Raw genomic sequence first — 100,689 nt, 5'->3', positions numbered from 1 at the left:
CCCGTGCCCCCCCACCCCCCCCGGCCCTCCGGCCTCCCCCCCCCCCCCCGCGCGCCCCCCGGCCCCCCCCCCCGCCCCGCCCCGCCCCCCCCCCTGCCCGCTCAGGCCGCCGGCACCGTCCGCTCCGGCGTGTTCCACCCGGAGACCCGCACGCCGGGTGCCGAGCCGTGCAGGCCGGCGGTCCGGTAGGTGGCGGTCAGCGTGACCGACTCGCCCGGCCACAGGCTCACCTCGTTGTCCGACCAGCGCACCGGCAGCACCGGCTTGCCCTGCGCGTCCACGAGGTGGACGTCCGTGAGCAGCGCCGGCGTCGTCCCGCTCCCGCTGTGCCGCAGGGTCACCGTCGTGGTCGAGGTGCCGTCCGACGACCTCGTGGCCGCCGTGGCCGACACCGGCACCGGGGCCATCGAGGCGAGCCCCTTCAGGTCGGCGTAGCCGGTCGTCGGCGTGTGGTACCAGGTGGTGCCGTTCCAGTCGAGGGTGTCCGCCCTGGTGGAGAGCCAGTACACGTTCCGGCTCACCTCCGTGCCGTCCGCGTCCGTCAGCACCAGCCGGAGCAGGTACGTCCGCGCCAGCCCGGCCACCGACGACGGCAGGGTGAGCGTCGCGCCGTGCGCCCCGCCCCCGTCGACCGTCACACCGGTGGCGGTCCTGTCGTACATCTGCGTCCCGTCCGGGTTGAACAGCGTGGCCCGGGCGGTGAGGCCCCGTGCGGCGGCGGACCGGTTGTTCACGACGACGACCGAGCGGTTGTCGTACGAGTACTGGATGTGCAGCGGTTCGTTCGCCTTCTTGGCCCCGAAGTAGGAGCCGTTCTGATCGAGGTAGCGGTCCGTGAGCTGCCAGTGCAGGGAGGTCCAGCCGCTGTTGAACATCCAGTGGATCACCCCGGTGGCGGGCCGGTCCGGGTCGCCCGCGTTGCGGCCGTAGGCCTCGAACTGGGCGCGGACGTTCTCGTACTGGGCGAGCTGGGCCTTGCGTACGTAGTCGGTGAGGCTCGTGGGGGTGCCGTAGCGGCCGGCGAGGGCGTCGTCGTAGATCCGGAGGGTGCCGAAGACGCTGGACGGCGAGCGGTGGTACTGCCGGGCGTCCGGATCCTGCCACAGGGTGTCCAGTTCGGCGGGTGTCATCATCCGGCGCAGGCTGTCGAGGGTGGGGATACTCGGGCCCGCGCTGGTCTCGGAGTTGAACCCGGTGGCCCCGCCCTCGCGCTTGGCGTACCAGTAGCCGGGCGGCACCCAGTCGTAGGGGCCGGTCATCTTCATGCCCGAAGCGCCGAGTTCCGGGGAGGGCCGGTCGGAGGCGGAGGGGACCACGGGGGTGGGCCAGTCCGCCGCCCTCAGTGCGTCCAGGTAGTTCCTCTCGATCGTCGCGTCGGGGGCGAAGTCGCTGCCGATCAGGAAGGACAGCACGCTCGGGTGGCCGCGCAGCCGGGCGGCCTCGGCGGCCATGGACGCCTTGGCGACCGGGTAGTCCGCGGCGTTCCAGCGCTCCCCCTTCTCGGTGCCGTTGACCTCGCCCTCCCACTTGCCGCAGCACTCCCAGCCCGGCAGGACCAGCAGGCCGAGGCGGTCGGCCTGCTCGAAGAACTCGTCCGGCTCCAGGTGGCCTTCCAGGCGGAGGGTGTTCAGGCCCAGGTCGAGGGCGTACTTCAGGCGGTCCTCGGCGTAGGCGGGGTCCCAGCGCAGGAACGCGTCCGGGGACCAGCCGCCGCCCTTGATCAGCAGGGGGCGGCCGTTGACGCGGTACTGCCGGGCCCCGTCGGAGTTCAGCGGGGCCCGGACGTCCCGGATGCCGAAGGTCTCGTGCGCGGTGTCGGAGACCGTGCCGGCCACGGTGGCGGTGAGGTCGAGGCCGTACAGCGGCTGGCCGCCCATCCCGGCCGGCCACCACACCTTCGGGTCGGTGAGGTGCAGGCCGGGGGTGTCGGCGGGGGAGAAGGTGACGGTCTTCGTCTCGTGCGCGGCGAGCGAGACCGTCCTGGAGAACGCCGTACCGCCGATGCTGCCGCGGACCTCGGCCGTGACGGCCGCGTCCGTGTCGTTGCGGGCCCGGGCCTTGACCGTCAGGTCGGCCGTGGCGAGCGACGGCACCGCCAGCCGGGTGACCACGTGCGCGTCGCGCAGCGCCACCGGGCCGCCCCTGCGCACCACGACGTCCCGGACGAGGCCCATGTTGCGGTCGGGCGGCGGCTGGATCCAGTCGAGCCAGCCGATGGTCAGGTCCTTGTGCGGGTCGTTGGGCCGGATCCGGAAGGCGACCGTGTTGGTGCCGGGCCCGACCAGCGAGGTGATGTCCAGCTCGTGGTGGGTGTACGTGCCGGTGACGTCCGCGGCCGAGGCCACCTGACGGCCGTTGACGTAGACGTCGGCCGCCGAGACGACCCCGCTGAAGTCGAGGGAGGTGCGGCGGGAGGTGTCGTCGACGGTGAAGTCGGAGCGGTACCACCAGGGCACGTCGAAGTCGGCCCGGGGGATCCGCTGCAGGTTGGTGGAGCGGAACGGGTCGGCGTACACGCCGTTCGCCAGCAGCGCGGCCAGCACCGTGGAGCGGGGGCCCGCCGGGTACCAGCCCCGCGCCGGATAGCCGGGGGAGGACACGGCCGCCGCGGAGTCGCTCACCTTTGCGGTGGACTGGACGGCGTAGCCGGTCAGCGGGGTGCCGCTGCCGGCGGCGGAGGGCACGTGGGTGATCCGGGCGGGCCGGTGCGGCTCCGCCGTGTCCCGGGGGGCGGCGGCCCAGGCGCCGGTGGTGAGGGAGCCGGCCAGGGCGAGGAGCGCGGCGGTGGTGGGGAGCCGGCGGGCGGTGCGAGGGAACACGGCGGTCTCCAGCCTCGTAAAGTTAGGAAACTTTACAAATCGCGGTCACGCTAGGGGCCGCCCCGGGCCGTGTCAACGACCCGCGCCGCCGGGGGCTTGCGCTGGGTCAGGTTCCGGCCGTCCGGCGTTCGAACACCAGGTCCCGGGCCGTGTCCAGGGCCGTGGCCACCGCGCCCAGCAGGACGGCGTCCGCGCCCAGCCGGCTCGGCGCGATCCGGGGGCGCAGCGGGGTGAGGGCGCGCAACCGCTCCCGTACGGGCCGCAGCAGCAGGTCGACGCTGTGGCCGACGCCGCCGCCGAGCACCACCAGGTCCGGGTCGAGCACGGCGGCGGCCGCCGCCACGGTGTGCGCGATCCGCTCGCCCTCCTGCTCCACGGCCCGCACGGCGGCCGGATGACCCTGCCGGGCCGCGTCGAACACGGCCTTCGCCGTGAGCCGGCCGCGCATCCCGAACTGCCGTGCGGCCTCCACCACCGCCACCCCCGACACCGCGTCCTCCAGCCGCTCCGGCTGCTGCCGGCCGTGCCACGGCAGGAACCCGATCTCGCCGGCCAGCCCGTGGGCGCCGGTGAAGAGCCGCCCCTCGCCGACGATCCCCATCCCGAGACCGGTGCCTATCAGGATGTAGGCGAAGAGCCGGCTGCCCGCGCCGACGCCGTACGTGTACTCGCCGAGCGCCGCCAGGTTGGCGTCGTTGTGCACCTCCAGCGGCACGCCCAGCTCCGCCCGGATCCGGTCCACCAGCCCGGCCCGCCCCCAGCCCGGCAGATGCATCGCGTACCGCACCCGCCGCTGCTCCCCGTCGTACACCCCGGGCGTGCCGATCACCCCGTGCACCACCTCGGCCGGGTCCACGCCCGAGTTGGCGATCACCTGCCGGGCGGTGGTCACGACCAGGCCGGTCAGGGCGGCGGAGGTGCGGGCCCGGTTGCGTACGTCGGCCCGGGCGACGACCGTGCCGTCCAGGTCGACCACCGCCACCCGCAGCCAGTCCCGGCCGATGTCGACGCCGAGCGCGTACCCGGCGGCCGGATCGGGGGCGTAGAGCACCGCGGTGCGGCCGCGCTCCGGGGCCTGGGTGCCGACCTCGTGCACCAGGCCGGCCGCCGCGAGTGAGGCCAGTGCGCTGGACACCGTCGGCTTGGACAGGCCCGTGTCGCGAGCCAGTTGGGCGCGCGAGGCGGCACCGAGCGTGCGCAGCCGGTCCAGGAGCAGCCGCCCGTTGGTACTGCGCAGGCGCCGGCGGCTCCAGGGCTGTTCCTGCTGCTCTACGACGTCACTGGCGGGCATCGCACCATTCTCGTGCATCCGTGTCGCACACTTGACGCCTCTAGTAAGGCTCCTTAACTTTATCGGCCTGTCCGCCCCCGCCGGGTGCGTCGCGCGCCCGTCGCGTCAGGAGTCCCCATGTCCGGTAGCCCGCCGCCCCCGGGTGGTTTCGTCCGCCGCGTCGGCCTGTTCCAGGCCACGGCGATCAACATGAGCCAGATGTGCGGCATCGGCCCGTTCGTCACGATCCCGCTGATGGTCGCCGCGTTCGGCGGCCCGCAGGCGGTCGTCGGCTTCGTCGCGGGCGCGGTGCTCGCCCTGTGCGACGGGCTGGTCTGGGCCGAGCTGGGGGCCTCGATGCCCGGATCCGGCGGCAGCTACGTCTATCTGCGCCAGGCCTTCCGGTACCGCACCGGCCGCCTGATGCCGTTCCTGTTCGTGTGGACGGCGATGCTGTTCATCCCGCTGATCATGTCCACGGGCGTGGTCGGCTTCGTCCAGTACCTGGGCTATCTCGCCCCCGGCCTCGGGCAGAGCGCGGGCGATCTGATCGGCCTCGGCGTCATCGCCCTGGTGGTCCTGCTGCTCTGGCGCGGCATCGAGCACATCGCGCGCATCACCGCCGTGATGTGGGCCGTGATGGTCACCTCGGTGCTGCTGGTGATCGTCGCCGCCGCCACTCACTTCAGCCCACACATGGCCTTCACCTATCCGGCGGGGGCCTTCGATGTGATGGGCAACCACTACTGGGCGGGCTTCGCCGCGGGCCTGACCATCGGCATCTACGACTACCTCGGCTACAACACCACCGCCTACATGGGTGCCGAGATCAAGGACCCCGGCCGTACGCTCCCGCGTTCGATCCTGCTGTCGATCCTCGGCATCATGGCGATCTACCTGCTGCTGCAGATCGGCACCCTGGGCGTCGTCGACTGGCACCGGATGACCGACCCGCACGACATCGCGTCCACCTCGGTGGCCTCCGCGGTGCTGGAGGAGACCTGGGGCGAGGGCGCGGCCGACACGGTGACCGTGCTGATCCTGGTCACCGCGTTCGCCTCCGTCTTCGCCGGCCTGCTCGGCGGCTCCCGGGTGCCCTACGACGCCGCTCGGGACGGAGTCTTCTTCCGTCCGTACGGGAAGCTGCACCCGAAGCACCGGTTCCCCGTGCTCGGCCTGGCCACGATGGGCGTGATCACCGCGGTCGGCTTCCTGATCGGCCGCCACACCGACCTCGCGACCCTGATCCAGCTGCTCACCACGGTGATGGTCATCGTGCAGGCACTGGCCCAGATCGTCGCGCTGACGGTGCTGCGCAGGCGCCGGCCCGACCTGCCCCGTCCGTACCGGATGTGGCTGTACCCCCTGCCCGGCGTCGTGGCCTTCGCCGGCTGGTGCGTGATCTACGGGTACGCCGACGAGAACTCCCCCGGCCGCCGTCCCGTCGAGTGGTCCCTGGCCTGGCTGGCCCTGGGCTGCGCGGCCTTCCTGGTCTGGGCGCGGCGGGAGAGGGTGTGGCCCTTCGGCCCGAAGGAGGCGGGCGAGGAGGCCGGGGAGGTGCGCACCGCACTGGAGACGGGCTAGCGCCGCCGCCGTCGAAACGCTCCTGCCCGCCCGGACCGCGGGGCCCGGCGCCGGGGCGTGGGGCGGCCGGCCGTGCGCGGGGCGCTCACCCGACGCACCGGGGCCCCGGGGGATCGCCTGCCGGCAGGACGACCCGGCCGCGGGCACGCGCAGGCCGGTCCGCCCGGGCGAACCGGCCTCGCGTTTCCCTTCCTTCCTCTTCTCGATCTTCTCTTCAAAGGCTGGTGGGGCGTCTACGGCCTGGGGGCGCTCTTCGCCGCCGTACCGGCACATATCAGGCCGAGGGCGAGGGCCAGGGCTCCGATGACGATGTTGTTGACGATGACGCCCGCGTCCGGGCTGCTGCCCACGATCCACGGGGCGATGATCATCCAGATGCCCATGGCGCACATCGCCCAGCTCAGGCCGTACATACGCTCGGGTGCCCGGCTGAATCCGAGGGCCAGCAGGCCGATCGCGATGCCCATGATCAGGTTGTGCGTCACGAGGGCGGGCTGGCTGAGCGTGTAGTGCAGGATCCACGGGGACGCGGCACAGTACAGGCCGAGCAGGAACGCCGGCCCGTCGACGAGCGCCACATCCCGGCCGCCGAGCATGCGGGCGTAGCGTTCCCGCATTTCGGACACATCGGGGTGGCTTGATATGTCACCCCTGTGCAAGTTGGCCATGAGTCGTCTCCTTTGACTTCGGGCCATACCGCGTCTGTGCGGTGTGCGGTAAGCGCCGCATGCTCCATTTTGCGCTTATTTCATGCTTATGTGTAGAGGTGAGGACGTCCCGTGCAGGGGTGGCATGCCCTCGCCGATCGCGGGCAGCCGGATCGGTACAAGCTGTACATTCCGTTCGGGTCAGCGACGCAGGAGGTGGCCGCCGTCATGAGTGCGAAGGTGTTGGAGCGTTTCCCCGCCGGGGCTCCGCGCGGATCGTGGCCCGCGGAGGAGTACGCGGCTGCCCGACGCGCCGAGGGTGAACCCGCGACCGTGGTGATGGACCTGAAGTCGGACGCCTTCCTCGTGGTGGTCGACCGGCCGGAGGAGGACGGCCGCCCCTGAGCGCCGCCCGGCCTGATCCGAACGACAGGTCCTAGCTCTGCGCCAGCTCCCGCGCCCGGCGCACGAACGCGGTGTGCAGGTCCTGGGCCGCCTGCGGCACCGACTCCGCGCGCCGGCGCTGGAGCATCAGCAGCACCCGGGTGGTGTCGTCGGCGAGCGGCCGGTACGTGATCGTGCCGGACCGCTCCAGCGGATCCCCGGCGACGCTGAAGTCCGGCAGCACGGTCGCCCCGAGCCCCTCGGCGACCATCAGCTTGCCCATCTCCGCGCCGTCGGTCGAGTACGAGAACACCGGGGTACGGCCGGACAGCAGCCGGTGCACATAGCGGTGCATCACATACCCGGTGCGCATCGCGATCAGCGGGGTGCCGAGCAGGTCGTCGGCGCCGACCACGCGCAGCGCGGCGAGGGGGCTGTCCGGCCGGAGACACACCACGGGCCGCCCGCGCAGCAGTTCCGTGCACTCCATGCCCGCGGGGACGTCGTCGCCGTCGAGGTGATTGACCAGGCCGAGGTCGAAGCCGCCCTCCGCGAGCCCGCGCTGGATGTCCGTCTGCTGCGCGGCCACCACCTCGACCTGGGTCACCGGATGCGTGGCGCGGAACTCCCGCAGCACGGGGATCAGCAGCGGCACGGTCGCCGCGTTGACGGTGCCGACGCGCACCATGCGGCTGATGCGGTGCTGTTCCCCGGCCGCCGACCGCAGCCGGTCCACCGCCTCCAGCACCCCGACGATGTGCGGCAGCAGTTCCCGGCCCGCCGCGCTCATCGTCGCCCCCGACCGTTTGCGCTCCAGCAGATCGACGCCCAGCTCCCGCTCCAGGTTGCGCACGGTCTCGCTCAACGCCGGCTGGGAGAGCCGTAGTTCGTCGGCCGCCCGGCGCAGTGAGCCGAGCCGGGTCACGGCCGCGATGTATTCCAGCTGTTCGGTCCGCACCGTCGCAGAATGCGCGGCCGGACACGGCGGGTTCAAGGGTTTCCCTGTCACACCTTCGTGAAATTCAATGGTCCGGGATACGAGACCGGTCGGGTTTTCCTTGACGGCCTTCAGTGGCTGCTGCCACGATCGACGGCATGACGATGCGACTGGACCTCACGCGGCGACGCCATGTCGACCTCGCGCGCGTCTCCAGCGCCTCCTGTTGCGCCGCGGTCTGATCCGCCGCGTTCTCCCTCACCCCTCCCGGGTTTCCCGGCACGCCTGAATTCCCAGCCTTTTCCCTGCCGCCCTGCGCTGCCCGGGATTTCGCGTGCCCGAAATTCGTCGTGTTTCCCGCAACAGGAGTTCCGCATGCCCGCCGCACCCGTGAAATTCGCCTACTGGGTCCCCAACGTCAGCGGGGGACTCGTCACCAGTAAAATCGAGCAGCGCACCGACTGGGGGTACGAGTACAACCGCCGGCTCGCCGTCCTCGCCGAGAACAACGGCTTCGAGTACGCCCTCAGCCAGGTCCGCTACATGGCCAGTTACGGCGCCGAGTACCAGCACGAGTCCACCAGCTTCAGCCTCGCCCTGCTGCTCGCCACCGAGCGCCTCAAGGTCATCGCCGCCGTCCACCCCGGTCTGTGGCACCCGGGCGTCCTGGCCAAGCTGGGGGCCACCGCGGACCACTTGTCGAACGGCCGCTTCGCCGTGAACGTCGTCTCCGGCTGGTTCAAGGACGAGTTCACCGCGCTCGGCGAACCCTGGCTGGAGCACGACGAGCGGTACCGCCGCTCCGAGGAGTTCATCACCGCCCTGCGGCGGATCTGGACCGAGGACCACGCCGAACTCGCCGGTGACTTCTACCGGTTGCGCGACTTCTCCCTCAAGCCCAAGCCCCTCGCCGCCCCCGGCCGACCGCACCCGGAGATCTTCCAGGGCGGCAACTCCACCGCCGCCCGGCGGATGGCCGGCCGGGTCTCCGACTGGTACTTCTCCAACGGCAAGGACTTCGACGGGGTCGCCGAGCAGCTCGCGGACGTCCGCGCGTCCGCCGCCGAAGCCGGGCGCGACGCACCGAAGTTCGGGCTCAACGGCTTCCTCATCGCCCGTGACACCGAGGCCGAGGCCCGCGAGACCCTGCGCGAGATCGTCGCCCGGGCCGACACCGAGGCGGTCCACGGCTTCGGCGCGGCCGTGCGGCAGGCCGGGCAGTCCACGGCCGACGGCAAGGGCATGTGGCAGGACTCCGCCTTCGAGGACCTGGTCCAGTACAACGACGGCTTCCGCACCGGACTCATCGGCACCCCGGAGCAGATCGCCGAGCGGATCGTCGCCTACAAGGAACTCGGCGTCGACCTCTTCCTCCTCGGCTTCCTGCACTACCACGAGGAGGTCGAGTACTTCGGCAGGCACGTGCTGCCCCTCGTCCGCGAGCTGGAGGCCGCCCGGCCGCAGACCGAACCCGACACCGCCCCCGCCCACGCCTGACCGCCGGACCGGCACCCGCTCCCGACCTTCCTCCCGGGCACCCTTCCCCGCAAGCCTGCCCGGCGCACCCCAGAAACGAGGCACCCATGGCCACCGTCCTGTCCGTCTCCGGCAGCCCCTCCGCCTCCTCGCGCACCGGCCGCCTGCTGCGCCACCTGGACCAGCGGCTCGTCGCCCAGGGCCACGAGGTGATCCCGCTCGACGTCCGCACCCTCCCGGCCGAGGCCCTGCTCGGCACCGACTTCCGGCACCCCGCCATCGTGGCGGCCGCCGAACTGTTCGCCCGCGCCGACGGGGTCGTGGTCGCCACCCCCGTCTACAAGGCGTCGTACTCCGGTGTCCTCAAGGCCCTCCTCGACCTCCTCCCGCAGTACGCGCTCACCGGCAAGACCGTGCTGCCGCTCGCCACCGGCGGCTCCACCGCCCATGTCCTCGCCATCGACTACGCCCTGCGACCGGTGCTCAGCTCCATGGGTGCCGCCCACATCGTCCAGGGCTGGTTCACCCTCGACAAGGACATCACCGTGCGGGAGGACGGCTCGGTGACCGTCGCGCCCGCCACCGTCGAGGCCCTGGGGCACGTGGTGGACCAGTTCGCCGCCGCCCTGGACCGTACCCCGCAGCTGGCGGCGGCGAGCTGACCGCCATGAACGCCCATGTCATCGCCGACGACGCGGAGGCGCTCGCCGTCGCCGCGGCCCTGGCCGACGAGTTCCGCGCCGGTGCCGCCGAGCGGGACGCCGAACGGCGCCTGCCGCGGCCCGAACTGGACCGGCTGTCCGCCTCCGGGCTGCTCGCCGTCACCGTGCCCGCCGAGCACGGCGGCGCCGACGTCCGGTCCGCGACCCTCGCGGAGGTCTTCCGGCTGCTCGGCACCGCCGACGGCAGCCTCGCGCAGATCCCGCAGAGCCACTTCGTCTACGTCAACGTGCTCCGCCGGCAGGGCACCGAGGAGCAGCGCAAGTTCTTCTTCGCCGAGCTGCTCGCCGGCCGCCGCCTCGGCAACGCACAGTCCGAGGCCGGCACCCGGCACGTCCAGGACATCCGCACCCGTCTGGAGCCCCGGCCGGACGGGTCGTACCTGCTGCACGGCGTCAAGCACTACAGCACCGGCGCCCTGTTCGCCGACTGGATCCCGGTGCTGGCCCGCGCCGAGGACGACACCCTGCACGTCGCCTACGTGCCCCGGGACGCCCCCGGCCTCACCGTGACCGACGACTGGGACGGCATGGGCCAACGGACCACCGCCAGCGGCACGGTCCGCCTGGACGCCGTCCCCGTGCCCGCCGACCGTGTCCTGCCCCACCACCTCACCTTCCAGGGCCCCCAACTGCACGGTGCCATGGCCCAGTTGCTGCACGCCGCCATCGACACCGGCATCGCCGGGGGAGCGCTCGCGGAGGCGGCGGAGTTCGTCCGGACCCGCAGCCGGCCCTGGTTCGAGAGCGGGGCCGAGTCCGCCGCCGAGGACCCGCTGCTCGTCCAGCGGTTCGGCGAACTCGCCCTCCAGGTGCGGACGGCCGAGGCGCTGCTGCGCGAGGCGGCCCGCGCGGTCGACACGGCCCGCGACCGCCTCACCGACGACACGGCGGCCGAGGCGTCCCTCGCGGTCGCCGCCGCCAGGGTGCGGGCGGCCGAGGCCGCGGTGGAGGTGGCGAGCGCCCTGTTCGAGGTGTCCGGCACCCGCGCGGCCCTGAACTCGCTGAACCTGCACCGCCATTGGCGCGACGCCCGCACCCACACCCTGCACGACCCGGTCCGCTGGAAGATCCAGCACATCGGCCGCCACGTGCTCAACGGAACCCGGCCGCCCCGGCACGGGCTGCTCTGATCGGAGACCCCACGTGTCCCTCGCCTTCCACTGGTTCCTGCCCACCAACGGCGACAGCCGCCATGTCGTAGGCGGCGGCCACGGCACCCCGGCGACCGCCTCCGGCCGGGACCGGCCGCCGACGGTCGCCTACCTCAGCCAGATCGCCCGGGCCGCCGAGGACCTGGGGTTCGCCGGTGCGCTCACCCCGACCGGCGCCTGGTGCGAGGACGCCTGGCTGACCACCGCCATGGTCAGCCAGAACTCCGAGCGGCTGAAGTTCCTGGTCGCCTTCCGGCCCGGCTTCGTCTCGCCGACGCTCGCCGCCCAGATGGCGTCCACCTTCCAGCGGCAGACCGGCGGACGGCTGCTGCTCAACGTCGTCACCGGCGGCGAGAGCCACGAGCAGCGGGCCTACGGCGACTTCCTCGACAAGGACGCCCGCTACCGCCGTACCGGCGAATTCCTGCACATCGTGCGCGACCTGTGGGACGGCAAGAGCGTCGATCTGCACGGCGAGCACCTGCGGGTCGAGGACGCGCGGCTCAGCCGGGTGCCCGATCCGGTGCCCGAGGTCTACTTCGGCGGCTCCTCGCCCGCCGCCGGAGAGGTCGCGGCCCGCTACGCCGACGTGTACCTCACCTGGGGCGAACCGCCCGCGCAGGTCGCCGAGAAGATCGCCTGGATCCGGGGACTCGCCGCGGCGCACGGCCGTACCCTGCGCTTCGGCATCCGGCTGCACGTCATCACCCGGGACACCTCGGCGCAGGCCTGGGCGGAGGCGGACCGGCTGCTCGCCGGCTTCGACCAGGAGACCGTACGGGCCGTACAGGCGGGCCTGTCCCGCAGCGAGTCCGAAGGGCAGCAGCGCATGCTCGCCCTGCACGGCGGCAGCCGGGAGAGCCTGGAGATCCACCCCAACCTGTGGGCCGGCATCGGGCTGGTCCGCGGCGGCGCGGGCACGGCCCTGGTGGGCAGCCACGACGAGGTCGCCGAGCGCATCCGGGAGTACCACGCCCTCGGCATCGACGAGTTCGTCCTCTCCGGCTACCCGCACCTGGAGGAGGCCTACTGGTTCGGCGAGGGCGTCCTGCCCCGGCTCGCCGCGCAGGGCCTGTGGACCCACCCCGACGGTGGGCGGACCGCCTCCGCGGCCCAGGTGCCGTTCGCGAGCTGAACCTGCGCCGGGCGACAGACCCTGGCGGACCGTGCGTTCGCACCGGGTCCGGCCGGCCGCGCAGCGCTGCGGCTACCGCTGACCCTCCGGTGCGAAGGCCGCGTCCAGGGCCCGGAGATGGGCCGCGCGCGACTGCGCCGTCTGCCCCTGCACCAGCAGGAACAGGCCCTCCCGGGCCAGGCGCTGGGCGCGGCTCGTCAGGGCCAGCGCCCGCCCGCCGCCGGCCACCACCGCCGCCGTGGTGGCCGCCCGCAGCACCTCGTACGCCGCCGCCCGCACCGCCAGCCGCTCCCCGGTCAGCTCCTGGCGGGCCGGCAGGTCGGCCAGGGTGTAGGCCCGGTCACGGACGGCGGTGAGGCGGGCGCGGAGCGGACCGGCCGTCCCGGTGTCCAGCAGCGACAGGGCGGCCTCCGCCACGCCGAAGACAGCGGGGCTGGTGTGCAGGGTCCTGATCCGGTCCCCGGCGGCCCACTCGTCGTACGGCGCGTGCAGCGCAACCGCGTCGGCGGGCAGCCACAGGCCGTCCAGCTCCAGCGAGACCGTGCGCGCGGCCGTGAGGGCCGCCAGCCGCATCGGCGGCGACGCCCGCAGCCCCGGCTGCTCGCGGGCCTCGGCGAAGGCGAACAGCACCTCGTCGGTGTCGGTCACCCCGGCCAGCAGCATCACGTCGTTCAGGCCCCATCCGGTGTACCAGGGAACGGTCCCGTCGAAGCGCCAGCCGTCGCCCTGCCGGCGGACCCGCACCGGACGGCGCGGGAACGACCGCAGGTGCGCGTACGCCACCCCGGACAGCATCTCCCCGCGGGACAGCGGCCCCAACAGCCGCTCGCGGACCGGCAGTGCGCTGCTCGCCAGGGTCTGCACCGGAGTGTGGTGCTGGGTCTGCACGAACCAGGTCGCGCAGCACGCACCGGCGAGGATCTCCGCGGTCTCCCGCAGCACGGCGGGCGGCGCGCCCCAGCCGCCGTGCCCGGCCGGCGCGGCCACGCCGAGCAGGCCCGACCGCTTCACCGCCTCGATGTGGCTCGCGGGCACCCAGTCCTGGTCGACCCGCTCGGCCTCGGGGAGCAGCACGTCCGTGGCGAGCCGGCGGGCGCGTTCGACGAGCGGATGCGGGGTGAGCGGGTCCATGCGGAAGATTCTTCCGCTCTTCCGCGGATTTTCTCCGCGACCGCGGCGCGCGGTGTCGATCCGGGGCCCGGCCGTTCGTGCAGGAGGTGACCGTGGGCCCGCCCCGGGCCCGACGCCTTTGAGGACGTCCTGATCGCGCTGATGCTGCTGGTGGAGGCCCGGCGGCCGGCCCGGCACGACGCGGACGGCGTCCTCGTCCCGCTGCCCGAGCAGGACCGCTCCCGGTGGGACCGCGCGCTGACCGCCGAGGGGCAGGAGCTGGTCCGCCGGGGCCGGCCGGGCCCGTACCGGATCCAGGCCGCGGTCAACGCGGTCCACAGCGACTCGCCCGCCGCCGCCACCGACTGGCGGCAGATCCTCGCCCTGTACGACCAGCTGATGGCCGTGGCGTCGTCCGCGGTCGTCGCCCTGAACCGGGCCGTCGCGGTCGCGGAGACCGAGGGCCCGGCGGCGGCCCTGGAGCTGGTCGACGCGCTCGGCCTCGGCCCGTACCACGTGCTGCACGCCGTCCGCGCCGACCTGCTGCGCCGGCCGGGGCGGACCGCCGAGGCGGCGGCGGAGTACGCCCTGGCCGCCGAGCCGGCCCCGAGCGAGGCCGAGCGGGCGTTCCTGGAGCGGCGCGGGGACGGCGGCGCGGGGCGGGCCTCCGCACGGTGACCCTTGTCACGCCGGGAGTTCCCGGAATGAACTTGAGGACCTGAAAGGTTGCTGTTTACATCTGACCTGTCCGTCCCAGCCCGGGCCCCCGGCCCGCGCACCCCAGCGAGGCACCCGTGACCCACTCCCAGCCCGAGCAGCCCGCCGACGTCGTGGCCCGGCTGCGCGCCACCTTCGCCACCGGCCGCACCAAGTCCGTCGAGTGGCGCACCGGCCAGCTGCGCCGGCTCCGCGCGCTGCTCACGGAACGTGGTGCCGACCTCGCCGCCGCCCTCCGCGCCGACCTCGGCAAGAGCAGCACCGAGGCCTACCGCACCGAGATCGACTTCACCGTCCGGGAGATCGACCACACCCTGGAGCACCTGGCCGACTGGCTGCGCCCCGAGCCCGCACCCGTCCCGGCCCACCTGGGCGCCGACGCCACGGCCTGGACGCAGTACGACCCGCTGGGCGTCGTCCTGGTCATCGCACCCTGGAACTACCCGGCGCAGCTGCTGCTCGCCCCCGTGGTCGGCGCGCTGGCCTCCGGCAACGCGGTCGTCGCCAAGCCGAGCGAGCTGGCCCCCGCCACCTCGGCCGCGCTGGCCGAGCTGATACCGGCCTACCTGGACACGGACGCGGTCGCCGTCGTCGAGGGCGGGGTCCCGGAGACCACGGCCCTGCTGGCCGAGCGTTTCGACCACATCTTCTACACCGGCAACGGCGCCGTCGGCCGCATCGTCATGCGCGCCGCCGCCGAGCACCTCACCCCGGTCACCCTCGAACTGGGCGGCAAGTCCCCGGCGTTCGTGGACCGCGGCACCGACCTGGGCGTGGTCGCGGACCGGCTCGCCCGGGGCAAGTTCCTCAACGCCGGTCAGACCTGTGTCGCCCCGGACTACGTGCTGACCGACCCGGAGACCGCGCCCGCCCTGGAGGCCGCGCTGGTCCGCGCGATCGAGGGCCTGTTCGGCAGCGACCCGGCGGCCTCGCCGGAGTACGGCCGGATCGTCAACGAGCGCCACTTCGACCGGCTCTTCGCGCTGCTCGGCTCGGGCCGCGTCGCCGTCGGAGGTGTCGGTGACCGGGCGGCCCGGTACCTCGCGCCCACCGTCCTCGCGGACGTCGACCCGGCGTCGCCCGTCATGCAGGAGGAGATCTTCGGCCCGATCCTGCCGATCGTCACCGTGGCGGGACTGGACGAGGCGATCGCCTTCGTCAACGACCGGGACAAGCCGCTCGCCCTGTACGTCTTCAGCGAGTCGGACGAGACCCGGGAGCGCATCGCCGCCGAGACCTCCTCGGGCGGCCTCGGCCACGGCCTGCCCCTCGCCCATCTCACCGTCTCCGACCTGCCGTTCGGCGGGGTGGGGGAGAGCGGTATGGGCAACTACCACGGCCGCTACTCGATCGAGACGTTCAGCCACCGCAAGGCGGTCCTGGCGAAGCCGCTGCACTGACCTTCCGCAGCCCGGGCCCGGCCGCACGCGCGGCCGGGCCCGCTTCTGCATGCGCAACTCCGTGACGGTCGCACGGTGTTCACCTACACAACCGGCGCGTGTTTGACTGGTCTACACCCTTGACTGGTACAGACCAAAGCGGTTGAGTGTGCCCAACCCCCCACCACGGCCGTTCCCACGGGAGCGGCCGTGCCGCGCAGAGGAGTTGGTCCATGTCGAAAAACCGCATCGCCGCACTTCTGACCTCGCTCGCCCTCGGGATCTCCGCCCTGGTGCTCCAGGCGGCCCCCACGGCCTCCGCCGCCGGCTTCGTGGTCAGCGAGTCACAGTTCAACCAGATGTTCCCGAACCGGAATTCGTTCTACACCTACAGCGGCCTGACCGCCGCCCTCGGTGCCTACCCCGCGTTCGCGAACACCGGCAGCGACACCGTGAAGAAGCAGGAGGCCGCCGCCTTCCTCGCCAACGTCAGCCACGAGACCGGCGGACTGGTGTACGTCGTCGAGCAGAACACCGCCAACTACCCGCACTACTGCGACTGGAGCCAGCCGTACGGGTGTCCGGCGGGCCAGGCGGCGTACTACGGGCGCGGGCCCATCCAGCTGTCCTGGAACTTCAACTACAAGGCCGCCGGCGACGCCCTCGGCATCGACCTGCTCCACAATCCCAACCTGGTGCAGAACAACGCGTCCGTCGCGTGGAAGACCGGCCTGTGGTACTGGAACACGCAGAGCGGGCCGGGCACGATGACCCCGCACAACGCCATGGTGGGCGGCGCCGGCTTCGGCCAGACCATACGCAGCATCAACGGCTCCCTGGAGTGCGACGGCAAGAACCCCGCGCAGGTGCAGAGCCGGGTCTCCGCCTACCAGCGCTTCGCCCAGATCCTCGGGGTCTCACCGGGCGGCAACCTCTACTGCTGACGGCCGCCCGGGTGCCGTGTGCGAGACTCCGCGGATGACTGCAGAACCGATCACCGCGGACGCCTCCGGTACCTGGAAACTCGGCGAACTGCCCGTCCACCGCATCGGCTTGGGCGCGATGCGGCTGACGGGCAGCGCCGCCTTCCACCTCGGCACCCCGAGCGACCGCGCACGGTCACTGGCCGTCCTGCGCCGGGCCGTCGAGCTGGGCGTGAACCACATCGACACGGCTGCCTTCTACTTCTCCTCGCTGCGTTCCGCCAACGAACTCATCGGCTCGGCGCTCTCCCCGTACCCCGACGGCCTGGTCATCGCCGCCAAGGTCGGCCCCCACCGGGACCCCGACGGCGCATGGGGCGCCCCCGCCCGGCCCGACCAGCTGCGCGGGCAGGTCGAGGAGAACCTGCGCCAGCTCGGACGGGACCATCTCGACGTCGTGTACCTCCGCCGGATGGACCAGGACACCGTCGCCGAACACTTCGGCGCCCTCGCCGAGTTGCGACAGGCCGGACTGATCCGGCACCTCGGGATCTCCGGCGTCGAACCCCGGCACGTCACCGAGGCGCTGGCGATCGCACCCGTGGTGAGCGTGCAGAACCGGTACGCGGTGGACCGCCCCGACCCCGTCGGCGACGAGGTCCTGCGGCTGTGCGGGGAGCACGGCATCGCCTTCGTCCCCTTCTACGCCGTGGCCGGGGCGGGCGGGGAGCGCGGTGCGACGGCCGCGCACGACGACGCGGTGCTCACCGTCGCACGGGCCCACGGCGTGAGCCCCGCGCAGGTCCGGATCGCCTGGACCCTGCACCAGGGCCCGCACGTCCTCGCCATCCCCGGCACCGGCAACCCCGACCACGTGGCCGAGAACGTCGCCGCCGGTGCGCTGCGGCTCACCGACGAGGAACTGGCGCGGCTCGGGGCGGCCCGTACGCCGACCGCCTGACGGAAGCGCGCGGGGAGGGACCGCGGAGGCGTCCGGGCAGGGCCCGGCAGGTCGTCCTCGGGCTCCCTCCCGGCCGCAGGCCGCGGAGCGGACCCAGGCGACTACCATCGTGTAGACGGAGCCGGACGCCAGACGAGGGCAGGGTGAGGAACGTTCCCATGACCGACGCCAAGAACGAACGTCGGCCGGCCGGCGAACTCGAAGCGAGCGTCATGGCCGTCCTCTGGGCCGCCGGCACGCCCCGGACGCCCGGACAGGTCCAGCAGAGCCTCGGCGTGGACCTCGCCCGTACGACGGTGACGACGATCCTCACCCGGCTGCACGACAAGGGGGTCGTCGACCGGCGCCGCCAGGGCCGCGGCTACGCCTACTCGCCCGCGCGGGACGTCCCGGACGCACACGGTCTCACCGCCCGCCGGATGCACAGCGAGCTGGACCGGGACAGCGACCGGGAGACCGTCCTCGCCCGCTTCGTCGCCCAGCTCGGCCCGGACGACGAACGCGTCCTGCGGGACCTGCTCGAAGCCGACGGCCGATGACCGCCCTGCTGCTGCTCCCGCTGCTGCTGCCGTGCGCCCTGCCGCTCCTGGCCCGCCGGGCCCTGGGCCGGCTGACCCCGGCCGTCGCGCTGTGGGCCGTCACCGGCTGCGCCGTGCTCCTCGCCGGCTGCTCGCTGGCCGCGCTCGGCGCGTTCGTCCTGATCGGGCTGCTCGAACTGCCGCTCTTCGCCGCGCTCGGCGAGCTGGTCCACCCGCTGCACACCGCCTGGGCCGTCCTCGTCGTCCCGGCCGCCCTCGCCTCGGCCGGCGCCCTCGCCGGCTCCGGCTGGACCCTGGTCCGCTCGGCACTGCGCCAGAGCCGGGCCTACCGGGCGGCCCGGGCCGAGGCCGCGCGCCGGCCCGCCGTCGGCGACCTGTGCGTGGTCGACTCGGCCCAGCCCGACGCCTACGCGCTGCCTGGGCGCCCGCACCGGGTCGTCGTCACCACGGCGATGCTGCGCAGCCTGGACGGGCCCGAGCGGGAGGCGCTGCTGGCCCACGAGCGGGCGCACAACACGGGCGGCCACCACGTCGCCCTCGCCGCCGCCGAGCTAGTGGCGCACTGCCATCCGGCGCTGCGCCGGGTCCGTGACACCATCCGGCTCGCCGCGGAGCGCGCCGCCGACGAGGCCGCCGCCGCCTCGGTCGGCGACCGGCGCCTGACCGCCCGGGCCATCGCCCGCGCGGCCCTCGCCGGGCACGCCGCGCGGTCCGCTCGCCCCGCCTTCGCCCCCGGCGTCGCCACCGGTCCCGTCCCGCAGCGCGTCCAGGCCCTGCTGGCCGGCCCCCGGCCCCCTCGCCCCCGAGCAGGCCGCGCCGTGGCCACGCTCCTCGTCACCTGCACCGCCCTGTCCTGCGTCGCCTCGGCCACCGCGACGGCCGACGTCCACCACCGCGTGGAGGTCGCCCAAGGAGAGGAAAGCCCCTGACGGGAGCGCCCTCCCGCGACGCGGGCGAACGCACCGCCCGGCTCCGCGAGCCCGTGCCGCAGCACACGGGTCCGCGGCAGCTCGGGTGATTCCGCTCCGCGCCGGCCGCAGCACCGCTCCCGGACCACTCGAGCCGGCGAACACCGCCCGCACCCCCAAGGAACGACGCGCGTAGACAAGGACTGGCGTTCGATAGGTTTTACGTATAACCTCACCGGCTAACCAGACCCACCCGGAAGGTCAGCATGCGTCGCCTCGCCCTGGTCACCCTCGTCGTGCACGACTACGACGAGGCCGTCCGCTTCTACACGGAGGCCCTCGGCTTCCGTCTCGTCGAGGATGCCCCGCGCCCCGACGGCTCGCGCTGGGTCGTCGTCGAGCCCGGCGACGGCTCGGGCACCGGTCTGCTGCTGGCCCGCGGCAAGGACGCGGACCAGCGGGCCCGGGTCGGGGACCAGACCGGCGGGCGCGTCGGCTTCTTCCTGCACACCGACGACTTCGCCCGCGACCACACCCGGATGACCGCGGCCGGCGTGACCTTCCTGGAGGAGCCGCGCCACGAGCCGTACGGCACGGTCGCCGTCTTCCAGGACCTGTACGGCAACCGCTGGGACCTGCTCCAGCCCGCCGGCCACTGACCCACCACCGCACCACCTGCCGAGGAACGAAACGCCCATGACCGCGTCCCGCATCGACACCGAGACCCTCCGCCGGCTCCCCAAGGCCGTCCTGCACGACCACCTCGACGGCGGCCTGCGCCCCGCCACCGTCGTCGAGCTCGCGGACGCGGTCGGCCACACCCTGCCCACCACCGACCCCGACGAGCTGGCCGCCTGGTACGTCGAGGCCGCCAACTCCGGCGACCTGGTCCGCTACATCGCCACCTTCGAGCACACCCTCGCCGTCATGCAGACCCGCGAGGGCCTGCTGCGCACCGCCGAGGAGTACGTCCTCGACCTCGCCGCCGACGGCGTCGTCTACGCCGAGGTGCGGTACGCGCCCGAGCTGAACACCAACGGCGGGCTGACGATGCGCGAGGTCGTGGAGACCGTCCAGGAGGGCCTCGCCGCCGGCATGGCGAAGGCCGCGGCGGCCGGGACCCCGGTCCGCGTCGGCACCCTGCTGTGCGGCATGCGGATGTTCGACCGCGTCCGCGAGGCCGCCGACCTGGCCGTCGCCTACCGGGACGCCGGTGTCGTCGGCTTCGACATCGCCGGCGCCGAGGACGGCTTCCCGCCCGCCGACCACCTCGCCGCCTTCGAGCACCTGCGCCGCGAGAACGTGCCCTTCACCATCCACGCCGGCGAGGCGCACGGCCTGCCCAGCATCCACCAGGCCCTCCAGGTGTGCGGCGCCCAGCGCATCGGCCACGGCGTCCGCCTCACCGAGGACATCCCCGACCTCGCGGCCGGCAAGCTCGGCCGCCTCGCCTCCTGGGTGCGCGACCGCCGTATCGCCCTGGAGATGTGCCCCACCTCCAACCTGCAGACCGGCTGCGCCACCTCGATCGCCGAGCACCCGATCACCGCCCTGAAGGACCTCGGCTTCCGGGTCACCCTGAACACCGACAACCGACTGGTGTCCGGTACGACCATGACCCGGGAGATGTCCCTGCTGATGGAGCAGGCCGGCTGGACCGTCGAGGACCTGCGCACGGTCACGGTGAACGCCCTCAAGAGCGCGTTCATCCCGTTCGACGAGCGCAAGGCCCTCATCGAGGACGTGGTCCTGCCGGGTTACGCGGCCGCGCTCTGAAGCAGCCCCCTGACGTAGGCGGCCTGTCCGATGTGCTGAAGATCGTCGGACAGGACGCTCACCAGGCGGACCCCCAGCGTCACCGGGGGGTCCCAGCGCTCGTCCACGACGCGTTCCAGATCCCTGGCGGCCAGCGAGCGCAGGGCGCCGAGGGTCTGCTCGTGGACGGCGTCGTAGTACCCGGTCAGCAGGTCCGCCGACTCGACCCGCACCTTCGCGACCTTCGCCGGGGTGTGCCCGTAACCGGTGTCGTGCCGGGGCAGGTCGAGGCCGAACCGTTTCTCCCAGCCCTGCGAGAGCCACACCTGGTCGAGCTCGAACGCGTCGGCGACGTGGTCGTCCTGCACCCGGGTGAGGTGCCAGACCAGCCAGGCGATGGAGTTGGCGTCGGGGGCCGGGCGGTGGTGCAGTGCGTCCGGGCCGAGCCCGTCGAGGGCGGCATGGACTTCTTCCTGGATGCGGCCGTAGCCGTCGATGAGGATGTCCTTTGCATGCATACCGTCCACCATCGCAAACCGCCGCCGCTCACGCGTCCGGAATCCAGCTTCCGTGGAAGCCCAGCGGCACCCGCCCGGGCAGGTGCACCCGCGCCACCGGCTCGCCCGTGAAGTCCTGCGCCGCGAGGATCACCAGGTCGGTCGCCCCACGGTCGGGATCGTGGACGTACGCAAGCGCATAGCCGTCGTCCTCGGCGGCCCGGTGGTCCGCCGGATCCCGGGGCACGAACACCGCCTCGCCGGCCGCCGCGCCCCGGGGCAGCCGGTGCAGCCCGGTCGTACCGCGCAGCAGGTCGTGCTTGATCAGCGCGTTGGAGAAGGCACGGTCGGGCGGGTTCCCGTCGGGGGAGAGGTACGCCAGCGTGAACTCGGCGCAGGCCGCCGAGTAGCCGTAGCGGTGCCGCCGGGACACCAACGCCTCCTTCACGCGCGGGAATTCCTGCGGCCGGTCGTCCAGCACCCGCTGCCGCACCCGGCCCCGGTCCGGATCCACGGTCCAGCGTTCCAGCCGCGGGGTGCCCACCGCGTGCGGACCTCCCGCACCGCGCCCGGCGACCTCGAACGGCGCCGGATACGTCGTCAGGTCGACCACCACCGACGCCCCCTCGTCGAAGGCGTTGAGGGTGTGCGAGTAGAACACCGGGTCGATCGGGAACCAGCGCACCGGCCCGCCCGAGCGCGGCATGACACCCACGCGCGCCGGGTGCCGGGGGTTCCAGCGGAAGGGCACCGGATCGCCGCGCCGCGCCGCCGCCGGGTCGAAGGTGACCGGGATGTCGATGACGACCACGTGCCGCGCGGTGAGGGCGAAGTCGTGGACCATCGGCGCGTCCGGCATCGGGATCCGCGTGGTGCGCGCGACACGGCCCGACGGGTCCACCACCAGGTGCCGGATGTGGTCCCAGGCCGGGTGGTAGGCGAGGGCGTGCAGTTCGCCGGCGTGGGTGTCGAACTTGGTGTGCGCGGTGAAGGCGCCCTGCAGGGTGCCCCTGAAGTCGTGCGTGCCGACGGTGTTCAGCTCGCCGTCGAGCTCGTACGGCAGCGGGCCGCTCTCCTGGAGGGCGAGGATCCGGCCCCGGTACGGGATCACGTGGGTGTTGCACGAGAAGTCGTCCGGCGGCACCGGACCCGGGTACGGCTCGCCGAGCATCCGCGCGACCTGCGAGGACCGCACCCAGCGGTTGCGGTACCACTCGGCCCGGCCGTCGCGCAGCCGCACCCCGTGCACCATGCCCTCGCCGAGCATCCAGTGGTGCGCCCGCGGGTCCTCCAGGCCCAGCACGTTGGGCCCGTTGCGCAGCAGGCGGCCGTTCAGCTCGCGCGGTACGCGGCCGGTGACCGGAAGGTCGTACGCGGTCAGCTCTTCCGTGACCGGCGCGAAGGCGCCCTCCAGGAAGGGGCGGTGACGGGGTGCCGGGTCGCTCGTGGCCGCCGCCGGCCGGCCGGCCGCACCGGCGAGTGTGCCCGCCGCCGCGAGTCCGGCCGTGCCGCGCAGCACGGTCCGCCGGGTGTGTTCCGCCATCGTGGGTGCTCCTGACCGTCGTCGGCGTGGCTGACGGTCATGAGTCTGCGGCGGCGCACGGCCGGGATCAGGAGGGCTGGACCCCGTCCCGGGGTGGTGCCAGGCCCCCTGTTTCGAGCAGGGTCACCAGCGCCCGGGCGGCCGGACTCGTGGCCCGGTCCGGCGGCAGCAGGGCGACCGTCTCGTACTCCGCCTGGACCGGGCCCTTCAGCGGCAGCGCCGCGAGCGTCGGCCGCTTGTGCCGGAAGTGCCGGGGGACGACGGCGATCCCCAGGTTCTCGTCCACCAGGTCCAGCAGGCTGTGCACGTCGTTGACCTCCAGCGCGACCGTGCGCCGGACACCGGCCGCGGCGAACGCGGCGTCGGTGGTGCGGCGCGGACCCCAGTCCGGGTGGAAGTCCACGAAGACCTCCCCGGCCAGGTCGTCGGGGCCGAGCACGGCCGGGGCCGCGGCCAGCCGGTGGCTGGGGTGGCACAGCACGGTCATCGGCTCGCTGGTCAGCGCCACCGAGCGCAGCTGGTCGGTGTCGGCCTGGGTGCGGTAGGCGAACGCCAGGTCGAGCCGCCCGGCCGCGACGTCCTCGGCCAGCGCGCCCGAGCCGGCCTGCCGCAGCCGGATCTCCACGTCCGGGTGCCGCCCCCGGAAGGCCGCCAGCAGCCGGGCCACCTGCACCCCGGCGATGCACTGCTCGGTGCCGAGGGCCAGTGTGCCCCGCAGCACGCCCTGCACCGCGGCCACCGCCTCGTGCGCGGAGCGCACCTGTGCCAGGATCCGCTCGGCCTCCACCAGCAGTGCCCGCCCCGCCTCGGTGAGCGTCACCCTGCGGGTGGTCCGCACGAACAGCGGCGCCCGCAGCTCCCGCTCCAGGGCCCGGATGGACGCGGACAGGCCCGACTGGGACACCATCAGGCGCTCGGCGGCCCGGGTGAAGTGCTGGTCCTCGGCGACCGCGACGAAGTGCTGGAGATGGCGCAGTTCCATGATTGAGAAGCCTAACCGCTGAATCTCATCGGATTCTCCTGTTGGACCGCTGTACGCCGTGCGGGGAAGAGTGGAACCGGTAAACGATGTGCCCACCCCTCTGGAGTCCCGTTGTACACCCCACACCCCGACCGCTATGCCGACATGCCCTACCGGCGGACCGGACGCAGCGGGCTGAAACTGCCCGCCCTGTCGCTCGGCCTGTGGCACAACTTCGGGCCCGACCGGCCCGTCGAGACCCAGCGGGCCATCCTGCGCCGCGCCTTCGACCTCGGCGTGACCCACTTCGACCTGGCGAACAACTACGGCCCGCCGCCCGGCGCCGCCGAGTCCGCCTTCGGCGAGGCGCTGCGGGCGGACCTCGGCCGCCACCGGGACGAGCTGGTGATCTCCACCAAGGCCGGCTACCTGATGTGGCCGGGCCCGTACGGCGAATGGGGCTCGCGCAAGTACCTGCTGTCCTCGCTCGACCAGAGCCTGAAGCGGATGGGCCTGGACCACGTCGACATCTTCTACTCGCACCGCTTCGACCCGGACACTCCCCTGGAGGAGACGATGGGGGCCCTGCACACCGCGGTGCAGCAGGGCAAGGCCCTCTACGTCGGCGTCTCCAACTACTCCGCCGAGCAGACCCGCGAGGCCGCCCGCATCCTCGGCGAACTGGGCACCCCGCTCCTCATCCACCAGCCGCGCTACTCGATGCTCGACCGGCGGCCCGAGGAGCAGGGCCTGCTCGACGCCCTGGACGAACTCCAGGTCGGCTCCATCGTGTACTCCCCGCTGGAGCAGGGCCTGCTCACCGGCCGCTACCTCGACGGCATCCCCGAGGGCTCGCGGGCGGCGGGCGACAGCCCGTTCCTGAACTCGGACGCGGTCACCGAGGACCTGGTCGCCCGGCTGCGCGCGCTCGACGAGATCGCGAAGTCCCGCGGCCAGACCCTGGCCCAGCTGGCCCTGGCCTGGGTGCTGCGCGGCGGCCGGGTGACCTCCGCCCTGGTCGGTGCGAGCAGCGCCCGGCAGCTGGAGGACAGCGTCGCGGCCATCCGCAACCTGGACTTCGACGCCGGGGAACTGGCGCGGATCGACGAGATCGTCCGGCCGTAGCGCCGCACGGGCCGGGGGAGGGCCGGGTCAGGCGCCCGCCGGCACCCGGTCCAGGAATGCCAGCACCTGCCGGATGCGCCCCTCCTCGTCCAGCGTGACCACGTCGAACCCGGCCACCGGCGCCGAGCCGTCGGCCGGGTTCACCAGCTCCCAGCCGAAGCGCGCGGTGTCGTGGTGCCCGTCGACCGTGCCCAGCGGGCGGAACACGAAGCCCGGGAACTGCTCGTGGACGGCGGCGATCACGGCCGCGATCTGGTCGTGGCCGCGGACGTCCGCGAGGGGGTCGGTGTAGCCGCCGTCCGCGGTCCACGCGGCGGCGACGGCCTTCTCGACGGCCTCGGGCCCGGTGGCGTTCCAGGCCTCGAAGTAACGGGCGGCGGCGTTCTCGTGACGGTCGGTGTGTGCGGCCATGGCGAAGCATCCTCCATCGAGGTCGTCTCTACTGGTCAGGGTCCGGACCACGGTGTCGCCGATCCGGTGTGACCACCATGCGGGAGGAGGGGCGGCCGGGTCGATTACCTCCGGGGTCATGCCCGGGCGGCCGTACGGCCCGCCATATTCCGGCCAGAACGGGCACGGAATATGCCAAGAGACTGGCCGGAAAGACATGGTGACAGTGATTCAGCAGTGAACATACTCGACTGTGAGGACTTCACTTCCAGCGAGGTTCCGCTCACGCACCGCACATGAGCCGCACCGAAAGCGAGGCCCGCCGGCAGGCGAACGACGCGACGGGGGAGTGCGCATGCACGACGAATTCCTGTGCCATGTCACCGCGTACGGCACCTGCGGCGGCCGGCGCATCGGCGTACCCCTGGGAACCTATCGGGCACCCACCCTGGCCCTTGCCCTGTGGTGGCTGCGCGACCGCGCGAACTGGATCGCCGACCGTCTCGACCCGCAGCCCGAGGCGGAGTACTTCCCGCCCAGCTCGCTCGTCCCGGTCGCCGACACCGTGCCGGACGTGCCGACCGTGCTGCGCGCCTGGTGCGGCGACCCGGCCGGGCAGGAGCTGGTCGCCGACGAGTTGGCCGCGGGCAGGCTGGTGCGGATCGCGACCGGCGACGACACCACCGAGTACGAACTGCTCGCGGAGTCCGTCGACGCGCTGCGCATGCAGCGGACCGTCCCGGCCCTCGTCGTACCCGTCGCCTGACCGGCCGTCGGCGTCCCGCCGGGCGGGGCGCGCAGATGGGTGAATCGGTAGAATTCCGGCATGCGTGCTGGTGAGGCCGTCCGTGCTCCCGGGGCGTGCGGCCGCCCGGCCGCCGCGCCGGTGCGAGCCGGTCCCGAAGCGGAGGCGGACGGGCGATGACCGCCTCCGGCTTCCGGCCCACGCACGTCGTCCCGCCGCACGGCCTGCCCGCCTGGGAGGCCCCGGACCCGGCGCGACCCACCGTGCCCCTGGACCCCCTGCTGCCGGTGGAGCTCGTCGAGCGGCGCGGCGACTGGGGGTACATCCGCTGCGCCAACGGCTGGGCCGCCTGGGTCGACGGCCGCCTCCTCGTCGCCGTACCCGACGATCCGCCCGCCGGCGGCGAACCCGACGGCATCGCCGACCCGCGCCCCCTGCTGGCCCGGGCCGAGCAGGCCCTGGCCGACTACCGGGCCGCCGTGGAGGACCTGGCGGCCGGCGCCCTGGACGGCGAGGCGTTCGAGGCCCGCACCCAGGGGCTGCGGATCGGGCTCGTGGTCGACGGCGCGTCCATGTGGCTGTACGACGCCCAGGAGGGGCGGTGGCTGTACGGCGACGGACGGCGGCTGAGCACCTACGCCACCGACCGGTCGGTGGACGGGGCGGACGACACCGGACGCGCCCCGACCCGGCTGGTCGCGCCCGAGGGTGAGCGCTGATGGCCGGCGAGACCAGTCTGTTCGCCGGCCGCCCCTCGGCGGAACTGGTCGGCCGGCAGGTGGCGGGCTACCGGATCGAGAGCGAGATCGGGCGCGGTGGCATGGCGGTCGTCTACCGCGCCCGCGACCTGCGCCTGGACCGTACGGTCGCGCTGAAGCTGCTCGCCCCGGAACTGGCCCGCAACGACACCTTCCGCAAGCGGTTCACCCACGAGTCCCAGGTGGCTGCGGCGATCGACCACCCGCACATCGTGCCGGTCTTCGAGGCCGGGGAGACCGACGGGGTGCTGTACATCGCCATGCGGTACGTCTCCGGCAGCGACCTGCGGCACCTCCTCGACGTGCACGGTCCGCTGCCACCATCGGACGCGGTGCGGATCGCCGGCCAGGTGGCCTCCGCCCTGGACGCCGCCCACGAGCACGGCCTGGTCCACCGGGACGTCAAGCCCGGCAACATCCTGGTCGCCGAGGGCACCGACAGCGACCATCCCGAGCACGTGTACCTCACCGACTTCGGGCTCACCAAGAAGTCGCTGTCCCTGACCGGGTTCACCAGCGTCGGCCAGTTCGTCGGCACCCTCGACTACGTGGCCCCCGAGCAGATCTCCGGCCGTCCCGTCGACGGCCGCTGCGACGTCTACGGCCTGTCCTGCGTCGTCTACGAGACCCTCACCGGCCGCCCCCCGTTCCAGCGCGAGGACGACATGGCCCTGCTGTGGGCCCACCAGTACGACGAGCCGCCGCCGCCGAGCGGGGCCCGCCCCGGTCTCGCCCCGGCCGTCGACCCGGTCTTCGCCAAGGCCCTGGCCAAGAGCCCGGACGCCCGCCACGACACCTGCCTCGCCTTCGTCGCCGCCCTGCGCACGGCCCTGACCGCCGGGCCCGCGGACGGCCGGTGGGAATCCGCCCCCCGCCCCCCGGGCTGGGCCGGCCCGGTGTTCGGCTTGCGGGCGGCGCGGTGATTCGGCACACAATAGTGTCAATGTGCAGCCAAATGCACCAAAGCCCACCGAGTGGAACCGTCTGACCGAAGCCGCGCATCGCGACGGGAACGCAACGCAACGGGGAGCACGTGCGCGACGGGAAGTAGGGCTCGTGAGCGTCGAACCTCCGTCCTCCGGCCGTCCCACCGGGCCGCCCTCCGGCCCGCTGTCGGGCTCTTCCCGGCCGCCGGCCGGCCCGCCGCCCTCGCAGCCGCCGCCCGGCGGCTTCGGCGGCAAGGAGCCGCACGGTCCGTGGTGGAAGTCGGTGCCCCGGGTGGCGGCGCTGACCGCGGCCCTGGTCGCCGCCGTGGTCCTCGGGGTGTTCGTCACCCGTCCGGGCGGCGACGGATCCACCGCGCGCGGCGAGGTCTTCCTGGAGGCCGCCAACAGCACCGGCCAGGATCCGTTCACGGAGTCGACCGCGAAAGAAGGCCCCACTCCGACGGCGCCCGGCAGGACGACCACCCCGCCGGGGAAGACGACCACGGCGCCGGGCGAGGGCACCTCACCCCCCGGCAAGGGCACCACGCCTCCCGGGAAGGGCACCACGCCCCCGGGAAAGGGCACCACCTCCGCCGCGCCTCCGCCGACCGGGCCGTCCGAGGTCCGCGGCGTGCAGGGCGGGGCGCCCGGCCTGTACAGCGGCGTCCGCAGGACGTCCAGCTGTGACGTCGAGAGGCAGATCAGGGCTCTGCAGGCCGACCCGGCCAAGAACCGGGCGTTCGCCTCGTCGATCGGCATCCAGCCCGTCGGCGTCTCCTCCTACCTCCGTTCCCTCACCACGGTGCAACTGCGCGCCGACACCCGTGTCACCAACCACGGGTACCGGCATGGCGCCGCCACGAGCTACCAGTCCGTCCTGCAGAGCGGTACCGCGGTCCTGATCGACGGACACGGCGTGCCCCGGCTGCGTTGCGCCTGCGGCAACCCGCTGAAGGAGCCGGTGGCCCAGCACACCGCCCCGCGGCTGGTCGGCCAGCGCTGGTCCTCCTACCAGCCGGCGAACGTCGTCGTGGTGCAGCCCGCCCCCGTGATCGTCAAGGTCTTCGTGATCTACGACTCCCACCACCGCGAGTGGCTGCACCGCCACCGCGGCGCCGACAGCGTCCGGCACGACCAGCGCGGCGATCCCCCGAAGAACACGCACCCCTGGGTCCCGGCGCCGTGCGTGACCGGGAAGGGCCCAGGATCGCCCTGCCCGCCGACGACGCCCGGCGTCAGCCCCTCGACGCCCCCCACGGCGCCCTCGTCCCCGACGTCCCCGACATCCCCGTCGTCCTCTCCGTCACCCTCGTCCAAGTCGTCCTCGCCGTCCGAGTCGAAGTCCGAGTCGAAGTCCGAGTCGAAGTCGGAGTCGCCGTCCGAGTCCAAGTCGTCCTCGCCGTCCGAGTCGAAGTCCGAGACGAAGCCGAAGTCGGAGTCGCCGTCCGAGTCGAAGTCCTCCTCGCCCTCCGAGTCCAAGTCCTCGCCGCCGTCGTCGGAGCCGTCCTCGCCCTCCGAGCCGAAGTCGACCGCCCCCTCGTCGCCGGAGACCAGCGCACCGTCGAGCGAGAAGACCCCGGCCTCCGAGACCCCGGCCAGCGAGACCCCGTCGCCTCGGCCGTCGTCCGCCGAGACGTCGGAGCCGTCGGCGGGATCACCGTCATGGCAGAGCCCCGCCGCCACGCCCCCGTCCTCGCAGGCGTCCGCCCCGGCCGCCACCGAGACCCAGGCCCCGCGGACCAGCGAGCAGTCGCAGGCGCCGCAGCAGCAGGAACAGCAGCAGCAACAGCAACAGGAACAGCAGCAAGAGCAGCAGCAGGACCAGCAGCAGGAGCAGCCTCAGCAGCAGGAGGGCGGGTCCTGAGGTGCGCCCCGGGCCGTCCGGGGCGCCGTAGTGACTCTCGCCACTGTGCGCGGTCGGCGACCGGATCGGGTGGACTGGCGGGCCGGGCTCGGGGTACGAGGACTGGTGCACCATCGACCGGCCGGACCGGGTTTTCCGAGAGAGACAGCATGACCGAGCACCTGGGCGGGGCAGTGATACCGACTGGTTTCGACGTACCCGTTGAGCCGCTGCGGCGCGCGGCGCACTACACCGGCGAACCCGGATGCATCGCCGACGCGCGCGCTTTCGCATCCCAGTTCCTCCAGCAGCTGCGCACCGAGTGGTGCGCCAGCGCCGACGGCCGCGCCGACGGCGAGCTATTGCTGATGGTGAGCGAGCTGGTCACCAACGCCGACCGGCACAGTGACGGGCCCTACATCCTGGAACTGGAAGGAACGGACACCGCGGTGGTGGTGTCCGTGTACGACAGCAGCAGCGCCCTGCCCCGCCGTTTCCCGAAGGACCCCCGGCGGATCGGGCGGCACGGCCTGGAGATCGTGCATGCCCTGGCCTCGCAGGTGACCGTCGAACGCGTGCCCGTGGGCAAGCGTGTGCGGGCGGTCTTCGAACTCCGGCGGGACTGAGCCCGAGCGGGACGGCGGGCGTCAGGCGCAGCCCAGCTCGCCGAGCATCCCCTCGCGCAGGCGGGTGATGATCCGCTTGATCAGCCGGGAGACGTGCATCTGGGAGCAGCCGAGCCGTTCGCCGATCTCCGCCTGGGTGGCTTCCTCCACGAACCGCAGGTGGATGATCTGCCGGTCGCGTTCGCTCAGCTCCGCCATCAGCGGGGCGAGCGCGTGGAAGTCCTCCACGAGCCGCAGTCCCTCCTCCTCCACGCCGATGAAGTCGGCGAGCACCGCCTCGCCGTCCTCGGGGCCGTCGCCGGTGAGTGCGGCGTCCAGGGAGGCGGAGTTGTACCCGTTGGAGGCGAGCTGGGCCTCGACCACCTCCTTCTCGGAGATGTTCATCAGCGTGGCCAGCTCGGCGGTCGTCGGATCGCGGTCCAGCCGGCTGGACAGCTCCTCGCGGGCCTTGGCCAGCTCCACCCGCAGCTCCTGGAGCCGGCGCGGTACGTGGACCGCCCAGGTGGTGTCGCGGAAGAACCGCTTGATCTCACCGACGATGTACGGCAGCGCGAACGACGTGAACTCGACCTCGCGTGCCAGTTCGAACCGGTCGATCGCCTTGATCAGGCCGATCATGCCGGTCTGGACGATGTCCTCCATGTCGTCGCCACGGCCCCGGAACCGTCCGGCCGCGAACCGCACCAGCGACATGTTCATCTCGATGAGGGTGTTGCGCGCGTACTGGTACTCGTGCGTGCCCTCTTCCAGCTCTGTCAGTCGGCGGAAGAACTGCCGGGAGAGCTCCCGGGCGTCCCGTGGGGCGACGGACGCGGGGTCCGCGATGCCAGGCAGTGATCCCTCGCCCGTCCTGTCCTGCTCGGTCTGCTCCACGACCTCTGCTTCCGACCGGATCCCGGCGGCGGTGTTCATTGCCTCTCCCATGAAAGTCACGGTTCGACGTCCGCCTCTACGGCTCGCGTCGGATGCCCGGTACAGCTCTCATGCCCCGGGTACCCGTCGGCCGGCGGTGTATGCGTGCCGCCGAGGCGCTCACGGCGCGGGTACCCACGGTGACGCGACGCATGCACCGGCCGTCCGGCACTGGCGGGAAACCGCCGGTCCGAGCCCCCGGGCCGCCGGGATTTCCCTCAGGGCGCAACGCCGGGCCCTTGCCCCCGGCGGTGCCGCTCCTAGGCTGACGGGATGAGCAACCCGGTGAGCGACGAGTCCCGAGTGATCCCTCTGCCCGCGCCCAGGGAGCCCCTCTGGCGGGACCTGGTCGGCGAGGTGCTGCGCCGCGAGCGGCAGGCGCAGGAACGCACGCTCAAGGACGTGGCCGACGCGGCCCGGATCTCGCTGCCCTACCTGTCCGAGATCGAGCGGGGCCGCAAGGAGGCTTCGTCCGAGGTGCTCGCCGCCGCCGCTCAGGCGCTCGGCCTGGGACTCGGGGACCTGCTGTCGCGGGTCCACGGCGAGCTGGCCCGCCGCACGGCCGAGCGCCGGCCCGCCGCCGCACCGCACCGCTCCCACCGCGGGCTCTGCCTGGCCGCCTGACCCGGGCCGGCCGTGCACCTCGGCCGCACCCGTCCGGGTGATCCGGCGCCGGACCGATGAGTTTCGCGCGGCGGCGCGGTCGATACCCATGACCGCGTTCCACGCCCCGCACCACGCCCAGGAGGCGCTCATGACCACCGACGGATTCACCACGTGTCTCTGGTTCGACGGCCAGGCGGAGGAGGCCGCCCGGCTCTACGTGTCAGTCTTCGAGAACTCCGCCATCGGCCGCGTCGTCCGGTGGCCCGAGTCCGGTCCCGGTCCGGCCGGTTCCGTGCTGACCGTGGAGTTCACCGCCAACGGCCAGAAGTTCGTCGCGCTCAACGGCGGCCCCGAGTTCGGGTTCAACGAGGCGGTCTCCTTCCAGATCCTCTGCGCCGACCAGGACGAGATCGACCACTACTGGACGAGGCTCACCGAGAACGGCGGCGAGGGCGGCTCGTGCGGCTGGCTCAAGGACAGGTACGGCGTCTCCTGGCAGGTCGTCTACGCCCCGCTGCTCGACATGATCGGCGACCCGGACCCGGAGAAGGCCGCGCGCGCCACCACGGCCATGATGGGCATGGGCAAACTGGACGCCGCGGCCCTGGAGCAGGCGTACGCCGGCGGGCGGCCGTAGGACCCGGCCGCCGTCACCGCGCCCCGGCGTCGGCGAGGAGCTCGGCGATCACATGCCGGGAGTTCTCCGCCAGGGCCGGGTTGGTGTCCCAGTAGTACGGCAGCTGGACCAGCGAGATAGACAGCGCCCAGCCCCGCCCGCGCGCCCACTCCGCGTCCCCGGCGCCGACGGCCTCGCGGAAGGTGTCCCGGGCGGTCGCCGGCAGCAGGTTCCAGGCCGCGATCAGGTCCACGGCGGGGTCGCCGACCCCGGCGGTGCCGAAGTCGATGACCGCGCTCAGCCGTCCGCCGTCCGGGAGAGCGCCACCCGGGTCGGCTCGTCCCGGTCGGCGAGCGGCACGCCCCGGCCGGCCGCCGGCCCGTCGTGCGGGTCGATCCGGCGCAGCGCACGCACGAATCCCCCCAGCTCCTCGGCGAGCCGCTCGGGTTCCGCCACGGCTCCCGCGACCGGATTGCGTCCCGCCAGCCAGCGGTACACGGACCAGGGCCACGGGAAGCCGTCATCGGGTTCGCCCACGCCCAGCGGCTCGGGCACCGGCACCGGAAGCAGCGGACCGAGCCGGGGCAGCCAGCGCTGCTCGTGCGTCACGTCCGGCACGGCGGACGGGCGCCGGGGGAGCCGGACCACGAGATCGCCGCCCAGACGGAACATGGCGTTCTCGGTCCCCGAGGACGCGAGGCGCCGTACGGGCAGCGCCGCCCATTGCGGGAACCGGCGGGCGATCAGCCGCCGGACCAGCGGGGCGTCGAGGGCGATCTCGTCGCTGTGCATCCGCGGGATGCTGGGGAAGGCACTCATCGAGGCCCATCCCAGCGCCCCGACGCCCGTGCTGTCGACGGGATTTCGCCGGGGTCAGACCCGGTCGGCCACGATGAGCAGGTACTGGAAACTGCCGTTGCGGTACGCGGACAGGAACGTGTCCTCGATGCCGGTGACCAGGTGGTCCGCCTCCCTGCGCAGTTCCCAGTAGGGGATCGTGGCCTGTGTCAGGTCTTCCACGTGCACGGGCACCAGCCGGTTGCGGGCCATCGCGCGGAAGTACGCCGACCGCGGATGGATGTCGCAGATGTAGTGCGCGTTGATCAGCGACACCTCGCGGGAGGCCCGCCCGTAGGTGTCGTTGTAGCAGCCGGTGATCACCACGTAGCGTCCGCCGCGGCGCAGCAGCCGGGCGTGCTCCGCGAAGAGCAGGTCCAGCTCGACGTACATGGTGGACTCGTTGTTCCAGGACGCCGCGTACGCGCCGGTCTCGAAGCCGGTGTCGAGCATGTTGCGGTGGTGGTAGCGCACCTTGCCGTCGATGCCCCGACGGCGGGCCTGCTCGTTGGCGAAGTCGGCCTGCTTGGCGGAGATCGTGACGCCGTCGGCGTGGCAGCCGTACCGCAGGTGCGCCACCACGCTGCCGCCGCCGCGGCCGCAGCCGGCGTCGAAGACCCGGTCGGTGGGGGAGAGCGGCCCGAGGTGGGAGGCGAGCAGTTCGGCCTGGGCGTGTTCGAGCCGGTGCAGCTCGGTGGTGATGCGCTCCCGCCGCAGCGCGCTGTCCGGCTCGTCCAGCACAGAGCGGTCGGCCGCTCCGATCCCGTAGTGGTGGTGGTAGAGGTCGTCGATCTTGCCGAGTTCGAGGTTGACCGGGTTCTCCTCGGCGTTCCAGTAGTCGGCGACGCGGCTCTGGTAGGTGGACTGGGCCGGTACCGGAACGGATGCGGTCCGGGTGACGGGCACGGTCGTCAACGGTGGCTCCTCGTTGCGCAGTGGGGGGTGGTTCGTTCGGTGAGAGCGGGCGATTACCAGTAGTCGGGCAGGTGGTAGCGGTGGGAGTTGGTGGCGTGCCACTCGTGGTTGCCGGACACCCAGTCGGCCAGTCCCTGGGCGTAGCGCTCCACGACGGGCGAGGTGCCGGACAGGACGGCGGACTCCTCCTCGAAGGCCTCCATGATCCGGTTGTGGATCTCGACGGACTTCAGATAGGCGGCCTTCAGCCCGCAGCGCTCGTTGGCGGCGACCACCTGCGGCAGGTTCAGGTGGGTCGGATCGCTGGCCAGCTCCTTGGTGAAGGAGTACAGGTCGTTCATGATGGTGGTGGCGTTGCAGGCCAGCGCCGTGATCCGCTGGATCTCGGGGCGGGCGTAGACCTGTTCGGGCAGTTCGTAGCCGTCCACCGCGTCGACGATCGACAGACAGGGCCGGAAGTTGTTGAACTGCCGCATCACCAGGTACTCCCACACCCTGGGCGTGTACCGGGTCTCCGCCCAGGCGGCCTCGGCCAGGTAGCCCAGGTGCAGCCGGGCGATGTCGTGCACGAACCGGTCGGTCTGGCTGGGCGTGGCGAACGTCGCGTAGTCGGCGAGGGCGAAGTGGTACGAGCGCAGGGGACCGTCGGCCCGTACGCCCTCGCGCCACTCCTCCTCCAGCTCCGGGATGCCGTGGTAGGGGTCGATCGCCGACTGTGCCGTGATCAGCCGTCCGCCGAGGCCGCGGCGGGCGCCGCCCCGGCCCTCGTCCTCCTCGCAGTAGCAGGAGTCGACGACGTTCTCCGCGAGCAGCAGCTTGCCGGCGGCCGTCAGGCGGTCCAGGTCGAGGGCGCCGGGATGCTGCAGGACGACGGCCCGGCCGAACTGGAAGCCGGAGAAGTCCCCTTTCCACGCCGCGGGGAACAGGTCCAGGCCGCGCGCCCAGGACTCCAGCCGCCGGTCGACCTCGGCGGCCTTCGCCGGGTCGGCGGGAGCGGCCGGCCGGTGGCGCAGTCCGGGGATCGTCCCGGTGCGCCGGTCCCTGCGCATGCTCCGGGCGATGTCCGGCGGTCCGGGCAGCCGGTACGCGTGGGTCGGTGTGCTCATCGCGTGCTCCCGGCCGTCACTCGGCGGTCCGGCCGACCTGGACGTTCTCCAGGATTCCGGCGGCGTCGGGCACCAGGATGGCCAGCGAGTAGTAGGCCGTCACGAGGTAGTTGACGATCGCGGCGCTGTCGATGCCCATGAAGCGGACGTTCAGGCCCGGCTGGAACTCCTCGGGGATGCCGGTCTGGTAGAGGCCGATCACCCCCTGGTCGGCCTCGCCGGTGCGCAGCGCGATGATGCTGCTGGTGTGGTTCCCGGTGATCGGGATCTTGCTGCACGGGAAGATCGGCACGCCTCGCCAGGCGGGCACCTCGTGACCGTCGACGCTCGCGGTGCCCGGCACCAGACCCCGTTTGTTGCACTGCCGGAAGAAGGCCGCGATGGCCTTCGGGTGGGCCAGGAACACCTTCGTCTTGCGCCGCATCGCCAGCAGTTCGTCCATGTCGTCGGGGGTCGGCGGTCCCGTCAGGCTGCTGATGCGCTGGCCGTAGTCGACGTTGTGCAGGAGTCCGAACTCGCGGTTGTTGACCAGCTCCCACTCCTGCCGCTCGCGGATCTCCTCGACGGTCAGCCTCAGCTGCTGGGCGGTCTGGTCCATCGGGTCGTTGTAGAGGTCGGCCACCCTGGTGTGCACCCGCAACACGGTCTGCGTGAGCGACAACTCGTACTCGCGCGGCGTGAGGTCGTAGTCGACGAAGCCGGCCGGCAGGGTCGCCTCGCCGACGTGCCCGGCCTGCACGGGCAGCTCCGCCTCGCCCTTGCGGTTCATCGGCCGGCGCTGCCGCTCGACGTACGCCCGCAGGTGCGCCGCGAGGGAGGGCACCCGTGCGGTGTACTCCTCCACGACCGCCCAGGGCAGCGCCAGCACCACACCGGCGGTCTCCGCCCGGACGGAGGTCAGCCAGAGCGGATCGGACTGGCCGACCGCCTCGTCGCCCATCTGGTCGCCGTCGGTGACGACGCCGACGATCTCCTCGTCGCCGTACTTCCCGACGGCGTAGCGGGTGAAGCGTCCGTGCGCCACGAGGTAGGCCTCGGTGACCGGCTGCCCCGCCTCGAACAGCACCTGGCCCGGGCGCACCTCCCGGGGCTGGAAGCGGGTGGCGATCTCCCGCAGCACCTCGGTGTCGGGATAGCCGCGCAGGATCGGCAGCTCGGTCAGGGTCTCGGGAATCACCCGGACGTCGTCGGCGCCGTTCTGCTCGAAGTGCACGCGCCCCCGCCCGGTGCGCAGCTGCAGACGCCGGTTGACCCGGTAGGCGCCGCCCTTGACGTCCACCCACGGCAGGGTCTTCAGCAGCCATCGCGAGGTGATGGCCTGCATCTGCGGTTCGGACTTGGTGGTGGTCGTGAGCTGCCGGGCCGCCCGGGTGCTCAGGCTGGTGAGCCGGGCGTCGGCCGGGGGGCCGGACTCGGGTTCGTCGACTGCGGAACCGGTGGCGATGTCCGGAGTGGACACATTCCCTCCTGCAAACAGGCGGACGGGGACGGTACGGATCGGATCTCGGTGGTGCGCGGGATGCCGCTGTGCTCGGAACAGCCAAACAGGACGTCTGATGCCCCGGTACAGCGTGAAAGGGGCGCTTTCGATCACTGTGTGGCGCAAACCTGCGGGAGGTGTGTTCTGTGGCGGTTGTGGCGACCGCGCGCCGATCTTGTGCACCCGCGCCCGGCTTTGCCGAGGTTTACGGCCCCGGGCGTTCGGCGAGCGGGGCGACGGGGGGATGGCTAGCGTGAGGAAGCGGGACAGAGCAGCTGACCGAGAGGGCTTCGATCATGGCCGTGCAACCCGAGGGAACGCCCTGTTGGGCCGATGCGATGTTCAGCGACGTCGAGGGGGCCAAGCGGTTCTACGGTGACGTCCTCGGCTGGACCTTCGGCGAGTCGTCGTCGGCGTACGGCAACTACACGCAGGCCTACGCGGACGGCAAGGCCGTCGCCGCCGTCGTCCCGCCGATGCCCGGCCAGGAGGGCCAGTCGCAGTGGTGCCTGTACTTCGCCTCGCCGGACGCCGCGGCCACCGCGGACAGGATCCGGCAGAACGGCGGCGAGGTGCTGATGGAGCCGATGCAGGTGGGCGAGTTCGGCACCATGTGCCTGGCCCGGGAGCCCAGCGGGGCCGTGTTCGGCGTGTGGCAGGCGGGCACCCACGAGGGCTTCGAGACGACGGCCACGCCCGGCGCCTTCTGCTGGGCCGAGGTCTTCACCAGGGAGCCGGACCAGGCGGACGCCTTCCTCTCGGCCGTCTTCCCGTACCGGATGAAGGAGATCGAGGACGACGCGGTCGACTTCCGGATGTTCGACGTCGGCGAGGACACCGTCCTCGGCCGGATGCGCATGACGGACGACTTCCCGCCCGAGGTGCCGTCGTACATCAACGTCTACTTCGCCGTCGACGACTGCGACGCCGCCGTCGACCGGGCCGTCAAGCTCGGCGGGATCCTCCGCTTCGGGCCGATGAGCAGCCCCTTCGGCCGGTTCGCGGCGCTGAGCGACCCGCAGGGCGCGAACTTCTCGGTGATCGACATCGCGACCACCGAGGGCGAGATGCCGAAGGTCAGGGACGTCTGAGCGGTCCCGGAACGGCGCTGCCTGCGGCCATGGCATGATCGAGGACATGCGTGAACGTGTGGTGGCCGCGTGCGACGGGGCTTCGAAGGGAAACCCCGGACCGGCCGGATGGGCGTGGGTGGTCTCGGACGGCGACGAGCGGACCCCCGCGCGCTGGGCGGCGGGCCCGCTCGGCCGGGCCACCAACAACGTCGCCGAGCTGACGGCCCTGGAGCAGTTGCTCGCGGCCGTCGACCCGGACGTCCCGCTGGAGATCCGGATGGACTCCCAGTACGCGATGAAGGCCGTCACCACCTGGCTGCCCGGCTGGAAGCGCAACGGCTGGAAGACCGCCGCCGGCAAGCCCGTCGCCAACCAGGACCTGGTGGTCCGCATCGACGAGCTGCTCGGCGGCCGGTCCGTCGAGTTCCGCTACGTGCCCGCCCACCAGGTCGACGGCGACCCGCTGAACGACTTCGCCGACCGCGCGGCCAGCCAGGCGGCCTCCGTCCAGGAGCCGGCCGGCAGCGCGCTCGGCTCGCCGGAGCCCCCGCCGTCGCCCGACACCCCGAAGGCGGCCGGGTCGCCGCGCGGGAAGGCGCCCCGCCGCACCGGCGGCGCCGCGTCCTCGCGCTCCGGGGGCGGCGCGTCCGCCCGCACGATCAAGGCGAAGTTCCCCGGCCGCTGCCAGTGCGGCCGGCCCTACGCGGCCGGCGAGAAGATCGCCAAGAACGCGCAGGGCTGGGGCCACCCGGAGTGCCGGACCGCCGAGGTCTGATCAGACGTCGAACGTGTAGAACTTCGTGTGGTCCAGCAGGTCCGCGGGGCGCACGGTGTTCCACGGCTTCATGGTGTCGTTCAGGTCCACCACGTCCGGCGTGCCGCCCGTCGGCACGTAGCCGACGCCCGGGTGCCGCCGCTGCCACTCCGACCAGAGCTTGTCGATGTAGGCGTGGTGCAGCCAGAACACCGGGTCGTTGGGGGAGACCCCGGTGGCCATCTGCCCGCCGACCCACACGTGCACCCGGTTGTGCAGGTTGACCCCGCGCCAGCCCTCCAGGTGGTTGCGGAAGCCGTCCGAGGCGCTGTTGTAGGGCGCCATGTCGTACGTCGCCATCGACAGCACCGACTCCACCTCGGCGCGCGTGGGCAGCTCCCGCACGCTCGTGCCGAGCGAGCGGCGCAGGAACGTACGGCCGTCGACCCGCACGTTGACCGACCAGTTGCCCGTGGACGCGGCGAACGGGCCGTCCATCACCCGGCCGTCGGTGCTGCGCCCGGTGCCGCCGAGGAAGTCCGGGGCCCACAGCGAGGCGCGCACCGTGCGGTCGGTGCTCCAGTCCCAGTAGGGCAGCGCCACCGAGGAGTCCACGGACTGCAGCGCCTGCTCGAAGTCGAGCAGGAATCTGCGGTGCCAGGGCAGGAAGGACGGGGAGCGGTGGCCGGTCCGCTCGCCGGTGTCGGTGTCCGACATGATGAACTCGTTGTGCGTGCGGACGAAGTCGTCGTAGCGCCCGCTGCGCTTGAGTTCGAGGACGGCGGCCACGAACCGCTTCTTCTCGTCGGCGGTGAGGGTGGCCTGGTTCTTGCGTACGGTCATGGTGCGCGGTGCTCCGGAAGTCCTTGCGAGGGTGGTCAGTTGGCGGGGAACGGCAGCAGCGGTGCGCCCTGCAGCTCGTCCACCGCGGCACGGGCGGCGGCGCGCGGGGTGAGCACCGGGTCGTAGTGGCTGACGACGCTGATCCAGCTGCCGTCGGCGTTCTGCATCACGTGCAGCTGCACGCCGTCGACGAACACCGCGTAGCCGCCGCCGTGTTCGTGGTGGTGTCCGCCGCCGCTCGCCGGACGCCCCTGTATCCGGCGGCCCTTGTAGACCTCGTCGAAGGAGTCCGGGGTGGTGGGCGTGTGGTGGCCGGCGGCCGACGCGGCGGGCGCGGCGAGGGTGGCGGCGACCGAGGCCGTCGCGGCGACGGCGGCTGCCGTGGTGAGCGCGCGGCGCCGGGTGATGTCGGGCATGCGGGTCCTCCTCAGGAGTGGTCCGGTGGTGACCACGCATGCCTATCGGGACGTTCAGGAGCGGAAGAAATCGGCCGGAACCGGTTGGCTACGATCCGGACAATTAACAACATGTCCTACAGAGTTGAACTAAGATGATCTTGCTCTGACGGTGGGTCGATCTGCTCCGGAACGGGGAATTCCTTGCCGGGGCGTCCGCGTTTTCGATGATCCTTTCCGGCTGCCGTCCGTCCGGGTGGCGCGGCTCACCGCACCAAGCTGACGCGATCGGGCGGCCCGCCGTCCTGCTACCCTCCGGTTCCGTCCGATCACGTCCGGTGACTGACAGGGGTGTGCGTGTGAAGGTCGTCTGCGTCGGAGGCGGGCCCGCGGGCCTGTGCCTCGCCATCCTGCTCAAGCGGCAGGACCCGTCCCATGACATCACCGTCCATGAACGCAACCCGGAGGGTTCCACCTACGGCTGGGGTGTCACGTACTGGCGCGGACTCCTGGACAAGCTGCGGGAGCACGATCCGGAATCGGCGCGCGCGATCGAGGAGCACTCCGTGCGCTGGACCGACGGCGTCGCCCGCGTCGGCGACCTGACCACCCGGCACCGGGGCGACGAGGGCTTCGGCATCGGCCGGCACCGGCTGCTCGGCCTGCTCGCCGACCGGGCCCGCGCCCTGGGCGTCCGCCTGGAGTTCGAGAGCGAACCGACGGAGCCGCCCGCCGACGCCGACCTCGTCGTCGCGGCCGACGGCGTGCACAGCGCGCTGCGCACCCGCGCGGCCGGCCACTTCGGCACCCGCGTCACCGCCGGCCGCAACCCCTACGTCTGGCTCGGCACCACCAAGGTCTTCGACGCCTTCACCTTCGCCTTCACCGAGACCGAGCACGGCTGGATCTGGGCCTACGGCTACGGCTACAGCGGCGACCACAGCACCTGCGTCGTCGAGTGCTCCCCGCGGACCTTCACCGGCCTCGGCCTGGACCGCGCCGACGAGGCCGAGGGACTCGCCCTGCTGGAGAAGCTCTTCGCCGACGTCCTCGACGGCCACCCCCTCATCGCCCGCGCCGGCGCCTCCTGGCAGACCTTCCGCACCCTCACCAACCGCACCTGGCACCACGGCAACCTGGTCCTGCTCGGCGACGCCGCCCACACCACCCACTACTCCATCGGCGCCGGCACCACCCTCGCCCTGGAGGACGCCATGTGCCTGGCCGGCGCCCTGCGCGAGCACGCCGCCCTGCCCGAGGCCCTCGCCGCCTACGAACGCCGGCGCCAGGCGGAACTGCTGTCCGTGCAGAGCGCGGCCCGCTACAGCGCCCAGTGGTACGAGAACCTGCCCCGCTACATCCACCTGCCCCCGCACCGGATGTTCGCCCTGCTCGGCCAGCGCCACTCGCCGCTGCTGCCCTACGTTCCGCCGCAGCTGTACTACGGCCTGGACAAGGCGGCCGGACAACTGGAGCCGCTGCGCCGGCTCAAGCGCTGGCTCGGCCCCCGCGCCGCCCGCGCCCTGCACGCCCGCTCCACGTCCCGCCGGGGCTAGCCGCTCTTCGGCAGCTCCCCCCACCCAAGGAGTCCCCGCATGGCCGTACCCGTCGCGTTCGACCACACCTCGACCGGCTACAGCCTCCAGCGCGCCTACTGGCTGGCCCGCGCCGCCGCACTGGCCTACGAGGACCGGGCCGCCATCGAGCACCAGGCCGCCCAGTGGGGCTTCGAGGAGGTGCGGCACCACCACACCCGGTTCACGCCGCCCTTCCCGCTGGAGGACACCCAGGCCTGCACCCTGGCGAGCGACCGTATGATCGTCACCGCGTTCCGCGGCACCGAGCCCGCCCAGATCAAGGACTGGCTCTCGGACGCGACCACCCCGCCCCGGCCCGGCCCCGGCGGCCACGGCTACGTCCACCACGGCTTCGCGCAGGCCCTGGAGTCCGTCTACCCGTCCGTGCACGACGCCCTCGCCGAGCTGCGCACCGACGGCCAGGCCGTCTACCTCACCGGGCACAGCCTCGGCGGAGCGCTCGCGATGCTGGCCGGCGCCCGCCTGTACCTGGAGGAGCCGCACCTGGCCGCGGACGGCGTCTACACCTACGGCCAGCCCCGCACCTGCGACCGGATGCTCGCCGAGGCCTTCCACAAGGGCTTCGGCGGCCGGATGTACCGCTTCGTCAACAACAACGACATCGTCCCCCAGCTCCCGCCGGAGCCCGCCTTCACCCACGTGAGGGCGCTGCGCCACTTCGACTCCAAGGGCCGGCTGCACGAGTCGATGCCGATGCTCTCGGCGCTCGGCGACCGGGCCAAGGGGCTGACGGCGGACCCGTTCGCGCCCGCCTCCGACGGAATGCGCGACCACTTCATGCACCACTACCTGGCCGTCCTGGAGCAGAACCTGGCCTGAGACCCCGGCGTCCCCGTTCGGGCGAAGAAACGTTGGTGAATACCCATTCACTCGATAAGGTGAATGGGTATTCACCTCGTCACCGTGCCGCCCGCAGGAGCGCCGATGGACCAGCCAGCCCCCATACCCCCGCGGCCCCGGCTGCGCGACCGGCTCACCGTCCCGGTACTGGCGTCGGGCGGCATCCTCATGGCGGTCATGCAGACCGTGGTCGTCCCGCTCCTGCCCGACCTGCCCCGGCTCACCGGCGCGTCGGCCGCCACCGTCTCCTGGACGGTCACCGCGACCCTGCTCTCCGGCGCCGTCCTCACCCCCGTGCTCGGCCGGGCCGGCGACATGTACGGCAAGCGCCGGGTCCTCACCGCCGCGCTCGCCCTGATGACCGTCGGCTCCGTGATGTGCGCGCTCTCCTCCGACATCGGCGTGCTCATCGCCGCCCGCGCGCTCCAGGGCGCCGCCGCCTCCGTGGTCCCGCTCTCCATCAGCATCCTGCGCGACGAACTCCCGCCCGAGCGCCGCGGATCGGCGGTGGCGCTGATGAGTTCCACCGTCGGCATCGGCGCCGCGCTCGGCCTGCCGCTCGCCGCGCTGGTCGTGCAGTACGCCGACTGGCACACCATGTTCTGGCTCACCAGCGCCCTCGGCGCGCTGGGGGTCGCGGCGACCTGGTGGGCGGTGCGGGAGTCGCCGCTGCGCGAGCCGGGCCGCTTCGACGTCGCCGGCGCGCTCGGCCTCGCCGCCGGGCTGGTCTGCCTGCTGCTGGGCGTCTCCCAGGGCGGCACCTGGGGCTGGGGCAGCACCCGGGTCCTCGCCCTGTTCCTCGCGGCCGTCGTCGTCCTCGTCCTGTGGTGCCGGCAGCAACTGCGCGCCGCCCGGCCGCTGGTCGACCTGCGGCTGGTCACCCGGCCGCGGGTGGGCCTGTCCCATGTGGCGGCCCTGCTCACCGGGTTCGCCTTCTACGCCAACTCGCTGGTCACCGCCCAGCTGGTGCAGGCGCCGAAGGCCACCGGGTACGGCCTCGGCCTGTCCATCGTCGCCACCGGACTCTGCCTGCTGCCCGGCGGCGTCACCATGCTGCTGTTCTCCCCGCTGTCGGCCCGCATCTCGGCCAGGCGCGGCCCGCGGATCACGCTCGCGCTGGGCGCCGCCGTCATCGCCTGCGGGTATGCGCTGCGCATCGCCGACAGCCGCGACCTGTGGATGATCATCCTGGGGGCGTCGGTGGTGGCGACCGGCACCACGCTGGCCTACTCCGCGCTGCCGACCCTGATCCTGCGCGCCGTACCGGCCGCCCAGACCGCTTCCGCCAACGGCGTCAACGTCCTCATGCGCACCATCGGCCAGGCCGTCTCCAGCGCGGCCGTCGCCGCCGTCCTCGTCCACCACAGCAGCCCCCTCGGCGGCGTGCCCGTGCCCACCCTTCACGGCTACCTGCTCGCCTTCGCCCTGGCCGGCACCGTCGCCCTCGCAGCCTGCGCGGCGGCCCTGTCCATCCCCGGCGACGGCCCCGCCCGCGGCACCCGGCGGGACCGCGGCGCCGCCCGGGGCACCCGCGACGAGGCACTGGAGGGAGCATGAGGACCATGACCACGCCACCCGGTCAGGCGCCCGTCCCCGCACGCCGGGACGCCGAGGCCACCAAGGCCGCCATCCTGAAGGCCGCCCGCCACCTCCTGGCCCGGCACGCGCACGCCGACATCACCCTCAAGGCCGTCGCCGAGCGGGCCGGGGTCAGCCCGCCGCTGATCCTGAAGTACTTCGGCAACAAGGACGCCCTGTTCGCCCACGTGATGTCCTTCGACACCGACGCCGACGACCTGCTGGACGCCCCGCTGGACGACCTCGGCCGGCACATGGTCCGGCACGTCGTGTCCAGCCAGCGCGAGCGGGGCGCCGACCCGCTGCTGCGCATCGCCTTCGCCCCGCTGCACGGCGACCACGGCGAGGTGCTGCGCGCCAACTTCCGCGCCCAGGTGACCGAACGCCTCGCCGCGCGGCTCGCCGGCCCCGACGCGGGCCTGCGCGCCGAACTCGCCGTCGCCGCCCTGGTCGGCCTCGGCGTCATGTACGGCATCGCCCGCGGCCCGCACCTGCGCGGCACCGACGCCGACGCCCTCGCCGACCGCTACGGGCCCGCCGTACAGGCACAGCTCACGCCCGGGCGGTGAGCCACCGCGGCAGCCGGTCCCGGAAGCCGATCCCGAACACCCATGCAGCTCCCCCGGGAACCCGGGGAGTTCGGCCGCGGTGACCGCCGGGTCCGCCGTCCGTCGACGTGTCTCACCCGTCCGGGTGAGGCCCGTGGGCGGAGGGGTGCGTTCCGCAGGGCGCGGCGGAGCCGTGCCGGGTGACAGACTGGCGCCATGGACGAACGCGTGATCGGCAGGTCGGGCCAGTGGGCGTCGGTGGTCGGCCTCGGGACATGGCAGCTGGGCGCCGACTGGGGAGCCGTGGACGACAAGGAGGCCCTGTCCGTCCTGGAGGCGGCGGCCGAGGCCGGGGTCACCTTCTTCGACACGGCCGACGTGTACGGCGACGGACGCAGCGAGAGCACCATCGCCTCGTTCCTGCGCGGCCGCCCCGATCTGCACGTGCTGGTGGCCACCAAGATGGGACGCCGGGCGGAGCAGGTCCCCGAGAACTACGTGCTGGACAACTTCCGCGCCTGGAACGACCGCTCGCGCCGCAACCTGGGCGTCGACCGGATCGACCTGGTGCAGCTGCACTGCCCGCCCACCCCGGTCTACTCCTCCGACGCGGTGTTCGACGCCCTGGACACCCTGGTCGAGGAGGAGCGCGTCGCCGCGTACGGGGTGAGCGTGGAGACCTGCGCCGAGGCGCTCACCGCGATCGCCCGGCCGCACGTGGCGAGCGTGCAGATCATCCTCAACCCCTTCCGCATGAAGCCCCTGTACGAGGTGCTGCCCGCCGCCCGCGCGGCCGGCGTCGGCATCATCGCGCGCGTCCCCCTCGCCTCCGGGCTGCTGTCCGGCAAGTACACGAAGGACACGGTGTTCGCGGCCGACGACCACCGCACCTTCAACCGGCACGGCGAGGCCTTCGACCAGGGCGAGACCTTCTCCGGCGTCGACTACGGCACCGGCGTCGAGGCCGCCGCCGAGTTCGCCGCGCTCGCCCCGGAGGGGTACACCCCGGCCCAGCTGGCGCTGCGCTGGATCATCGAGCAGGACGGTGTGACCACGGTGATCCCCGGCGCCCGCAACCCGGAGCAGGCCCGCGCCAACGCCACCGCGGCGAAGCTGCCGCCGCTGCCCGAAGAGTCCCTCACCGCGATCCGTGACCTGTACGAACGGCGGATCAAGGACCAGGTCGAACACCGCTGGTAGCCGCGGACACGCGGACCGTTTGAAGGGACGGCCGGGCGGTTACACGCAACCGCATGACGGAGGCAGGACAGCGAAGAGGGCGGAACGAGACCGAGGAGGAGCGGGCCGACCGGATGTGGGGCGAGCTCATCCAGGAGGTCCGGGTGGCGCAGACGGGGGTGCAGATCCTCTTCGGATTCCTGCTGACCGTCGTCTTCCAGCCCAAGTACACCCAGCTCACCACCACCGACCAGGCCATCTACATCGTCACCGTCGTCCTGGGCGCCTGCGCGACCGGAGCCCTCATCGGACCGGTGTCCCTGCACCGCCTGGTCTCCGGCCGCCGGGTCAAGCCGCAGGCGGTGCGGCTGGCGTCCCGGATGACCTTCGTCGGCCTGGTCCTGCTGCTCGCCACGATGACGTCGTCCCTGCTGCTGATCCTCCGGGTGGCCACCCACGACGGCTACGTGCCGTACCTGGTGGCGGCCGTCGTCGCCTGGTACCTGCTGTGCTGGTACGGCCTGCCGCTGTGGGCCCGCCGCCGGCACACCTCCCGGACGGACCGCTAGGGCCGCCTCTCTTCCGGATCTTGCCGGTGTCGCGCCAGGTGGCGCGGTCGCTCGGGGCCGGCCTGATCCGGAAGAAAGACCCTAGGACCGGCGGGCCGCCAGAGCCCCCAGCTGCCGGTCGTGCACCCTGCCGAGCAGCAGCACGGACAGCACCGCCCCGATCAGCGCGCAGCACATGTCCCACTGCGTGTCCCACACATCGCCCTGGGTGGCGAGGAACGCGTCCGCGCCGTGCCCGCCGATCTCGGCAGCCAGCCACTCCAGCAGCTCGAAACAGGCGCTGAAGGCCAGGCAGGCGCACACGGTGAGGGGCGCCAGCCAGCGGCTGCCGCGCAACGGCGAGGTACGGCTGAGCAGTTCGCGCACCAGCACGGCCGGGACGAAACCCTGCATCAGGTGGCCGAAGCGGTCGTACGGGTTGCGGTCCAGGCCGAGGGCGTCGCGCACCCAGTCGCCCGCCGGCACCTCCGCGTAGGTGTAGTGACCGCCGAGCGCGAGGACCAGCGCGTGCACGGTCAGCAGCCCGCACAGCAGCCCCGTCAGCGGGAAGCGCCGCCAGGCCAGCACCACCACCGGCAGGCCCACCAGCGCCCACACCGTCTCCAGCAGCCAGGTGGTGCGGTCGCGTGCGCCCCATGCCGACAGGGCCAGCCCCGCGGCCACCACGCCCGCGAACAGGGCGGGCGGTACGCGGCGCGGCGCGCGGAGCGGGGAGAGGTGCACTGCGGTCACGGCGGGCTCCTTGCCTGAGGACGGCCTCGGGGTCGTAGGAGCCCCATCGTGCGGCCCGGCGCGGGCCGCGGGCATGAGTACGGCTACTCAGCCGTGGAGAGGATCTCCGCCAGCAGCTCGTCCGCCGGGAAGTGCTCCCGGCCCACCGGGACGACCTTGTGGGTCTCGCGCAGGAACGCGGCGATCGCGGGCGCCCAGGCGAACACCACCGCGTGGTGCCGGCCGCCGTCCGGCCGGGCGTCCCCGAGGAACTCCAGGCGCAGCTCGTGCCAGAGGCCGGTGGCCTCCGGCCGCATGCGCACATCGCCGACCCCGACCGGCCGGGCCAGCCCGTCGCTCAGCATCTGCCGGTCCAGCCGCCAGGACGCCAGCACCCGGCCGTCGTGGGCGAAGACGGCGGTGACGGCGAACGGGTCGTCGGCGTCGTAGCTGAGGTGGGCCAGCACCGGACACCGGCCGGTGCCCTGGGACAGGAGCTGCACCACCAGGGTCTTGTGCACGAACGAGTTCACGCGGGGGCCTCCGGCAACAATTGACGTAGGGCCCTCTAGTACCCCCGAAGCGGCCGGGATGCTCACCCAAGTGACTGATTCCGCACGATCGCGCGGACGCCCGCGCCCTACCGGGCCGGACGGCGGCCCGTCAGGCGAACGCCTGCCGCAGCGCGGGCAGCAGGGTCTTCGCCGACCAGTCGAGGAACTCCGGCTGCGTGTCCCCGCCGATCTGCACCAGCGCGACCTCCCCGAATCCGGCCTCGGCGTAGGGCCGTACCGCCTCCACGAAGGCGTCGGGGTCGTCGCCGCACGGAATCGCGGAGGCGACGTCGTCCTCGGTGACGAACTGGGTCGCGGCCTCGAAGGAGTCCGGGTGGGGCAGTTCGGCGTTCACCTTCCAGCCCAGTCCGAACCAGCGGAACTGGGAGTGGGCGCGCTTGATCGCCGTGTCCCGGTCGGGGTCGTAGCAGACCGGCAGCTGGCCCACCCGGGGCTTGCCGCTGCCGCCGTGCCGGTCGAAGGCCTCCAGCAGGCCGCCCTTCGGCTCGGTCGCGATGACCAGGTCGGCGAGGTGCCCGGCGAGCTTGCAGGACTGCTCGCCGGAGACGGCGATGCCGATCGGCGGCGCCTGCTCCGGCAGGTCCCACAGCCGGGCCGACTCCACGTCGTAGTGCTGCCCGTGATGGGTGACGTGGCCGCCCTCGAACAGCGCGCGGATGATCTGCACCGCCTCTTCGAGCATCTCGTGGCGGACGTCGACCGGGGGCCAGCCGCCGCCCACGACATGTTCGTTCAGATTCTCGCCCGCGCCGAGGCCGAGCCGGAACCTGCCCTCCGACAGCAGCTGCACGGTCGCGGCCTTCTGCGCCACGATCGCCGGGTGGTAGCGCAGGATCGGGCAGGTGACGTAGGTCATCAGGGGGATCCGCGAGGTGGCCTGGGCGGCGGCGCCCAGCACGCTCCAGGCGTACGAGGCGTGCCCCTGCGAGCGCAGCCACGGGAAGTAGTGGTCGGAGATCACCGAGAAGTCGAAGCCGACCTCCTCGGCGCGCACCACGTGGTCCACCAGGTCCCGGGGACCCGTCTGCTCGGTCATCATCGTGTATCCGATTTGCACCATAAGAAGCGAGTCCCCGGCTCGGCGGCCGGAAAACGGCCCGCGGGCACGGCTCAGCCCTTCGGCGGCCGGAACGTCTCCAGGAACGTCTTCAGCGCCAGCCGGTTGGCCGTGTCGTCCCAGGCCGCGGCCGGGGTGGTGAAGCGCAGGGAGAAGCCGCGCGTCCCGCCGAGCAGGAAGCCCCGCCCGAAGGTGTGCGTCCGCGCGTCGCCCGACCCCGCCAGCCACTCCAGGTCGGCGGCCCGGCGCCCCTGGTAGGTGGCGGCCCGTACGGCACCCACCCGGCGGTAGCCGGGCAGCCGCGCCAGCCCGGGCTCGACGTCGTCCCGCCAGACGGCGACCGGGTCGGGGCCCACCCGTTCGCTGTAGGTGACGGCGAGCGTCGGCGAGTCGCCGCCCCGGCCGAAGGTGACGCGGTAGGCGAGGTCGGACACCCGGGAGGTGGCCAGCCGCTTCCAGCCGTCGGGCAGCGCCACCGAGAAGCCCTCGGGGGCGGTGTAGCCGCGGTAGCCGGCCGGCAGGGCGGACGAGGCCGGGGCGCTCGGCGTGGCGGCCGGCGCGGAGGCGGTCGGGGTGCCGCCGCCGGTGTGCCGGCCGGCGGGCGTGGCCGGGGCGGCGGCCCGGGGCGGTGCCCCGGCCGTGCCCGTGCCGGGCAGCACGCCGGTCGCGGCCAGCACCACTGCGGCCGCCGTGACCAGGGCCAGCGCGGCGCCGACGGCCGCGACCCGCCTGCTCCGCAGCGGCCCGGCGGACCGGACGCCCCGGTAGGCGCCGCGCAGCCGGGGCGCGGGGGCCGGCTCCCGGTCCGCGTCGGTGTCCTCGCTCAGCGCCCGGGTCAGCGCCTCCCGGACCACCGGCCGGGACAGCCGCTCCCGCGCGTCCTTGCGCAGCAGCCCCTGGACGGCCTGGGTCAGCGGGCCCGCGCGCAGCGGGGTGCGCAACGGCAGCCGGTCCACCGCCTTCAACGTGGCGTCGGGCCGGCCGCGGTCCCGGAACGGCGGGCGGCCCTCGACCATCGTGTACAGCAGCGCGCCCAGCGCCCACAGGTCGGCGGCCGGGCCGATGCGCTCGTCCCGGGCCTGCTCCGGGGAGGCGTACGACGGTGCCGTGAGCCGCGGGACCAGGGTCGCGCCCGCCAGACCGAACCCGGTGACCACGACCGGGCCGCCGTCCCGTACGAAGACCTGACCGGGGCTCAGCTCCCCGTGCGTGACGCCCTCGTCGTGCGCGGCCTGCAGCACGTCCAGCAGCTCCAGGCCGAGCCGGGCCGCCCGCACCGGGTGGAACGAACCCTCCTCGGCCAGGACTTCGCTCAGGGGCGCGCCGTCGATCCACTCGGTGACCGTCCACAGGGTGCCCGCCTCGACCACGGCGTCGACGACCGCGGCGACCTGGCCGGGGCACAGCAGCCGCATGGTCTCCGACGTGCGGACGACCCGGGCGGTGACGCGGCGCGCGGTGTCCTCGGCACCGGGGTCCGGCAGGGCGGTCTGCGCCATCAGGCGGGGCTGCTGCGCGGTCACGTCCTCGGCGTACCACCACAGGCGGTTCGTCTCGCGGGAGAAGACCTCCAGGAGCCGGTACCGGCCGGCGACCAACTCGTGTGCGGAGACGTGCGCCTTGACCATGGTCATCCTTCGCTGAAACCCCTGCCGCGTCTTTCCCAGAAGTACGCGGGGCGTGCGGGGGTGCGTTCAAAGAATCCTCAATTCAGGCCCCTTCCTGCCTTTCATTCAAACGTTCGGAGGGGTGTGCGGCGCCGGGACGGACGCCCCGGCTCACAGCAGCCCGAAGGAGGCGGCCCAGCCGGCGAGTTCCCCCGGCGCGGTGTTGCCGCCGCACACCACGAGGCCGATCCGGGCGCCGGCGCCGGCCCGCTCCACCACCTGCCGGGCCGCCGGCAGCAGGCAGCCCGCGGCCGGCTCGGCCCACACCTTGGCGTGTTCGGCGAGGTCCAGACAGCCCTGCACCGCGTCCCGGTCCGCAACCACCAGGACCTCCTCGACCAGCGCGGACACATGGTCGTACGTCAGCTGCGACACCGAGGGCGCGCTCAACGTGGTGACCAGGGACGACAGCGGCACCGGCGCCGGACCGCCGGCCTTCAGCGCCGCGGACATCGCCTCGGCGCCCGCCGTCTCCACGCCCCACACGCGCACCCCCGGCCGCAGGGCGCGCAGGGCCGCCGCCACACCGGCGATCAGACCGCCGCCGCCCACGCTGACGACCACATCGGTCAGCTCCCCGGCGTCCTCGGCCAGCTCCAGCCCCACCGTGCCCTGGCCGGCGATCACCACCGGGTCGTCGAACGGGTGGACCAGCGTCAGGCCCTCGTCCCGCAACCGGGTCACCAGCCGGAAGGCGCTGTCCATGCCGTCCGTCAGCCGCACCGACGCCCCGGCGTCCTCGGCCAGCGCGATGGAACGCGCGGGCGCGGTGCGCGGCATCACCACGGTCGCCTTCACATCGAGGGCCGCCGCCATCACCGCGAGCGCGATCCCGTGGTTGCCGCCGCTGACCGCGACCACGCCCGCCGCCCGCTCGGCCTCGCCGAGCGACAGCAGCTTGGCGGTGGCCCCGCGGGCCTTGAACGAGCCGGTGCGCTGGAGCAGTTCGAGCTTGGCGGTGGCCGGGACGCCGAGCAGTGCGCCCAGGCCGGGGCTCGGCACCGTCGGCGTCCGGACGACGTGTCCGGCGATCCGCTGTGCGGCGGTCTCGATGTCCGCGAGGTCGATCACGGCGTTCCACCTTTCCCGCGCGGGTCCGGAACCGCGCCGCTCGCACCTTGGCCCGCCGGGCCGCCGTCGGTCAACGCCGTCTCGGAGCACGGCTACAGCGCGCGCCCCACCAGCAGGTCGAGCAGCCCCGTCAGCTCCTCGGCGGCCCCGGCGGCCAGGGGCGCGGCGGCGAGCAGCTCCCGTGCGACGGCCGTGTGGGCGTGGGCCTCGGCCAGGGCCGCCGTACGGCCCCCCGCCGCCTCGATCAGCGCGGCGGCCTCCTCGGCGCGCTCGGCGGACCCGAGCAGCGCGGGCAGGTGCCGGGCCGCCGGGGAGCCGAGCGCGGCCAGCACCGGGAACGTCTTCTTCCCCTCCCGCAGATCACCGCCGACGGGCTTGCCGGTGACGGCCGGGTCGCCCCAGATGCCGAGCACGTCGTCGACCAACTGGAAGGCGACCCCGAGGTGCCGGCCGGCCCGGTCCAGCGCGACGGCCGTGTCCCGGGACGCGCCGCCGAGCGTGGCGCCCAGCGCGGCGGCGCAGCCCAGCAGCGCGCCGGTCTTGCCCTCGGCCATCGCCTCGTACTCCCGCGCCGTCACCCGTTGCGGACCGGTCCAGGGCCGGGTAGCGAACAGCAGGTCGTCGGCCTGCCCGCGCACCAGGTCGGCGAGGGCCGCCGAGAGCAGCCGTACCGCACCGGGTGCCTCGGTCGCGGCGGCGACGGTGTCCACCGCCAGCGCGAACAGGGCGTCCCCGGTCAGGACGGCCGGGCCCGTGCCGTAGGCCCGCCAGACGGCGGGGCGGCTGCGCCGGGTCGCGTCGCCGTCCATGATGTCGTCGTGCAGCAGCGAGAAGGCGTGCACCAGCTCCACGGCGACCGCCGCCGGGATCCCGGCCCGGCCGTCGGCGCCCGCCGCCTCGGCGCCGAGGACCGCGAGCGCCTGCCGTACGCCCTTGCCGCCCGGCGCCCCGGCGGGCGCCCCGCCGACCTCGCACCAGCCGAAGGAGTACGCGGCCATCTCGGCCACCCAGGGGTGCAGCCGCCCCACCGCCGCCCGCAGTTCCGGCCGCACCAGCTCGCGGCACCTGACGAGGGTGTGCCGGGCGGACTCCCGCACCGGCGAGACGGGCGCCGTCACCGTACGGCCTCCGCGTCGAGGCCGAACTCCCGCTGGGCCCGGGCCACCATCTCCCGGGCGTGCCGCAGCCCGCTGCGCTCCAGCGTCCGTGCCAGGTCGGCGAGTTCGGCGGCGGTCTCGGCCCGGTCGCGGCCGAGCCGGGCGAGGGACTTGGCCAGACCCAGCCGGGACAGCGCCTCGCCGCGCGGCTCGCTCATCGTCCGGAACTCCGTCAGCGCCAGCTCGTACCGGTCACGGGCCTCGGCGTAACGGCCCGCGCGGTAGAAGACGTTGCCCTGCATCTTGTGGTTGTAGGCGAGCGCGCTGGAGAGGTTCATCTCCCGGCAGGTCTCCTCCGCCTCGGCCAGCAGCTCCAGCGCCCGTTCGGTGGCGCCGTCGCGCACCGAGAGCACGTCCGCGAGCCCGCGCAGCGCCCAGGCGTGGCCGCGCCGGTCGTCGGCCCGGCCGGCTATCTCCGCCGCCTCCTCGAACAGGGCGTACGCCCGGTCGTAGTCGCCGGTGTTGCGGTGCATCTGGGCGATGCCCTCCAGGGCCCACACCGTGTGCCGGGCCTCGCCCCGCTTGCGGGCCTCGGCCAGCAGCTGCTCGTGCAGCCGGCCGACGGCCGCGTAGTCGCCCTGGATCCGGCCGGTCTCCGCGAGGCCGGCCAGCGAGTAGCCGCGCACGACGACGTCCCCGCCGCGCTCGCCGAGTTCGGCCGCGAGCCCCAGCAGCCGCCAGGCCAGCGGGAACGCCCCGCGCTGCCGGGCCAGGGTGCCCCCGCTCCACAGCGCCCAGGCCATGGCGGCGGTGTCGCCGGCCTCGCGGGCGGCGCGGTAACTCGCCTTCCAGGCCCGGTCGGCCTCCTGCACGTGGCCGAGCCGCCGGTGTGCCTCGGCGACGGCGAGCCCGCAGCGCGCCGCCTCGCCGGGGCGTCCGGCCCGCTCGGCCTCGCGCAGCCGCTCGGTGCCCTCGGCCAGCACGTCGACCAGCGACGAGTTCACGGACAGGGTGGTCAGGGCGCCCTGGTACTCCGGGGCGAAAGCCTTGCCGTACATGCGTACCCTTCTATACACGGAGGGTATACATACCGTGTATAGCATCTCGGAAGTATGCCCCGGCCCGAGGGGCCGGGGCCCGGTCTGTTGTCGATCAAGACGCCGGTACGGCGGCGGGGGTTGCCCGTGCGACGCGGATCACAGGCAACGGTCAGTGCTGCTGGGCCTTCTGGGGCGTCAGCTCGCTCGGCCGCACCACCACGTAGCCCTCGCCCTGGAGCATCAGCTGCACGGCCTCGCCCGAACCGCCGCGCAGCATCGAGCCGATGGACTGCGAGCGGTGCAGCGAGGTCTGCAGATGGGCCGTCCAGCCCACCACCGCGTCCGTGTCGACGTACACCGGCGCCTGCGCGGACACCGGGATGACCAGCGGGTTGCCCTCGCAGACCAGGCCGAGCCGGCCCTGCCCGCTGAACACGCTGTTGAACAGGCCGCCGCCGGCGATGCCGGACCCCTTCACGGTCTTGATCTCGTACGCCAGCGAGGCGTCGAAACACAGGACGTTGCGGCCGTTGACGGTGAACTGGTCACCGGGCTCCACCTCGACGATGAAGCAGTTCTGCGCCTCGTGCGCGAACCAGGCCTCGCCCTGCCCGCGCACCGCCATGAGGGGCAGTCCCTCACCGGTGACCGCACGCTTGAGCATGCCGCCGACGCCCTGCCCCTTGCGCTCGAACCTGAGGTCGCCGCGGTAGGCGACCATCGCGCCCTGCCGGGCGTACATCTCGCCGTTCACCGCGTACTTGATGCACTTGGCGTTCTCCACGGACATGCCCGGCTCGACGGCCGGCTGCACCACGTGCTGACTGGAAAAAAGATCACCCTTCATGCCGGGCATGGTGTCCCGGAAGGTGGCGTTCCGCCAAGATCACGGAACGCACCGGTCCTTCCGGGGCAGGCGCGCGTCCGCCCGTGCCGGCGCTCGTCGTCCGGCACGGGCGGCCCCCTCCTCCGTCAGGCGGCCTGCCACAACGCCGGTACCGCCGGGGGTTCCCAGCCCGGCTGGGACGTGTGCGGCTGGAGGCAGACGTACGCGCGCGCCGCGTACGTGACCCAGTCGCCCGTCCGGTACGCGGTCCCCGGGGTCCAGGTGTTCTCCGGCGAGGAGGGGCCGGGCCCCGGGCCGGGGTCCTGCGGGACGTCGAGGACGAAGTCGAACGCCGCCTCCCGGCCGCCGCCCCCGTCGCGCACCGTCATCAGCAGGCGGGAGTCGAAGAGGGTGTCGGTGGTGTTGCGCGGCTCGTTCGGGAAGTACAACTGCGTGGTCAGCACGGGACGGTGCGGCGCCTGCACCTTGACGTGCAGGTGACGGGTCCGGCCCGGATACAGACCCGGCACGATCGTGGTCAGCGCGAAGGAGCCGCGGGAGTCGGTGAACTGGTGGCCGCGCAGCCGGAAACCGGTGTTGTCGTACGCGCCGTCGGTGTCGGCCTGCCAGAAGTCCAGCAGGACGCCGGACAGGGGGAGGCAGGCCCGGCCGAAGACGTACCCGGTCACGGTGAGCCGGGTGCCCGGCAGGCCCGGCTCCAGCAGACTCGTGCGCTGCGGCGAGTTCGGTTTGAAGTACGGGCCCTCGATCTGCTCCGGCGTGGGGTCGTCGCCGTCGTCGCACGGTGGGGTGAGCCCGGGCGCGGTGCCGCCCGCGACGAACGTGCGGGCGAGCGCCGGGCCGCCGATCAGGGCGACGGGCACCGCGGCGGTGGCGGCGAGCGCCGCGCGCAGCACCGTCTTGCGGTGGACGAGCCGTTCGGCCCTCGACTCCTCCTGCGCCCCGGCGCCGTCCCTGCCTGCTCCGTCCATGTCTCCTCCTGGTGGGGGGTCGGATGCGCAACGAAACTAGGTGCGCGCGGAAGGGACTTCGATGGACTGGTCGTGGCGGCTGTGGTGTTTTCGGAAGTCACCGGGGCTGCTGCCGGTCTCCCGCCGGAAGAACCGGCTGAAGTAGGCGGGGTCGGCGAAGCCGGTGCGGGCGGCGACCTGCCGCACCGACAGCCGGGTGTGGGCGAGCAGTTGCTGTGCCTGGTACACACGGGCCTCGATCAGCAGCCGTCCCGGCGGGCGGCCGGTGGCGGCCCGTACCGCCTGGGTGAGGTAGCCCGGTGTCACGCCGAGCCGGTTCGCGCACTCCCGCACGGACCACCCGGCCGTCCCCGGGCGCGCGATCAACCGCGTGAACTCCTGGGACACGGCGGCCGACCGGCCGGTGACCCGCGGGTCGCGGCCGTCCCCGCCGTGCCGGGGCAGCCGGGCGGCGCGTACGACGAGCACATGCAGCAGCGCGCGCAGGACGCTCTCGTGGCCCGGGGCGCGCTGCCGGTGCTCCGCGACGAGTTCGGCCATCAGCCGCCCCACGGACCGGTCGTGTGCGGCGTCCAGCGCGAACCAGCCCCGTTCCCCGAGCCGCCGCAGCACCTCGCGGTCGCCGGGGTGATCGACCAGGAAGTCGTCGGTGAACAGCGCCAGCGTCCCCTCAGGGCCCCGGCCGCCCTCCCAGTGGTGCACCTGCCCGGGCAGGACCACGGCCAGGTGCGGGGGCCGCACGGGCCACCGCACCAGGTCGACGACGTGGGTACCGGAACCGGCGCTGACGTGGATGATCTCGTAGAACGTGTGCCGGTGCGGGCGGTCCCACCGGGACAGCGGCCCCACCGCCTCGAAGGAGCCCGCGGCGAACGGCGGGTCCCCGCGCCCGGCCACCTCCAGCCGGTGCAGGGGTACGTCCCCGGCAGCGGTCGGCAGGCCGGGAGTTCCCGGTGGGACGGTGGTGCCACGCATCGCTCGTGCTCCTCTCCACCCGGCGTGCCGAACGGGCCCGCCGCTTCTTACAGGCATGGGATCAGATACCGCACTCTGGTCTGTACCAACCTCTTGCCCCGCGCCCTCCGGCACCGCAAGCTCCCCTCATGGAGCTGGAGTTGCGGCATCTCAGGACCCTTCGGGCCATCGCGGAGGCAGGCAGTCTGACCAGGGCGGCGACCGCGCTCGGGCTCGCGCAGCCCGCACTGAGCGCGCAGCTCAGGCGCATCGAGCGGGCCCTGGGCGGCACCCTGTTCGAACGGGGGCGGCACGGGGTGCGGGCCACCGCGCTCGGTGAACTGGTCCTGGAGCGCACCCGGATCGTGCTCCCCGCGGTCAGCGAACTGCAGCAGGAGGCGGCCGAGTTCGCCCGCGGACGCCGGGAGGGGGAGCGGCTGCGGCTCGGCGGCACCCACGGGCCGCTGCTTGGCGCCCTGGTGGACCGGCTCGCCGACGCCGCCCCCGGCACCAGCCTGACCACCCGCGCCTCCTGGTCGGAACGCGAACTGGCCGGTCTGCTCGCCGAGGGGCGCCTGGACTTCGCCCTCGCCGGTGCTTGCGGCTCCGCGCCCCCGCCCGAGGCCACGCACCTGGTCTGGGAGGAGATCGCCGTCGACCCGGTCTTCGTGATGCTCGCCGACGCCCATCCGCTCGCCCGGGGGCGGGAGATCGACCTGGCCGCGCTCGCGGACGAGGCGTGGGCGTGCGTCCCGGGCGACGGCTGTTTCGGCGACTGCTTCACCGCGGCCTGCGCCCGGGCCGGCTTCACCCCCCGCCGCATGTACGAGACGGACACCGCCTCGTGCGTCCACCTGGTGCAGGTCGGCCGGGCCGTGGGCCTGTGCCGGGCCACCTTTCCGTCGACGCCCGGCCTCACCACCCGCCCGCTCGCCGGTACCCCGCTGGTCTGGCGGCACCTGCTGGGCTGGCGCCCGGCCGGCCAGCGACCGGGCACCGCGGCCACGGTCCTCGCGCAGAGCCGCAAGGCGCACGAGGACGCGGCGGCGCGCAGCGACGGATACGCCCACTGGCTCGCGCACCGCGGGGAACCGGCGGCCACGGCACACCGCCGCGCCGGGCGCGCGTCCTGACGGCGCGCGGGCGAGCGACGCGGCCGCCATAACACCGGGGCAGGGGGTCGGCTGACGTCTTACGAGCGCGGGCGGGTGCTCCGTACGGTTTCCGGCACTCCACCGAATCCGAGGAGACCTCCCCATGCTCCAACGACACCTCACAGCCGGGTGCGCCGCCGCCGCGGCGGCGGGTGCCCTGCTCGTGGCCGGGCTCAGCGGCTCCGCGAGCGCCCGGCCGTCCGGCTCCCCGGCCGCGCCCACGGCGGCCGAGACGCTCCGCACCGACGCGGCCCCGCCCGCCCTGCTGCGGGCGCTGGAACGGGACCTGGGCCTGAACCGGCAGCAGGCCGAACGCCGCCTGGCCAACGAGGCGGAGGCGGGCGCCGCCTCCGGCCGGCTGCGGGCCGCGCTGGGCGCGCACTACGCGGGCGCCTGGGTGCGCGGCACGGAGTCGGACACCCTGACCGTCGCCACCACGGACCCGGCCGACGTTCCGGCGATCCGGGCCCGGGGCGCCGCCGCGCGCGTGGTGGACCACTCCCTGGCCGCCCTCGACGCGGCCAAGGCCCGCCTGGACCGGGTCGCCGCCCGGCGCGCCACCACCGACACCCCGGTCTGGTACGTCGACGTCCCGTCCAACGCGCTGGTGGTGCGGGCGGTACGCGCGGACGCCGCGCGCTCCCTGCTGGCGGCGGCCCGTGTCGACGCCTCACTCGCCCTCGTCGTGAAGTCCGCCGAGCATCCCCGCCCGCTGTACGACCTGCGCGGCGGCGACGCGTACTACATCGACAACAGCAGCCGCTGCTCGATCGGCTTCCCGGTGACCCGCGGCACCCAGCAGGGCTTCGCCACGGCCGGCCACTGCGGCCGGGCCGGCAGTACCACCACCGGCTCCAACCGGGTGGCGCAGGGCACCTTCCAGGCGTCCGTCTTCCCCGGCAACGACATGGCGTGGGTGGCCGCGAACGCCAACTGGACGGCGACGCCGTACGTCAACGGCTCCAGCGCGCAGGTCACGGGCTCCACCCAGGCCACGGTGGGCTCCTCCGTGTGCCGTTCCGGCTCGACGACGGGCTGGCACTGCGGGACGGTGCAGCAGCTCAACAGCAGCGTCACCTACCAGGAAGGCACGGTCACCGGGGTCACCCGCACCTCGGTGTGCGCCGAACCGGGCGACTCGGGCGGCTCGTTCGTCTCCGGCAGCCAGGCACAGGGCGTCACCTCGGGCGGCACGGGCAACTGCACGAGCGGCGGCACGACGTACTTCCAGCCGGTCAACCCGATCCTGCAGTCCTACGGGCTCACGCTGAAGACGACCGCGACCGGTCCCGGTGACCCGGGCGATCCCGGTGATCCGGGCGACCCGGGCGGCACCTGGTCGGCCGGCACCGTCTACCAGGCGGGCGCCACGGTGACGTACGGCGGCGCCGCCTACCGCTGTCTGCAGACCCACCAGGCCCAGCAGGGCTGGGAGCCGCCGAACACCCCCGCGCTGTGGCAACGCCAGTGAGCGGCTGACCCCCGAGGAGCTAGCGCCCGGCCGCCTTCGGCTTGCCGCAGAAGGCCGATTCCAGGGCACCGGCCAGCGTGTCCAGCACCTTGCCGTTGTTCGACGTGTTCGCCACGGCCGTGAGGCTCCGCCCGCCGTCCTTCGTGCTGAACGCGTACGTGTAGTACCCCTGCACCGCCCCGGTGTGCCCGTACACCGACACCCCGCAGGTCAGGTCACGCCGCCGCAGCCCGAGCCCGTACGCCGTCGTGCTGTTCACCTTGGTGAACCGCTCCATCTCCGCCAGCCGCGCCGCGGACATCAGCTTCCCCTTGAGCAGGGCGCTGTAGAAGACGTCGAGGTCGTGCGCGCTGGAGATGATCGCCCCGGCGCTCTGCGCCCAGGACACGGTCTGCGCAGTCGCGTCGACGAGCGGCGCGCCCGCGGTGTCCGACGTCAGGTAGCCGCGGGCGTACCGGCCCGGGATCGCGGTGTCCGGGTGGACGTAGAACGTGTCGGTCAGCTTCAGCGGCCCGATGATGCGGTCCTGGTACGCCGTTCTCACCGGCTGCCCGGTGAGCTTCTCGATGAGGAGCCCGGCGACGACGAAGTTGGTGTTGGAGTACGAGTAGGCGGCGCCCGGCGCGTTGGTGCGCGGCTTCTTCAGGGAGAGGGCGACCAGCTGGCGGTAGGTGAAGACCTTCTTCCGGACCGCCTCGAAGCCGGAGACGCTGCTGGCGAACATGTCGTTCGTGTAGTCGTACAAGCCGCTGCGGTGGCCGAGCACCTGGCGTACCGTGATCCGGTCGTCGGGCAGCAGGCCCGGCAGATAACGGTTGACCGGCGCGTCGAGCACGAGCCGGTGCTCGTCGGCGAGCTGGAGCAGTACGACGGTGGAGAAGGTCTTGGTGACACTGCCGATCCGGAACCGGTCGTCGGTGCTGATGGCGCGTCCGGTGGCGCGGTCGGCGACGCCGCGGGTGACCCGGTACGTCGTGCCGTGGTCGTCGATCCGGGCCAGCGCCCCCGGCGCGCCCTGGGCCACCGCCGAACGCAGCACCGCGGCCAGGCCCGCGGTGTCCGGCGCCGGCAGCGCCGCGGCCGCCGTGGTGTCCGGCCCTCCGGTCGCCGCCTGCGCCGGGACCGCGAGCAGCGACAGCGCGACCGCTCCGAGAACCGCTCCGCGTCCCACCGTTGCTGAGACCATCCCCTACCCACTTCCATCGGTCCGGTTTCTGATGCGATATCGGTCACATTCCCCCCTGGGAACCTAGGGGATGGAGGTGACGTCTCCACAGCCGACACACAGTCTGTGGGGCTCGTGGTCACTCTGTGGCGCCCATTCGTAAAGGATTGCCATAGAAGTTCGCGAAATGGATCATTCCGGCTTTACGCGCACATGACTGATCCGTAAGGGTTGTCCCCGGGGTCCTACCAGCCCCCGTGGCGCCCAACTGCGCCATGCCTCAAGGCGGTTGGTCACCCCGACCGCCTTCGAACGAAGGAACCCTGATCAGATTGCGTAGACCGCACATACGCACCGTGGCGGTCGCCGTCGCGGTGGCGACGGCTGCCACGGGCCTGGCCGGTACGGCCTTCGCGGGTCCCTCCACGGAGGTGGAGCGGTCCGCCGCCTCCGCCACGAACGCCACGCTGGTGGTGGAGGCGGCGCGCACCGCGGCCTTCGCGCACGCGTCGGCGACCGGCGTGTCGAAGGGTGACGACCTGCACGCGCAGGACGTCATGATCGACCCCGAGGGTGCCCGGCACGTCCGCTTCGTCCGCACGCACAACGACCTTCCGGTGCTCGGTGGCGACCTGATCGTCCACCTCGACCGGGGACTCGGCTACACGGGCGTGACCCGCGCCGCCGACCACGCCGTCAAGCCGGCCGCCGCCAAGGCCAAGCTGACCGCGGACCAGGCCGCCGCCAAGGCCGCCAAGGCCGCCAAGGGCGACGCGGGCAGCGCCCAGCTCGTGGTGGACGCCCGCGACGGCGCCTCCGCGCTGGCCTACCAGATCACCGTCACCGACAAGGACAACTCCCGCACGGTCGTCGTCGACGCGGTCACCGGCAAGGTGCGCAGCAACACGCCGACCCGGGACGAGTTCCTGTCGCCGAAGCTGCTCGACGCCCTGCGCGAGCGCGGCGAGACCGTCGACCCGGCCACCGGTGTCGGCTCCGCCTCCACCACGTCCGGCCTCGTCGGCTCGGGCGCCACCGGTGCCGCGGCCTACCCGTCGGCCGCCAAGGGCACCGGCAAGACCCTCTTCGTGGGCACCGTCGGTCTCACCACCACGCAGACCTCGCGCGGCCACTACCAGCTCAAGGACCCGAACCGGTACGGCACCGAGACGCGGGACGCCAAGGGCTCGTACACGGAGAAGTTCAGCGCCGGTTCCAAGCTGACCAACACCACCAACGTCTGGGGCAACGGCAAGACCACCAGCCGGGTCAGCGCCGCCGCCGACGCCCAGTACGGCATCACCAAGACGCTGGACTTCTACAAGTCCACGTTCAAGCGCAAGGGCATCCGCAACAACAGCAAGCCCGCGCAGGCGATGGTCCACTGGGGCAACAAGATCGCCAACGCCTTCTGGGACCCGACCTGCAACTGCATGCTGTACGGCGACGGCGACGGCCAGATGTTCAAGAAGCCGCTCGTCGTCCTCGACGTCACCGGTCACGAGCTGACCCACGGCGTGGTCGAGGCGACCGCCAACCTGCAGCCGACCTTCGTCGACTCCGACGGCAACCAGTACGGCGAGCCCGGCTCGCTGAACGAGTCGCTCGCGGACATCTTCGGCTCGAACGTCGAGTTCTACGCCAAGAACACGAAGGACACGCCGGACTACCTGGTCGGCGAGAAGCTGGGCCTCGCGCAGAAGTTCCTGCGCCGCCTGGACCACCCCTCGCTCGACAAGCTCGAGGGCACCATCGACTACTGGTCGCCGGACACCTACTACACCGAGGTGCACGCCGGTTCCGGTGTCTCGTCCCACGCCTACTACCTCCTCGCCGAGGGCAGCGGCAAGAAGACGATCAACGGCGTCAACTACAACTCGCCGACGTACCACAACATCACGGTCAAGGGCATCGGCCGCACCAAGGCGACCGCCATCTACTACCGTGCGCTCACCCGCTACATGGTCTCCACCACCGACTTCCACCAGGCGCGCATCGCGACCCTGAAGGCGGCCAAGGACCTGTACGGCGCGAACAGCACCGAGTACAAGACGGTCGACAAGTCGTGGTCCGCGGTCAACGTCACCGCCGCCAACACCCCGCGCGCCCACCACTGACGGACGCCGGAGCACACTCGCACCACCGGATGCCCCGCCTCGCGCGGGGCATCCGCATGTCCGGGGCCGGACGCACGCGCCAACAGGCTTCTCCGCAGCCGTCCGGAGCCTGCCCGTCGGCAACGGCCGCCTCGGCGCCCTCGCCACCCACGACCCCGGCCGGGAACTCCTCCTCGTCACCGACGTCACCCTGCGGACCGGCGGCCTCAACTACCGTACGGCCGCAGGTGAGCCGGGCCGGGACACCGGGTACGCACACACCATCGGCGCGCTGGGTGACAAGCTCCCCCTGCCCGTCGTGAGCCCTACGACCGGCCGGCTGGAGGAGTGGATGTCACCGGACGACCTCGGCGAGACCACCCACCGCCATCTCTCCCCGCGCGTCGGCCTGTTCCTCGGCGCCCGCATCCGGCCCGCCGGCTCCACCCCCGCCGGCGCTCCGGGACCTGGCCCGGTGAGCGCCCGGTTCGCACGCTGCCGGCGCGTCCTCGCCGTCCTGCTCACCGCCGTGGCCTGTCCGTCGGAGCACGCCGCCGGGGCCGCCGCGCCGCCCGGGGCCGCCCCCCGCGTCTCCGGCGTGGTCACCTGGGCGGCGAGCGCCGACCGCATGGGCGAGGGCACGGCCGGCCAGGGCTACCGGCTCGTCGTCCGCACCAGCGTCGGCGGCAGCGACCTGCGCGTGCGCTTCACCAACGCCTTCGGCGACCGGCCGCTGACCCTGGACGGCGTGTACGCCGGACTGCGCGCCCACGGAGCCGCGTTGCGGCCGGGCAGCAACCGGCCGCTCACCTTCGGCGGTGCCCGCACGGTCACCGTCCCGGCCGGCGCCGTCGCCTGGAGCGACCCGCTGCCCGGCAGGATCCCGGCCGGCACCGACCTGGTCGTCAGCCTGCGCACCCCGGACGCGGCGGGCCCGGCCACCGGTCACGGGATGGCGATGAAGACCTCGTACACCGGCCGGGGCGAGTACACCGCCGAGGAGAGCGGCGCCCACTGGACCGGGACCACCGGCTCCTGGTGGTACATCGACTCCGTCGCGGTACGGCCCGCCCGGTCGGCCGTCGGTGCCGTGGCCGCGCTCGGCGACTCCATTACCGACGGCTGGCACTCCACCGCCGACCTCGACCGCCGCTGGCCCGACCACCTCGCCCGGCGCCTGCGCGCGGCCGGCGCGCCCGTCCAGGGCGTGGCCGACGAGGGCGTCTCGGGCAACCAGGTCCTCGCGGACGGCGCCGGACAGTCCGCGCTGCACCGGCTGGACCGGGACGTCCTCTCCCAGCCCGGGGTGCGCACCGTCTTCCTCTTCGAGGGCGTGAACGACCTCAAGGCGCACACCGGTGTCACCGCGGCCGATCTCGTCGACGGCTACCGGGAGATCGCCCGGCGGGCCCACGCGGCGGGCGTCTGCGTGGTCGCCGCCACCGTCGCCCCGTTCAAGGGCTGGCCGGAATGGGACCCGGCCTCCGAAGCCGTACGACAGGAGGTGAACCGGTTCCTGCGCGGCAGCCCGGACTTCGACGCGCTCACCGACTTCGACCGCGTGCTGCGCAGCCCGTACGACCCCGAGCGGATCCTGCCGTCCTTCGACGGCGGCGACCATCTGCACCCCGACGACAAGGGCATGCAGGCCATGGCCGACGCCGTCGACCTGGACAGCCTCGACTGCGCCCGCTGACGGCCCCGCCGGCCGGATCACCCCGACCCGGCCGGCTCCGGTGCGATCAGACCCCGGCGGTAGGCCACCGCCACCGCCTCCGTACGGCTCGCGGCGCCGAGCTTGGCGAGGATGTTCGACACGTGCACGCTGGCCGTCTTGCCGGTGATGAACAGCTCCTCGCCGATCTGCCGGTTGCTGCGGCCCCGCGCGAGCAGCCGCAGGACGTCCCGCTCCCGCGCGGTCAGCGCAGCCGGCTCGGCGGAGGGGGCCCCGGCCCCGAGCCGGGCCCGGCGGACCAGCGTGTCGATGTCCTCCAGCAGCGGCGCCGCGCCCAGGGCGGCCGCCGTCTCCCGGGCCAGCCGCGCCTGTTCCGTCGCCTCCGCCCGCCGCTCCGCGGCCACCAACGCCCGCGCGTACCGCAGCCGGCACCGCGCCTGCTCGTAGCCGTCGCCGTACCCGAACGCAGCGACCGCCTCCGCCCAGGCCGCCGGATCCGGCCCGGACACCACCGTCGCCCACTCCGCCTCGGCACGGGCCAGCCAGGCCAGCCCCTCCGGCCCCGGTGCGCGGCCCGTCTCGTCCTCACCGGCCGTGACCCGCGCCAGCTCCACCAGTTCGGCCGCGAGCTCCGCCCATCCGGCCGGGTCCGCGTCGGCGCCACCCGTCCGGCGCGACTCCGTGACCCGGTCGGCGACCGCCGCCAGGCACAGCGCGGCCAGCCGGACCGCGACGCCCGGCCGCCGCGTCGTACCGTCACCGAGGGCCGTGACCGTCGCCCGCAACCGCGCGACCGCCCCCTCCGCGTCGCCGTCCCGTGCGGCCGCGTCGGTGAGCACGATCCCGGCGGCCAACGTGCCCATCCAGTCGAACGGCCCCTCCAGCAGCGCCCGGGCCCGCTCCACGGCGCTCTCCTCGCCGCGGGCCAGCGCCACGTACAGGGCGGGACTGATCGCGAAGGCGCCACCCGCCCCGGGCAGCCCCGGCGCGGCCTCGGCCGCCGCGCGCAGGCACTCGTCCCAGCGGCCCAGCGTGTACAGGACCAGCAGCTGGAGGTAGCGGATCTCCAGCGGATACACCGACGACAGCAGACCGGCCCGACGGGCCCGGTCCAGGCCGTCGGCCAGCACCGGCAGACACTCCGTCAGGTCACCGGACTCGAAGGCGCCCATCGCCAGGTGGAACACCGCGCGCGTCTCCACCGGCGCGTTCCCGGCGGCGCGGGCCAGCTCCCGGGCCCGCCGCAGACGCTCCCGGCCCTGCGGGGAGCGCCGGCCACCGCCCTCGGCGACCGCCAGCGAGATCAGCAGATCGGCCTGGGCGCCGGTCACGCCCAGCTCCTCGGCGACCCGCAGGGCCTGCCGGCCGACCCGCAGCGCGGTCGCGTCCTCGCCGATCTGCCGGGCCGCCGCGACATGCGTGGCCGCCGCCCACACCCAGGTCCGCGACGGCGGATCGGCGGGGATCATGTCGAGCGCCTCGCTGCTGTAGCGGAACGCCGCCGTCAGACGGTCCACGGTCAGCAGGTTCCCGGCCAGCGTGTACCGGACCCGGGCGGCCAGCTCGCCGTCGGTGTCCTGGCCGACCCCGGCGAGCGCCGCCCGGGTCAGCGCGACCGCGCGGTGGAACTCGCCGGCGTGGGCCGCGGCGGCCGAGGCGCGCAGGGTCAGCGTGACCCGGTCCAGTCCCTCCCCGGCGGGCCGGGCGGGCGCAGGCACCGACGGCCACAGGTCCACGGCGGCCTCCAGGTGCCGCAGTTCCTCGGCGGGGGCGCCCAGCCGCCGGGCGTGGTCGGCGGCCTCCACGCAGGCCCCGAGCGCCGCGGGCAGGTCGTGGCTCTCCCGGGAGTGGTGGGCGCGCTCCGCCGCGGTCTCCGGGGCCCGGCCGCCGGCCGCGAGGAGCCGCGCGTACGCGCCGTGCAGCCGGGACCGCTCGCCGGGCAGCAGGTCGGCGTAGACCGCCTCCCGGGTGAGGGCGTGCCGGAAGGTGTACGTGCCGTCGTCCCCGGGGAGCAGGAGCTGGCGCCCGACGGCCTCCCGCAGGGCCGCCTCCAGTTCCTCCTCGGGCAGCCCGGCCGCCTCGCGCAGCAGCGCGTGCCGCACCCGGCGGCCGGCCACGGCGGCGGTCCGCAGGACCTGCTGCGCGGTCTCGGACAGCTGCTCGACCCGGATGAGCAGCAGGTCGGCGAGCCCGCTGGGCACCCCGCCCGAGCCGGCGCCGGCCGCCAGCAGCTCCTGCGCGTAGAAGGCGTTGCCCTCCGCGCGGGCGACGATGCCGTGCACGACGGCGTCGGACAGCGGACGGTCCTCCAGTGCCCGCACCAGCCGGGCGACCTCCGGGTCCGGCAGGGGCCGCAGCTCCACGCGCTCCACGGCCGGCAGCCGGACCAGTTCGGCGAGCAGGGGCCGCAGCGGGTGGCGGCGGTGCAGGTCGTCGGCGCGGTAGGAGGCGAGGACCGCCAGCCGCCGCTCCGGGGCACCGCCCGGCCGGTGCGGCACGCCCCGGCTGAGCAGGAAGCGCAGCAGGTCCCGGGAGGACTGGTCGGCCCAGTGCAGGTCCTCCAGGACGAGCAGCAGCGGGGCCACCCGGGCCAGGTCGGCCAGCAGCCCGGCTACGTCCTCGAAGAGCCGGAGCCGCCCGTCCGGGCCGCCGGCCGCGTCCGGCCCGGCGCCCAGCAGCCGGTCCGCCGCCGGATGTGCGTCCAGCACGGCCGTGAACCGCTCGTCGGCGGCGAGCACGCCGAGGATCTCGGTGAACGGCAGATAGGGCAGGCCGACGTCCCCGAGGTCCACGCAGTGCCCGGTGACGACGGTCGTGCCCGTCCGTGCGGCCCGCCCGGCCACCTCGTCCAGCAGCCGCGTCTTGCCGACCCCGGCGTCGCCGGCGAGCAGCACCGCTCCCGCGGTCCCGCCCCGGGCACGCTCCAGCACGCCCGTGAGCCGGGCCAGTTCCTCGTCCCGGCCGATCAGCGGCGCTGTGGTGAAGGCGGTCTGCGACACGGCCTCATCCTGCCACGCGGCACCGACAACGCCGCCGGCGCCGAGGGCCGTGCCGCCCGCCGCGGCCTCAACGCAGCGTCTGCGCCCAGTCGTCCGGCACCCGGCCCGCCGGACCCGGCACCGGCTGGTCGGCGGGATGCCCGTTGGGCGGAGCGAGTTCGGGCCCGGAAGCGTACAACTCCTCGGTGGAGTAGTTCCAGAACCAGCCCTCGCCCGGCTCGAAGCTGCGGATCACCGGGTGCCCGGTGGCCCGGTAGTGGGCGGTGGCGTGCTTCGCGGGGGAGTCGTCGCAGCAGCCGATGTGCCCGCACTGCGCGCACCGGCGCAGGTGGAACCACCAGCCGCCCGCCTCCTCGCACTCCACGCAGCCCGTGCCGCTGGGCGGGACGCCGGGGTCGATTCCTTGGATGTGGGTCATACCGGCTCCTCGTCGGGCGTCTCCGCGGTCAGGGGCAGCAGCACCTGGAAGCGGGTGTCGCCGGGCACGGACTCGACCCGCAGGGTGCCGTGGTGCTTGTTGACGACGATCCGCCAGGAGATGTCCAGGCCGAGCCCGGTGCCCTCGCCGACCGGCTTGGTGGTGAAGAACGGGTCGAAGATCCGGTCCTTGATCTCCGGCGGCACACCGGGACCGGTGTCGCGGAACTCCACCAGCAGCCGCTCGTGGTCGAGCGCCGTCCGCACGGTCAGCGTGCCCTGGCCGCCCGCGCCGTTCATGGCCGAGACGGCGTTGTCCACGAGGTTGGTCCACACCTGGTTCAGCTCCGCCGGGTAGGCCGGCACCGCCGGGAGCGTGCGGTCGTACTCCTTGACGACCTCGATGCCCGGCCCGATCTTCCCGGACAGCATCAGCAGCGTGCTGTCGAGGAGTTCGTGCACGTCCACCACCCGGTACGGGGCCCGGTCCAGCTGCGAGTACTGCTTGGCCGCGTCGACCAGGTGCGAGATGCGGGTGGTGGAGTCCTCGATCTCGTTCATCAACAGCTCGGTCTCGACGGTGTAGTTGAGCCAGCCGACCGCTTTCGGCAGGATCTCCTCGCCCACCGCCGCCGCGACCTGCTCCAGCCAGTCCACGTCGAGTCCGGCCTGCACGAAGGTGGGCGCCACCTGCCAGCCCTGGTCGAAGCCGTGGTCCTCCAGCCAGTCGCTGAGCGTGTCCTCCCGGTCGCTGGCCTCCAGCGGGCTGAGCACCGGTGCCTTCGCCACCCGTTCCGCGGTGCGCTCCTGGATCTCGATCAGGCTCGCCAGGCAGTCCCGGGAGAAGGGCCCCTCGGCGATCAGGGCGAGCTTGTGCCGCATCTTCGCGACCCGCTCCCGCAGGGTCGCGGTGGCCCGCACCGCCGCCGCCGCGGGGTTGTTCAGCTCGTGCGTGAGCCCCGCCGACAACGTGCCCAGCGCCAGCAGCCGTTCCCGCTGCCCGATCATCGCCTGGGTGTTCTTCGCCCCGAAGAACAGCCCCTCCAGCAGGTGCACGGCCATCGGGAACCACTCCTGCATGACGTCCGCGAAGATGTCGGCCGGCAGCACGAAGAACCGCGTCGGCTCGGTGACCCGCATGGAGTTGTTGTAGACCTGCCGCACCCGGTCGCCGAGGTACGCCTGCATCGCGCCCGCGTACACGCCGGGCTGCGAGGTCCGGATCACCTCCACGTCGTCACCGCCGACCCGGCGGGACAGCACGACCGTGCCCTCGATCATCACGAAGAAGCAGGTGGCCGGGTCGCCCTCGGTGTACACCGGGCCGGGCTGGAACAGCTCCACCCGGCCCTGGGCGCACAGCCGGCCCAACTGCTCGGCGCTCAGCTTCTCGAACAGGAACAGCGAGCCGATCTCCCGCGGGCTGCACGCCACGATCTGCCCGCTCATGACTGCTCCAGATACCGGTGGACGAGCATGACGGCCATGGCTCCCTCTCCGACGGCGGACGCGACACGCTTGGCGGACTCCGCACGCGCGTCGCCCGCGACGAACACGCCGGGAACGCTGGTCTCCAGGTGGTACGGCGGCCGGTCCAGCTCCCAGCCGGCCGGCGGCCGCCCCTCGGCGGCCAGGTCGGGCCCGGCCAGGATGAACCCGCGCTGGTCGCGCAGCACCGTCTCGCCCAGCCAGTCCGTCAGCGGGGCGGCCCCGATGAACACGAACATCCACTGCGCGTCGACCCGTTCGGTCTCCCCGGTCACCGTGTGCCGCAGCGTCAGCTGCTCCAGGTGGTCCGAGCCGTGGGCCCGGTCGACGACCGTGTGGCAGCGCACCGAGATGTTCGGGGCCTCGCCGATCTGCTGGACCAGGTAGTGCGACATGGACGCCGACAGGTCCGGGCCGCGCACCAGCAGCGTCACCGACTTCGCGCCCCGGGACAGGTACATCGCCGCCTGTCCCGCCGAGTTGGCGCCGCCGACGATGTACACGTCCTGGCCCTGGCAGGAGGCGGCCTCGGTCAGTGCCGAGCCGTAGAACACCCCGCAGCCGGTCAGGTCGGTGCAGCCGGCGGCCTCCAGCTGCCGGTACTGCACCCCGGTCGCGAGGATCACGCTGTGCGCCGCGATCGCCGAGCCGTCCGCGAACCGTACGACCCGTGCGGCGCCGTTGACCTCCAGACCCGTCACCTCGCGGGCGGTCAGGATCTCCGCGCCGAACTTGGCCGCCTGCCGGCGCGCCCGGTCGGTGAGCTGGGCGCCGGAGACCCCGTCGGGGAAGCCGAGGTAGTTCTCGATCCGGGAGCTCTGCCCAGCCTGTCCGCCGGTCGCCGACCGCTCCACCAGCACGGTCCGCAGGCCCTCGGAGGCGCCGTACACGGCCGCGCCGAGCCCGGCCGGCCCGCCGCCGATCACGATGAGGTCGTAGAAGTCGGCCGTCGGTGTCGTCGCCAGGCCGACCCGCGCGGCCAGCTCCGGTGCCTCCGGCTCGACCAGGACCGTGCAGTCCGGGGTGATCACCAGCGGCAGCCGCTGCCCGTCCTGCCCGGCCGCCGCCAGCAGCCGCCGCCCCTCCGGCTCCTCCACCGAGTACCAGCGGTACGGCACCTGGTTGCGGGCCAGGAACTCGCGCACGTCCGAGGAGCGCGCCGACCAGCGGTGCCCGACGACCTTGGTGCTGGGCACCGGCTTGTAGGCGCTGTTGCGCCACGCGTCCAGCAGGTCGTCCAGGACCGGGTAGAGCTTCTCCTCCGGCGGGTCCCAGGGCTTGAGCAGGTAGTGGTCGAGGTCGACGACGTTGATCGCGTCGATCGCCGCGTTGGTGTCCGCGTAGGCGGTCAGCAGCACCCGCCGCGCCCCCGGGTACACGTCGAGGGCCTGCTCCAGGAACTCGATGCCGTTCATCTGCGGCATCCGGTAGTCGGCGAGGATCACCGCCACCAGGTCCCCGCGCAGCTTCAGTTCGCGCAGCGCCTCCAGCGCGGACTCGCCGGACTCCGCGCGCACGATCCGGTACGACTCGCCGTAGCGCCGCCTGAGGTCGCGGGCGACGGCACGGGAGACCCCCGGGTCGTCGTCCACGGTCAGGATGACGGTCCGCGCGGTCTCGGCGGCCTGTGCCATACGTCTCCCCACCCGAGTGTCGGATCCCCCGCCGGGTGTCGTGGGGACCACCTCGCCGGTTCCAGGCCATCGTATGTTCGGCCGGCCGGGTTGCGCTTGTCCGACGGAGACCACCGCTTGCCCCACAGCGCCCGCCGAGCGCGTCTGCCGTCCGGGAACCGGTGCGGCGGCCCGAGGGAAGAGATCATCATGACCGTGTGCGCCGGTGCCCGGCAGCGGGCACCGGTGTCCTGAGGACGCGACGACGAGGAGATCACGGATGACACGCCCGATCACGGCAGGGGTGGACGGCACGGAGGAGAGCCTGGCCGCGCTGGACTGGGCGGCCAGGGAGGCCGTGCGACGGGGCCTGCCGCTGCGCGTGGTGCACGCCTGGCGGTACGCCGAGGCGCTGGCCACCGCCGACCGGGACACCCAGCGGGGCTGGGTGTCGGACGGGGTGACGGAGGCCGTGCGCGCCGTCTCCGGGCGGCACCCGGGGCTGACGGTGACCACCGACGTGGTCGAGGGCGCCGCCGCGCACGCCCTGGCCGAGGCGGCGGCCGGGGCCGAGATGCTGGTGCTCGGTTCGCGCGGGCACGGACCCGTCGTCGGGTTCCTGCTGGGCTCGGTCGGCCAGCAGGTGATCGCGGAGGCGACCCGGCCCGTGGTCCTGGTCCGGGCCGGGGACCAGCCCACGGCGGAGGCGGCCGGCCGGGACGTCGTGGTCGGTCAGCACGGCGGCCCCGAGGACAGCGCGGCGGCGCTGCGGTTCGCGTTCGAGACGGCGGCGGCCCGCGGCGCGGCCGTCACCGCCGTCCGCGCGTGGACGCTGCCGCCGGTCTTCGCCTACAGCCCCGGTTCGCTCAAGCTGCTCGACGACGCGGGCGGCCTGGAACCGTACGAGAAGCAGGCGCTGAGCGAGGCCCTCCAGCCCTGGCGCGAGCGGTTCCCGGAGGTGTCCGTCGCCGAGCACGTGGAGATGGGCAGCGCCGGACAGGTGCTGCTGTCGCTGGCGGCCCGGGCCCAGCTGATGGTCGTCGGACGCCGGGCCCGGCGTACGGCGGTCGGCGCCCGGATCGGCTCGGTGGCGCACGGGGTGCTGCACCACGCGGAGTGCCCGGTGGCCGTCGTCCCGCACGAGTGAGCTACTCCGGCGTGGCCGGCTCCAGCGTGGTCCGCGCCTTCGGCAGAACGTTGTCGACGTAGTCCGCGACGGCGGTGTCGAGCCCTATGTCGTGCTGCGCGCGCTCGGACAGGTACCAGCGGTGTTCGAGGAGTTCGTGGTAGATCTCGGCCGGGTCCATGGAGCCGCGCAGCTCCGGCGGCACCGCCCGCACGGTCGGCCGGAACACGTCCCGCACCCAGCGGTGGGCGAGCACCTCGGGCCGGGCGGCGGTGGGGTCGCCGGGCGCGTAGTCGTCCTGGGTGGCCATCCAGCTCTCCAGGTCGTTCAGCAGCCGCCGCGCCTGGTTCTCCTCGGTGTCCAGGCCGGTGAGCCGCAGCAGCTGCCGCTGGTGGTGCCCGGCGTCGACGACCTTCGGCACGAAGGTGACCGTGTCGCCGTTCGAGGAGTGCTCGATCTGCATCTCGGCGACGTCGAAGCCCATGTCGTTCAGGCGGCGGATCCGGCGCTCGATGTAGTGGTACTTCCCCGCCGGGTACACCGAGGTGCGGGTCAGCTCCTGCCACAGCCCCTGGTAGCGGGTGCAGATCTCGTGGCCGAACTCGACCGGGTCGACGGACGGGTGCAGCGCGCCGGACGCCTCCAGGTCCAGCAGCTCGCCGCTGATGTTCACGCGGGCCAGGTCCAGGTCGTACTCCCGCTGCCCGGAGCTGAGCCGCGGGTGCAGGTCGCCGGTCTCGGCGTCGACCAGATAGGCCGCGTAGGCGCCCGCGTCCCGCCGGAACAGGGTGTTGGACAGCGAGCAGTCGCCCCAGGCGAAACCGGCCAGGTGCAGGCGGACCAGCAGCACGGCGAGGGCGTCCATCAGCCGGTGCATGGTCGCCGGGCGCATGGTCGTCTCGAACATCGACCGGTACGGCATCGAGCCGCGCAGGTGCCGGGTGATCAGCACCGGCTCCAGCGGGGCGCCGGCGGCGTCGGTGCGGCCGGTGACCACGGCGAGCGGGTCGACGGCGGGGATGCCGAGCCGGTCCAGGTCGCGCAGCAGCTCGTACTCGCGCAGCGCGGGCCGTTCGGCCAGCTCCTTGACGGCGACCACCTCGTCCCCGGCGTGCGCGTAGCGCACCACGTGCCGGGAGATGCCGCGGGGGAGCGGCACGAGGTACTCCTCGGGCCACTCCTCCAGCGGGGTGTCCCAGGGCAGGGCGAGCAGCAGCGCGGGGTGCTCCGGGTTCGTGGCGTTGATCTGCAAGGCCATGGCACGAACCCTAAGGCTCCGTGTGCCTGTTCGAGGAGCCCGTCGGTGCCCGTCGGTGCTAGGCGGCCCGCTCCCGGGCCTGCTCGGCCGCGGCCCGCACCGAGCCGTGGTGCACCGGGCCGTGCCCGGGCAGCAGGATGTCGCCGTCGAGCGCGCCGATCACGTCCAGCGAGGCCACGACCCGGGCGCGCTCGTGGTGGAAGAAGTCGTGCAGGATCTGCGGGCCCTCGACGCGCGAGGTCGCGTGCCCGCTGACCAGGGCGTCGCCGGAGATGACGATGCCCGCCCCGGGAAGGTGGTAGACGCAGTGGCCGTCGGTGTGGCCGGGGGTGTGCACGGGCACCGGACGGCCGGGCAGGTCCAGCGGCCCCTCGTTCGGGAACGGCTCGGGCGCGGTGACCGGGTTGTGCCGGGTGCCGCCCACCTGGACGACGTGCCGCGCCCAGGAGACGACCCCGGGCCGCCAGGCGTTGCGCACCACGTCGCCCATGGTGGCCTGCTGGAGGAAGTCACGCCGGGCGTGGGGCACTTCGGCCGGGTGCAGATACACCGGGGTGCCGTGACCGGCCCGCAGGTACTCGGCCGAGCCCAGATGGTCGTTGTGCGCGTGCGTGATCAGCACGGCGGCGACCGCCTCGGGTGAACTGCCCACCTCGGCGAGGGATTCCAGAACTCCCTGGCGGTCTCCCGGATAGCCGGTGTCCACCAGGGTGACGGCGTCCCCGTCCTTCAGGATCACCCAGTTGACGTGGTGGCCGTGCACCAGATAGATGCCGTCGGCGACTTGGTGTACCTCTGCCCGCATGTTCTCTCCGAGCCCGTGTGCGGCTGGTCGTGGGGGGACAGCCAACCAGATCCTCCGTGGCCCCGCGCAAGGGGCCCGCCCGCTCAGTGCACGCCGTGCGGCCGGAACTGGATGCTGATGCGCGGGCCCGTGGCCCGGCTGGTCTTGGGGACGCAGTGCTCCCAGGTGCGCTGGCAGGAGCCGCCCATCACGATGAGGTCGCCGTGGCCGAGGGGCCGGCGCAGCGTGCCGCCGCCTCCGCCGGCCGGGCGCAGCAGCAGGTCGCGAGGGGCGCCGACGGAGAGGATCGCGACCATGGTGTCCGCGCGGGCACCCCGCCCGATCCGGTCCCCGTGCCAGGCCACGCTGTCCCGGCCGTCGCGGTAGAAGCAGAGCCCGGCGGTGGTGAACGGCTCGCCCAGCTCCTCGGCGTAGTGCCGGGACAGGGCGGCGCGGGCCTCGTCCAGGACCGGGTGGGGGAGCGGGTGCCCGGCGCCGTAGAAGGCCAGCAGCCGGGGTACGGCCACCACGTTGTCGTACATCTTGCGCTGCTCCGCCCGCCACGGCACGGCCGCCGCGAGGTGTTCGAACAGCGCGTCGGCCCCGCTCAGCCAGCCGGGCAGGACGTCGATCCAGGCGCCGGCGCCCAGCTCGGTCCGGCGCAGCCCGTCGAGCGGGGCGAGCCGCAGCTCGTCGGTCTGGTCGAACAGGGAGCCCTGGAGGTGCGTGGACATGAGGCCAGCGTACTCCTTAATCGAAAATACGTTCCCATTCGATCAAGCCGTGCAGGTCCTCGCCTCTTTCGATACATCGATGTATCGGATACATTCGCGTATCGAACGGGGACCGGCGAGGGAAGACGCGAGGAACGGCACGCCGATGGACGACACACCGAAACGCGTCACCCGGCGCCGGGCCCGCACCCGGGCCCGGCTGCTCGACGCCGCGTTCGCCGTGTTCGCGGCCAAGGGCTTCGGACGGGTCTCCATCGAGGAGGTCTGCGAGGCCGCCGGTTTCAGCCGGGGCGCCTTCTACTCGAACTTCGCCACCCTGGACGAGCTGTTCTTCGCCCTCTACCAGGACCGCGCCGACCTCATCGCCGCCCAGGTGGCCGACGCGCTCGCCCAGGACGGGCCGGACCTGGACGTGCCCGCCGCCGTGGACCGGGTCACCGAGGTGCTGCTCCTCGACGTCGACTGGCTGCTGGTCAAGACCGACTTCCTGGTGCACGCCGCCCGTGACCCGGCCGTCGCCCGGGCCCTCCTCGACCACCGCGCCCGGCTTCGGCGGGCCGTCGCCGACCGGCTCGCGCGGGCCCGGGGCCACACCGAACTGCCCGCCGTGCTCGGCGACGCCGACGGCGCCGCCCGCGCGGTGGTCGCGGCCTACGACGGCGTGACCACCCAGTTGCTGCTGGACCGCGACGTCGACGCGGCCCGCGACTGGCTGGGGCAACTGCTCACCGCGCTGCTGACCGAGAGCAGCGGCACCCCCGCATGAGTCGAACACGGAAGGACACGGACGCCATGGCCACCAAGGACGCGGACGTCATCGTCGTCGGAGCGGGCCTCGCCGGCCTGGTCGCGGCGCACGAACTCACCAGCCGGGGCCGCCGGGTGGCGCTGGTCGACCAGGAGAACGCCGCCAACCTCGGCGGCCAGGCGTTCTGGTCCTTCGGCGGGCTCTTCCTCGTCGACTCGCCCGAGCAGCGCCGCCTCGGCATCAAGGACTCCCTCGATCTCGCCTGGAACGACTGGCAGGGCAGCGCGCAGTTCGACCGGCTCGCCGACGAGGACTCCTGGGCGGTGCGCTGGGCCCGCGCCTACGTCGAGTTCGCGGCCGGCGAGAAGCGGTCCTGGCTCCAGGGGCACGGCATCGAGCTGCTGCCCACCGTCGGCTGGGCCGAGCGCGGCGACCTGCGCGCCGACGGACACGGCAACTCCGTGCCCCGCTTCCACATCGCCTGGGGCACCGGCACCGGCGTGGTCGAGCCCTTCGTGCGCTACGCCCGGCAGGCCGCCCGGGACGGGCGGCTCACCTTCCACCACCGCCACCGGGTGGACGAGCTGGTCATCGAGGACGGCACGGCACGCGGCGTACGCGGCACCGTCCTCGCCCCCGACGACTCCCCGCGCGGCGCGGCCTCCAACCGCGACCGCGTCGGCGACTTCGAACTCGCCGCGCAGGCCGTCGTCGTCACCACCGGCGGCATCGGCGCCGACCACGACATCGTCCGCCGACACTGGCCCGAGCGGCTCGGCACGCCCCCCGCCGAGATGGTCACCGGCGTCCCGGCCTACGTCGACGGCCGCATGCTCGACATCAGCGCGGAGGCCGGCGTCCGGCTCGTGAACCGCGACCGCATGTGGCACTACACCGAGGGCCTGCGGAACTGGGACCCGATATGGCCCGGCCACGGCATCCGCATCCTGCCGGGCCCGTCGTCCATCTGGCTCGACGCCCTCGGCCGCCGGCTGCCCGACCCCTGCCTGCCCGGCTACGACACCCTCGGCACGCTCAAGTACCTGCGCACCACCGAGGACATCGCCGGCCACGACCACTCCTGGTTCATCCTCACCCGGAAGATCATCGAGAAGGAGTTCGCGCTCTCCGGCTCCGAGCAGAACCCCGACATCACCGCCAAGGACCGCAAGGCCGTGCTGCGCGACCGGCTCCTCGGCAAGGGCGCACCCGCGCCCGTCCAGGCCTTCCTCGACAAGGGTGCCGACTTCGTCACCGCGGGCAGCCTGGAGCAGCTGGTCGACAGGATGAACGCCCTCACCGGTGAGCCGCTGCTGGACGCGGCCGCGGTGCGCCGCCAGATCGAGGCCCGCGACCTGCAGATCGCCAACCCCTACAGCAAGGACGCCCAGGTGCAGGGCATCCGCAACGCCCGGCGCTACATCGGCGACCGGCTCGGCCGGGTCGCCACCCCGCACCGCCTCCTCGACCCGGCCGCGGGCCCCCTCATCGGGGTCCGGATGCACGTGCTGACCCGCAAGACCCTCGGTGGCATCCAGACCGACCTGGACTCCCGGGCGCTCGGGGCCGACGGCACCCCCGTCGAGGGGCTGTACGCGGCCGGCGAGGTGGCCGGGTTCGGCGGCGGCGGTGTGCACGGCTACAACGCGCTGGAGGGCACCTTCCTCGGCGGCTGCCTGTTCTCCGGCCGGGCCGCGGGCCGGCACGCGGCCCGGCACACCGGCTGACCTCAGCCCTCCAGCAGCTCCGCGAGGACGTGCGCGTGGCTCTCCTCGGTCTTCCTGGACGCCGTGAGGAGGGTCACCGTGCCCGCGCGGGCCGACGTCCTGAGGCGGTCCAGCAGTTCGGCGGCCTCAGGGGCGCCGAGTTCCGCCTCGTACCGGCTCCGGAACTCCTCGTACGAGCCGCCGCCGTGGTACCACGTGCGCAGCTCGGCGGACGGGGTCAGTCCCTTCGGCCACTCGTCCACCCGCGCCTCGTCCTTGGCGAGGCCGCGCGGCCACAGCCGGTCGACCAGCACGCGCAGGCCGTCGTCGGGCTCGGGCGGTTCGTAGATCCGGCGCACGCGCACGCTCACGGTCGGGGCCCCTCTCGGGTCGCGGACGGTGCCGCGAGCGTACTGCGGCGTCCCCCGCCCACCCGGCGGCGACGCGGCACTACTTGACCGGAACAAGGGGGAAACCAGGAGCGCCCGGCGCCTAGTCTGACGGCCAGTCGATCACCGGCCACCCCCGAGGAGCGCACGTGACGTCACCGTACAGACAGCCCGCCCGCCGCCGTACCGCCGTTCTCGCCACCGTCCCCGTCGCCGTGGCGGCGCTCCTCGGGGCCGCCGGGCCCACCGCGGCCGGCACCACCGGCGCACCCGGCGCGGGCGACCCCTACTTCCCGCTCAGCGGCAACGGCGGCTACGACGTCCGCCACTACGACCTGACGCTCGGTTACGACACCGGTTCCCGCCGCCTGGACGCCACGGCGGTCCTCACCGCTCGCGCCACCCGGACACTCACCCGGTTCGACCTCGACCTGAAGGGGCTGAAGGTCACCGCCGTCACCGTCGACCGCACCGAGGCGGCCTTCCGGCGCGACGGCCAGGAACTCGTCGTCACCCCGCGCCACGCCCTGCGCGCGGGCCGGGAGTTCCGCGTCACGGTCGCCTACCACGGCACCCCGAAACCGGTCACCGACCCCGACGGCTCGGCGGACGGCTGGATCCCCACCGACGACGGGGCGTTCGTCGCGGGCGAGCCGCAGGGCGCGATGACCTGGTTCCCGGTCAACGGCCACCCCAGGGACAAGGCGTCGTACGACTTCACCATCACGGTGCCCGAGGGCCGCACCGCCGTCGCCAACGGCGTCCTGCTCGGACGGCGCACCGCCCACGGCAGGACCACCTTCCGCTGGCGCGAGACCCAGCCCATGGCCGCCTACCTGGCCACCGCCACCATCGGAAGGTTCCGGGTCGAGCGGTACACCACGCCCGACGGCATCCAGGTGTACAACGCCGTGGACGCCCGGGAGGCGCGCGCCGCGGCGCCCGTCCTGAAGAAGCTGCCCGCCGTACTCGCCTGGGAGAGCAGGCTGTTCGGGCCGTACCCGTTCCGGGCCGCCGGCTCGATCGTCGACCACGCCCCGGGCGTCGGCTACGCCCTGGAGACCCAGACCCGGCCGCTCTACGACTCCGCGCCCGACCTGGACACCCTCGTCCACGAGAGCGCCCACCAGTGGTTCGGCGACTCCGTCAGCCTCACCGCCTGGAAGGACATCTGGCTCAACGAGGGCTTCGCCACGTACGCCGAGTGGCTCTACACCGAGCAGCACGGCGGCCGCAGCGCCCAGCGGACCTTCGACACCCTCTACGCCCGGCCCGCGAGCGACGGCCTGTGGGCCTACCCGCCCGGTAACCCCGGCAGCGGCGCCCGCATCTTCGGCACGCCCGTCTACGCCCGCGGCGCCATGGCGCTGCACGAACTGCGCCGGGCCGTCGGCGACCGGGACTTCTTCCGGATCCTGCGTGCCTGGGCCACCGCGCACCGCGGCGGACACGGGACCACGGCACAGTTCGTCAGGCTTGCCGAGAAGACCTCGGGGAAGCAGCTGGACGGGCTGTTCCACACCTGGCTGTACACGCAGGGCAAGCCGGACAGGCCCTGAAAACCGGGCGGTTCGACACCGGACGGCGCCGGTACTGACCAGTTCCAAACAACCGTCCACCACGATCGGATCATGATCCAACGCAGAACCGCCGTCGCCCTCCTCGCCTCCCCGCTGCTGCTCACCGGCTGCGGCGGTGGAGCCGAGGCGACCGAGCGCCACACCCCCGCCCGCGGTCCGGCGCCGGCATCCACCCCCGAGCCGTCCACCCGGCCGGCACCGCAGGGCATACCCGGACTCGGGCCCCGGCGGACCGCGGCGATACCCGGGCGCTGCGAGCAGGCCGTCGTCGTCACCGGGCGGGGCCCCAACTCCCCGCTCTGCACGGTCGTCCTGCACCAGCGCACCGACGAGGGCTGGCAGGCCGGTCCCGCCTGGCCCGGCCACAACGCGCTGCGCGGCTGGAGCGCCCACCACATGGCCGGCGACCTGCGCTCCCCGCTCGGCGTCTACACCCTCTCCGACGCCGGCGGCCTGCTCCCGGACCCCGGCAGCAAGCTGCCGTACCACCGCTCCGGCGGATTCCACTCGCCCGGCACCGGCTTCGAGGGCGAACCGCTGGAAGGCTCCTTCGACTACGTCGTCGCCATCGACTACAACCGCCGGACCGGCACCTCGCCGCTGGACTGGACCCGGCCCCTGGGCCCCGAGCGTGGCGGGGGAGTGTGGTTGCACGTCGACCACGGCGGGCCCACCCACGGCTGCGTCAGCGTCGCCAAGGCGCACATGAAGGAGCTGCTGCGCACCCTCGACCCCGGCCGGCACCCGGTCGTCGTCATGGGCTACGCCGACTGGCTCGCGCACTGAGGGCCCGTAGGATCCGAACTCGTGTGCGCACATGTGCTGGTCGCCGAGGACGACGAGAAGCAGGCCGAACTGATCCGCCGCTCGCTGCTGGCCGAGGGCCACACCGCCACGGTCGTGCACGACGGAGCGGCGGCGCTGGACGCCGCCCGCCGGCTGCGGCCCGACCTCGTCGTCCTGGACCTGATGCTCCCCGTCCTCGACGGCTTCGGCGTGTGCCGGGCGCTGCGCGGCGGCGCCGAGCAGCCGGACATCCCGGTGGTGATGCTGACCGCCCGCTCCGGCGAGGACGACCTGCTGCTCGGCCTCGACGTCGGCGCCGACGACTACCTGACCAAGCCGTACAGCCCGCGCGAGCTGATGGCCCGTATCCGTACGGTCCTCAGACGCAGCGGCCGGGGCGTCGGCGCCCGGGGCGAGGATCCCGTCGTACGGGCCGCCGGAATCAGCGTGGACCCGGTGCGGCACGAGGTGCGCTGCGACGGCGCACCGGTGGAGTGCACGCCGGCCGAGTTCCAGATCCTGCTGGCCATGGCGGGCGAGCCGGAGCGGGTGTTCACCCGGCGGCAGCTGCTGCAGTGCACCCGCGGCTTCGACCGGGCCTCCACCGAGCGGGCCGTCGACGTGCACATCATGAACCTGCGCCGCAAGATCGAGCCCGACCCGCGGCGCCCGGTCCGCCTGCTGACCGTGTTCGGCGTCGGCTACAAACTGACCGGCGGCCGCCCGTGAACAGCAGACGCCCCGGGGCCGGCCGCGCGGCGGACGGGACGGCGGCCGGGCGGCGCCGCCCGGCGGCCGGCGGGCGAGGGAACGGGAAGCGGCGGATCCCGTGGCGCAAGCGGCTGGTCGTCCGGCTGCTGTTCGTCTCCGCGCTGATCGCCGTGTGTTCGGTGGCGGCGACGGCCTGGCTCGCGGTGACCACCACCACCAGCGCCCTGAAGGAGGAGCAGGGCCAGGACCTCGCCGCCGACAACCGCATCCTCGCCCAGCTCAGCGGCTACGCCGCCACCCACGCCGACTGGCGGGAGGTCCGGCACACCCTGCGGGAGCTGGCCGCCCGCACCGGGCGCCGGATCGCGCTCACCACCCCCGACCGCACCCCGGTCGCCGACTCCGCGCCCCGCGGCACCCCGCTGCCGCCCCGGCCCGCCGCCACCGTCGACCCGCTGCGCACCGACACCTACACCGAGTCCGGCGCCCAGCTGAGCGGCATCGATCCGCGCGTGGTGGGCCCGTACCGGCTCGCGGCGAAGGAACGCGCCCGGCTGGACGCGCTGGCCGCGAAGCGCAAGCGGTGCTACGAGCGCTACGGCCTCCAGGTCACCGTCGTCCGCACCGCGAGCGGCCGGCCGGTGGTCACCCCCGCGGACGGCGCCGACCCCGCCGACTACGGCGCCACGGTGTGCGAGGACGGACGGCTCAACACGCCCACCCCGACCGAGCAGAAGGCCCTGGACGCGCTGTCCGACCTGGCCCGGCCCTGCCTGCACCAGGCCGGCGTGGACCTCGGCGGACGGCTGTTCCTCACCTTCGACCCCAGCGGCAAGGACCCCCTCGGCGGCGGCTACCTGCTCGCCAAGTACGCCAAGCTCGGCACCGGCGAGGCGGCGCGGACGGCCCAGCGGTGCCTGACCACCGCCCGCCGCACCCAGCTGGAACCCTACGTCGCCCCGGTGGCCGAGCTGTTCCTCGGCATCGGCGACCAGAGTCCGGCCCGCTTCGACATGTCACCGGCCAACAAGGCCAAGGTGGTCGGCGTGGCCGGTCTGGTCCTGGCCGTCACCGTGGCCGTGACCGCCGTCGTCGCCGTCCGGCTGGTACGGCCCCTGCGGGCGCTCACCCTGGCCGCGCAGCAGCCGCCCGACCTGCATGTGCGGGTGCCGGTGACCACCCGCGACGAGACGGGCATCCTCGCGGAGGCGTTCAACGGCCTGACCGAGCGGCGCGAGCGCCTGGAGGCGCAGCGCAAGGCCATGGTCAGCGACATCGCGCACGAGCTGCGCAGCCCGCTCACCAACATCCGGGGCTGGCTTGAGGTGGTCCGGGACGGTGTCGTCGACCCCGAACCGGCACTGCTGGACTCGCTGCACGAGGAGGCCCTGGTCCTCCAGCGGATCATCGACGACCTGCAGGACCTCGCCGCGGCCGACGCCGGCACCCTGCGCCTGCACCGCGAACCGCTGCGCGTCGGCGACCTGCTCGACCAGGTCGCCGCCGCCCACCGGGTCGCCGCCGACGCGGCCGGGGTCACCCTGCGCACCGGCACCGACGGCGCCGCCTGGCTGGACGCCGACCCGGTGCGGATGCGGCAGGCCCTCGGGAACCTGGTCTCCAACGCGCTGCGGCACACCCCCGCCGGCGGCACCGTCACCCTCGCGGGCCGGCGGGACGGCGCCGACGTCCGGCTCACGGTGACCGACACCGGCGCGGGCATCCCGTCCGAGGACCTGCCGCACGTCTTCGAGCGGTTCTGGCGCGCGGAGAAGTCCCGCAGCCGCCGCACCGGAGGCAGTGGGCTGGGCCTGCCGATCGTCCGCCACCTGGTCGCCGCCCACGGCGGTACGGCGGAGGCGGCGAGCGAGCCGGGGGCGGGCGCGGTGTTCACCCTGCGCCTGCCGGCCGGGCCGCCGCCCGGCGACGAGTCCTGAGAGCGCGGATCCGTGATCCGGTTTCCGGCGCGCGCCGGGGGTACTCCGGTCGCGCACCGCGCAGCACAGGGAGGTCATGTCATGAGCGCACCGGAGAACCTGCCGGTCCTGGCCACGCTCTCGGAGGTGGCCCGGCTGCTGGAACGGCGGCGGAGCCTGTACGTGCGCTGGTCCAAAGGGCCCGGCGTCGACCTCGACAAGGTCTCCAGCATCGACGAACTGACCGGTGTCCCCATGCCCGGACTGTCCGCCAACCCGCTCGACGTGGAGGAATGGTGGCAGGATCGGTCGGTCGAGCTGTGGGTGGCCCGCCGCCTGTACGACTACGCGCACCTGCCGCACGACAAGGGCCCCGGCGTCCGCCCCTGGCTCCTGACGGGCCGGGAGACGGGCCGGGGCCCCGACAACGAGCCGCTCGTGGCCGACGTCGAGCCGCTGTGCTGGATCGCCGACGAGGTGATCGACGCGGCCCGGGACGAGGTGGCACGGCAGGAACGGGAGTGGGGGACCCTGCGCCGCGGTGGACGCTGAGCCCCCCGGGCCGCCGGTCAGCCGGAGCGCGGCCGGGAGCGGGCGCGGCGCCTGAGCGCCCGGCGCTCCAGCTCCGTCGTACCGCCCCAGACGCCGATGCTCTGGGCCGTGTCCAGCGCCCAGTCCAGGCACTGCTCCCGGACCGGGCAGCGCCCGCACACCGCCTTGGCCTGCTGGGTCTGCACCTGCGCCGGCCCGGTGGTGCCGATCGGGAAGAAGAGGTCGGGGTCCTCGTGGCGGCACGCGGCATGCTCGCGCCAGTTGTCCATGGGAGTCTCCTGGTTCGGATCGAAGTCGTCCGTGTCCTGTCGAATGCGTTCCGCATGCGGTCTCCGCATTCGGGTGACCGGTCGCGGCGCAGTGAAACGGCTCAACCGGCGGGGGATCGGGAAGAGGAGCGCGGGACCGGTCGCCCCGGTGGGGGCCGTACCCGGTCAACAGGCCGGGGAGCAGGGCGCGAAGAGCACCGGACCACCCGACCGGGTACCGGCGGCGGGCAGTTCGGACGGGCCGGCCCGCCCGCCCGGCGACCACCGGGCCACCGCGCGACCACGGTACTCCGCCAGACCCCGCCGGGCGCCCGTCATGTGACAGGTTGCCGGGCGATGGGCACGAGGTGACGGGTGACGGGTGAGGGGCGCTGCGGGACGCAGTGCCCGAACGCGCAGGCCGGTCAGGCGCGCAGCGCCCGCGCCGCCGTCTCGGCCACCGCCTCGGCCAGGGCCGCCAGTGCGGGGGAGTCGAGTCTCCACTGCTGCCAGTGGAGGGTGACGTCCACCCACTCGCCGGGGACGAGCACCGCCAGCCGCCCCTGCTCCAGCAGCGGCCCGGCCTGCACCTCGGGGACCATGCCCCAGCCGAGCCCGGCGGCGACCGCGTCCAGGAACCCCTCCGAGGTGGGCACGTGGTGCCGGAACGGACCCGCGGAGCCCAGACCGAGCCGGCGGGCGAAGCCGTCCTGGAAGTCGTCCTTGCGGTCGAAGGCCACCACGGGCGCCCGGGACAGCGCCTCCGGCAAAGGCCGCCCCGCCACATGGGCCGCGGCGAACCCGGGGGCGGCCACCGGCAGGTAGCGCATCCGGCCGAGCGGACGGACGGTGCAGCCGGGCACCGGGTCCGGCGAGGAGGTCACGGCGGCCATCACCAGGCCCTCGCGCAGCAGCGCCGCCGTGTGGTCTTCGTCCTCCCGGTGCAGTTCGAAGCAGAGGCCCGGCACCCGGGTCAGGGCCGGCAGGAACCAGGTCGCGAGCGAGTCCGCGTTGACCGCGACCGAGACCCGCGTCGGCTCCCCGCTGCCGCTCAGCCCCAGCTCGCCCCAGGCGTCCCGCTCCAGCCGGGCGAGCTGCCGGGCGTACCGCACCAGCACCGCGCCGGACTCCGTGGGCCGCACCGGTTTGGTGCGCTGGAGCAGCACCCGGCCGGTGCGCTGTTCGAGGGCCTTGACCCGCTGGCTGACCGCCGACGGCGTCACGTGCAGCGCGGCGGCGGCCGCGTCGAAGGTGCCCTCGTCCACCACGGCCAGCAAGGTCCGCACCTGTTCCAGGGGCAGCTCTGACATCATGAGCGCTAATGGTACGTAAAAATCTTTAGCTGTACTTGTGAGCAGCGCTTTTCTAGCGTCGACGGCATGAACCACGCCCTCACCACCGCGGCTGCCGGATTCGGCACCGGCCTGTCCCTGATCGTCGCCATCGGCGCGCAGAACGCCTTCGTCCTCCGGCAGGGGGTGCGCCGGGACGCCGTCCTCGCCGTGGTCGCCATCTGCGCCCTGTCCGACGCGCTGCTCATCGCGCTCGGCGTCGGCGGGGTCGGCGCGGTGGTGGTGGCCTGGCCGGGCGCGCTCCGGGCGGTCGGGATCGTGGGCGGCGCCTTCCTGCTCGGCTACGGCGCCCTGGCCGTCCGCCGGGTGCTCAGGCCCGGCGCCGGGCTGCGCGCGGAGGGCGAGGCGGCCGGCTCGCGCCGCCGGGCGGTGCTCACCTGTCTGGCGATGACCTGGCTGAACCCGCACGTCTACCTGGACACCGTGTTCCTGCTCGGCTCCCTGGCCGCCGACCGGGGACCGCTGCGCTGGACCTTCGGACTCGGCGCCGCGCTCGCCAGCCTGTGCTGGTTCGCCGCGCTCGGCTTCGGCGCCGGGCTGCTCGGCCGGTTCCTGGCCCGGCCGGGCGCCTGGCGGGTACTGGATGGTCTGGTCGCCGCCACCATGCTGGCCCTGGGCGCGACCCTGGTCGCCGGGGCCTGAGCCGAAGGAGTTCCGTGTGCACAGGTGTCCCTGGAATAGTTAGGCTCTCGAAGAGAAAAGATGTATCGAGCAACCAGGACATCCGTGGACGCGACCGAGAGCAGCAGCACCGAGACCGACACCGAAGCGTCAGCGGCCGCGGAGCCGCCCGGGCGCGGCTGGCGCCGCTGGGCGATGGACACCCGTCCGCTGCGCATCCCCGCCTACCGGCGCCTGTGGTCGTCGACCATCGTCACCGCCGTCGGCAGCCAGCTCACCGCCGTCGCCGTACCCAAGCAGATCTACGACATCACGCACTCCTCCGCCTGGGTCGGCTACGCCAGCCTCGCGGGCCTGCTGCCGATGGTGGCCTTCGCGCTGTGGGGCGGGGCGGTCGCCGACACCGTCGACCGCCGCAAGCTGCTGCTGGTCACCAACAGCGGTATCGCGGTGACCTCGCTGCTGTTCTGGGCGCAGGCCGTCACCGGGCTGGAGTCCGTCGTGGTGCTCATGGTGCTGCTCGCGCTCCAGCAGGCCTTCTTCGGCCTCAACGCCCCGGCCCGCACCGCCTCCATCGCCCGCCTGGTCCCCGCGGAGCAGCTGGCGGCCGCGAACGCGCTGGGCTCGACGGTGATGCAGACCGGCCTGGTGGCCGGCCCCCTGCTCGCCGGTGTGCTCATCCCGGTCATCGGGCTGCCCGAGCTGTACCTGATCGACGCGCTGGCCCTGTGCGTCACGGTGTGGGCCGTCGTCCGGCTGCCCGCGCTGCCGCCGCTCGGCGAGACCGCCCGCCGCGCCGGCCTGCGCGAGATCGCCGCCGGGTTCCGCTACATCTCCCGCCATAAGGTGCTGCTGCTGTCCTTCCTCGCCGACATCGTCGCCATGGTGTTCGGCATGCCCCGCGCCCTGTTCCCGCAGCTGGCCGCGCAGACGTACGGCTCCTACGGCGAGGGGCTCGCGCTCGGTGTGCTGTTCGCCGGCATCCCGGTCGGCGCGGTGCTCGGCGGGCTGTTCTCCGGCGTGTTCTCGCGGGCCCGCCGGCACGGCTGGATGGTGATCGGGGCGGTCGTCGGCTGGGGCGTGGCCGTCGCGGGGTTCGGGCTGAGCGGGAACCTCTGGGTCGCCGTGGCCTTCCTCGCCGCGGCCGGCGTCGCCGACATGGTCTCGATGGTGTTCCGCGGCGCCATCCTGCTGTCGGCCGCGACCGACGAGATGCGCGGCCGGATGCAGGGGGTCTTCACGGTGGTCGTCGCGGGCGGGCCGCGGCTGGCGGACGTGCTGCACGGCACCGCCGGCTCGGTGTTCGGACCGCGGGCCGCGGTCGCGGGCGGCGGCGCCCTGGTGGTCGTGCTGATGCTGGCCCTGGCCGCCGCCGTCCCGGCGCTGCGCCGCTACCGGATCTGACGGCCTACAGCGGGCCGCTGCGCCGCCGCATCGTGTACTGCTCCATCAGCTTTCCGCGGGTCGTCTCCAGCCGGCTGGCGAGGACCTCGGCCACCGTGCGGACGAGCGAGAGCCCGAGCAGCGGATCCTCCACGCACAGCCCGAGCACCGACGGCCCGTCGAACTCGTAGGCTCGTACGTCGGTGAAGGCCACCGCTCCGAAGTCCCACTGGTACGGCGGGAACAGCCAGGACCAGCCGAGCAGGTCGCCCGCGCCGAGCGAGGCAACAGTCACCCGCTGCCGGGAGGTGACCTGCTGGTCCAGGTGGACCGCGCCGGAGCGGATCACCCAGAACCGGTCGGCGGTGCCGCCCGCCTCGAAGATCCGGGTGTCCTCCCGGAAGGACACCTCCTTGGCCAGCTCCATCAGGCGCTCGCGCTGCGCCTGGGGGAGGGCGGTGAGCAGTTTGATCGCTTTGGTCATGGCGCGGGGCTCCTCGCCGGCGGCGGTTGCGGTGGGGATGCGGTGTTCCCTCCCATTTCAGCCGCTATGGGCGCCCCGAGCACCTTGACGCGGTGGGCATCCGTCTGCGTGTCGCGTTTCGGGCAGAAAAAAGCCCTGGCTGGACGGGGGAGACCAGCCAGGGCCGTATGCGGTGACGTCAGGAGGGAGGAAGGGAGGTTCCGCGCCGCTCCGCGTCACGTATGGATGAACAGTAAACCATCTGTCGTACTTTTGGGTAACCGAAACCGGGTCAAGTGACCTGTTTCACCCCATCCGCCCGCACCGGGCCCCCGCCCGGCGAGACGATCTCCTCCAGCACCCGCAGCACCACCTCGTACGTCCGGGCCCGGTCCGTCGCCTCCCGTGCGCCCTCCGGATCCGTCGCCGTCAGACTCAGGGCCCGCTCACGCCAGGCCCGCTCCTCCTCCGCCGCGTGCTCCCGGCCCCGCCGGATCCGCCGCAACAACTCGTCCGCGTCCACCACATCCGTCATGGGGAGCGGGTACCCGCCCGCCCCGTCGTGATGACACCGGCACCCAGGGTGTTTGACAGAGCCCTGAAGGGTCAGCCGAAAGAGGAGAGAACCTTGCAATCCGGGCACCGTCAGGGGAGGAAGGGATGCTCGACAACCACCGCACCAGCCCCACCGCCGTCCTGCCGGAGGCTCGCCGCCGGGTGCCGTGCCGGCCGGCCGACGCCCGCAGAACGGTGGAGCGGGTCATGACCGAGCGGTGCCGGGCCCGCGCGCTGCCGTGCGCGCCCGAGACCGTCGCGGACGCCCTGCTGGTGACCTCGGAACTGACCACCAACGCACTGCTGCACGGCGGCGGCATCACCGGCTTCGACGTCGACGTCGACTCCGGCGGGGTCCGCGTCTCGGTGAGCGACCGCAGCGACGACCTGCCCGTGGCCGCCCGCGCCGGCGACGAGCACGCCTCCGCCCGGCCCGGCGGCCGCGGCTGGCCCATCGTGTGCCGGCTGGCCCGGGACGTCCGGGTGGCGGAGCTGCCCCGCGGCGGCAAGTGCATCACCGCCGTCGTACCGCTGCACTGAAGCGGTTTCCGAAGTTCCGCTCAGCGGCGTTTGCCCGCGGGGGCGAGGGGCAGACGGAATCTCGTGCTTCGGACCGGAGGCGCGCGCCCAGCGGGGAAGACACCCGTTGCCTGGGCCCCGTCCGGCGGCCCAGGTGGCTACCCCGCGGCGAAAACCCTGACACCACCGTTCGGGCCGAGACCCGGAACCTTTGTTCCGGCCGTGCCCTGAAACCACGTTCAGGAGCGATTCCGCATGCTGACCGACATGTCGACAAGCCGTCCCGGCACGGCCGCCCCCACCGCCGACGGCGCCGCGGCCCCCACCCGGCGGAACCATGACGACGCCCCCGACACCGCGGAGCTGTTCGCCCGGCTGGCGGAACTGGACGACGGTCCTGAGCGGGATGCCGTACGCGACGAACTCGTCACCGCCTGGCTGCCCATGGCGCACCGGATCGCCGGCCGCTTCCGCGACCGCGGCGAGTCCGTCGAGGACCTGCGCCAGGTGGCCGCCCTCGGCCTCGTGAAGGCCATCGACCGCTTCGACCCCTCGCGCGGGGCCTTCGAGAGCTATGCCGTGCCGACCATCACCGGAGAGGTCAAGCGCCACTTCCGCGACCGGATGTGGGCCCTGCGGGTGCCGCGCCGGGTGCAGGAGCTGCGCAACCGGGTGCGGGTGGCCCGACGCGAACTCACCCAGAACCCCGGGAGCCCCGAGCCCACCGTCGCCGACATCGCCGCCCACACCGGACTCACCGAGGAGGAGGTGAGCGCCGGCATGGAGGCGCTGGAGAGCTTCAGCACCCTTTCGCTGGACGCCGAGCTGTCCGCCGGCGACGACGGCTACAGCCTCGCCGACACCCTCGGCGAGACGGACACCTCCTACGACGTCGTGGTCGACCGCGAGGCCGCCAAGGAAGGGCTGCGCCGGCTGCCCGAGCGGGAGCGGGCCATCCTCTACATGCGTTTCTTCGAGGACATGACGCAGAGCCGTATCGCCGACCGGCTCGGCATCTCCCAGATGCACGTCTCCCGGCTGATCAGCCGCAGCTGCGCCCGCGTCCGCGACGAGGTGCTCGGCAGCCGCCGCGCCGGCGGCACCGACCAGCGGTGAGCGGTCAGCTCCTGGGCTGCGCCGGCCCGCCGGCCACGCCCAGCGGCCGGGCGAGGCCCGAGACGGCCTCGTCCAGCCGCTGCAGATGGCGCAGCACCCGGTCGGTGACCCGGCCGTAGCGCGGGGTGCGCAGGGTGCCCGGCCCCAGCATCGACGCGATGCTGGGGCCGGTTTCGATCTCCGCGGTGGACCGCGGGTCCGTGACGTGCGCGGCGATCGCCTCGATGTTGTGCACGATCCGCCCGCACGCCCCGCGCAGCCGCGGATCCGCCGCGATCGCCGGATGCGTCGGCAGCAGCTCGGCCGTGGCCGCCAGGGACCGCCCGTGGTAGGCGCAGGTCTCCAGCAGGGCCACCACGTACCGGGCCGTGTTCCGGCGCGTGCGCAGCGGGGTGATCGGATGGGTCAGCGGCTGGGTGGCCGCGCGCAGGTCGGCCAGCGCCTGGTCCAGTTCGCGCGCCTCCTCCACCAGATCGCCGCCCGTCCCGCCGCTCAGCTGGTCGACGGCGCCCCGCGTGACGTCGGCCAGCCGGTCCAGGACCGCCACGAGCAGGTCGTTGGTACGGCGGTCGGTGTGGATCGGCAGCACCACCGCCGCGGCGATCACCCCGCAGGCCGCGCCGAGCGCCGTCTCCTCGATCCGCATCACCAGCACCGACAGGCTGTAGGTGTTCAGCAGCGTGTAGAGCAGCCCCAGCATGGCCGTCACGAAGAACGACATCAGCGTGTACGACAGGGGCGCGGTGTAGAACATCGCGAAGATGAACAGCAGCACCAGCGCGAACGCCGTCCACGTGTGGTGCCCGACCAGCGCGGCCAGCCCGATACCGGCCACCACGCCCAGCACCGTGCCCAGCAGCCGCCGGTAGCCCTTCACCAGGATCTCGCCGGTGGACGCGGTGTTGATGAACACGATCCAGCAGGTCAGCACCGCCCAGTACCAGCGCTGGCTGGACAGCAGTTCGCCGCCAACGATGGCCAGCGAGGAGCCCACCGCCACCTGGAGGGCGGCCCGGGTGGTGGGGCGTTGCAGACCGGCCGGCTGGGGCTCCTCCGGTTCGCTCTCCTCGCTGATCTCGATCGCGGTGTCCTCGGCGTCCAGCTCCTCGCGTGACCGGGCGGTGGCCGGGGTGTCGTCGGACTCGTCCTGCGGTCCGTCCAGGGCGACCCGCAGACCCAGCGCGGCCCGGGCGGCCTCGCCGAGGCCCCGGAAGACGTCCTGCACGGCCGGGGAGGCCGCCGGCAGGTTCTCCTCCTCGCGGTAGCCGAGCAGCCGGTTGCGCACCTGGGCGAGCGCGGTCCCCGAGGCCTCCCCGGCCGGCCGCAGCATCAGAAGCCGCAGCGCCTGCAGATCCCGGTGCAGCGCGGCCGACGCCTCGTCCCGCACCGGCAGCTCGCCCCCGGAGGGCAGCGGGGCGCCCGGCAGATGCAGGGTGAGGGTGTCGGTCCGCCGGGCGCTGCGCGCGGTGAGCAGCAGCAGTCCCAGCCGCTCGGCGGCGATCTCGGCGTCCGCGATCCGGCGCTGGAGCAGCCGGGCCACCGCCGGGTCCGAGGTGCCGTCCTCCAGCCGGCCCTGGATCATCAGCGCCGTCTCGTGCAGCCGCGCGGTGCCGGTGCGCAGGTCCTCCAGCAGCTTCTCCGCCTCGTTCGGACCGGCGTCCAGCAACTCGGCCTGGGTGGCGATCAGCTGGGCGAGCCGGGCGCGGAAGGCCCGCCGCAGCCGGTCCAGGGTGCCCGCCGGGGTCTGCGGCAGCAGCACGAACCGGGCGGCGGCGCTGCATCCGAACGCCACGCAGATCACCCCGTACAGCGGGGGCAGCGCGGACACGGTCGCGCCGACGAACAGCGACAGGAAGTAGACCTGGAAACCGATCAGCCCCAGCGCCGTGCCGCGGTCGCCGAACCGGCGGCCGTAGACGGCGCAGAAGATGAGGACGACGAAGAACAGGTCCCCGGCGACCACACGGTGGCTGAGCAGCGCGCCCAGCGACACCGAGGCCAGCGCCACCGGCAGTCCCAGGGCGAGCGTGACGGCCTGCGGACCGCGCTGCTTCTCCCGGATGGCGAAGGTGGCGACCATCGCCGCCATGGCCCCGGCGACCAGCTGGGGCACCGGGACGCGCAGCGCGGCGAGGACCGCGAGGGTCAGGGCGATGGCGGCGACCGTGCGCAGGCCCGCGGTGAGCCGGAGCAGTCCGGGGTCCGAGGCCGCCAGCCGGTCCCACATCCGTACCCGTCCCGACCGTGCCGCTGCCCTCACGCCGCCGTGCTCTCTCCCTGCCGGTGATCGATCTACGACCCCAGCATCGCACGTGGGTCCGGACTACCGGCCCTCGGCCAGGGTGGCGGCCACCAGCGCGTTCGCGTGCCCGTGGCCGAGCCCGTGCGCGGACTTGAGCCAGGCGACGAGCTCCATGTGCTTGGTCAGCGGCGAGGAGCGGATCAGCTCCTGCCACTCGCCGACGGGGCGGCCGTACGTCTTCTCGATCGACGGGAAGTAGCTCGCCGGGCCCTTCACGGTCATGCCGGGTGTCCCTCCGTGTGACGTTTCCTGATCACACCAAGAGACCGCCGGTCCGGTGCGGAATGATCGGCGGCCTCCCGGTGATCTGCGTCACATCACGGCTGGTCGACGCCCGCGCCCTCCACCCGGGCCCGTACCTGTTCCGGTGTCAGGTACGAGTCGGTGTACTCGAAGTCCTTCAGCCGGGCGGGCTTGCGGGCCTGGAAGCCGGTGCGCACGAAGTCGTCCCCGGCGATCGCGTTCAGCAGCCAGTTGGTCATCACCCGGGTCTTGGCGACGTTGGTGCGCAGCGCCGACCAGTGGTAGCCGCGGGCCACCGCCTGGGCGGGCAGCCCGCGCAGCTCGATGCCCAGCGGCTTGGACACCGCGTCCTTGCCGCCGAGGTCGACGACGAGCCCCAGGTCCTTGTGCACGTAGGGCTGCAGCGGCTGGCCCCGCAGCGCCGCGATGACGTTGTCGCCGACCTTCCTGCCCTGCCGCATCGCGTGCTGCGCGGTGGGCGGGCAGACCGCGCCCTCCTGCCCCTTGGCCAGGTCCGGCACGGCCGCCGAGTCGCCGAGCGCGAACACCCCGTCGTAGCCCGGCAGGCACATCTCCGCGGTGACCGCCAGCCGGCCCTTGACCGTCTCGGCGCCGAGCGTGGCCATGAGCGGGCTGGCGACCACACCTGCCGTCCAGATCAGGGTGTGCGTGGGCACCACCCGGCCGTCGGTGAAGGTGACCTCCTCCGGACCGGCCTTGTCGATGGAGACGCCCAGCGAGACCTCGATGCCACGGCGCTTGAGGATCTCCTGCGCGCTGCGGCCGAGCTTGTCGCCCAGCTCCGGCATGAGTTTGGGCGCGATGTCGATCAGGTGCCACTTGATCAGGCCCGGGTCGAGCCGGGGATAGCGCTGCACGGCCGCGTGCGTCAGCCGCTGCAGGCAGGCCGCGGTCTCGGTGCCCGCGTAGCCGCCGCCGACCACCACGAACTGCAGCCGCGCCGCCCGCTCGGCCGGGTCGTCGCTGGCGTCCGCCAGGTCGAGCTGCGAGATGACGTGGTCGCGGATGTAGGCGGCCTCGGCGAGCGTCTTCATCCCGAAGGCGTGCTCGGTCAGGCCCGGGATGTCGAAGGTGCGGGTCACGCTGCCCGGTGCCAGCACGATGTAGTCGTAGGGCTCGTTGACGATCTTGTCGGTGATGGTGCGGACGACGCACACCTTCGCCTTCAGGTCCACGCCGATCGCACCGCCCGGGATGATCCGGGTGCGGTACTTCTTGCTGCGGCGCAGCGACACGGCGATCGACTGCGGCGTGAGCACGCCGGAGGCGACCTGGGGCAGCAACGGCAGGTAGAGCTGGTAGGCGAACGGCGTCACCAGCGTGACGTCGGCCTCGTCGGGGGCGAGCTTCCGCTCCAGGCGGCGGACGCACTCGACTCCGGCGAAGCCTGCGCCAACCACCAGGATCCTGGGTCGTGTCACGGTGTCCATCCCTTTCTGCGGCTCCAGGCGGTCCGACTCGAACGCCGTTCGCATGCCCTGGATCGCTCAGCCGACTCCGATACCACCGTGCCTCCAGCCGTTCCGCCGACTGGGTACGGCAGGCAGACGAACGCGTGGGGACCAGCATGCCCCCACTGGAAGGCGGAGTAACCGGCTGGCGCACACCTACACGTCGAACATGTTCACCAGGGCAGGAACGCGTGGATGTCCTTGCCCCGCTCATGCACCACGACGCTGACCTGGGTGCACAGCGTGTGCACCAGGTGCCAGCCGATGCCGCCCCCGCCGGTACGCGGGTGGAACGGCCGTGGCTCCGGCTTCGTCGTGCTCGTGTCCCGCATCGTCACGTGCACCCCGTCGAACGTGCGGCGCATCCGCAGGTCGAACGGACCGGGTGCGTACTGGATCGCGTTCGCGGCCAGTTCGGTGACGACCAGCAGGATGTCGTCCCAGTACTCGTGCGCGCCCGGAGGTGCCTCCCGGGCGAGCGCGCGGAGGAAATCCTCCGCCGCGAGCCGCGCACCCGTGACGTTGCGCAGCTCACCCGGGAAGGAGAACGTACGCTCGTACTTCTCCTCCGAGGGTGGAGTGTCGTCCCAGCGCGGCTCCGTCACCATCTCGCATTCCCCGGTCCCGGCCGGACAGGGGCCGGGGTCGGTCCCTGCGACCAGGACGGTCGTCGTTGCTGATCTCTTGCTGCGCTGCGGGTTCCCCCAGCCGCGCAGGCTATCCGTCTCCCCTCGGACCGGCCGTCCGTACGGTGCACCCCTCAGCGGAAGACGTCGTCCGGTTCGTCCCACTCGGCCGGCTCCGGCGGACCCGGCCGCGACCGGGAGCGCGCCTGGTACATCGCCTCGATCTCGGCCGCGTAGTGCCGTACGACGGCGTCCCGGCGCAGCTTCATGGACGGGGTGAGCAACCCGTTGTCCGGTGCGAACGGTTCCTGCAGGACACGGTAGACCCTGATGGACTCCGCGCGGGACACCGCGCTGTTGGCGGAGGCCACGGCCCGCGCGATCTCCTCCCGCAGCGCGTTCTCCTCGCGGGTCTCCCGGCTCGGGCTGTCGCCCTGGAGCGCGAGGGCGGCCCGCCAGTGCGCGAGGAACTCCGGGTCCAGGGTGATCAGCGCGCCCACGCACGGCCGGTTGTCGCCGATCACCACGGCCTGGTGGACCAGGGGATGCATCCGCAGCCGCTGCTCCAGCAGGGCCGGCGCCACGCTCTTGCCGCCGCTGGTGACGATGATGTCCTTCTTGCGCCCGGTGATCGTCAGATAGCCGTCGCCGTCCAGCCGCCCGATGTCCCCGGTGGCCAGCCAGCCGCCGCGCAGTGCGGCCCGGGTCGCCTGCTCGTCGCTGATGTAGCCCTGGAACACCGACGGGCCGCGCACCAGGATCTCCCCGTCGTCGGCCACCTGGATCTCGGTGCCCGGCAGCGGGCGGCCCACGGTCCCGGACCTCTCCCGGCCCAGCGGCTGCATGGTGATCCCGCCGGAGGACTCGGTGAGCCCGTAGCCGTCGTGCACGAACACGCCGATGCCCTCGTAGAACAGGCCCAGTTCGCGGTCGAGCCCGCTGCCGCCGGAGGTGCCGCGCACCACCCGGCCGCCGAGCGCCGCCCGCAGCCTGCGGTACACCGTCCGCTCGTACAGGGCGTGTTGCAGCCTCAGCTCCAGACCGGGACCCGGCCCGGTGCCCAGCCGGCGGCGCTCCTCGGCCGCGGCGTACTCCCGCGCGGTCTGCGCCGCCCGCTCGAACACGGCGTCCCGACCCGTCTGTTGGGCGGTGTGCAGGAAGCTCTTGTAAAGCTTCTCGAACACCGACGGCACGCCGTACAGGTACGTCGGCCGGAACGTGGTCAGGGCCGAGACCAGCGCCGTCCCGGTCAGTTCCGGCTCGTGCCCCATCAGCACTCCGCCGCGCACGCACATCAGCATGATCATGATGCCGTAGACGTGCGAGAACGGCAGGAAGGCCAGCACGGACGGCTGCTCGCCCGGCGGGGCCGCCGTGTGCGCCCAGCCGGCCAGCAGGGTGTCGCACGGGTAGGCCAGGTTGCGGTGGCTGAGCGCGCAGCCCATCGGGCGGCCCGAGGAGCCGGAGGTGTAGACGATGGCCGCGGTGGAGTCCGGCAGCACGATCCGGCGCAGCGACTCCACGGTGGTGTACGGCACCACCGCCCCGCGCTCCGCGAGGTCGGCCAGGGCCCCCGCGTCCAGCTGCCAGACGTGCCGCAGCCGCGGCAGCCGGGTGCACACGGTGCCGACGGTCATGACGCCCTGCTCGTCCTCCACGACCACGGCCACACAGCCGGCGTCCCGCAGGATCCACTCCACCTGGTCGCGTGCGGAGGCCGGATGGATCGGCACCACCTCGGCGCCCACGGTCCACAGCGCGTGCGCCAGCACCGTCCACTCGTAGCGGGTGCGGGCCATCAGGGCCACCCGGTGGCCGGGCGAGATCCCGGCGGCGATCAGGCCCTTGGCCAGGTCGACCACCTCGTCCCGCAGCTCGACCGCCGTCACCTCCTCCCACCCGGTCGCGGGCGGCCCGGCGCGGCGCGCCAGCGCCGGAAGTGTCGGATCGAGGTCCGCCCGCTCGAAGACGCTGTCGGCGAGGCCGCCCGTGAGCGGCCGGGCAACGGCTGGAGCGAGGGCGACGTCCCGCATGCGCTGCTCCTGTTGTACGGAGGGTGACTCCGCCGAACGGCTCGGTGTCGGCGGTGCTCGAATGTAGCCCAGGTAAGCGCGTTCGGTGACGGGAACGAGGAATCGTGATCGGCTGATGATGTGGGCGTGTCCTGGGGACTCGGGAGGCATGAGTCATGTGAACCCCGATCCGGAGCCCGAACGCAGCACCGGGCTGGAGCCCGGCGGCGGTGTCCCGCCCGGCGAGACACCGCCCGCCGAGAGCAGCATGCCCGAGGCCGGGCCCCGGGAGACGCACAATCCGACGAAGGGCTGGGCGAAGGGCCCGCTGACCCTGATCCTGGCCCTCGTGATCCTGATCGCCGCGTTCTTCCTGGTCTACGCCCTGGTCCTGATCCTCTGAGCAGCCGGGAGCGGGACGTTCAGCCCTGCGTGCGCCGCACGCACTCGGTGACGACGTCCCGCAGGCTGCCGGTGCGCTCGAGCAGCCCGCGCTGCTCGCGTGCGCCGTTGCCCGTCCGCAGCAGTTCCCCGACGGCCCGCTCGGCCCGTTCCGCGTCGCCGCTCGCGGTGAGCGCGTCCCCGGTGTACTCCAGCAGGGAGCGCAGCACCAGCGGGGCGGGCCGGGGCCGCAGGGTGACCGGGTCGAGGAGGTCCTCCTCGAGGCCGTAGCGCGCGGCCTGCCAGTCGGCCAGCCGCAGCAGGCTCACCCCGGGATCGGGCGCGGGCCGGCCGGCCCGCCACTCCTGCGCGGTCGTCTCCACGAGCGCGCGGGCGAGCGTCGCGATCAGTACGGCGCTCTCCGCGCCCAGGCACACGTCCGCCACCCGGAGCTCCACCGTCGGGTAGCGGGCCGACAGCCGCGCGTCGAAGTAGGCCATGGCCTCGTCCAGGATGACCCCGGTGGCCACCATCTCGGTCACGCGCCGGTGGTACTCCTCGGCGGACCCGAACAGCTCGGTCGGCCCGGCCGAGGGCCACCGGTTCCACACCCGGCTGCGGTAGCTGGCGTACCCGGTGTTGCGGCCCTGCCAGAACGGGGAGTTCGCACTCATCGCCCGCAGCACCGGAAGCCACGGGCGGAGCCGGTCCAGGACCGCGACACCCTCCTCGTCGGACTCCACCGAAACATGCACATGACAGCCGCAGACCAGTTGTTCCCAGGTGGGTATCCCGAACCGCTCGGCCAGCCACTGGTACCGCTCGTTCACGCTCAGGGCGGGGCTGACCGGCAGCGGGGAGGTGGCCAGCGCGGCGACCCCGCAGCCGATCTGCCCCGCGTGCCGGGCCGCCTCCTTGCGGCAGCGGACGATCTCGTCGCCGAGGGCCGCCATGTCCGACTGCGGATGCGTGGCGAACTCCAGCATCTGCCCGAACAGCTCCTTCTCGAACACGTCCTGCCCGGGATCGTCCTGGGCGGCACGGGCGAGGACGGCCGCCGCCAGCGCCTTCGGGTCTCCGCTGTCCGGATCGACCAGAAGGAGTTCCTCCTCCACTCCGACGGTGCGCACCTGGTGCCGCCCTTCTGTCCATGCCGCGAGGGGCAGTAGTGGGATCTGTACGACCCACGACTGCCCCCCGGACGGCCCCCGACACCTGCGCCTTTCAGCGCACCGGCACCATCCAGACAGTGGCGAGCGGCGGAAGGGTCAGCCTCAGGCACCCGTCCTCGGGCCCGACCGGCCCGCCGGCGCCGACACCGCCGCCGCCGTAGCGGACGTCGTCCGTGTTCAGCGCCTCCTGCCAGGCGGGGAACCCGTCCGGGACCCACAGGCGGTAGTCCTGCCGGACCACGGGGGAGAAGTTCGACACGGCCAGCAGCGGGCCGCCGTCGGCGTCGAACCGCAGGAACGCCAGGACGTTGTCCTCCGCCGCGTCGCACAGCACCCACCGGAAACCGCCCGGGTCGGTGTCCCGCTGCCACAGCGCCGGCGTCGCCCGGTACACCGTGTTCAGATCGCGCACCAGGTCCTGCACGCCCCGGTGGTCGCCGGCGGAGTGGTAGTCGTCGCCGAGCAGCCACCACTCCGGACCGTGCTCATGGGACCACTCGGCCCCCTGGGCGAACTCCTGCCCCATGAACAACAGCTGTTTGCCCGGATGGGCCCACATGAAGCCGAGGTACGCCCGGTGGTTGGCGCGCCGCTGCCACCAGTCGCCGGGCATCTTCGACACCAGCGCCTGCTTGCCGTGCACCACCTCGTCGTGGGAGATGGGCAGGACGTAGTTCTCGCTGTAGGCGTACACCATCGAGAACGTCATCTCGTTGTGGTGGTACTTGCGGTGCACCGGCTCCTTCTGGATGTACTGCAGCGAGTCGTGCATCCAGCCCATGTTCCACTTCAGCCCGAACCCGAGCCCGCCGCTGTCCGTCGGCCGGGTCACCCCGTCCCACGCGGTGGACTCCTCGGCGATGGTCACCACGCCCGGGCAGCGCCGGTACACGGTGGCGTTCATCTCCTGCAGGAAGGCCACCGCGTCCAGGTCCTCCCGGCCGCCGAACACGTTCGGCTCCCACTGCCCGGAGTCCCGCGAGTAGTCCAGGTAGAGCATCGAGGCGACGGCGTCCACGCGCAGCCCGTCGATGTGGAACTCCTCGCACCAGTACACCGCGTTGGCGACGAGGAAGTTGCGCACCTCGGTGCGGCCGTAGTCGAACTCGTACGTCCCCCAGTCCGGGTGCTCCGCCCGCAGGGCGTTCCCGGGCTCGTACAGCGGGTCCCCGTCGAACCGGGCCAGCGCCCAGTCGTCCTTCGGGAAGTGCGCCGGCACCCAGTCCATGATCACGCCGAGGCCGGCGCGGTGACAGGCGTCCACGAAGTACCGGAAGTCGTCCGGCGAGCCGAGCCGGGGCGTCGGCGCGTAGTACGAGGTGACCTGGTACCCCCACGAGCCGCTGAACGGGTACCCGGCCACCGGCATCAGCTCCACGTGCGTGAAGCCCAGCTCGCGCACGTACGCGGGCAGCTCCTCGGCGAGCTCGCGGTACGTCAGGCCCGGCCGCCAGGACGGCAGATGCACCTCGTACACCGAGAACGGCGCCTGGTGCACGGGGGTGTCACCGCGGTGCGCCATCCACTCCGCGTCACCCCACTCGTACCGCGACGCCGTCACCACCGACGCGGTGTCCGGCGGCACCTCCGTGCCCCGCGCCATCGGGTCCGCCTTCAGGAAGCGGTGGCCGTACCGGGAGGTGATCTCGAACTTGTACCGGGTGCCCTCGCCGATCCCGGGCAGGAACAGCTCCCACACCCCGGACGCGCCGAGCGAGCGCATCGGGTACTGGGTGCCGTCCCAGTACGTGAAGTCCCCGGCCACCCGCACGCCCTGGGCGTTGGGCGCCCACACGGTGAAGCGGGTGCCGGCCACGCCCTGGTGGACCATCGGCTCGGCGCCGAGCGCCCGCCACAGCTGCTCGTGCCGGCCCTCCCGGATCAGATGCAGGTCCAGCTCGCCGAGGGCGGGCAGGAAGCGGTACGGGTCGTGCACCTCCTGCTCGCCGTCGTCGTACGCCACCAGCAGGGTGTACGCCGGGACCTGGGTGCAGGGCAGGACGGCGGCGAACAGTCCGTCGCCCTCCGACCGCAGCGCGGTGCGCTTGCCGTCGACCACGACGCTCACGGCCCGGGCGTTCGGGCGCAGCGCCCGGAACAGCGTGCCGTCCGGCACCGGGTGGGCGCCCAGCAGGGCGTGCGGATCGTGGTGCGCGCCGGCCAGGAGCCGGCCGCGGTCGGCGGGGTCCAGGGTCCCGGCCGCGGGCGCCTCGGGCCCGGCGGCCTCGGGTCGGGTGGTGTCCTTCAGTGCCATGCGTCAGCCTCCCCACACGGCGAGCCGCTTGATCGCCGCCATCGGTACCGGCAGCCAGTCGGGCCGGTGTCTCGCTTCGTACAGCACCTCGTAGACCGCCCTGTCCGTCTCGTGCGCGCGCAGCAGCGCGTGCTTCTTGCGTGGATCCCAGCCGGCGCGGGCCGCGTAGCCCGCGCAGAACGCCTCCCGGCAGCGGCGCGCCCATTCGGGTCGCCAGGGGCGGCGCTGCCGGGCCGCGTAGTCGAAGGAGCGAAGCATCCCGGCGACGTCCCGCACCGGGGACTGAGGGGCGCGCCGCTCGGCGAGCGGACGGGACGGCTCGCCCTCGAAGTCGATGACGAACCAGTCGCGGCCGGCCCGCAGCACCTGACCGAGGTGCAGGTCGCCGTGGATGCGCTGGGCCGGCGGCCCGGTGTCGCACGTGGCGAGCGCCCCGAACGCGGCCCTCAGGCCGGGTACGAAGGGCTGCAGCCCGGGCACGGCGTGCGCGGCGGCGTCCAGCCGCGCGCACATCGCCTCGGCCGTACGGCCGTTCTCACCCGGCCCGGCCGGCGGGAAGGCCTCGGCCAGCGCCAGGTGCACCTCGGCCATGGCCCGGCCCAGCGCACGGGCCTCGGCGGTGAAGTCGTCGCCCGCGGCCAGCGCGCGCAGCGCCAGCGTCCAGCCGTCGGTGGCGTCGGGCAGGAACGGCTGGAGCACACCGAGGGTGGCGGGGCGGGAGCCGGTCGTGGTGAACCAGGCCACCGGCGCGGGCACCCGGGTGCAGCCCTGCGCGGCCAGCGCGGCCGGCACCTCCAGGTCCGGGTTGACGCCCGGCTGGATCCGGCGGAAGAGCTTCAGGATGTACGCGTCGCCGTACACGATCGACGAGTTGGACTGCTCGGCGTCCAGCAGCCGCGGCGGCAGCCCGCCGGGCACCAGGGCCGCCGGGTCCGCCTCGAACCGCAGCCGTCCCGCCGTGCCGGTCCGGCGCAGCCGCTCCAGCAGCAGGTGCGCCGAGCGCGGGTCGTGCAGCGCGTCGTACACCGCGAGCCCGGCCATCGGGCCGTCCTCGGCGCGCCCGATGTACGCCTGCTCCAGCCGTGGGGCGAGGTGCGGGCGCAGGCCCAGCAGCAGCTGGTAGCAGTCCCCGGGCGGGGGAGAGCCGCCCGGGGTGGGCACCGGTACGTGCGAGGCGTGCACCAGCAGGTGCAGGCACCCCGGGAACAGCTCGGTCACGGACAGCACCGTCAGATCGGTGACGGGCCGGTCCTTGCCCGCGAACCAGCGTTGCCTCGGCAACCACTCGCGCAGCAGCGCGCCGAGCGAGACCAGCGGGCCGTCTGTGCCGACGGCGGTTCTCGGTCGGGGAGTGATGGTCTTCGGCATGGTGACGCGTCCTTTCCTCGGCGCCGTCGGATCAGCGGCGGCGGCCGATGCGGGATGCGACTCGGGTGAGCCGGAACCAGTAGAAGCCGTGGCCTTGCAGGGTGAGCAGGTAGGGCAGTTCACCGATCGCGGGGAAGCGCACACCGCCGATCAGCTCGACCGGGTGCCGGCCGTCGTAGGTCCGCAGGTCGAGTTCGGTGGGCTGGGCGAAGCGGGAGAAGTTGTTCACGCACAGCACGAGGTCGTCGCCGTACTCGCGCAGGAAGGCCAGGACCGCGGGGTTGGAGGACGGGAGTTCCGTGAACGAGCCGAGACCGAAGGCGGGGTTCTGCTTGCGGATCTCGATCATGCGGCGGGTCCAGTGCAGCAGCGACGAGGGCGAGGACATCGACGCCTCGACGTTGGTGACCTGGTAGCCGTAGACCGGGTCCATGATGGTCGGCAGGTACAGGCGTCCCGGGTCGCACGTCGAGAAGCCGGCGTTGCGGTCGGGTGTCCACTGCATGGGGGTGCGGACGGCGTCGCGGTCGCCGAGCCAGATGTTGTCGCCCATGCCGATCTCGT

94 protein-coding genes and 2 pseudogenes are annotated in these 100,689 nt (G+C 73.4%); 48 read left to right on the top strand and 48 right to left on the bottom strand.

What is annotated here, in order from left to right:
* Positions 1-101: 101 nt before the first annotated feature.
* Positions 102-2,819, bottom strand: coding sequence for an exo-beta-D-glucosaminidase (locus ABZ923_RS13160; protein ID WP_361470411.1), 2,718 nt, complete (start codon positions 2,817-2,819; stop codon positions 102-104).
* 106 nt (positions 2,820-2,925) lie between these two features.
* The gene (locus ABZ923_RS13155; protein ID WP_361470409.1) at positions 2,926-4,110 is read right to left on the bottom strand and encodes an ROK family protein; all 1,185 of its coding nucleotides are present in this window, start codon (positions 4,108-4,110) and stop codon (positions 2,926-2,928) included.
* 117 nt (positions 4,111-4,227) lie between these two features.
* Between ABZ923_RS13155 and ABZ923_RS13150 the strand changes: the two genes are divergently transcribed.
* Positions 4,228-5,673: an APC family permease gene (locus ABZ923_RS13150; protein WP_361470408.1), complete on the top strand. Its 1,446-nt coding sequence runs from the start codon at positions 4,228-4,230 to the stop codon at positions 5,671-5,673.
* Between the two features lie 233 nt (positions 5,674-5,906).
* Here ABZ923_RS13150 and ABZ923_RS13145 read toward each other — a convergent pair whose 3' ends face one another.
* The gene (locus ABZ923_RS13145) at positions 5,907-6,341 is read right to left on the bottom strand and encodes an SPW repeat protein (RefSeq protein WP_361470406.1); all 435 of its coding nucleotides are present in this window, start codon (positions 6,339-6,341) and stop codon (positions 5,907-5,909) included.
* A gap of 207 nt (positions 6,342-6,548) precedes the next feature.
* Between ABZ923_RS13145 and ABZ923_RS13140 the strand changes: the two genes are divergently transcribed.
* On the top strand, positions 6,549-6,725 hold the full coding sequence (locus tag ABZ923_RS13140; RefSeq protein WP_361470404.1) for a hypothetical protein: 177 nt from the start codon (positions 6,549-6,551) through the stop codon (positions 6,723-6,725).
* A 31-nt stretch (positions 6,726-6,756) separates the two neighbouring features.
* Here the strand turns inward: ABZ923_RS13140 and ABZ923_RS13135 are convergent, their stop codons facing one another.
* Entirely contained in the window at positions 6,757-7,662 is a 906-nt protein-coding gene (locus tag ABZ923_RS13135) for a LysR family transcriptional regulator (RefSeq protein WP_361470402.1), read from the bottom strand.
* A gap of 137 nt (positions 7,663-7,799) precedes the next feature.
* Between ABZ923_RS13135 and ABZ923_RS13130 the strand changes: the two genes are divergently transcribed.
* The 5 genes from ABZ923_RS13130 (at position 7,800) to ABZ923_RS13110 (ending at position 12,125) form a co-directional block, all read left to right on the top strand.
* On the top strand, positions 7,800-7,883 hold the full coding sequence (locus ABZ923_RS13130; RefSeq protein ID WP_361470427.1) for a putative leader peptide: 84 nt from the start codon (positions 7,800-7,802) through the stop codon (positions 7,881-7,883).
* A 133-nt stretch (positions 7,884-8,016) separates the two neighbouring features.
* Positions 8,017-9,138 carry a dimethylsulfone monooxygenase SfnG gene (gene sfnG, locus ABZ923_RS13125; RefSeq protein WP_361470400.1) on the top strand — a complete coding sequence of 374 codons (1,122 nt, stop codon included), beginning with the start codon at positions 8,017-8,019 and terminating at the stop codon, positions 9,136-9,138.
* Positions 9,139-9,224: 86 nt separating this feature from the next.
* Positions 9,225-9,779 (top strand): NADPH-dependent FMN reductase, encoded by a 555-nt coding sequence (ssuE, locus tag ABZ923_RS13120; protein WP_361470398.1) that lies wholly within the window; start codon positions 9,225-9,227, stop codon positions 9,777-9,779.
* 5 nt (positions 9,780-9,784) lie between these two features.
* Positions 9,785-10,969 (top strand): SfnB family sulfur acquisition oxidoreductase, encoded by a 1,185-nt coding sequence (locus ABZ923_RS13115; protein WP_361470397.1) that lies wholly within the window; start codon positions 9,785-9,787, stop codon positions 10,967-10,969.
* Between the two features lie 13 nt (positions 10,970-10,982).
* Positions 10,983-12,125 (top strand): LLM class flavin-dependent oxidoreductase, encoded by a 1,143-nt coding sequence (locus ABZ923_RS13110; RefSeq protein WP_361470395.1) that lies wholly within the window; start codon positions 10,983-10,985, stop codon positions 12,123-12,125.
* 72 nt (positions 12,126-12,197) lie between these two features.
* Here ABZ923_RS13110 and ABZ923_RS13105 read toward each other — a convergent pair whose 3' ends face one another.
* Positions 12,198-13,256, bottom strand: coding sequence for an acyl-CoA dehydrogenase family protein (locus ABZ923_RS13105; RefSeq protein WP_361470393.1), 1,059 nt, complete (start codon positions 13,254-13,256; stop codon positions 12,198-12,200).
* A gap of 108 nt (positions 13,257-13,364) precedes the next feature.
* Between ABZ923_RS13105 and ABZ923_RS13100 the strand changes: the two are divergent.
* The 8 genes and pseudogenes from ABZ923_RS13100 to ABZ923_RS13065 form a co-directional block, all read left to right on the top strand.
* Positions 13,365-13,913: pseudogene (locus tag ABZ923_RS13100) on the top strand (DUF6596 domain-containing protein); the annotation flags it as partial.
* A gap of 116 nt (positions 13,914-14,029) precedes the next feature.
* Positions 14,030-15,352: an aldehyde dehydrogenase family protein gene (locus ABZ923_RS13095; protein WP_361470391.1), complete on the top strand. Its 1,323-nt coding sequence runs from the start codon at positions 14,030-14,032 to the stop codon at positions 15,350-15,352.
* Positions 15,353-15,564: 212 nt separating this feature from the next.
* The gene (locus ABZ923_RS13090; RefSeq protein WP_361470389.1) at positions 15,565-16,275 is read left to right on the top strand and encodes a chitinase; all 711 of its coding nucleotides are present in this window, start codon (positions 15,565-15,567) and stop codon (positions 16,273-16,275) included.
* A 34-nt stretch (positions 16,276-16,309) separates the two neighbouring features.
* Positions 16,310-17,215, top strand: a complete 906-nt coding sequence (locus tag ABZ923_RS13085) for an aldo/keto reductase (protein ID WP_361470387.1) — start codon at positions 16,310-16,312, stop codon at positions 17,213-17,215.
* Between the two features lie 158 nt (positions 17,216-17,373).
* Positions 17,374-17,754: a BlaI/MecI/CopY family transcriptional regulator gene (locus ABZ923_RS13080; RefSeq protein ID WP_361470385.1), complete on the top strand. Its 381-nt coding sequence runs from the start codon at positions 17,374-17,376 to the stop codon at positions 17,752-17,754.
* Complete coding sequence (locus ABZ923_RS13075) at positions 17,751-18,683, top strand: M48 family metalloprotease (protein WP_361470383.1); 933 nt, start codon at positions 17,751-17,753, stop codon at positions 18,681-18,683. Before ABZ923_RS13080 ends, ABZ923_RS13075 begins: the two co-directional genes overlap by 4 nt.
* Positions 18,684-18,928: 245 nt before the next feature.
* A complete protein-coding gene (locus tag ABZ923_RS13070; protein ID WP_361470381.1) occupies positions 18,929-19,321 on the top strand; it encodes a VOC family protein in 393 nt (130 codons plus the stop codon).
* Between the two features lie 37 nt (positions 19,322-19,358).
* Positions 19,359-20,438, top strand: coding sequence for an adenosine deaminase (locus ABZ923_RS13065; protein WP_361470379.1), 1,080 nt, complete (start codon positions 19,359-19,361; stop codon positions 20,436-20,438).
* Here the strand turns inward: ABZ923_RS13065 and ABZ923_RS13060 are convergent.
* From ABZ923_RS13060 to ABZ923_RS13050, 3 genes are all read right to left on the bottom strand, one after another.
* Positions 20,420-20,935: a DUF664 domain-containing protein gene (locus ABZ923_RS13060; RefSeq protein WP_361470377.1), complete on the bottom strand. Its 516-nt coding sequence runs from the start codon at positions 20,933-20,935 to the stop codon at positions 20,420-20,422. The genes ABZ923_RS13065 and ABZ923_RS13060 overlap by 19 nt on opposite strands.
* Before the next feature lie 28 nt (positions 20,936-20,963).
* On the bottom strand, positions 20,964-22,457 hold the full coding sequence (locus ABZ923_RS13055; protein ID WP_361470375.1) for a carotenoid oxygenase family protein: 1,494 nt from the start codon (positions 22,455-22,457) through the stop codon (positions 20,964-20,966).
* Between the two features lie 67 nt (positions 22,458-22,524).
* A complete protein-coding gene (locus ABZ923_RS13050; RefSeq protein WP_361470373.1) occupies positions 22,525-23,439 on the bottom strand; it encodes a LysR substrate-binding domain-containing protein in 915 nt (304 codons plus the stop codon).
* A gap of 111 nt (positions 23,440-23,550) precedes the next feature.
* On the opposite strand from ABZ923_RS13050, the gene mgrA reads away from it, so the two are divergent.
* Complete coding sequence (mgrA, locus tag ABZ923_RS13045) at positions 23,551-24,543, top strand: L-glyceraldehyde 3-phosphate reductase (RefSeq protein ID WP_361470371.1); 993 nt, start codon at positions 23,551-23,553, stop codon at positions 24,541-24,543.
* A 27-nt stretch (positions 24,544-24,570) separates the two neighbouring features.
* Here the strand turns inward: mgrA and ABZ923_RS13040 are convergent, their stop codons facing one another.
* Positions 24,571-24,954, bottom strand: coding sequence for a nuclear transport factor 2 family protein (locus ABZ923_RS13040; protein ID WP_361470369.1), 384 nt, complete (start codon positions 24,952-24,954; stop codon positions 24,571-24,573).
* 334 nt (positions 24,955-25,288) lie between these two features.
* Here ABZ923_RS13040 and ABZ923_RS13035 point away from each other — a divergent pair, with 334 nt between their 5' ends.
* The 5 genes from ABZ923_RS13035 to ABZ923_RS13015 all read left to right on the top strand — a co-directional run bounded on the left by ABZ923_RS13035 (position 25,289) and on the right by ABZ923_RS13015 (position 29,831).
* A complete protein-coding gene (locus ABZ923_RS13035) occupies positions 25,289-25,699 on the top strand; it encodes a hypothetical protein (RefSeq protein WP_361470367.1) in 411 nt (136 codons plus the stop codon).
* Between the two features lie 155 nt (positions 25,700-25,854).
* On the top strand, positions 25,855-26,397 hold the full coding sequence (locus tag ABZ923_RS13030) for a hypothetical protein (RefSeq protein WP_361470366.1): 543 nt from the start codon (positions 25,855-25,857) through the stop codon (positions 26,395-26,397).
* A complete protein-coding gene (locus ABZ923_RS13025) occupies positions 26,397-27,359 on the top strand; it encodes a serine/threonine-protein kinase (protein WP_361470364.1) in 963 nt (320 codons plus the stop codon). Before ABZ923_RS13030 ends, ABZ923_RS13025 begins: the two co-directional genes overlap by 1 nt.
* A 133-nt stretch (positions 27,360-27,492) precedes the next feature.
* Positions 27,493-29,226: a DUF6777 domain-containing protein gene (locus tag ABZ923_RS13020; protein ID WP_361470362.1), complete on the top strand. Its 1,734-nt coding sequence runs from the start codon at positions 27,493-27,495 to the stop codon at positions 29,224-29,226.
* A gap of 149 nt (positions 29,227-29,375) precedes the next feature.
* The gene (locus ABZ923_RS13015) at positions 29,376-29,831 is read left to right on the top strand and encodes an ATP-binding protein (protein ID WP_361470360.1); all 456 of its coding nucleotides are present in this window, start codon (positions 29,376-29,378) and stop codon (positions 29,829-29,831) included.
* Between the two features lie 21 nt (positions 29,832-29,852).
* On the opposite strand, the gene ABZ923_RS13010 is transcribed toward ABZ923_RS13015, so the two are convergent.
* A complete protein-coding gene (locus tag ABZ923_RS13010) occupies positions 29,853-30,743 on the bottom strand; it encodes an RNA polymerase sigma factor SigF (protein WP_361470426.1) in 891 nt (296 codons plus the stop codon).
* A gap of 273 nt (positions 30,744-31,016) precedes the next feature.
* On the opposite strand from ABZ923_RS13010, the gene ABZ923_RS13005 reads away from it, so the two are divergent.
* Together ABZ923_RS13005 and ABZ923_RS13000 are read left to right on the top strand one after the other, a co-directional pair.
* Positions 31,017-31,367: a helix-turn-helix transcriptional regulator gene (locus ABZ923_RS13005; protein WP_361470358.1), complete on the top strand. Its 351-nt coding sequence runs from the start codon at positions 31,017-31,019 to the stop codon at positions 31,365-31,367.
* 130 nt (positions 31,368-31,497) lie between these two features.
* Positions 31,498-31,986, top strand: coding sequence for a VOC family protein (locus tag ABZ923_RS13000; RefSeq protein ID WP_361470424.1), 489 nt, complete (start codon positions 31,498-31,500; stop codon positions 31,984-31,986).
* Positions 31,987-31,999: 13 nt separating this feature from the next.
* On the opposite strand, the pseudogene ABZ923_RS12995 reads toward ABZ923_RS13000, so the two are convergent.
* From ABZ923_RS12995 to ABZ923_RS12980, 4 genes and pseudogenes are all read right to left on the bottom strand, one after another.
* Positions 32,000-32,757 (bottom strand): annotated as a pseudogene (locus ABZ923_RS12995) (aminoglycoside phosphotransferase family protein).
* 81 nt (positions 32,758-32,838) lie between these two features.
* Entirely contained in the window at positions 32,839-33,717 is an 879-nt protein-coding gene (locus ABZ923_RS12990) for a geranyl diphosphate 2-C-methyltransferase (protein WP_361470356.1), read from the bottom strand.
* 53 nt (positions 33,718-33,770) lie between these two features.
* Positions 33,771-34,823 carry a family 2 encapsulin nanocompartment cargo protein terpene cyclase gene (locus ABZ923_RS12985; protein WP_361470354.1) on the bottom strand — a complete coding sequence of 351 codons (1,053 nt, stop codon included), beginning with the start codon at positions 34,821-34,823 and terminating at the stop codon, positions 33,771-33,773.
* Positions 34,824-34,839: 16 nt separating this feature from the next.
* Positions 34,840-36,282 carry a family 2B encapsulin nanocompartment shell protein gene (locus ABZ923_RS12980; RefSeq protein WP_361470352.1) on the bottom strand — a complete coding sequence of 481 codons (1,443 nt, stop codon included), beginning with the start codon at positions 36,280-36,282 and terminating at the stop codon, positions 34,840-34,842.
* A 317-nt stretch (positions 36,283-36,599) separates the two neighbouring features.
* On the opposite strand from ABZ923_RS12980, the gene ABZ923_RS12975 reads away from it, so the two are divergent.
* The gene (locus ABZ923_RS12975) at positions 36,600-37,394 is read left to right on the top strand and encodes a VOC family protein (protein WP_361470350.1); all 795 of its coding nucleotides are present in this window, start codon (positions 36,600-36,602) and stop codon (positions 37,392-37,394) included.
* Positions 37,395-37,428: 34 nt separating this feature from the next.
* Complete coding sequence (locus ABZ923_RS12970; RefSeq protein ID WP_361470348.1) at positions 37,429-38,151, top strand: ribonuclease H; 723 nt, start codon at positions 37,429-37,431, stop codon at positions 38,149-38,151.
* Here the strand turns inward: ABZ923_RS12970 and ABZ923_RS12965 are convergent, their stop codons facing one another.
* Together ABZ923_RS12965 and ABZ923_RS12960 are read right to left on the bottom strand one after the other, a co-directional pair.
* Positions 38,152-38,973 carry a tyrosinase family protein gene (locus ABZ923_RS12965; RefSeq protein ID WP_361470346.1) on the bottom strand — a complete coding sequence of 274 codons (822 nt, stop codon included), beginning with the start codon at positions 38,971-38,973 and terminating at the stop codon, positions 38,152-38,154. It abuts the gene before it with no gap.
* Between the two features lie 35 nt (positions 38,974-39,008).
* Positions 39,009-39,389 carry a tyrosinase cofactor gene (locus ABZ923_RS12960; protein ID WP_361470344.1) on the bottom strand — a complete coding sequence of 127 codons (381 nt, stop codon included), beginning with the start codon at positions 39,387-39,389 and terminating at the stop codon, positions 39,009-39,011.
* A gap of 332 nt (positions 39,390-39,721) precedes the next feature.
* Here ABZ923_RS12960 and ABZ923_RS12955 point away from each other — a divergent pair, with 332 nt between their 5' ends.
* The 6 genes from ABZ923_RS12955 (at position 39,722) to ABZ923_RS12930 (ending at position 45,680) form a co-directional block, all read left to right on the top strand.
* Positions 39,722-40,924 carry an FAD-dependent monooxygenase gene (locus ABZ923_RS12955; RefSeq protein WP_361470422.1) on the top strand — a complete coding sequence of 401 codons (1,203 nt, stop codon included), beginning with the start codon at positions 39,722-39,724 and terminating at the stop codon, positions 40,922-40,924.
* Between the two features lie 39 nt (positions 40,925-40,963).
* Positions 40,964-41,785: a lipase family protein gene (locus ABZ923_RS12950; RefSeq protein WP_361470342.1), complete on the top strand. Its 822-nt coding sequence runs from the start codon at positions 40,964-40,966 to the stop codon at positions 41,783-41,785.
* A gap of 105 nt (positions 41,786-41,890) precedes the next feature.
* Complete coding sequence (locus ABZ923_RS12945) at positions 41,891-43,363, top strand: MFS transporter (protein WP_361470340.1); 1,473 nt, start codon at positions 41,891-41,893, stop codon at positions 43,361-43,363.
* Positions 43,360-43,953 carry a TetR family transcriptional regulator gene (locus ABZ923_RS12940; RefSeq protein ID WP_361470338.1) on the top strand — a complete coding sequence of 198 codons (594 nt, stop codon included), beginning with the start codon at positions 43,360-43,362 and terminating at the stop codon, positions 43,951-43,953. Before ABZ923_RS12945 ends, ABZ923_RS12940 begins: the two co-directional genes overlap by 4 nt.
* A 195-nt stretch (positions 43,954-44,148) precedes the next feature.
* The gene (locus ABZ923_RS12935) at positions 44,149-45,132 is read left to right on the top strand and encodes an aldo/keto reductase (RefSeq protein WP_361470336.1); all 984 of its coding nucleotides are present in this window, start codon (positions 44,149-44,151) and stop codon (positions 45,130-45,132) included.
* Positions 45,133-45,185: 53 nt separating this feature from the next.
* Entirely contained in the window at positions 45,186-45,680 is a 495-nt protein-coding gene (locus tag ABZ923_RS12930; RefSeq protein WP_361470334.1) for a DUF6328 family protein, read from the top strand.
* A gap of 81 nt (positions 45,681-45,761) precedes the next feature.
* Here the strand turns inward: ABZ923_RS12930 and ABZ923_RS12925 are convergent, their stop codons facing one another.
* The 10 genes from ABZ923_RS12925 to ABZ923_RS12880 all read right to left on the bottom strand — a co-directional run bounded on the left by ABZ923_RS12925 (position 45,762) and on the right by ABZ923_RS12880 (position 55,691).
* The gene (locus ABZ923_RS12925) at positions 45,762-46,403 is read right to left on the bottom strand and encodes a DUF2238 domain-containing protein (protein WP_361470420.1); all 642 of its coding nucleotides are present in this window, start codon (positions 46,401-46,403) and stop codon (positions 45,762-45,764) included.
* A gap of 92 nt (positions 46,404-46,495) precedes the next feature.
* The gene (locus ABZ923_RS12920; RefSeq protein ID WP_361470332.1) at positions 46,496-46,924 is read right to left on the bottom strand and encodes an SsgA family sporulation/cell division regulator; all 429 of its coding nucleotides are present in this window, start codon (positions 46,922-46,924) and stop codon (positions 46,496-46,498) included.
* Between the two features lie 130 nt (positions 46,925-47,054).
* Positions 47,055-48,026 (bottom strand): LLM class F420-dependent oxidoreductase, encoded by a 972-nt coding sequence (locus ABZ923_RS12915; RefSeq protein WP_361470330.1) that lies wholly within the window; start codon positions 48,024-48,026, stop codon positions 47,055-47,057.
* Between the two features lie 50 nt (positions 48,027-48,076).
* Positions 48,077-49,657, bottom strand: coding sequence for a protein kinase (locus ABZ923_RS12910; RefSeq protein ID WP_361470328.1), 1,581 nt, complete (start codon positions 49,655-49,657; stop codon positions 48,077-48,079).
* A gap of 144 nt (positions 49,658-49,801) precedes the next feature.
* A complete protein-coding gene (locus ABZ923_RS12905) occupies positions 49,802-50,761 on the bottom strand; it encodes a threonine/serine dehydratase (RefSeq protein ID WP_361470326.1) in 960 nt (319 codons plus the stop codon).
* 92 nt (positions 50,762-50,853) lie between these two features.
* Positions 50,854-51,879 (bottom strand): polyprenyl synthetase family protein, encoded by a 1,026-nt coding sequence (locus ABZ923_RS12900; RefSeq protein ID WP_361470324.1) that lies wholly within the window; start codon positions 51,877-51,879, stop codon positions 50,854-50,856.
* A complete protein-coding gene (locus ABZ923_RS12895; protein WP_361470322.1) occupies positions 51,876-52,916 on the bottom strand; it encodes a tetratricopeptide repeat protein in 1,041 nt (346 codons plus the stop codon). Before ABZ923_RS12895 ends, ABZ923_RS12900 begins: the two co-directional genes overlap by 4 nt.
* A 151-nt stretch (positions 52,917-53,067) precedes the next feature.
* A complete protein-coding gene (locus tag ABZ923_RS12890) occupies positions 53,068-53,745 on the bottom strand; it encodes an AIM24 family protein (RefSeq protein ID WP_361470320.1) in 678 nt (225 codons plus the stop codon).
* 125 nt (positions 53,746-53,870) lie between these two features.
* On the bottom strand, positions 53,871-54,716 hold the full coding sequence (locus tag ABZ923_RS12885) for a carbohydrate-binding protein (RefSeq protein WP_361470318.1): 846 nt from the start codon (positions 54,714-54,716) through the stop codon (positions 53,871-53,873).
* A 36-nt stretch (positions 54,717-54,752) separates the two neighbouring features.
* Positions 54,753-55,691: an AraC family transcriptional regulator gene (locus tag ABZ923_RS12880; RefSeq protein WP_361470316.1), complete on the bottom strand. Its 939-nt coding sequence runs from the start codon at positions 55,689-55,691 to the stop codon at positions 54,753-54,755.
* Between the two features lie 128 nt (positions 55,692-55,819).
* Between ABZ923_RS12880 and ABZ923_RS12875 the strand changes: the two genes are divergently transcribed.
* Complete coding sequence (locus tag ABZ923_RS12875) at positions 55,820-56,803, top strand: LysR family transcriptional regulator (protein ID WP_361470314.1); 984 nt, start codon at positions 55,820-55,822, stop codon at positions 56,801-56,803.
* A gap of 124 nt (positions 56,804-56,927) precedes the next feature.
* The gene (locus ABZ923_RS12870; RefSeq protein ID WP_361470312.1) at positions 56,928-58,295 is read left to right on the top strand and encodes a carbohydrate-binding protein; all 1,368 of its coding nucleotides are present in this window, start codon (positions 56,928-56,930) and stop codon (positions 58,293-58,295) included.
* 19 nt (positions 58,296-58,314) lie between these two features.
* On the opposite strand, the gene ABZ923_RS12865 is transcribed toward ABZ923_RS12870, so the two are convergent.
* Positions 58,315-59,481: a serine hydrolase domain-containing protein gene (locus tag ABZ923_RS12865; protein ID WP_361470310.1), complete on the bottom strand. Its 1,167-nt coding sequence runs from the start codon at positions 59,479-59,481 to the stop codon at positions 58,315-58,317.
* A gap of 311 nt (positions 59,482-59,792) precedes the next feature.
* Between ABZ923_RS12865 and ABZ923_RS12860 the strand changes: the two genes are divergently transcribed.
* Positions 59,793-61,577: a M4 family metallopeptidase gene (locus tag ABZ923_RS12860; RefSeq protein WP_361470308.1), complete on the top strand. Its 1,785-nt coding sequence runs from the start codon at positions 59,793-59,795 to the stop codon at positions 61,575-61,577.
* A 454-nt stretch (positions 61,578-62,031) separates the two neighbouring features.
* Positions 62,032-63,252, top strand: coding sequence for an SGNH/GDSL hydrolase family protein (locus ABZ923_RS12855; RefSeq protein WP_361470419.1), 1,221 nt, complete (start codon positions 62,032-62,034; stop codon positions 63,250-63,252).
* Between the two features lie 17 nt (positions 63,253-63,269).
* On the opposite strand, the gene ABZ923_RS12850 is transcribed toward ABZ923_RS12855, so the two are convergent.
* From ABZ923_RS12850 to ABZ923_RS12835, 4 genes are all read right to left on the bottom strand, one after another.
* Entirely contained in the window at positions 63,270-66,230 is a 2,961-nt protein-coding gene (locus ABZ923_RS12850) for an AAA family ATPase (protein ID WP_361470306.1), read from the bottom strand.
* A 67-nt stretch (positions 66,231-66,297) separates the two neighbouring features.
* The gene (locus ABZ923_RS12845; protein WP_361470304.1) at positions 66,298-66,648 is read right to left on the bottom strand and encodes a UBP-type zinc finger domain-containing protein; all 351 of its coding nucleotides are present in this window, start codon (positions 66,646-66,648) and stop codon (positions 66,298-66,300) included.
* Positions 66,645-68,096 carry an ATP-binding protein gene (locus tag ABZ923_RS12840; protein ID WP_361470303.1) on the bottom strand — a complete coding sequence of 484 codons (1,452 nt, stop codon included), beginning with the start codon at positions 68,094-68,096 and terminating at the stop codon, positions 66,645-66,647. Before ABZ923_RS12840 ends, ABZ923_RS12845 begins: the two co-directional genes overlap by 4 nt.
* Positions 68,093-69,769 (bottom strand): FAD-dependent oxidoreductase, encoded by a 1,677-nt coding sequence (locus tag ABZ923_RS12835; protein ID WP_361470301.1) that lies wholly within the window; start codon positions 69,767-69,769, stop codon positions 68,093-68,095. The genes ABZ923_RS12840 and ABZ923_RS12835 overlap by 4 nt, the downstream gene beginning before the upstream one ends.
* A gap of 259 nt (positions 69,770-70,028) precedes the next feature.
* Between ABZ923_RS12835 and ABZ923_RS12830 the strand changes: the two genes are divergently transcribed.
* A complete protein-coding gene (locus ABZ923_RS12830; protein WP_361470299.1) occupies positions 70,029-70,895 on the top strand; it encodes a universal stress protein in 867 nt (288 codons plus the stop codon).
* 1 nt (position 70,896) lies between these two features.
* On the opposite strand, the gene ABZ923_RS12825 is transcribed toward ABZ923_RS12830, so the two are convergent.
* From ABZ923_RS12825 to ABZ923_RS12815, 3 genes are all read right to left on the bottom strand, one after another.
* Positions 70,897-72,132, bottom strand: a complete 1,236-nt coding sequence (locus tag ABZ923_RS12825; RefSeq protein WP_361470297.1) for a DUF4032 domain-containing protein — start codon at positions 72,130-72,132, stop codon at positions 70,897-70,899.
* 58 nt (positions 72,133-72,190) lie between these two features.
* Positions 72,191-72,937 carry an MBL fold metallo-hydrolase gene (locus ABZ923_RS12820; RefSeq protein ID WP_361470296.1) on the bottom strand — a complete coding sequence of 249 codons (747 nt, stop codon included), beginning with the start codon at positions 72,935-72,937 and terminating at the stop codon, positions 72,191-72,193.
* Positions 72,938-73,020: 83 nt separating this feature from the next.
* Positions 73,021-73,650, bottom strand: coding sequence for an alpha-ketoglutarate-dependent dioxygenase AlkB (locus ABZ923_RS12815; RefSeq protein WP_361470294.1), 630 nt, complete (start codon positions 73,648-73,650; stop codon positions 73,021-73,023).
* Between the two features lie 145 nt (positions 73,651-73,795).
* Between ABZ923_RS12815 and ABZ923_RS12810 the strand changes: the two genes are divergently transcribed.
* Positions 73,796-74,416, top strand: coding sequence for a TetR/AcrR family transcriptional regulator (locus tag ABZ923_RS12810; protein ID WP_361470292.1), 621 nt, complete (start codon positions 73,796-73,798; stop codon positions 74,414-74,416).
* Positions 74,413-76,125, top strand: a complete 1,713-nt coding sequence (locus tag ABZ923_RS12805) for an FAD-binding dehydrogenase (protein ID WP_361470290.1) — start codon at positions 74,413-74,415, stop codon at positions 76,123-76,125. The genes ABZ923_RS12810 and ABZ923_RS12805 overlap by 4 nt, the downstream gene beginning before the upstream one ends.
* Positions 76,126-76,127: 2 nt before the next feature.
* On the opposite strand, the gene ABZ923_RS12800 is transcribed toward ABZ923_RS12805, so the two are convergent.
* Complete coding sequence (locus tag ABZ923_RS12800) at positions 76,128-76,475, bottom strand: DUF488 family protein (protein WP_361470289.1); 348 nt, start codon at positions 76,473-76,475, stop codon at positions 76,128-76,130.
* 167 nt (positions 76,476-76,642) lie between these two features.
* On the opposite strand from ABZ923_RS12800, the gene ABZ923_RS12795 reads away from it, so the two are divergent.
* From ABZ923_RS12795 to ABZ923_RS12775, 5 genes are all read left to right on the top strand, one after another.
* Complete coding sequence (locus tag ABZ923_RS12795) at positions 76,643-78,052, top strand: M1 family metallopeptidase (RefSeq protein ID WP_361470287.1); 1,410 nt, start codon at positions 76,643-76,645, stop codon at positions 78,050-78,052.
* 72 nt (positions 78,053-78,124) lie between these two features.
* Positions 78,125-78,859 carry a L,D-transpeptidase family protein gene (locus tag ABZ923_RS12790; protein ID WP_361470285.1) on the top strand — a complete coding sequence of 245 codons (735 nt, stop codon included), beginning with the start codon at positions 78,125-78,127 and terminating at the stop codon, positions 78,857-78,859.
* 21 nt (positions 78,860-78,880) lie between these two features.
* Positions 78,881-79,588 (top strand): response regulator transcription factor, encoded by a 708-nt coding sequence (locus ABZ923_RS12785; protein ID WP_361470283.1) that lies wholly within the window; start codon positions 78,881-78,883, stop codon positions 79,586-79,588.
* A gap of 95 nt (positions 79,589-79,683) precedes the next feature.
* On the top strand, positions 79,684-81,507 hold the full coding sequence (locus ABZ923_RS12780) for a HAMP domain-containing sensor histidine kinase (protein ID WP_361470417.1): 1,824 nt from the start codon (positions 79,684-79,686) through the stop codon (positions 81,505-81,507).
* A gap of 81 nt (positions 81,508-81,588) precedes the next feature.
* Complete coding sequence (locus tag ABZ923_RS12775) at positions 81,589-82,038, top strand: DUF6098 family protein (protein ID WP_361470281.1); 450 nt, start codon at positions 81,589-81,591, stop codon at positions 82,036-82,038.
* A 17-nt stretch (positions 82,039-82,055) separates the two neighbouring features.
* Here ABZ923_RS12775 and ABZ923_RS12770 read toward each other — a convergent pair whose 3' ends face one another.
* Together ABZ923_RS12770 and ABZ923_RS12765 are read right to left on the bottom strand one after the other, a co-directional pair.
* Complete coding sequence (locus ABZ923_RS12770; protein WP_361470279.1) at positions 82,056-82,307, bottom strand: WhiB family transcriptional regulator; 252 nt, start codon at positions 82,305-82,307, stop codon at positions 82,056-82,058.
* A gap of 404 nt (positions 82,308-82,711) precedes the next feature.
* Positions 82,712-83,599: a LysR family transcriptional regulator ArgP gene (locus tag ABZ923_RS12765; protein ID WP_361470277.1), complete on the bottom strand. Its 888-nt coding sequence runs from the start codon at positions 83,597-83,599 to the stop codon at positions 82,712-82,714.
* A gap of 66 nt (positions 83,600-83,665) precedes the next feature.
* Here ABZ923_RS12765 and ABZ923_RS12760 point away from each other — a divergent pair, with 66 nt between their 5' ends.
* Positions 83,666-84,280 (top strand): LysE/ArgO family amino acid transporter, encoded by a 615-nt coding sequence (locus tag ABZ923_RS12760; RefSeq protein ID WP_361470276.1) that lies wholly within the window; start codon positions 83,666-83,668, stop codon positions 84,278-84,280.
* A gap of 60 nt (positions 84,281-84,340) precedes the next feature.
* Entirely contained in the window at positions 84,341-85,663 is a 1,323-nt protein-coding gene (locus ABZ923_RS12755; protein WP_361470274.1) for an MFS transporter, read from the top strand.
* Positions 85,664-85,667: 4 nt separating this feature from the next.
* Here ABZ923_RS12755 and ABZ923_RS12750 read toward each other — a convergent pair whose 3' ends face one another.
* Positions 85,668-86,126 (bottom strand): cyclic nucleotide-binding domain-containing protein, encoded by a 459-nt coding sequence (locus tag ABZ923_RS12750; protein ID WP_361470272.1) that lies wholly within the window; start codon positions 86,124-86,126, stop codon positions 85,668-85,670.
* Positions 86,127-86,397: 271 nt separating this feature from the next.
* Entirely contained in the window at positions 86,398-86,640 is a 243-nt protein-coding gene (locus tag ABZ923_RS12745; RefSeq protein ID WP_361470270.1) for a hypothetical protein, read from the bottom strand.
* Between the two features lie 125 nt (positions 86,641-86,765).
* On the opposite strand from ABZ923_RS12745, the gene ABZ923_RS12740 reads away from it, so the two are divergent.
* Together ABZ923_RS12740 and ABZ923_RS12735 are read left to right on the top strand one after the other, a co-directional pair.
* A complete protein-coding gene (locus ABZ923_RS12740; RefSeq protein ID WP_361470269.1) occupies positions 86,766-87,200 on the top strand; it encodes an ATP-binding protein in 435 nt (144 codons plus the stop codon).
* Between the two features lie 234 nt (positions 87,201-87,434).
* A complete protein-coding gene (locus tag ABZ923_RS12735) occupies positions 87,435-88,295 on the top strand; it encodes a SigB/SigF/SigG family RNA polymerase sigma factor (RefSeq protein ID WP_361470267.1) in 861 nt (286 codons plus the stop codon).
* A 4-nt stretch (positions 88,296-88,299) separates the two neighbouring features.
* Here the strand turns inward: ABZ923_RS12735 and ABZ923_RS12730 are convergent, their stop codons facing one another.
* From ABZ923_RS12730 to ABZ923_RS12710, 5 genes are all read right to left on the bottom strand, one after another.
* Positions 88,300-90,522: an FUSC family protein gene (locus tag ABZ923_RS12730; protein ID WP_361470415.1), complete on the bottom strand. Its 2,223-nt coding sequence runs from the start codon at positions 90,520-90,522 to the stop codon at positions 88,300-88,302.
* Positions 90,523-90,618: 96 nt separating this feature from the next.
* Complete coding sequence (locus ABZ923_RS12725; RefSeq protein ID WP_361470266.1) at positions 90,619-90,819, bottom strand: DUF4287 domain-containing protein; 201 nt, start codon at positions 90,817-90,819, stop codon at positions 90,619-90,621.
* Positions 90,820-90,914: 95 nt separating this feature from the next.
* The gene (locus ABZ923_RS12720) at positions 90,915-92,291 is read right to left on the bottom strand and encodes an NAD(P)/FAD-dependent oxidoreductase (protein ID WP_361470413.1); all 1,377 of its coding nucleotides are present in this window, start codon (positions 92,289-92,291) and stop codon (positions 90,915-90,917) included.
* 194 nt (positions 92,292-92,485) lie between these two features.
* Positions 92,486-92,920 (bottom strand): ATP-binding protein, encoded by a 435-nt coding sequence (locus tag ABZ923_RS12715; RefSeq protein WP_361470265.1) that lies wholly within the window; start codon positions 92,918-92,920, stop codon positions 92,486-92,488.
* 152 nt (positions 92,921-93,072) lie between these two features.
* Positions 93,073-94,971 carry an AMP-dependent synthetase/ligase gene (locus ABZ923_RS12710; RefSeq protein WP_361470264.1) on the bottom strand — a complete coding sequence of 633 codons (1,899 nt, stop codon included), beginning with the start codon at positions 94,969-94,971 and terminating at the stop codon, positions 93,073-93,075.
* Between the two features lie 148 nt (positions 94,972-95,119).
* On the opposite strand from ABZ923_RS12710, the gene ABZ923_RS12705 reads away from it, so the two are divergent.
* Positions 95,120-95,353, top strand: coding sequence for a DUF6480 family protein (locus tag ABZ923_RS12705; RefSeq protein WP_361470262.1), 234 nt, complete (start codon positions 95,120-95,122; stop codon positions 95,351-95,353).
* Between the two features lie 19 nt (positions 95,354-95,372).
* Here ABZ923_RS12705 and ABZ923_RS12700 read toward each other — a convergent pair whose 3' ends face one another.
* From ABZ923_RS12700 to ABZ923_RS12685, 4 genes are all read right to left on the bottom strand, one after another.
* Entirely contained in the window at positions 95,373-96,461 is a 1,089-nt protein-coding gene (locus ABZ923_RS12700; protein WP_361470261.1) for a glutamate--cysteine ligase, read from the bottom strand.
* Between the two features lie 94 nt (positions 96,462-96,555).
* Positions 96,556-98,757 (bottom strand): 1,4-alpha-glucan branching enzyme, encoded by a 2,202-nt coding sequence (gene glgB / locus ABZ923_RS12695; RefSeq protein ID WP_361470260.1) that lies wholly within the window; start codon positions 98,755-98,757, stop codon positions 96,556-96,558.
* A gap of 3 nt (positions 98,758-98,760) precedes the next feature.
* A complete protein-coding gene (locus tag ABZ923_RS12690; RefSeq protein ID WP_361470258.1) occupies positions 98,761-100,125 on the bottom strand; it encodes a maltokinase in 1,365 nt (454 codons plus the stop codon).
* Positions 100,126-100,156: 31 nt separating this feature from the next.
* A partial coding sequence (locus ABZ923_RS12685) for an alpha-glucosidase C-terminal domain-containing protein (protein ID WP_361470256.1) occupies positions 100,157-100,689 on the bottom strand: 533 nt, incomplete at its 5' end.

The organism is Streptomyces sp. NPDC046881 (genome assembly GCF_040645015.1).
Lineage (GTDB): Bacteria > Actinomycetota > Actinomycetes > Streptomycetales > Streptomycetaceae > Streptomyces.
The sequence above is the reverse complement of the archived record's forward strand: the minus strand, read 5'-3'. Positions and strand labels throughout refer to the sequence as shown.

Bases quoted from the DNA above. Each gene is read 5' to 3' on its own strand.
- ABZ923_RS13155 (WP_361470409.1), bottom strand. From the start codon at position 4,110: ATGCCCGCCAGTGACGTCGTAGAGCAGCAGGAACAGCCCTGGAGCCGC.
- ABZ923_RS13150 (WP_361470408.1), top strand. From the start codon at position 4,228: ATGTCCGGTAGCCCGCCGCCCCCGGGTGGTTTCGTCCGCCGCGTCGGC.
- ABZ923_RS13145 (WP_361470406.1), bottom strand. From the start codon at position 6,341: ATGGCCAACTTGCACAGGGGTGACATATCAAGCCACCCCGATGTGTCC.
- ABZ923_RS13140 (WP_361470404.1), top strand. From the start codon at position 6,549: ATGAGTGCGAAGGTGTTGGAGCGTTTCCCCGCCGGGGCTCCGCGCGGA.
- ABZ923_RS13130 (WP_361470427.1), top strand. From the start codon at position 7,800: ATGACGATGCGACTGGACCTCACGCGGCGACGCCATGTCGACCTCGCG.
- sfnG (WP_361470400.1), top strand. From the start codon at position 8,017: ATGCCCGCCGCACCCGTGAAATTCGCCTACTGGGTCCCCAACGTCAGC.
- ssuE (WP_361470398.1), top strand. From the start codon at position 9,225: ATGGCCACCGTCCTGTCCGTCTCCGGCAGCCCCTCCGCCTCCTCGCGC.
- ABZ923_RS13115 (WP_361470397.1), top strand. From the start codon at position 9,785: ATGAACGCCCATGTCATCGCCGACGACGCGGAGGCGCTCGCCGTCGCC.
- ABZ923_RS13105 (WP_361470393.1), bottom strand. From the start codon at position 13,256: ATGGACCCGCTCACCCCGCATCCGCTCGTCGAACGCGCCCGCCGGCTC.
- ABZ923_RS13090 (WP_361470389.1), top strand. From the start codon at position 15,565: ATGTCGAAAAACCGCATCGCCGCACTTCTGACCTCGCTCGCCCTCGGG.
- ABZ923_RS13085 (WP_361470387.1), top strand. From the start codon at position 16,310: ATGACTGCAGAACCGATCACCGCGGACGCCTCCGGTACCTGGAAACTC.
- ABZ923_RS13080 (WP_361470385.1), top strand. From the start codon at position 17,374: ATGACCGACGCCAAGAACGAACGTCGGCCGGCCGGCGAACTCGAAGCG.
- ABZ923_RS13075 (WP_361470383.1), top strand. From the start codon at position 17,751: ATGACCGCCCTGCTGCTGCTCCCGCTGCTGCTGCCGTGCGCCCTGCCG.
- ABZ923_RS13070 (WP_361470381.1), top strand. From the start codon at position 18,929: ATGCGTCGCCTCGCCCTGGTCACCCTCGTCGTGCACGACTACGACGAG.
- ABZ923_RS13065 (WP_361470379.1), top strand. From the start codon at position 19,359: ATGACCGCGTCCCGCATCGACACCGAGACCCTCCGCCGGCTCCCCAAG.
- ABZ923_RS13060 (WP_361470377.1), bottom strand. From the start codon at position 20,935: ATGCATGCAAAGGACATCCTCATCGACGGCTACGGCCGCATCCAGGAA.
- ABZ923_RS13055 (WP_361470375.1), bottom strand. From the start codon at position 22,457: ATGGCGGAACACACCCGGCGGACCGTGCTGCGCGGCACGGCCGGACTC.
- ABZ923_RS13050 (WP_361470373.1), bottom strand. From the start codon at position 23,439: ATGGAACTGCGCCATCTCCAGCACTTCGTCGCGGTCGCCGAGGACCAG.
- ABZ923_RS13040 (WP_361470369.1), bottom strand. From the start codon at position 24,954: ATGGCCGCACACACCGACCGTCACGAGAACGCCGCCGCCCGTTACTTC.
- ABZ923_RS13035 (WP_361470367.1), top strand. From the start codon at position 25,289: ATGCACGACGAATTCCTGTGCCATGTCACCGCGTACGGCACCTGCGGC.
- ABZ923_RS13030 (WP_361470366.1), top strand. From the start codon at position 25,855: ATGACCGCCTCCGGCTTCCGGCCCACGCACGTCGTCCCGCCGCACGGC.
- ABZ923_RS13025 (WP_361470364.1), top strand. From the start codon at position 26,397: ATGGCCGGCGAGACCAGTCTGTTCGCCGGCCGCCCCTCGGCGGAACTG.
- ABZ923_RS13015 (WP_361470360.1), top strand. From the start codon at position 29,376: ATGACCGAGCACCTGGGCGGGGCAGTGATACCGACTGGTTTCGACGTA.
- ABZ923_RS13010 (WP_361470426.1), bottom strand. From the start codon at position 30,743: ATGAACACCGCCGCCGGGATCCGGTCGGAAGCAGAGGTCGTGGAGCAG.
- ABZ923_RS13005 (WP_361470358.1), top strand. From the start codon at position 31,017: ATGAGCAACCCGGTGAGCGACGAGTCCCGAGTGATCCCTCTGCCCGCG.
- ABZ923_RS13000 (WP_361470424.1), top strand. From the start codon at position 31,498: ATGACCACCGACGGATTCACCACGTGTCTCTGGTTCGACGGCCAGGCG.
- ABZ923_RS12985 (WP_361470354.1), bottom strand. From the start codon at position 34,823: ATGAGCACACCGACCCACGCGTACCGGCTGCCCGGACCGCCGGACATC.
- ABZ923_RS12975 (WP_361470350.1), top strand. From the start codon at position 36,600: ATGGCCGTGCAACCCGAGGGAACGCCCTGTTGGGCCGATGCGATGTTC.
- ABZ923_RS12970 (WP_361470348.1), top strand. From the start codon at position 37,429: ATGATCGAGGACATGCGTGAACGTGTGGTGGCCGCGTGCGACGGGGCT.
- ABZ923_RS12965 (WP_361470346.1), bottom strand. From the start codon at position 38,973: ATGACCGTACGCAAGAACCAGGCCACCCTCACCGCCGACGAGAAGAAG.
- ABZ923_RS12960 (WP_361470344.1), bottom strand. From the start codon at position 39,389: ATGCCCGACATCACCCGGCGCCGCGCGCTCACCACGGCAGCCGCCGTC.
- ABZ923_RS12950 (WP_361470342.1), top strand. From the start codon at position 40,964: ATGGCCGTACCCGTCGCGTTCGACCACACCTCGACCGGCTACAGCCTC.
- ABZ923_RS12945 (WP_361470340.1), top strand. From the start codon at position 41,891: ATGGACCAGCCAGCCCCCATACCCCCGCGGCCCCGGCTGCGCGACCGG.
- ABZ923_RS12940 (WP_361470338.1), top strand. From the start codon at position 43,360: ATGAGGACCATGACCACGCCACCCGGTCAGGCGCCCGTCCCCGCACGC.
- ABZ923_RS12935 (WP_361470336.1), top strand. From the start codon at position 44,149: ATGGACGAACGCGTGATCGGCAGGTCGGGCCAGTGGGCGTCGGTGGTC.
- ABZ923_RS12930 (WP_361470334.1), top strand. From the start codon at position 45,186: ATGACGGAGGCAGGACAGCGAAGAGGGCGGAACGAGACCGAGGAGGAG.
- ABZ923_RS12915 (WP_361470330.1), bottom strand. From the start codon at position 48,026: ATGGTGCAAATCGGATACACGATGATGACCGAGCAGACGGGTCCCCGG.
- ABZ923_RS12910 (WP_361470328.1), bottom strand. From the start codon at position 49,657: ATGACCATGGTCAAGGCGCACGTCTCCGCACACGAGTTGGTCGCCGGC.
- ABZ923_RS12895 (WP_361470322.1), bottom strand. From the start codon at position 52,916: ATGTACGGCAAGGCTTTCGCCCCGGAGTACCAGGGCGCCCTGACCACC.
- ABZ923_RS12890 (WP_361470320.1), bottom strand. From the start codon at position 53,745: ATGAAGGGTGATCTTTTTTCCAGTCAGCACGTGGTGCAGCCGGCCGTC.
- ABZ923_RS12885 (WP_361470318.1), bottom strand. From the start codon at position 54,716: ATGGACGGAGCAGGCAGGGACGGCGCCGGGGCGCAGGAGGAGTCGAGG.
- ABZ923_RS12880 (WP_361470316.1), bottom strand. From the start codon at position 55,691: ATGCGTGGCACCACCGTCCCACCGGGAACTCCCGGCCTGCCGACCGCT.
- ABZ923_RS12875 (WP_361470314.1), top strand. From the start codon at position 55,820: ATGGAGCTGGAGTTGCGGCATCTCAGGACCCTTCGGGCCATCGCGGAG.
- ABZ923_RS12870 (WP_361470312.1), top strand. From the start codon at position 56,928: ATGCTCCAACGACACCTCACAGCCGGGTGCGCCGCCGCCGCGGCGGCG.
- ABZ923_RS12865 (WP_361470310.1), bottom strand. From the start codon at position 59,481: ATGGTCTCAGCAACGGTGGGACGCGGAGCGGTTCTCGGAGCGGTCGCG.
- ABZ923_RS12845 (WP_361470304.1), bottom strand. From the start codon at position 66,648: ATGACCCACATCCAAGGAATCGACCCCGGCGTCCCGCCCAGCGGCACG.
- ABZ923_RS12840 (WP_361470303.1), bottom strand. From the start codon at position 68,096: ATGAGCGGGCAGATCGTGGCGTGCAGCCCGCGGGAGATCGGCTCGCTG.
- ABZ923_RS12835 (WP_361470301.1), bottom strand. From the start codon at position 69,769: ATGGCACAGGCCGCCGAGACCGCGCGGACCGTCATCCTGACCGTGGAC.
- ABZ923_RS12830 (WP_361470299.1), top strand. From the start codon at position 70,029: ATGACACGCCCGATCACGGCAGGGGTGGACGGCACGGAGGAGAGCCTG.
- ABZ923_RS12825 (WP_361470297.1), bottom strand. From the start codon at position 72,132: ATGGCCTTGCAGATCAACGCCACGAACCCGGAGCACCCCGCGCTGCTG.
- ABZ923_RS12820 (WP_361470296.1), bottom strand. From the start codon at position 72,937: ATGCGGGCAGAGGTACACCAAGTCGCCGACGGCATCTATCTGGTGCAC.
- ABZ923_RS12815 (WP_361470294.1), bottom strand. From the start codon at position 73,650: ATGTCCACGCACCTCCAGGGCTCCCTGTTCGACCAGACCGACGAGCTG.
- ABZ923_RS12810 (WP_361470292.1), top strand. From the start codon at position 73,796: ATGGACGACACACCGAAACGCGTCACCCGGCGCCGGGCCCGCACCCGG.
- ABZ923_RS12805 (WP_361470290.1), top strand. From the start codon at position 74,413: ATGAGTCGAACACGGAAGGACACGGACGCCATGGCCACCAAGGACGCG.
- ABZ923_RS12790 (WP_361470285.1), top strand. From the start codon at position 78,125: ATGATCCAACGCAGAACCGCCGTCGCCCTCCTCGCCTCCCCGCTGCTG.
- ABZ923_RS12775 (WP_361470281.1), top strand. From the start codon at position 81,589: ATGAGCGCACCGGAGAACCTGCCGGTCCTGGCCACGCTCTCGGAGGTG.
- ABZ923_RS12770 (WP_361470279.1), bottom strand. From the start codon at position 82,307: ATGGACAACTGGCGCGAGCATGCCGCGTGCCGCCACGAGGACCCCGAC.
- ABZ923_RS12765 (WP_361470277.1), bottom strand. From the start codon at position 83,599: ATGATGTCAGAGCTGCCCCTGGAACAGGTGCGGACCTTGCTGGCCGTG.
- ABZ923_RS12760 (WP_361470276.1), top strand. From the start codon at position 83,666: ATGAACCACGCCCTCACCACCGCGGCTGCCGGATTCGGCACCGGCCTG.
- ABZ923_RS12755 (WP_361470274.1), top strand. From the start codon at position 84,341: ATGTATCGAGCAACCAGGACATCCGTGGACGCGACCGAGAGCAGCAGC.
- ABZ923_RS12750 (WP_361470272.1), bottom strand. From the start codon at position 86,126: ATGACCAAAGCGATCAAACTGCTCACCGCCCTCCCCCAGGCGCAGCGC.
- ABZ923_RS12745 (WP_361470270.1), bottom strand. From the start codon at position 86,640: ATGACGGATGTGGTGGACGCGGACGAGTTGTTGCGGCGGATCCGGCGG.
- ABZ923_RS12740 (WP_361470269.1), top strand. From the start codon at position 86,766: ATGCTCGACAACCACCGCACCAGCCCCACCGCCGTCCTGCCGGAGGCT.
- ABZ923_RS12735 (WP_361470267.1), top strand. From the start codon at position 87,435: ATGCTGACCGACATGTCGACAAGCCGTCCCGGCACGGCCGCCCCCACC.
- ABZ923_RS12730 (WP_361470415.1), bottom strand. From the start codon at position 90,522: ATGTGGGACCGGCTGGCGGCCTCGGACCCCGGACTGCTCCGGCTCACC.
- ABZ923_RS12725 (WP_361470266.1), bottom strand. From the start codon at position 90,819: ATGACCGTGAAGGGCCCGGCGAGCTACTTCCCGTCGATCGAGAAGACG.
- ABZ923_RS12720 (WP_361470413.1), bottom strand. From the start codon at position 92,291: ATGGACACCGTGACACGACCCAGGATCCTGGTGGTTGGCGCAGGCTTC.
- ABZ923_RS12715 (WP_361470265.1), bottom strand. From the start codon at position 92,920: ATGGTGACGGAGCCGCGCTGGGACGACACTCCACCCTCGGAGGAGAAG.
- ABZ923_RS12710 (WP_361470264.1), bottom strand. From the start codon at position 94,971: ATGCGGGACGTCGCCCTCGCTCCAGCCGTTGCCCGGCCGCTCACGGGC.
- ABZ923_RS12705 (WP_361470262.1), top strand. From the start codon at position 95,120: ATGAGTCATGTGAACCCCGATCCGGAGCCCGAACGCAGCACCGGGCTG.
- glgB (WP_361470260.1), bottom strand. From the start codon at position 98,757: ATGGCACTGAAGGACACCACCCGACCCGAGGCCGCCGGGCCCGAGGCG.
- ABZ923_RS12690 (WP_361470258.1), bottom strand. From the start codon at position 100,125: ATGCCGAAGACCATCACTCCCCGACCGAGAACCGCCGTCGGCACAGAC.